The following is a 100,597-nucleotide window of genomic DNA, read 5'->3' on the forward strand; positions in this document are numbered from 1 at the left end:
TTTGGCACGCTGTTGAGTTCTCAAGGAACGGACGCTTCCTTCGGACCGCCTTCCAGCGGACCCTCCGGGCTTCGTTCTTTCGTGTTTCCAGCTTATCAGATGTTTTCCGCTCCGTTTCCGGGGCTTCCTTCATCCAACTCGCCGGTGTCTTCCGAGGTTTGACGCCCCGTCCGACGTTTCAAACTCTAGCCGATCCCTGCCCCGAAAGGCGAATCGACCGCAATCCGATAAAACGAACACGCCGAATAAGAACCGAGCCGCGACGCAGAAATGCGAACGCAACCCAGCCCGAACCTGGGAAGTGGTGTTTCAGAGGATTGGCCGCCCCGGGACCGTCCGCGCAGACGCGTGTCCGGTGCTCCCTGCCGAGCAGCTCGAAGAACTCTACGCGCTTCTGGGGCCGGATGCAAACGGCAGGCAAAAGCGCGCCGGCCGGGCCCCGGGGAGAGGGGTCCGGCCGGCGCGCCGCGCGGGACGGGCTCAGCTGTTGGTGGGGAAGCCGAGGTTGATGCCGCCGTGCGACGGGTCCAGCCAGCGCTGGGTCACGGCCTTGCCGCGGGTGAAGAACTGCACGCCGTCCGGGCCGTACGCGTGGGCGTCGCCGAACAGGGAGGCCTTCCAGCCGCCGAAGGAGTAGTAGGCGACGGGCACCGGGATCGGCACGTTGATGCCGACCATGCCGACCTCCACCTCGAACTGGAAGCGCCGGGCCGCGCCGCCGTCGTTGGTGAAGAGGGCGGTGCCGTTGCCGTACGGGTTGGCGTTGATCAGCGCCAGGCCCTCGTCGTAGGAGGAGACGCGCACGACCGAGAGGACCGGGCCGAAGATCTCGTCGTTGTAGACGGACATGCCGGGCTTCACGTGGTCGAACAGCGTCGGGCCGAGCCAGAAGCCGTCGGCGGTCGGGGTGCCGTCCTTGTCCTCGGCGGTGACCGGGTGCTTGCGGCCGTCCACGGCGAGGTCGGCGCCGTCGGCGACACCGGACTCCACGTAGGAGGTGACCTTGTCGCGGTGCTGGCCGGTGACCAGCGGGCCCATCTCGGAGTCGCCGTTGCAGCCCGGGCCGACCTTGAGGGTGGCGACCCGCTGCTTGATCTTCTCGACCAGCTCGTCGCCGATCGGGTCGACCGCGACCAGCACGGACACCGCCATGCAGCGCTCGCCGGCCGCGCCGAAGCCGGCGTTGACGGCGGCGTCGGCGGCCAGGTCCAGGTCGGCGTCGGGCAGGACCAGCATGTGGTTCTTGGCGCCGCCCAGGGCCTGCACGCGCTTGCCGTAGCGGGTACCGGTCTCGTAGACGTAGCGGGCGATCGGGGTGGAGCCGACGAAGCTGACGGACTTGATGTCCGGGTGCTCCAGCAGGCGGTCGACGGCCACCTTGTCCCCGTGCACGACGTTGAAGACGCCGTCCGGCAGGCCGGCTTCCTTCCACAGCCCGGCGAGGAAGTTGGCGGCGGACGGGTCCTTCTCCGAGGGCTTCACCACGACGGTGTTGCCCGCCGCGATGGCGATCGGGAAGAACCACATCGGCACCATCGCCGGGAAGTTGAACGGCGAGATGACGGCGACCGGGCCGAGCGGCTGGCGGATCGAGTACACGTCGATGCCGGTGGAAGCCTGCTCGGTGAAGCCGCCCTTGATGAGCTGCGGGATGCCGCAGGCGTACTCCACGACCTCCAGGCCGCGGGCGATCTCGCCCAGGGCGTCGGAGTGCACCTTGCCGTGCTCCGACACGATGATCGAGGCCAGCTCGTCGCGGCGGGCGTTCAGCAGCTCGCGGAAGGCGAAGAGCACCGTCGACCGCTTGGCGACCGAGGCGGTGCGCCACTCGGTGAAGGCCGAGGCGGCGGCGGCCACGGCCTGGTCCACCTCGGCGATCCCGGCGAAGTCGACCTGGCCGGCGACCTGGCCGGTGGCCGGGTCGAAGATGTCACCGCGGCGGGGCGCCGCACCGGCGGTGGCGACCGGCTTGCCGCCGATCCAGTGAATGATGTGCTTGCTCAAGGTCCGTCTGCCTCCGAAGTCCCGGGCGGCATCCTGCCGCCGGTCCGGTTTGGCGCCGCCCGCGAGTGGGCCGGGCGACGGGATTCACGGGGCTACCGCGCTCGCCTTCCAGTCTGGTCCCCGTCCCGGCCCTGCTCAACGAACAGGCTGACGGGGATCTCGGATTCAGCCTTACAGGTCGTCGGCCGTTACTCCGAACGTGTTCCGCCCACGCCCCGGGGATCGCCGCAGGCCAGGGTGCCGGCAAACCAGGGTGCCCGCACGCCAGCGCACCCGCAGGCCACGGCGCCCGCAGGCCCGGAGCCGCCGTGGGCCGGGGCCACCGCGCCCCGCCCCCGCGCCGCTTCCTCCGGGACGCGGCTAGGACTCGTCCTCCGAGGACGGATCCCCCGGGTACGGGTCCTCCAGGTACGGATCGTGCAGCCCGTCCGCGGCCTCCTGGGTCTCCAGCAGGTCCAGCCGCAGGTCCTGCGCCCATGCCAGTGCCCAGCGCTTCAGTCCGGCCACGGCCCTGGCCGGGACGCCCCGGGCGCGGAACCGCCCGTCCGCCGCCTCGGCGAGCGTCTCCAGCCGGTCGGCGAGCGCGGCGGGCTGGAAGTCCGGGTCCAGTTCCCCTGCCAGCGCGAGCAGTTCGCCCTCCCGGTAGTAGCGGGTCAGCGCGTGGACGTCGACCAGGTCGCGCGGCATGCCCCGGTCCACGAGCAGCGCGGTGGTCAGCGCCGCCGCGTCCTCCAGGGCCACGACCGGCAGCACCGCCGGCGGCTCGTCCGGCCCGGGTGCGCCCAGGTCGAGCCGGACCGACCGGTGGCCGAGCGGTTCCTTGCGCAGTTCCACGGTGTGCGTCCGGCCGCCCAGTGCCAGCCGGACGGTGAGCTGCTCCAGCCGCAGGGTGCCCGGCCGCTCGGCCACCCCGCCACCTGCCGCGCGGTACGCCCCGGCGAGCGCTTCGGCCACCTCGGGCAGGTCGGCGCCGCCGGTCACCAGGGTGAGCCCGTCCTGTACGCAGGCCGCGACGCCGTGGGCGCGCAGCGCGTGTCCGCCGGCCAGGGCGAGGCCGTGCCGGTCGCAGACCGGTGCGGCCGGCCCGGCCAGGCGCAGCTGGGCCGGGCCCGGTCGGAGGGACGCGTCGACGGCGTGCGGAGCGGTGGTCACGCCTCCAGTCTGACGCGACCGCCCGCGCCGTGCGCCACCGTCGCGCCTTGCACCACCGTCGGCCCGCTCACCATCCGCCGAGTCCCGCCGCGGCCTCGTGCAGGCCGAGTTCCAGCAGCGCGGGGTCGGTGAGCCGCCCGGAGCCGTCCGGCGGGACGAGCCAGCGCACGCTCCGGCTGCTGCGCTCGGGGTGCGGGACGACGATCCAGGTGCCCTCCCCCGCGCTGCGCACGCCCGTGCCGACCCAGCGGGCGGCGGTGCCGACCGGCACAAGGAAGCCGAGGTGCTCCTCGCCGGAGTCGGTGAGGACGGGGCCGCAGAGGACGGTGCCCAGGATCTCCAGTGCCCGGCGTCCGAGCCGTCCGGGGACGGAGAGGACGTCCCAGCGCCGGCCGGCCGGCAGCAGCACCAGGCCCAGCCCGGTGCGTTCCCACTGCTCCCGGAAGGCCTCCGGGTCCGGTGCCACCTGTACGAGCCAGTGCAGTCCGATGTTCTCCATGTCTGTCCCCGCTTCTCGCTTCTCGCCGTTCGTACTGTCCGGGCGGCGGGAATGACCGGGACCCGCCGTCACCAGGGAGAGGCGGACGGCGGGTCCCTCTTACACGGGTCCTGAGCACTCGGGTGGTGGGCGTTCACCCGGCCGGGTGGACCGGGTCAGCTGTCGAAGCCCAGCCCCAGCCGGTCGAGCGTGCGCAGCCAGAGGTTGCGGTGGCCGCCGTTGCGGTCGGCCCGCTCCAGCGACCGGGTGGTGATCTCGATCCCGGCCCAGCGCACCGGCTCGGGCGGGAACGGCAGCGGCTTGCTGCGGACCATCTCCAGCGAGGTGCGCTCGGTGCGCTCGCCTGCGAGCAGGTCGAGCATCACCTCGGCGCCGAAGCGGGTCGCGCCGACGCCGAGCCCGGTGTAGCCGACCGCGTACGCGACCTTGCCCCGGTACCCGGTGTCGAAGAACGCCGAGAACCGGCTGCAGGTGTCGATCGCGCCGCCCCAGGCGTTGGTGAAGCGCAGCCCCTCCAGCTGCGGGAAGCAGCGGAAGAAGTGACCGGCCAGGGTGCGGAAGGTCTCCGGCCGCTGGTCGTACTCGTGCCGGACGTGCCCGCCGTAGTGGTAGACCGCGTCGTAGCCGCCCCAGAGGATGCGGTTGTCGGCGGAGAGCCGGAAGTAGTGGAACTTGTTGGCGCTGTCCCCGAGTCCCTGCCGCCCGCGCCACCCGATCGAGGCGAGCTGCTCGTCGGTGAGCGGCTCGGTCATCAGCGCGTAGTCGTACACCGGCACGACGTACGGGCGGACCCGCTTGAGCAGGGACGGGAACACGTTGGTGCCGAGGGCGACCCGGCGGGCGAAGACCCGGCCGTACGGGGTGCGGGCGGCCATGCCGCTGCCGTGCTCCCGCAGGTCGGTGGCCCGGGTGTGCTCGAAGATCCGCACGCCCTGGCTCAGGCAGGCGTCCTTGAGGCCCCAGGCGAGCTTGGCGGGGTGGACCATGGCCACGCCCTCCTTGTCCCAGAGGCCGCCGAGGAAGGTCGGCGAGTTCACCTCGGCGCGCAGCTGGTCGGCGTCCAGGACGGTGATGTCGAGGCCGTAGCGGGCGACCGCCTCGGCGACCTCGTGGAGTTCCTCGACCTGGTGGGGCTGGGTGGCCACGTCGATCTCGCCGGTGCGCTCCCACTCGGCGTCGATGCCGTAGCGCTTGAGGGTGGCCTCGATGCCGTCGAGGTTGGCGGCACCGAGGCGTTCCAGCTGGGCGAGTTCGGACGGCCAGCGTTCCAGGCCGTTGCCGAAGCCGTGGGTGAGGCTGGCCGCGCAGAATCCGCCGTTGCGCCCGGACGCGGCCCACCCGACCTCGCTGCCCTCGACGAGCACGACGTCCAGGGAGGGGTCACGCTCCTTCGCGATCAGGGCGGTCCACAGGCCGGAGTAGCCGCCGCCGACGACCAGCAGGTCGCAGGTGGTGTCGCCGACCAGGGCGGGCAGCGCCGCCGGCCGGCCCGGGTCCTCCAGCCAGAAGGGGGTGGGCCTGGCGTCACTGAGTGCGCGGGCGGAGTCCATGCATTATCAGCCACTTTCTACGGATAGATGACAGTACGAGCCACCGCTGACCGACCGTACGTCAGGCGGTGGCCTTCCTCCGGTTGCCGAGCCACTGGCCGGCGACGGTCAGCACGACCGCGGCGAGGAACATCGCGGTGCCGATGACGTTCACCTGCACCGGGATGCCGCGCTGCGAGGCGCCCCAGACGAACATCGGGAAGGTGACCGTGGTCGGGCCCGAGTTGAACTGGGTGATGATGAAGTCGTCGAAGGAGAGCGCGAAGCTGAGCAGCGCGCCCGCCGCGATGCCGGGCGCCGCCAGCGGCAGGGTGACCCTCAGGAAGGTCTGGACGGGGGTGGCGTAGAGGTCCTGCGCGGCCTGTTCGAGCCTCGGGTCCATGCTCATCACGCGCGCCTTGACCGCCGTCACCACGAAGCTGAGGCAGAACATGATGTGCGCGATGAGGATGGTGGTGAAGCCGAACGGGATGCGCATGTTGAGGAAGAGCGTCCCGAGCGAGGCGGCCATGACCACCTCGGGCATGGCCATCGGCAGGAAGATCATCGCGGTGGTGGCCGAGCGGCCGCGGAAGCGGTAGCGGGCCAGCGCGAAGGCGACCATGGTGCCGAGCACGGTGGCGCCGATGGTGGCGAACACCGCGATCTGCAGGCTGAGCGAGAGCGACTGGCACATGTCGGCCACGCCGCAGGGGTTGGTCCAGGCGTCGGTGGAGAACTCGTTCCACTCGTAGTTGAACTTGCCCACCGGCTTGTTGAACGAGAAGGCGAGCACGACCAGGTTGGGCAGCACCAGGTAGGCGAGGGCCAGCAGGCCGGCCAGCACCACCAGGTGGGCGCGGACCCACTTCAGAATCCGGGACATCAGACCAGTTCCTCCGTCCCGGCCTTGCGCATGTAGACCGTCACCATGCCCAGGATCAGGGCCATCAGGATGAAGCTCAGCGCGGCGGCCGTGGGGTAGTCGAGCACGTTCAGGAACTGCTTCTGGATGCCGTTGCCGACCATCTGCTCGCTCGGCGAGCCCAGCAGCTGGGCGTTGATGTAGTCGCCGGACGCCGGGATGAAGGTCAGCAGGGTGCCCGCGACCACGCCCGGCAGCGAGATCGGGAAGGTGACCTTGCGGAAGGTGGTGAACGGCCGGGCGTAGAGGTCGCCCGCCGCCTCGTGCAGGCGCGGGTCGATCCGCTCCAGCGAGGTGTACAGCGGCAGGATCATGAACGGCAGGAAGTTGTAGGTGAGGCCGCAGACCACCGCGAGCGGCGTGGCCAGCACCCGGTCGCCGGAGGTGAGGCCGACCAGGTTGGTGAGGTCCAGGACGTGCAGCGCGTTCAGCGCGCCGACCACCGGGCCGCCGTCGGACAGGATGGTCTTCCAGGCCAGCGTGCGGATCAGGAAGCTGGTGAAGAACGGCGCGATGACCAGGATGAGGATGACGTTGCGCCAGCGCTTGCTCGCCTTGAAGGCGATCGTGTACGCGAGCGGGTAGCCGACGGCCAGGCAGAGCACGGTGGCGACGGCCGCGTACGAGAACGAGCGGACGAAGTGCCACTTGTACTCGACCAGGGCGTCCCAGTACGTCGAGAGGTGCCAGGTGACCTTGAAGCCATCTTCGAGCGAGCCGGTCTGCAGCGAGGTGGACCCCTGGTAGACCATCGGGACGGCGAAGAAGACGACCAGCCAGGCGATGCCCGGCAGCAACAGCCAGTACGGGGTGAGCTTGCGCCTGGGCTTGCGTTCCGCCACCAGCGGGACGACTTGGGGCGGCGCGGCCGGGGTGGTGGTGGTCATGCGGCCTCCTCCGACGTGCCCGCGTCGATCGCCTGCGAGGCGTCCAGGGCGAAGGAGTGCGCCGGGTTCCAGTGCAGCCGGACGGCGGCGCCGGGGACGATCCGGGCGTCGCGCTCCATGTTCTGCTCGAAGACGGTGACCTCCTGGCCGCCGTCGGTGCGCACCACGTACTGGGTGGAGACGCCGATGAAGCTGGAGTCGAGCACCGTGCCGGCCAGCTTGTTGCGGCCGTCGGCGACCTCCTCGGAGGCGTGCGTGATGGTGATCTTCTCCGGGCGCACGCCGAGGTGGACGCGCTTGGCGTCGGTGGCGCAGCGCGCCCTGGGCACGGTGAGGCGGGCGCCGGCCGCGCTCAGCAGCAGGTCGCCGCCCTCGCTGCCGGTGACCTCGGCGGGCAGCAGGTTGGACTGGCCGAGGAAGTTGGCCACGAAGGTGGTGGCGGGGTTCTCGTACAGCTCGGCGGGCGCGCCCAGCTGCTCGACCCGGCCGCCGTTCATCACCGCGATGGTGTCGGCCATGGTCATGGCCTCCTCCTGGTCGTGGGTGACGTGCACGAAGGTGATGCCGACCTCGGTCTGGATCCGCTTGAGCTCCAGCTGCATCTGCCGGCGGAGCTTGAGGTCGAGCGCGCCGAGCGGCTCGTCCAGGAGCAGCACCTGCGGGTGGTTGATCAGCGCGCGGGCGACGGCGACGCGCTGCTGCTGGCCGCCGGAGAGCTGGTGCGGCTTGCGCCGGGCGTACTGGCCGAGCTCGACCAGCTCCAGCATGTCGTCGACCTGCTTCTTGACGTCCTTCTTGCCGCGCCGGCGCAGGCCGAAGGCGACGTTCTCGAAGATGTCCAGGTGCGGGAAGAGGGCGTAGCTCTGGAAGACGGTGTTCACCGGCCGCTTGTACGGGGGCAGGGCGGTGACGTCCTGGCCGCCGATCAGCACGGTTCCGCTGGTGGGCTCCTCCAGGCCGGCGATCATGCGCAGGGTGGTGGTCTTGCCGCAGCCGGAGGCGCCGAGCAGGGCGAAGAAGGAGCCCTGGGGAACGGTCAGGTCGAGCGGGTGGACGGCGGTGAAGGCGCCGTAGGTCTTGCCGATGCCGGTGAGCCGGACGTCGCCGCCGGCGGCCGAGTCTCGCTGCTGGTCTGTCATGGGTGGTGTCTTCCTGGGTTTCTCTGCCGGGACGGGGGTCAGGCGCCGATGAGCTTGGAGAACTTCTGCTCGAAGTCGCTCTCCTCGCTCTCGGTGAGCGTGCGGAACACGTGCGCCTTGGCCGCCATCTCGGGGGTGGGTACGACCAGCGGGTTGGCCGCGGAGTCCGGGGCGAGGGTGGCGAGCTCGTCCTGCATCCCGGTGACGGCGGAGACGAAGCCGATGCCCGCGACCAGCTGCGCCGCGATCTTCGGCTGATAGTAGAAGTCGATCAGCTTTTCCGCGTTCGCCTTGTGCTGCGCCTTGGCCGGAACCAGCATGTTGTCGGTCGAGGAGAGGAAGCCCTTCTCCGGGATGACGAACTCGATGTCCGGGTTGTCGGCGCGCAGTTGGATCAGGTCGCCGCCCCAGGCGATGCAGGCCGCGATGTCGCCGGAGGAGAGTTCCTGGCCGTAGTCGTTGCCGGTGAAGCGGCGAATCTGCTTGCTGTCGACGGCCTTCTGCAGCCGGGCGATCGCGCCGTCGAAGTCGTCGGCGGTGAACTTCGCGGAGTCCTTGCCCTGGTCCAGCAGCACCATCCCGATGCTGTCGCGCATCTCGGAGAGGAAGGTGACCCGGCCCTTGAGCTCGGGGTCGTCCAGCAGTTGGGAGACGCTGGTGACCTCCTTCCCCTTGGTCGCCTTCTTGTTGTACGCGACGACGGTCTGGATGCCGGCCCACGGGTAGGAGTAGAGCCGGCCCGGATCCCAGTCCGGGGCGCGGAAGCGCGACTCGACGGTGGTGATCGCGGTGGTCACGTTCGCCGGGTTGAGCTTCTGCACCCAGCCGAGCCGGATCAGCCGGGCGGCCATCCAGTCGGTGAGCACCATCAGGTCGCGGCCGGTGTCCTGCCCGGAGGCGAGCTGCGGCTTGATCTTGCCGAAGAACTCGACGTTGTCGTTGACGTCCTCGTTGTACCTGACCTTGATCCCGGTGGCCTGGGTGAAGGCCTCCAGGGTGCCGTGCTTCTCCTTGTCGTTCTCGTCGGTGTCGACGTACAGCGGCCAGTTGGAGAAGGCGACCTCCTTCTCCGTGTCCGAGAGGTCCTTGGCGGCGTTCGCGGTGGAGTCACCGGTCGCCCGGGGGGCCGCCGGGATGCCGCACGCGGCCAGGGTGCCGGCTCCGGCGGTGAGGGCGGCGGCACGCAGCAGGGTGCGGCGGCCGAGTGCGGCCCGGCCGCTGGTCAGGCTGCGCTCCCAGGCCCTGCGGACCGGTTCGGGCAGACCGTCGGTGAGCTCGTTGAACGCCATGGAACGGGCCTCCTGGGGGAGAGAGGGGCGTGGGGGGAAGCGCCCTTGTCCGGGGGTTATCTGTCTCCGAAGACGGTGCGGTGCCAGTCCTTGCGGGCCACCGCGGTGGTGTCGAACATGACGTGCTTGACCTGCGTGTACTCGTCCAGCGAGTACTGGGACATGTCCTTGCCGTAGCCGGACGCCTTGTAGCCGCCGTGCGGCATCTCGCTGATGATCGGGATGTGGTCGTTGACCCAGACGCACCCGGCCGCGATCTCCCGGGTGGCGCGCAGCGAGCGGTGCACGTTGCTCGTCCAGGCGGAGGCGGCCAGGCCGTAGGGGGTGTCGTTGGCCAGCCGCAGGCCCTCGTCGTCGCCGTCGAAGGGCAGCACGACCAGCACCGGGCCGAAGATCTCGCCCTGGACGACCTCGCTGTCCTGGGCCGCGCCGGTGATCAGGGTGGGCGGGTAGTACGCGCCCCGGGTGAGGTCGCTGCCGTCGTGGCCCTTCTCGGGCACGCGGCCGCCGGTGACCACGGTGGCGTAGCCGCGGGCGCGCTCCACGAACCCGGCCACCCGGTCCCGGTGGGCGTACGAGACCAGCGGGCCGAGGTCGGTCCGCGGGTTCAGCGGGTCGCCGATCCGGATCGCCGCGAACAGCTCGGCCACCCCGGCCACGAAGGCGTCGTACAGCGGGCGCTGGACGTACGCGCGGGTGGCGGCGGTGCAGTCCTGGCCGCCGTTGATCAGCGAGGCGGCGACGGCGCCGTGCACGGCGGCGTCCAGGTCGGCGTCGTCGAAGACCACGAACGGGGCCTTGCCGCCGAGCTCCAGGTGGGTGCGCTTGACGCTCGCGGTGGCGAGCTCGGCGACCCGCTTGCCGACCCCGGTGGAGCCGGTGAAGGAGACCATCGCGACGTCCGGGTGCCCGACCAGGTGCTCGCCGGCGGTGCGCCCGGCGCCGGTGACCACGTTGACCACGCCGTCCGGGATGCCCGCCGCCGTGCAGGCCCCGGCGAACATCAGCGAGGTCAGCGGGGTCAGCTCGGCCGGCTTGAGCACGATGGTGTTGCCCGCGGCGATCGCCGGGAGGATCTTCCAGGCGGCCATCTGCAGCGGGTAGTTCCACGGCGAGATCGAGCCGACCACGCCGATCGCCTCGCGCCGCACGTACGAGGTGTGGTCGCCGGAGTACTCGCCGGCCGCCTTGCCCTCCAGGTTGCGGGCGGCACCGGCGAAGAACGCGGCGTTGTCGATGGTGCCGGGGACGTCGAACTCGGTGGCCAGCTTGACCGGCTTGCCGGTCTGCGCGGTCTCCACCCGGGCGAGGTCGCCGCAGGCGTCGGTCAGCACGGCGGCCAGCCGGGTGAGCGCCTCGGAGCGCGCGCCGGGGGTGGCGGAGGACCAGCCGGGCAGCGCGGCCTTCGCGGCGGCGACGGCCGCGTCCACGTCGTCGGTGCCGGCCAGCGCGACCTGCTCGACCACGCTGCCGTCGGCGGGGTTGACGACCTGGAAGGGCTCGCCGCTCCCCCGGGTCGGGCGGCCCGCGATGTACTGCGCGCCCGCGCCGAAGTCGGTCAGGTCCATCTGGTTCCTCCAAGTGCCGGTGGTACGACTGAGCGACGGAGAGCCGCCTCCGCGGTGGGGGTCTGCGGGGGGCGGGAGTCCGTCCTGTCGATCATCGGGGTTGCGCGATCCTGGCAGTCCGGACACGTCCGGACAAGGGATTCCACGGTTGCGTTCCGGTCACTGCGACGGATTCCGCCGTGGGGTCGGTTTTCCGCCACAGCCGACCCGCTGACCATGCCCGGTGCCGCCGGGGCGTGACAAGGGTCACTGCGACAATCTCGGCACGAAGGGCCTTACAGGGTGCAAGGGTCCGGGCAGGGCGACAGGTCGTCGTGGGGATGGATGATTCACCTGACACTCTGACCGCCCCCGCCGACGCCCGCCCACTCCAGCCCCAGCCCCCGCCCTGCACATGGAGGCCCGCGATGCTCCCCACCGTCGCCCGCGTACTCGACCTGGAGGTGATGCGGCGCGGCCTGCCCCAGGTCGTGGCCGGCGCCGACCACCTGGAGCGGCCGGTCCGCTGGGTCCACGTGAGCGAACTGCCCGACGTCGCCGGGATGCTCCGGGGCGGCGAGCTGGTGCTGACCACCGGCATCGCGCTGCCCGAGGACCGCGAGGGCCTGGCCCGCTACGTCCGCGAGCTGGACGAGGTCGGGGTGGCCGGCCTGGTCGTCGAGTACGGGCGGCGCTACTTCGACGCGCTCCCCCGCGCCCTGGTGAACGCCGCCGAGCAGCGCGGACTGCCGCTGATCACGCTCCGCCGCGAGCTGCGCTTCGTCGCCGTCACCGAGGCCGTGCACGCCCTGGTGGTCAACGCCCAGCTGGAGCAGCTGCGCATCTCCGAGTCCGTCCACCAGGTGTTCAACGAGCTGGTGGTGGAGGGCGCCGAGCCGCCCGAGGTGATCCGGCAGGTCGCCCGGATGGCGGGCGGGCCGGTCGTCCTGGAGAACCTCGCCCACCAGGTGCTCGCCCACGACGCCGCCGGACGCCCGGAGGCCGAGGTGCTGGAGGACTGGGAGCGCCGCTCGCGCGGGGTCCGTCCGCCCGGCCGCACCGGCCACGACCCGCGCAGCGGCTGGCTGGTCACCACCGTCGGCGCCCGCGGCCAGGACTGGGGCCGGCTGGTGCTGGTGCAGGAACCCGGCCCGCTGCCCGAGGGCGAGGCCCACCCGCACACCATGCTGCTGGAGCGCGGCGCCTCCGCACTGGCGCTCAACCGGCTGGTGGTCCGCGACCGGGAGAGCCTGGAGCGGCAGACCCACCGCACCCTGCTCTCCGGCATCCTCACCCACGCGCTGACCGTCTCCGAGGCGGCGCTGCGCGCCCAGGCGCTCGGCGTCCCGCTGGAGGGCCGGAGGCTGGTCGGCGTGGTGCTGCGGCAGCGCCGCGGGCCGATCCCGGCCGCGCTGGAGGCGCAGGCCCGGCTGCGCGACTTCACCGAGCTGGCCGCGGGCGCGGTCCGGTCCTGCCGGCTCTCCGCGCTGGTCGGCGCACTGGACGACGAGGCCGTCGGCCTGCTGATCTCGCTCGGCGCCCAGCAGGACGAGCACGCCGCGCTGGACTCCTTCTCGGCCGCGCTGCGCCGGATGTCGGCCGAGGCCGGCCGCGAGGGCACCGACCCGGCGGGCCCGGTGGTCGCGGTCGGCTCCTCCGTCGGCTCGGTCCGCGACGCCCGGCGCACCCTGCTGGAAGCCACCCAGGTCGCCGACGCCGCCCTGCACGACGTGCCCGGCGGCGGCCGCACCTCCTCCTACTACCGGCTCCCGGACGTCCGGCTGCGCGGCCTGCTCCACCTGCTGCGCGACGACGCCCGGCTGCAGACCTACGTGGAGCGGGAGCTGGGGCCGCTGCTGGCCCACGACGCCGAACACAACGGCCAGTTGGTCCAGATGCTGCGGATCTACCTGGAGCAGGGCCGGAACAAGTCGGCCGCGGCGGACGCCGCGCACCTGTCCCGGCCGTCCTTCTACGACCGGCTGCACAAGGTCGAGCGGATCCTCGGCGTCGACCTCGACCAGGTCGAGTCCTGCCTCTCCCTGCACGTCGCGCTGCTCGCCCTGGACGCCGTGCGGCGCTAGCGCCCCGCCCCTCGCCCCCGGTGGTGCGGCCTCACACCCCGGTGATGCGCCCCCAGACCTTGTGCAGCGCGGGCCGCTCGGCCGAGGTGACGTCGCGCATGGTGCGCAGCCGGGCGCGCATCTCCTCGGTCGGGAAGACCAGCGGGTTCTCGGCGAGTTCGGCCTTCTCCTTGTCGCCGCTGGCCGCCAGCACCTCGCGGGCGGCCGGAACCGGACAGATGTACTGGACGAACGCGGCGAGCTCGGCGGCCACCTCGGGCCGGTAGTAGTGGTCGACCAGCAGTTCGGCGTTGCGCTTGTGGGTGGCGCGGTTGGGGATCATCAGGCTCTCCGCCCACAGCTCGCCGCCCTCCTCCGGCACCACGAACTCGATGTCCGGGTTCTCGGCGGTGAGTTGGACCGCGTCGCCGGAGTAGGCCTGGCAGGCGAGCGCCGCTCCGGAGGCGAGGTCGCTGGTGTAGTCGTTGCCGGTGAAGCGGCGGATGTGGCTGCTGTCGACCATCCTCTGCACCAGGTCCATCGCCTTGTTCGCGTCGTCGTCGTCGAACGCCGAGATGTCCGCGCCCTGGGAGAGCATCAGCAGCCCGAGCGCCTCGTCCAGCCCGGCGAACAGCGTGACCCGGCCCTTGAGGTCGGGCGCCCACAGGTCCGCGGTGGACTTGATCTCCCGGCCGAGCGCCTTGCGGTTGTAGGCGATGCCGGTGATCCCGGACTGCCAGGGCACGCTGCGCCGGCGCCCGGGGTCGAAGGCCGGGTTCGCGAGCTGCGGATCGAGGTTGGCGGTGACGTTGGGCAGGTTCGCCCGGTCCATGGCCTGCACCCAGCCCAGCGAGACGTACCGCCCGGCCATCCAGTCGCTGACCACCATGAGGTCCCGGCCGGGGTCGGCGCCCTGGGTGAGCACCGGGCTGATCTTGCCGAAGAACTCGTCGTTGTCGTTGATGTCCTCGGTGTAGGTGACCTCGATCCCGGTCCTCTCGGTGAAGGCCTCCAGGGTCGGCCGCCCGCCCTGGTCGTCGGTGTCGATGTACTGCGTCCAGTTGGAGAAGGCGAGCCGCCGGTCGCTCTCCGACCGGTCCGGCGCGGAGCGGCGGTCCTCGGCGACGTACGCGGACGGGATCCCGCAGCCGGTCAGCGTGCCGGCACCGAGCAGCGCGACCCCGCCGAGCACGGAACGTCGGCGCACTGGACGGGAGTCGGACGAGCGGCGGGTCAGGGTGGTGCTGGGCATGAGCGGCCTTCCGGAGCGTGGGACGGCCCCGGCACGCACACGGGTGCCGGGGCCGTCCTGGTAGGAACGTCAGACAGTGTGCGCGTCGGTGAGCGACAGCACCTCGTCCAGCACCGCGAGGCCGGTCTTGGCCTCCTCCTCGGTGACGGTGCACGGCGGGACGACGTGGAAGCGGTTCATGTTGACGAACGGCCAGAGCCCGCGCTGCTTGCAGGCGGCGGCCAGCTCGGCCATCGGCGCGTTCGCGGCGCCCGCGGCGTTGTAGGGCACCAGCGGCTCGCGGGTCTCCCGGTCCTTCACGAGGTCGAGCGCCCAGAACACGCCGAGGCCGCGGACCTCGCCGATCGACGGGTGCCGCTCGGCCAGCTCGCGCAGACCGGGGCCGAGCACGTTCTCGCCGATGTGCCTGGCGTTCTCGACGATGCCCTCCTCCGCCATCGTGTTGATGGTCGCCACCGCGGAGGCGCAGGCCAGCGGGTGGCCGGAGTAGGTGAGCCCGCCGGGGAACGCCCGCTCGGCGAAGGTGGCCGCGATCTCGGCGCTGATCGCCACGCCGCCGAGCGGCACGTAGCCGGAGTTGACGCCCTTGGCGAAGGTGAGCAGGTCCGGGGTGACGCCCCAGTGGTCGGCGGCGAACCACTCGCCGGTGCGGCCGAAGCCCGCCATCACCTCGTCGAGGATGAACACGATGCCGTGGCGGTCGCAGATCTCCCGCACCCCGGCCAGGTACCCCGGCGGCGGGACGAGGACGCCCGCGGTGCCGACCACGGTCTCCAGGATGACCGCCGCGACGGTGCCCGGACCCTCGAACGCGATCACCTCCTCCAGGTGCCGCAGCGCGCGCTCGCACTCCTGCGCCTCGTTCTCGGCGTGGAAGTTGGAGCGGTAGGCGTACGGGCCCCAGAAGTGCACCACGCCGGAGACGCCGGTCTCGTTGGCCCAGCGCCGCGGATCGCCGGTGAGGGCGATCGCGTTGGCGGTGGCGCCGTGGTACGAGCGGTAGGTGGAGAGCACCTTCTGCCGGCCGGTGTGCAGCCGGGCCAGCCGGATCGCGTTCTCGTTGGCCTCGGCGCCGCCGTTGGTGAAGAAGACCTTGTCCAGGTCGCCCGGGGTGCGCTCGGCGATCAGCCGGGCGGCCTCGCTGCGCGACTCGACCGCGAAGCCGGGCGCGATGGTGCAGAGCTTCGCCGCCTGCTCCTGGATCGCGGCGACCACCTTCGGGTGCTGGTGGCCGATGTTGGTGTTCACCAGCTGGGAGGAGAAGTCGAGGTAGCGGTTGCCGTCGTAGTCCCAGAAGTACGAGCCCTCGGCGCCGGCCACCGCGAGGGGGTCGATCAGCGCCTGGGCGGACCACGAGTGGAAGACGTGCGCGCGGTCGGCGGCCTTGACGGCCTGGCCGGCGGCTGAGTCAGCGGTGGGGATGCTCATGCCGGTAAGGCTAGGGCCGACCACCGGCGAAGTGCAGTTCCATCTTGTCAGCCGGTCGCGCGATCGGTCGACAGGGTGCAAAGACACAGGGCCCGGGGCGGAAAGCCCCGGGCCCGTTGTCATTTCGACCGATGATCGCTACATCAGATCGCGGTCATACTGCGCTCGTCGGTCACGACCCGCTAGATCGCGGTCATGACGTGCTTCACGCGGGTGTAGTCCTCGAAGCCGTAGGACGACAGGTCCTTGCCGTAGCCGGACTTCTTGAAACCGCCGTGCGGCATCTCGGCGACCAGCGGGATGTGGGTGTTGATCCAGACGCAGCCGAAGTCCAGGCGGCGCGACATCCGCATGGCGCGGGCGTGGTCCTTGGTCCACACCGAGGAGGCCAGCGCGTACTCGACGCCGTTGGCGTACTCGACGGCCTGGTCCTCGTCGGTGAACTTCTGCACGGTGATGACCGGGCCGAAGACCTCGTTCTGGACGATCTCGTCGTCCTGGTTCAGGCCGGAGACGACGGTCGGGGCGTAGAAGTAGCCCTTGTCGCCGACCCGGTGGCCACCGGCCTCGACCTTGGCGTGGGCGGGCAGCCGCTCGATGAAGCCGGTGACCTGCTGCAGCTGGTTGGCGTTGTTCAGCGGGCCGTACAGCACGTCCTCGTCGTCCACGCCACCGGTCTTGGTCTCGGCCGCGGCCTTGGCCAGCGCCTCGACGAAGGCGTCGTGGATCGACTCGTGCACCAGCACGCGGGTGGCGGCGGTGCAGTCCTGGCCGGCGTTGAAGTAGCCCGCCACGGAGATGCCCTCGACGGCCTCGGCGATGTCGGCGTCCTCGAAGACCACGACCGGGGCCTTGCCGCCCAGCTCCAGGTGGACGCGCTTGACGTCCTTGGAGGCCGACTCGGCGACCTGGATGCCGGCCCGGACGGAGCCGGTGATGGAGGCCATCGCCGGGGTCTTGTGCTCGACCATGAGCTTGCCGGTCTCGCGGTCGCCGCAGATGACGTTGAAGACGCCGGCCGGCAGGTCCAGCTCCTTGAGGATGCCGCCGATGATCTCGGCCAGCAGCACGGTGGAGGCCGGGGTGGTGTCCGAGGGCTTCAGGACGACGGCGTTGCCCGCGGCGAGGGCCGGGGCGAACTTCCAGACGGCCATCATCATCGGGTAGTTCCACGGCGCGACCTGGGCGCAGACGCCGACCGGCTCGCGGCGGACGATCGAGGTCATCCCGTCCATGTACTCACCGGCGGCCTTGCCCTCCAGCAGGCGGGCGGCACCGGCGAAGAAGCGGATCTGGTCCACCATCGGGCCGATCTCCTCGGAGAGGGTCAGCGCGCGGGGCTTGCCGGTGTTGCGCACCTCGGCGTCGACGATCTCGTCGGCCCGGGCCTCGACGGCGTCGGCGATCTTGAGCAGCAGCTTCTGCCGGGTGCTCGGGGTGGCATCGCGCCAGATCGGGAACGCGGCGGCGGCGGAGGCCATGGCGGCGTCCACGTCCGCGGCACCGGACAGCGGCGACGTCGCGTACACCTCGCCGGTGGTCGGGTCCACGATGTCGAGCGTGCGGCCGTCAGCCGCGTCGACGAACTCACCGTTGATGTAGTTGCGCAGCGTGCGAAGGTCGCTCACGGATCTCTCCTCGGTCTGGGCCTGCGGCGTTGCAGATTCCGGCGCCATGGTACGTCGGCGGATCCGACGTACGAAGGGTGCCGAGTGGCCGGGCCCGAAAGGGCGCGGTCCACTGGTGGCGGTACGCGCGGCACCTCGCAGGGCCGCGCGCGTACCGTGCCAGGGTAGCCGCACGACTGCCGTTATCGACAGGTGGAGTGCGCAGACGCGATGAAATCCGTATGCGTTTTCCAAGATCACGACGAAATCAGCAGTTTCCACGCTTGCGAACGCGGGCCCGATCGGGCACAGTGGCCGCGTGGCCAACCGCGACCGGAACGCCAGCGTTCCCCTCGACGCCGCCTCCAAGGCGATCATCGAGCAGCTCCAGGAGGACGGGCGCCGCCCGTACGCCGCCATCGGCAAGGCCGTCGGCCTGTCCGAGGCGGCCGTACGGCAGCGCGTCCAGAAGCTGCTCGACCAGGGCGTGATGCAGATCGTCGCCGTCACGGACCCGCTCACCGTCGGCTTCACCCGCCAGGCGATGGTCGGGATCCGGGTCGAGGGTGACATCGAGCCCGTCGCCGACGCGCTGGCCGCCCTCGACGAGGTCGACTACGTGGTCTGCACCGCAGGCTCGTTCGACCTCCTGGCCGAACTGGTCTGCGAGGACGACGAGCACCTGCTCGAAATGATCAACAAGCGCATCCGCGCGCTTCCCGGCGTGCGGAGCACCGAGAGCTTCGTTTACCTGAAGCTCCGGAAACAGACCTACACCTGGGGCACCCGATGACAGCCGACCCGGCGCAGAAGGACCTTTCCAAGACCGCCTACGACCACCTGTGGATGCACTTCACCCGCATGTCGTCGTACGAGAACTCCCCCGTGCCGACGATCGTCAAGGGCGAGGGCACCTACATCTGGGACGACAAGGGCAGGAAGTACATCGACGGCCTGGCCGGCCTGTTCGTCGTGCAGGCCGGTCACGGCCGCACCGAGCTCGCCGAGGTCGCCGCCAAGCAGGCCAAGGAACTCGCGTTCTTCCCGATCTGGAGCTACGCGCACCCCAAGGCCGTCGAGCTGGCCGAGCGCCTGGCCAACTACGCCCCGGGCGACCTGAACAAGGTCTTCTTCTCCACCGGCGGCGGCGAGGCCGTCGAGACCGCCTGGAAGCTCGCCAAGCAGTACTTCAAGCTGATCGGCAAGCCGACCAAGTACAAGGTCATCTCCCGCGCCATCGCCTACCACGGCACCCCGCAGGGCGCGCTGTCGATCACCGGCCTGCCGGGCCTGAAGGCCCCGTTCGAGCCGCTGGTGCCGGGCACCCACAAGGCCCCGAACACCAACATCTACCGCGCCCCGCAGTACCTGGAGGGCCCCGACGGCACCGTCGACCCCGAGGCGTACGGCCGCTGGTGCGCCGACCAGGTCGAGGAGGCCATCCTCTTCGAGGGCCCCGAGACCGTCGCCGCCGTCTTCGTCGAGCCGGTGCAGAACGCCGGTGGCTGCTTCCCGCCGCCGCCCGGCTACTTCCAGCGCCTGCGCGAGATCTGCGACCGCCACGACGTGCTGCTGGTCTCGGACGAGGTCATCTGCGCCTTCGGCCGCCTCGGCACCATGTTCGGCGCCGACAAGTTCGGCTACGTGCCGGACATGATCACCTGCGCCAAGGGCATGACCTCGGGCTACTCCCCGATCGGCGCCACGATCATCTCGGACCGCATCGCCGAGCCGTTCTACAAGGGTGACAACACCTTCCTGCACGGCTACACCTTCGCCGGCCACCCGGTCTCCTCGGCCGTGGCGCTCGCCAACCTCGACATCTTCGAGCGCGAGGGCCTCAACCAGCACGTGCTCGACAACGAGTCGCGCTTCCTGGGCACCCTGAGCAAGCTGCGCGACCTGCCGATCGTCGGCGACGTCCGCGGCAACGGCTACTTCTACGGCATCGAGCTCGTGAAGGACAAGGTCACCAAGGAGACCTTCAACGACGAGGAGACCGAGCGCGTGCTCTACGGCTTCCTCTCGAAGGCCCTCTTCGACAACGGCCTGTACTGCCGCGCCGACGACCGTGGCGACCCGGTCGTCCAGCTGGCCCCGCCGCTGATCTCCGACCAGTCGACCTTCGACGAGATCGAGCAGATCCTGCGGACCAGCCTCACCGACGCGTGGGCGAAGCTCTGATCCCCTGAGCCCTCTTCCCCACCCTCCGCCGAAGGGCGGTCCCGCTCCCCGCGGGGCCGCCCTTCGGCGTTCCGTGCTCATGGGGTTCCGCGCTCGTGGGCGTTCCGTGCTCATGGGCTTCGCGCTCATGGGCGTGCCACGCTGCCGGGCGTGCCGCACCCTCCGCGTTCCGCAATCTTCGGCGTTCCGCAACCGGAACATCACAGTCGCACGACCAAACATGCCTGAATGCGGGTGATTTGCCCGTGATGGACCAGTGCGCCGCAACCGCGGCCCGCCCCTGTCGTTCTAATCTGACGACTGTCATATCCCTGCGGCCACCCAGGATGGAACCTGATGTCAGCGGCACCGCCTGACAACGACGTGCTGTGGGCCCGAGGGATCGTCAAGTCCCATCACGGCACCCCCGCCCTGCGCGGTATCTCGATCGGCGTCCGCGAGGGCGAGGTGCTCGCCGTCACCGGCCCGCGCGGCTCCGGGAAGAGCACCCTGCTGGGCTGCCTCTCCGCCCAACTCCCGGTCGACGAGGGCGAGGTCTGGTTCAACAGCGCCCCCGTGCACACCCTCGCCCGGTCCGGCCGCGAACGGCTGCGCCGCGACCGCTTCGGCTTCGTCGGCTCCGAACCGCACCTGGTCCCCGAGCTGACCGCCCGGGAGAACGTCGCCCTGCCACTGCTGCTCGCCGGGGCCGGCAACAAGGCCGCCTACACCGCCGCCGACGAGTGGCTGGAGCGCCTCGACGTCGGCGACTTCGCCGGGCATCGCCCCGAGCGGCTGGTCCAGAGCCAGCGCCAGCGGGTCGCCGTCGCCCGTGCCCTGGCCCCGCTGCCGCCCGTGGTCTTCGCCGACGACCCCACCGCCCCGCTGCACCGCGAGGCCGCCGACCAGGTCATGCGGATACTGACCAGCGCGTCCCGCTCACACCAGCTCACCCTCGTCCTCGCCACCCACGACCCCGAGCTCGTCCGGTTCGCGGACCGCTCCGTCGCCCTCGTCGACGGACGGCTCACCGCCCCCGCCACCCCCGTCCCGCGCGGCGCCGCCGCGTCCGGTGCCTCCGGAGCGACCGCCGTCACGGCAACCCGCCACTGACGACGCCGAGCCGCTGAAAGAGTCGACGTGTTCTATCTCCGTCTGGCCCGGGGCTACCGGGTGCCCGACCTGGGCCGCTGGCTGCTCACCGCGCTGGCCGCCGCCGTGGTCGCCGCCTTCCTGCTGCGCTCCCTCGGCCGGGCGATGAGCGCCCCGCTCGGCGGCGCCGACCCGCTGGTCCGGCTGCTCTGGTGCCTGCCCCCGCTGGCCGCCGTCGCCTGGTTCGCGGCCGTCGCCGCCCGCGCCGTGCCCGCCCGGCGCCCCGAGCGGATCGCCGGCCTCACCGCCGCCGGGGCCGGCTCCCGCCGGATCCGGACCCTGATCGCCGGCGAGGTCGCCCTCGCCTGCACCCTCGGCAGCGTGCTCACCCTGCTGGTCTTCCTGGTGCTGCGCAACGACATCGCCGGGCCCTCGCTCGCCCCCGACCTCGGCATGGGCGTGCCGCTGCCGGCCGCCGCGCCGGTCACCCTGCTCGCCCTGGTCCCGCTCACCGCCGGCATCGCCGCCGCCTGCGCGGTGCCCGTCACCGAGAACCTGCCCGGCGGACGCACCCGCCGCCGCACCGGGTTCGGCGCCTGGCGGATCGCCCTGCCGATCGGGCTGGTCGTGATCGGCGCCGCGCTCGAACTCATCGCCCTGCGCCCCGGCGCCGCCGCCGACGGCCGCCCGGTCCGCCTGCCCGCCGGACTCGGCAGCACCAGCACCGCCGCCCTCGGCGGCTGGGCGGCGAGCGCGCTCGGCCTCGCCCTGCTCACCGGACCGCTGCTGGCCTGGGCCGGACGACTGCTGGCCGTCGGCCGGCCCACCCCGCTGCGGCTGCTCGCCGGACGCGGGCTCACCGCCCAGGCCCCGCGCCTCGGCGCGCCGCTGGCCGTCCTCGCCCTCACCGTCGCGCTGGTGCTCACCACCGTCCGCTACTGGATCGGCACCCCCGACAGCGCCGACGCACTGCCCGCCGTCGAGGCCTGCCTGGTGCTCGGCTGCGCGGCCGCCGCGGTGGTCGCCCGGCTGGCCGAGGTCCGCACCGACCGCCGCGACGTCACCGAAGCGCTGCTGCGCCTCGGCACCTCGCCCCGGCTGCTGTTCGGCGCGGTCGCGCTGCGCACCCTGGCGGCCGGCACCACGCTGCTGCTGACCGGCGGCGCGACCGCCGCCCTGGCGGCCGCCGGACTGCGGTAGGGCCCGTCTTCAAGCTCCCGCAGGCAGGGGCTTGAAGACGGGCCCTAAAGGCCCGCCCTCGAACCCGCCGCCGTACGGGCGGGGGTTCGAGGGCGGGCCCTTGAGCGGTCGGTCCTGCCGGACTAGCCGGCCGCGGCGAGCTGGCCGCAGGCGCCGTCGATCTCCTGGCCGCGGGTGTCGCGGACGGTCGTCGGCACGCCGTGCGACTGCAGCCGCCGGACGAACTCGCGCTCGTCCTCGGGCCGGGAGGCGGTCCACTTGGAGCCCGGGGTCGGGTTCAGCGGGATCAGGTTGACGTGTACCCGGTGGTTCTTGATCAGCCGGCCGAGCAGGTCGGCCCGCCAGGCCTGGTCGTTGATGTCCTTGATCAACGCGTACTCGATGGAGATCCGGCGGCCGGACTTCTCCGCGTAGTTCCAGGCCGCGTCCAGCACCTCGGCGACCTTCCACCGGGTGTTCACCGGCACCAGCTCGTCACGCAGCTCGTCGTCCGGGGCGTGCAGCGACAGTGCCAGGCGGCAGCTGAGGCCCTCGTCGGCGAAGCGGTGCATCGCCGGGACGAGCCCGACGGTGGAGACGGTGATGCCGCGCTGGGACAGGCCGAAGCCGTCCGGCGCCGGGTCGGTCAGCCGGCGGATCGCGGCCAGCACCCGGTTGTAGTTGGCCAGCGGCTCGCCCATGCCCATGAAGACGACGTTGGACAGCCGCGCCTCGCCGCCCGGGATCTCGCCGGTCTTCAGCGAGCGCATCCCGGCGGCGATCTGCTCGACGATCTCGGCGGTGGAGAGGTTGCGGGTCAGCCCGGCCTGGCCGGTGGCGCAGAACGGGCAGTTCATGCCGCAGCCGGCCTGGGAGCTGATGCACATGGTGACCCGGTCCGGGTAGCGCATCAGCACGGACTCCACCAGCGTGCCGTCGAACAGCTTCCACAGCGTCTTGCGGGTCGCGTCGTCGTCGCACGAGACGTGCCGCACCACCGACATCAGCTCGGGCAGCAGGCTCCCGGTGAGCTTCTCCCGGCTGGCGGCGGGGATGTCCGTCCAGCCCGCCGGGTCGTTCGACATCCGGCCGAAGTAGTGGTTGGACAGCTGCTTCGCGCGGAACGGCTGCTCGCCCAGCTCGGCGACGGCCTCCTTGCGCTCGGCGGGGCTCAGGTCGGCGAGGTGTCGCGGGGGCTTGGCGCCGCGCGGCGCGACAAAGGTGAGTTCTCCGGGCTTAGGCATGGTTGTTCCAGTGTCGCAGACGCGCGAGGGCCCCGGACGCCGGGCGTCCGGGGCCCTCGCGGGCACTGCGCGGATCAGGTGCCGACGAAGGCCGCCAGGAGCAGCCAGACCACCGGCGCGGTCGGCAGGAGCGAGTCCAGCCGGTCCATGATGCCGCCGTGGCCGGGCAGCAGCGTGCCCATGTCCTTGATCCCGAGGTCGCGCTTGATCATCGACTCGCCCAGGTCTCCCAGGGTCGCGGTGACCGCCGCGCAGCCGCCCAGGATCAGGCCCTGCCACCAGCTGCCGCCGTCGATGATCAGCTGCATCAGCAGCGCGCCGGCCAGCATCGACAGGCCGATGCCGCCGGCCAGGCCCTCGCGGGTCTTGCCGGGGCTGATCGTCGGGGCCAGCTTGGTCCGGCCGAACTTGTAGCCGACGGCGTAGGCGCCGGTGTCGCTGCAGATCGTGACAATCAGGAAGAGCACGATCCGCTGGGGGCCGTCGTCGGCCGCCAGCATCATCGCCACGAAGGTGGCCAGGAACGGCACGTAGAAGGCGGTGAACACCCCTGCCGTTATGTCCCGCAGGTAGTTCTCGGGCGGCTCGGCCATCCGCCAGACCATCACCGCCAGCCCGGTCAGTGCGAGCGAGGCCGCGGCCCACTGGATCCCGGACCAGTAGCCGGTGGCGACCATGGCGATGCCGCCCGCGACCAGCGGGATCAGCGGCGCCTTGATCTCCTTGCGCTCGGCGAGCCGGCTGGTCAGCTCCCAGACGCCGACCGCGACGGCGGCCATCACGACGACCAGGAACAGCGCCTTCACCACGAACAGCGAGGCGACGATCACCGCGCCGAGGCCGACCCCGACGCCTATGGCGGCCTGGAGGTTACGGCCTCCGCGCTGCTTGCGCGGCTGCGGCTGCGGGTCGGGCTGGGCGGCCACGGGTGTCTCCTGCCCTGGGTGGGACGACGGCACGAAGTGGGGCTGCCCGGCCGCCGGGTGGCTGGGCGGCGGCGCGGGATGCACCGGAGCCCCCGGGTACGGCGGGGTGCCGTGGCCGGGGGCTGGGGCGGCGTCGTCGGATATCGCGCGCAGCACGACCGTCTCCGTCACGCCGGACGGCGGGGTCCCGGGCTGCTCGTCCCGGAAGAGTGGGCCGCTCAGCCGGCCGGCCTCCCGGGCCGGGCCCTCGGCCGGGTCGGCCGGACCACCGGCGCCGGGCCGACCCGCAGCCGGACCGTGGCCGGACGGGCCGTGGCCGGACGGACCGTGGCCGGCCGGACCGCGACCGGGCGGACGGTGGCCGGACGGGCCGTGGCCGAGCGGACCGCCGAGGCCGGGCACGCCCGGGAGCGGGCCGGGGTCGGCCGGTACGGGAGGCATGACCTGAGTCTCCTCCGCGTCACCGCCCCAGTACACCGGAGGCTGCTGCGAGTGATCCGAACGGAGGCCCTGGTCCGCCGGGACGGCACCCGGCCCGCCCGGGGGCATGCCGTGGCCGCCCGGGTGGTCGGGGTGGTGTCCCCGGACCGGCGCCGAGGGCTGCTCGCCGTACCCCGGCGCCGGGTGGGCCGGGGTACGGGGTGCCTGCGGCTGCGGCGCCGGGCGGTAGGGCTGGAACTGCTGGTCGGACGGGCCCCAGTAGCCGGGGGCGTCAGGGGCGTCGTTCATCAGACCTCAAGCAGCTCGGATTCCTTGTGCTTCAGCAGCTCGTCGATCTGGGCCACGTACCGGGCCGTGGTGTCGTCGAGCTCCTTCTCGGAACGGCGGCCGTCGTCCTCGCCGACCTCGCCGTCCTTGACCAGCTTGTCGATGGCGTCCTTGGCCTTGCGGCGCACCGAACGGATCGAGACCTTGGCGTCCTCGCCCTTGGTGCGGGCGATCTTGATGAACTCCCGGCGGCGCTCCTCGGTGAGCTCCGGCAGCACCACGCGGATGATCGAACCGTCGTTGGACGGGTTGACACCCAGGTCGGAGTCGCGGATCGCCTGCTCGATGGCCTTCAGCGCGGTCTTGTCGAAGGGCGAGACGACCGCCATCCGCGGCTCCGGCACCGAGAACGAGGCCAGCTGGTTGATCGGCGTCTTGGCGCCGTAGTACTCGGCGACGATCTTGGCGAACATCGCCGGGTGCGCACGGCCGGTGCGGATGGCCGCGAAGTCGTCCTTCGCGTGGGCGACGGCCTTCTCCATCTTCTCCTCGGCTTCGAGGAGGGTCTCTTCGATCACTGTGGTCTCCCTGTCCGGTTCATCTGCGGTTGTTCCGACCGGTGTCGGAGCGGCGGCCGGTCGCGGCTCCCGCACCGTCCCGTACGGCTGGTTGCTGCTCAGGCCCGGACAGAATCCTGGCTGATGAGTGTGCCGATCTTCTCACTCTTCACCGCGCGCGCGATATTGCCCTCCGCCAGCAGTTCGAAGACCAGCATCGGGAGGTTGTTGTCCTTGCACAGCGTGATCGCGGTGAGGTCGGCGACCTTGAGGTCGCGCGCGATGACCTCGGAGTACTCCAGCGCGTCGAACTTGACCGCGTCCGGGTTGGTCCGCGGGTCGGAGTCGTAGACGCCGTCCACGCCGTTCTTGCCCATCAGCAGGACGTCGGCGTGGATCTCCAGCGCGCGCTGGACGGCCGTGGTGTCGGTGGAGAAGTAGGGCATGCCCATACCCGCGCCGAAGATCACCACGCGGCCCTTCTCCAGGTGCCGGACGGCGCGCAGCGGCAGGTACGGCTCGGCGACCTGGCCCATGGTGATGGCGGTCTGGACCCGGGTCTCGATGCCCTCCTTGACCAGGAAGTCCTGCAGCGCCAGGCAGTTCATGACGGTGCCGAGCATGCCCATGTAGTCGGACCGGGCCCGGTCCATGCCGCGGACCTGCAGCTCGGCGCCCCGGAAGAAGTTGCCGCCGCCGATGACCACCGCGACCTCGGTACCGGCGCGGACGACCGTGGCGATCTCCCGGGCGATCGCGTGCACGACGTCCGGGTCGACGCCGAGCCCGCCACCACCGGCGAAGGCCTCACCGGACAGCTTGAGCAGCACCCGGCGGCTCGTGCCGGCCTTGGGGTCCTGCGCGGTCTCCTGCGTCTCCTGCATGGACTTCTCCTTTTTGCACCTACTGGTCACAGGCGCGGGTGTGCGGATGCCCCGCCTGCGCGTACACGCGAGGAGGCCACTGCCGCGGGAACCGGTTCGGTGTCCTGCACGGCAATGGCCTCCTCGTCGTTCATGGTGCCGACGCGAGCCCGCCCGTAAGCGGATGGCGCTGGGTGAGCCCGTTCGGCGTCCCGCCCTGGTCAGCGGACGGGGGCGGTTCCCAGCCTAAGGGGGCCGGGAACCCGGTGGAACGTGGCTCAGGCGCCGACGCGGAAGCGGGCGAAGCGCTTGAGGGCGACGCCGTTCTCCTCAAGGACCTTGGCGACGGTCTTCTTGTTGTCCTTCGCGAAGGCCTGCTCCAGGACGGAGTTCTCCTTGACGAAGCCGGTGACGCGACCCTCGACGATCTTCGGCAGGGCGGCCTCCGGCTTGCCCTCCTCGCGGGCGGTGGCCTCGGCGACGCGGCGCTCGTTGTCGAGCTCCTCGGCCGGGATCTCCTCGCGGGACAGGTACTTCGGCGCGAAGGCGGCGATGTGCTGCGCGACGTCCTTGGCGACCTCGGCGTTCTCCTTGTCCAGCTCGACCAGGACGCCGACGGCCGGCGGCAGGTCGGGGCTGGTCTTGTGCAGGTAGACCGCGACGAAGCCGTCACCGTCGAACTGGGCGAAGCGACGGAAGACGATCTTCTCGCCCAGGGTCGCGTTGGCCTCGTCCACGAACTGCTGGACGGTCTTGCCGGCCTCGATCTCGGAGGCCAGGGCGGCGTCCAGGTCGGCCGGGGCCGTCTTGGCGACGTGGGCGGCGATCGCGTCGGCGACCTTGACGAAGTTGTCACCCTTGGCGACGAAGTCGGTCTCGCAGTTGAGCTCGACCAGGACGCCGGACTTCTTGTCCTCGGCGATCAGCGCGGCGACGGCGCCGTTGGAGGCGTCACGGCCCTCGCGCTTGGCAACGCCCTTCTGGCCCTTGATGCGAAGGAGCTCGACGGCCTTCTCGACGTTGCCCTCGGCCTCGTCCAGGGCCTTCTTGCAGTCCATCATGCCGGCGCCGGTGAGCTCACGGAGCTTCTTGACGTCCGCGGCGGTGAAGTTCGCCATGGTGTGAATCTCTTCTCGCGTCTCGCGTGTCTGCGTGGAGTGGCGCCGGGACCGATGGTTCGGCCCCGGCGCGGGAGAGAGGGGCACCTGCCGGCGTCGTACCGGCGGGTGCCCCTCACCCTTGGTACGTCAGGCCTGCTCGGCCGGAGCCTCGGCGGCCGGGGCCTCGGTGGCCGGAGCCTCGGCGGCGGCGGGGGCCTCCTCGGCCTTCTTCTCGCCCTCGATGAGGTCCTTCTCCCAGTCGGCCAGCGGCTGGTCGGCGCCCGGCTCGGCCTTGGCGTCGCCCTTGGCGACACCGGCGCGGGACTTCAGGCCCTCGGCCACGGCGTCGGCGATCACGCGGGTCAGCAGGGTGACGGAGCGGATGGCGTCGTCGTTGCCCGGGATCTTGTAGTCGACCTCGTCCGGGTCACAGTTGGTGTCGAGGATGGCGACGACCGGGATGTTGAGCTTCCGGGCCTCGCCGACCGCGATGTGCTCCTTCTTGGTGTCCACGATCCAGACGGCGCTGGGAACGCGCTGCATGTCGCGGATACCGCCGAGGGTCTTCTCCAGCTTGTCGTGCTCGCGCTGGAGGACCAGGAGCTCCTTCTTGGTGAGGCCGGAACCGGCCACGTCCGAGAAGTCCAGCTCGCCGAGCTCCTTCAGGCGCTGCAGGCGCTTGTAGACGGTCGAGAAGTTGGTCAGCATGCCGCCGAGCCAGCGCTGGTTCACGTAGGGCATGCCCACGCGGGTGGCCTGCTCGGCGATGGCCTCCTGGGCCTGCTTCTTCGTGCCGACGAAGAGGACGCTGCCGCCGTGGGCAACGGTCTCCTTGATGAACTCGAAGGCGCGGTCGATGTAGTTCAGCGACTGCAGGAGGTCGATGATGTAGATGCCGTTGCGCTCGGTGATGATGAAGCGCTTCATCTTCGGGTTCCAGCGGCGGGTCTGGTGACCGAAGTGGACGCCGCTCTCCAGCAGCTCCCGCATCGTGACGACGGCCATTGCCGTGCTCCTCAGGTGTTACGGCCCGGCGGCGGCAGCTGGTCTCAGCGATCGCCCGCAGCCGGGTCAGTCTCGGTTTGTCCGTGGCGGCCAGGTGACAGCCACGCCTGACGCCCCGAACGTGCCGAGCCGCTCCGACCCGCTCGGCCGGAGACCGATCGGGCTCGGCGGACCGAGCGGCACTCGCACCTGGCGGGGCTGCGGAAGAACCGCGTCCGACCGCCGGTGGCGGGGCGTGCGAAGTCGACCCGGCGGACCGGGTCGCGTGTGAAGTGTACGGGAAGCGCCGAGCGGCGGGCGACTTCACGAGCAGCCGGAGGCCCGCCGAGCACCTGGGAAGCGCCTGGGAGCGGCTGAGCCGGACGGTATCGGCGGTGGCGGTGACGACGGTGCTGTGGCGGTGGCGGCGGGGGTCGCAGCGGTGGCGGCGGCGGTGCCAGCAGCGGTGGTGGCAGCGGTGGTGGCAGCGGTGGTGGCAGTTGCTGAGTCGGCGGCGCGGGGACGGGTGTGCCCGCCGGTCGACGGCCTGCCCGCGGCCCATCGCGGATATGCCGCTTGTACACCGGATGGCGGCGTTCGTACACCCGTTTGGGGGACGTCGGTCGGTTGCGGGAGCGCTTTGTCCACAGGAATCCGGATTCGGGTGGCGCGGAGGCGGCCCGGCGGCGAGCGTTCGCGCATGACTGCTCGTAGGTGGTGCGTCGGGGTTCGGCGGCTGGTCGCCGTGGGGGTGGTGCTGGGGGTGATGGGCGTGCTCGGGACGCCGACGGCGGGGGCGGTGGGGAGGGTGGGGGCGACAGGAGCGGAACGGGTCGCAGGAGCGGGGCGGGTGGTGGGGGCGGTGGGTGCGGGACCCGCGGTGGGGCTCTCGGTCGGGGGCTCCGGAGGCGGCTCGGTCGGTGGCTCCGGAGGTGACTCGGCTGGCGGCTCCGGTCCGCGCGGGACGCGGGCGTGGCCGCTGGGCGGGCCCGGGGCGCTCCTGGGGCGCTTCGATCCGCCCGCGAAACCCTGGGCCGCCGGACACCGCGGGGTGGACCTCGCCGCCGAGAACGGGGCGGAGGTACGGGCGGCGGCGGGCGGGGTGGTCACGTTCTCCGGACTGGTGGCGGGCCGTCCCGTGGTCACGGTCACCCACCCGGGCTCGGGCACTCCCCCGCTTCGGACCACCTACCTGCCGGTCACCGGCCTCCTCCCGACCGGCACCGCGGTGGCCGCCGGAGAAGTGATCGGTCGGCTCGCCCCGGACGGGCGACACTGTGCCGCGCGTGCGTGCCTGCACTGGGGGCTGCTGCGCGGTGGCCGCTACCTGGACCCGCTGGCCCTGTTCGGTGCGGGCGCGGCACGGCTGCTGCCGCTGCACCCGGGGCCGCAGCAGGACGAACGGCCGGTCACGCCCGGCTGAGGCCGTTCAGCGCGAGGGCGACTGCGGTGTCCGCGATCTCCTCGGGGCTCTCGGTCAGGCAACCGGTGCGCGCGGTGGCCGCCTGCTCGGCTCGGCGGACGGCCGACTCCACGACCCCCTGCAGCAGCGCCGCAGCGAGCCGGGGCCGCTCGTGGCCCAGATCCTCCAGCGCGCGGACGACCAGGCCGGCCAGCCGTCCGTGGGCCGCCCGGATCCGCTCGCGCGCGGCCTCGTCGAGCTCCAGCGCCGAGATCGCCACGACCGCCCGGTGACGCGGGTCGGCCGCCAGCGCCAGCTGGCCCCGGACGTACGCCTCGATCCGCTCGGCGGCGGTGTCGCAGCTCTCCATCCCGGCCTCGATCTCGGCCGCCCAGAGCGGGAAGTCCACCTCGCAGAGCGCCTCGACCACGGCGGCCCGGGAGCGGAAGTACTCGTAGACCGAGGAGCGCGCCAGCCCGGTGCGCGCGGCGAGCGCGGGGAAGGTCAGGGCCTCCTTGCCGCCCTCTGTGAGCAGGGTGCGGGCAGCGTCGAGGAGGGCTGCCCGCTGCAGCTGGCGATGCTCGGCCACCGTGGCCGCTCGGATCTTCGGCACGCTCCCACTGTACGGAGCCCTACACGCGGCCGATAAGGCGCCGCGCATGAGGAGCCGGCCCGGGCAGCCGCAGGCGACGCCGGCAGTCCTGGTAAGCCGGGCAGTCCCGGTAAGCCGGGCAGTCCCGGCAGGTCCGGCAGTCCCGGCGGCCGCGGCAGTCCCGGGCAGGTCCGGCGGCCGCGGCGGCCCCGCTGCCGAGTCGGCGCGCGACCGGATCCGCGCGCTAGCGGACGTCCGAGAGCTTTGCGCGCAGCTGGAGGACGGACTTGGTGTGGATCTGGCTCACCCGACTCTCCGTCACCCCCAGCACCTGCCCGATCTCGGCGAGGGTGAGACCTTCGTAGTAGTAGAGCGTCACCACGGTCTTCTCCCGCTCGGGCAGGGTGTTGACGGCCTGGGCCAGCAACCTGCGCAGCTCGCGGTCCTCGGCCACCTCGACCGGGTTGTCCGCGCCGTGGTCCTCCAGGGTGTCCACCAGGCTCAGCCGGTCGCCGCCCTCCCCCACCGGGTGGAGCAGCTCGTCCAGCGCCACCACGTTGGCGAGCGACAGCTGGCTGAAGATGGCGTGCAGGTCCTCGATCGCGATGCCCATCTCGGCCGCGACCTCCGGGTCGTGCGGCGTCCGGCGCAGCCGGGCCTCCAGCGTCGCGTACGTCCGCTCGACCGCCTTCGCCTTCTGCCGCACCGAGCGCGGGATCCAGTCCAGGGCGCGCAGCTCGTCGATGATCGCGCCGCGGATCCGGCTGATCGCGTAGGTCTCGAACTTGATGGCGCGGTCGATGTCGAACTTCTCGATCGCGTCGATCAGCCCGAAGACCCCGGAGGAGACGAAGTCCGCCTGCTCGACGTTGGAGGGCAGACCGACCCCGACCCGCCCCGCCACGTACTTGACGAGCGGTGAGTAGTGCAGGATCAGCTGCTCACGCAGCCGCTGGTCGCCGGTCTCCTTGTAGGAGCGCCAGAGTTCTTCGAGTGCGCTGCGGCCCCGGACCGCGACGTCCCTGCCGGCCTGCCCGGCCTGCCCGGTGTCTCCGGGCGGGTCGGCGGGAGTGCCCACCGGCACGTCGGCGGCACGGACCGCCTCGGCCCCCTGGGTCGCCTCCGCGGGCTGGCCTGGCACCACCGTCGGCCGGCCGCCCTGCCGCGACAGGCCTCCCATCGTCCCCGCCGACTTGGACGGGAACTCGGTCGAGGGGCGCCGCTCGGTCCTCGGCCCTCCCGAGGACCGAGCGCCACCGGTCACTCTGTGTCCGGGAATGTGTGTGGGCATGCGTTGGTCTGCGCCGTTCTGCCGAGTCATGTGCTGATAGGGAAGGCATGTGGAGCGTAGCGTGACCGACTCACTGCAAAGCGCTACCGCCACTCGGTCGTCCCCCGATCCGGTGGCGTTCACTCACCGGATCCGGGCACACGAGCGGAAGAACCGGATCAGCAGGTCAGCCGGGCGGTTCGGACACGCCCTCCCCCGGCGCACGGGTGTTCTCCGCTCCGGCGGTCACCTCCTCCGCACCATGCGCCAGTGCGCGCCGTGTCGCTCGACGTAGCCGAGCGAGCCCAACTCGTAGAGCCGCTGGAGCACTTCGTCCGGCGGGAGCCCGGACTGACGGGCCAGCCGCTCCACCGGCGCGCCCTCCGCCGTCGCCGGCACGGCCTCCAGGACCCTGGCCACCGCGGGCTCCAGCAGGTCGCGCGGCAGCACCGGTCCGCTGCGCTGCGGGGCCAGGTCGTCCCCGATCGCCCCGATCAGCTCGGTGATCTCGGCCGCGTCGGTGACCAGGGTGGCGCCGCCGCTGCGGATCAGGGCGTGCACACCAGCCGAGAGCTCCGAGGTCACCGGGCCGGCGACGCCCATGGTGTGGCGGTTGAGGTCGCGCGCGCGTCTCGCCGTGCTCAGGGCTCCGCTGCGGACCGCCGCCTCCACCACCACGGTGCCCCGGGTGAGTGCCGCGATGACCCGGTTGCGGAGGACGAAGCGGAAGCGCGTCGGGTGCTCCCCCGGCGGGAGTTCACTGACCAGCAGGCCCTGGACACCGATCCGTCGGATCAGTTCGGCGTTCCCCTTGGGATAGGCCACGTCGACTCCGCAGGCGAGCACCGCGACGGTCATCCCGCCGACGGCGAGTGCGCCGCGGTGCGCGGCCGCGTCGATCCCGTAGGCGGCGCCGGACACCACCACCCAACCGCGCTCGGCGAGTTGGGCCGACAGCTCTCCGGCGACATGAGCGCCGTAGGCCGTGCAGGCGCGGGAGCCCACCATCGCGACCGAGCGGAGCGCGAGCAGCCGCAGCGAGCCGGTGCCGGTCGTCCAGAGGCCGATGGGACGTCCGTCCCCGAGGTCGTCGAGTTGACTGGGCCATTCCGTGTCCCCCGGAATGATGAACCGTCCACCGACGCGCCGTACCCGTTTCAGGTCCGTCTCCGGGTCCGGCCCCGGGAGCCTCGCCTGGTACCCGGTCAGCCGGGTGGAGTCGAGCCCGGGGTGGTCGGGCACCGTACCGTCCCGGATCGCCCGGACCACCTCGACGGCGGGGAGCTGTCCGAGCCAGCGGCCGATCACCGCGTCGCCCGGTTCGCTGAGCCGGCTGAGCACGACGCGGGCGAGGCGCTCGGGTTCGGACGCCGTCGCGGCGACGGCCGGGTCGGCCTCGACCCCGGTCGTGCCGTGGGGGTGCTGCACCGGCTGGTTCATGCCTCGTCCTCCGCGTTCCCGGTCCGCTCGCTGCCCCGCCCCGGCGGTCCGTCCTCCGGCGGACCGCCGCGCTGGGCCGGGATGCCCCCGAGGCGGCCGAAGATCCGTTCGGTCAGTGGCAGCCCGTGCTCCACCCCCGTGCGCAGGACCAGGGCGGTGCGCACGTCCCGCTGGTCCGGCCGGTCGCGGCCGGCGAGGTCGGCGACCGTCCAGGCGACCCGGAGCACCCGGTCCAGACCCCGGGCCGTCAGCATGCCCCGCTCCAGCTGGCGCGCGACGTCGTTGAGCGCGCCGGGCGCGAGCTGCCAGCGCGTGCGCAGCTCGTGGCCCGGCACCTCCGCGTTCGTCCGCCACGGCGTCTCCGCCAGCCGGGCCGCCGCACGCTCCCGGGCGGCCAGCACCCGGGCGGCGACGGTCTCGGTGTTCTCCGCCGAGGCGTCCCGCTCCATGAGTTCGGCCCTCGTCACCGGAGCGACCTGGACCTGGAGGTCGACCCGGTCCAGCAACGGCCCGGAGAGCCGCCCCTGGTAGCGGCTGACCATCGTGGGGGTGCACTCGCAGCCCTCGCCCCGCCGTGAGTGCCGGCCGCACGGGCAGGGATTGGCGGCCAGGCAGAGGAGGAAGCGGGCCGGGAGCCGGAGCGACCCGGCCGATCGGGCGATCACCACCTGCCCCGACTCCAGCGGCTGCCGCAGCGCGTCGAGCACCCGGACCGGGAACTCCGGCGCCTCGTCCAGGAACAGCACGCCCCGGTGGGCCAGTGAGACGGCTCCCGGCCTCGGCAGCCCGCTGCCGCCGCCGACGATCGCGGGCATCGTGGTGGAGTGGTGCGGGGCGCAGTAGGGCGCGGTGTCGATCAGCGGGCGCCCGACCGGGAGCAGGCCCGCCACCGAGTGCACGGCGGTGACCTCCAGGGCCTCCTTCTGGGTCAGCGGCGGGAGCAGCGCGGGCAGCCGCTCCGCCAGCATGGTCTTGCCCGCGCCCGGCGGCCCCTTCAGGTAGAGGTGGTGTCCTCCGGCGGCGGCGATCTCCAGGGCTCGCCGTGCCTCGTACTGACCGGCCACGTCGGCCATGTCGAGGCGGGCCGCCCTGTCGTCGGGCAGGCCCCGCACGCCGGCGCTGGGCAGCATCAGCCCGGCCATCAACGGATCCGGTCGGCCGCTGATCGGATCGGGCGGCTCCTCCGGTGCCGTCGCCCCGGTGAGGATCGCGACCAGCTGGCGCAGGCTGCGGACACCGATCACCGTCACGCCGGGGACGAGCGAGGCCTCGGGCGCGGTCTGCTCGGCGACCACGACCCGTTCGTATCCGGCGTCGGCCGCGGCCAGCACCGAGGGCAGCACCCCGCGGACCGGCCGCACCCGGCCGTCCAGCCCCAGTTCGCCGATGACCAGCAGTTCGGCGATGGACGACGGGTCGAGCCGCTCGGCGGCGGCCAGCACGGCACAGGCCACCGCGAGGTCGAAGCCGCTGCCGCTCTTGGGCACCGAGGCGGGGCTGAGGCCGACCGTCAGCTTGCGCTGCGGCCAGGCCTCGCCGCTGTTCACCACGGCGGCGCGGACCCGGTCACGGGCCTCGGTGAGCGCCTTGTCGGGCAGGCCGACCAGGGTGAACGCGGCCACCCCGGGCTCCAGATCGGCCTGGACCTCGACGATCACCCCGTCGACGCCGACCAGCGCGACGGAGCAGGTACGGGCGAAGGCCATCTCAGACCACCCCCCGCAGGTGGTCGACCAGGGCCGCACCCCGCGCCCGGTTGACCACGGCGACCAGGTCGATCCGCACCCCGCCCGGCGGGGCGGGCGGCCAGTGCGGATCCGTCGGCGCCACGTCGTCGTCGGCCCCGGCCAGCCGGGCGAAGTGGCCGGGCCAGCGCTCGGCCATCCAGCGCTCGGCCAGGCGCTGCAGCCGTGCGGCCTTGGCCCGGTCGATGGCCTCGGTGGGCTGCTGGAACCCCCGCTCGGAGCGGGTCTTCACCTCGCAGACCGCCACGGTGTCGCCGTCGAGGGCGACGATGTCCAGCTCGCCCTCGACGCAGCGCCAGTTGCGGTCGAGGATGCGGAGCCCGGCCTCCGCCAGGCGGCGGGCGGCGACCCGCTCCCCGTAGCGGCCGAGCCCGGTCCGGGTGCTGCGGTCCGACGCTCCCCGCGGCTTCTTCCCGGCTCCGGCCGGGGCCGGTGCGGCGGTGTCCGGTACGGCCGGCCCCGGAACAGCCGTGTCCGGTACGGCCGTCTCCAGCGCGGCCGCGTCCGGTACGGCCTGGTCCTGAGTGACGGTGTGCTGCATGGTGACCACCTCCGCCGAGGAGGCTGCACCACCGCGCACCACGAGGCCCGGAAATCACGTTTCCCTGTGGATAACTCGGGCCTGTGGACAACTTCTGTCACCCGCAGGGGTGAGAAGCCCCGTCCCCGCGAAATTCGGCTGGACAACGCGGGGCGGAGTCGTTCAACGTCAGTTCCCGAAGCCGGACTCGTCCGAGGGCAGCTCCAGATCGCTCTTCGCGAGTTCCTCGATGTTCACGTCCTTGAAGGTCAGCACCCGGACCTTGCGGACGAACCGGGCCGGCCGGTACATGTCCCAGACCCACGCATCCGCCATCGACACCTCGAAGAACACCTCGCCCTGGACCGAGTGCACCTGCAGCTCGTAGTCGTTGGTGAGGTAGAACCGTCGCTCGGTCTCGATCACGTACTTGAACAGGCCGACGACGTCCCGGTACTCCCGGTAGAGCTTGAGCTCCATCTCGGTCTCGTACTTTTCGAGATCTTCGGCACTCATCCAGGCGTCCCCTCATTTGTCACGTCCACCCATTGTGGACCACCGCACCCACGGTCAGAGCCGTACCGGGTCCACCGGCGGGCCCTCGACCAGCAGCCGTTCCAGGAAGTCCGCCAGGCCGGCCGGATAGACCGTCTCGCCGGTCCCCCTCAGTTCCTCGACCGTCCACCAGCGCGCCGCGAGCAGTTGGGCGTGCTCGTCGGCGCCCGTGCCGAACCGGTCAAGGCCCGTCTCCGTGGTCCGGGCCAGGTGGAACCACTGCTCCTGTTCGTAGCGCTGTCCCCGAAAGGAGAACGACACCGTGCCGTACGCCACCAAGGGCCCGAGGTCCACACCCCGCAAGCCGGTCTCCTCCGCGAGCTCCCGCTCGGCGGCCTCGCGCACGTCCTCCCCTGCTTCCAAGCCGCCCCCGGGCGTGAACCACCACGTCTCCCCGGGAACGGCCGGATCGGCGCCCAGGAAGAGGAGGATGCGGTCCAGCCCGTCCAGCAGCAGGATCCGCGCCGCCTTGCGACGCTGTGCCGTCATGGCAGCTCTTCACGCTCCTTCCGTTCGCATCGGTGGCGCTACCGATCCTGCCACCCGGCGCGTCCGTCCGGGGCGATGTTCGGCAGAGCGGCCAGCGCCGCGACGGCCCCGCTCAGGAGCTGCGCCCCCGGCGGAGCCGACGAGCCAGGCCGGCCACCCCACCCACCGCCGAGGTCACCAGGATCAGTGCAGCACCGGCGACGGTGGCGTAGGCGGCGGGCTCCAGCGGGCCGGGCTGCGACGCCCTCGGCCCCGCGAAACCGTCGAAGGCCGGGGTGCGGTCGAGCAGGCCGGCCCGTCCGAAGGGCTTCAGTGTGGCCTCGACCCTGGCTTCGACGGCGGTGGCCGGGACGGTGCCGCCGTCGACCTCCAGGTGGGTGCGGGAGTCGAGCGAGCCGACGCGGTTGTCGCCGAGCATGAACAGCCGGCCCTGCGGCACCGTCACGCTGAACGACTCGCCCTGCCGGCCCTGCGTCGCGAGGTAGGGCTCGTCCACCGGCTGTCCGTTGACCGTCAGCCGTCGGTCGTCCCCGCTGGTGGCGACGGTGTCCCCGCCGACCGCGACCACGCGCTTGACCATGAGCTCGCCGCCCCAGGCCTCGTCCCGGAAGACCACCACGTCGCCCCGCCCGACAGCCGCGCCCCCGGCCTTGCGGGCGAGCACGGTGTCCCCGACCTGCAGCGTCGGGTGCATCGACGCGGTGGGGATGTTGTACGGCCGGTAGTCGACCGCGATGAGGGCGAAGCCGCCGATCATCAGCACCAGCCCGAGCGCCAGCGCGACGCCCTGCAGCACCGCGGCGAGCCGCGGGCGCTCGCGGACGGGCGCGGCCGGGCGGTCGGCCGTCTGCTCCACGACACTGCTCATCGACACCGTCCACCTCTGGCCGACCGGAGAACACTGGCACGCCGGAGGCACCGGCGGGAACGCCGACGGGCCGTGGCACGTCCGAGCAGATTACTCGTCGGTACCACGGCCCGCGCAAGAGTCGGGGTCAACCCAGTGGAGCTCAGGACCCCTTCCGGTCCTCCGCCCGGCCCCGCACCCGACGCACCAGCGGCAGCAGGGCGACGGCCCCCACCGCACCGGCCGCGGGGGGTGCCATCGGCGCGGCCGCCGCCAGGCCCTTCTGGTCGAAGGTGGCAGGCACCGGAAGCGTCGACCAGTGGGGGATCGGCCAGGCCACCACGAAGGCGCGCCCGATCACGTTGTCCACCGGGACGGTGCCACCACCGGGCTGGTCCATGTGGAAGCGGGAGTCCAGCGAGTTGGCGCGGTGGTCGCCCATCACCCAGATCCGTCCCTTCGGCACCTTGACCGGCCCGAAGGGGTGGTCACCGCAGGGGGTGTTGCCCGGGTAGATGTACGGCTCGTTGAGCGCGACCCCGTTGACCTTGACCGGTCCTTCGCCCTCGCACTCGACGGTGTCGCCACCGACCGCGATGACCCGCTTGATCAGGTCCTTCTCGTTGGCGGAGGGCATCAGGCCGACAAAACTGAGCACGTCCTGCACACCGCGGACGAAGGAGTTGCTGCTCTGCTGGGACGGCTCGTCGTTCAGCCAGCCGCCCGGGTCGTGGAAGACCACGACCTCGCCGCGCTCGGGCTCGGCCCCGAACCAGGGGGTCAGCTTGTCCACCAGGACGCGGTCACCGACCTGGAGCGTGTTCTGCATCGACTCCGACGGAATGGAGAACGCCTGGACGAAGAAGGTCTTGATCACCAGCGCGAGGATCAGCGCGATGCCGATCAGGATCGGCAGTTCCTTCCAGAAGGAGCGCGGCTTGCGCGGCGTGGCCGGAGACTCCGACTCCGACCCGTCCGCCGATCCGCTCTCCGAGCGCGAGGGTTCCGGCGACTCCTCGGACCCCGCGCCCTGCTCGTCGGCGGTCTGGGCCGCCGCGTCATCGACCGCGGCCGAGGGTGCCGAGGGCTCGGCGGACCGGGCCGCCCGACGGCCTGGGCCCTCGGGCTCTCCGGCGCCCGAACGGGCACCGATCACCAAATCCCCCACAACGTCTCCTCCCTGCTGTGCGGACGCCCGCGCGCCCGCGCTCAGAGTGCCGCACAGCGGGCACCACGCTCGCCACGACCATGACCGCCCCAGGACTGCCCACTACGGGCTCCCCTGACACCAGCACAGCCTGACGCACGACCGGGACCGCTCCCGGCCGCACCTGCACTTCTCTATCACTCCAAGGCATCCGGCTCGCGGTCCCACACGCGAGGCCCGGCCGGTCGGCGGCCGGCGCGGCTCACTCCGGAGGCCGCCCCCGCCGACGAACGACGAGCGGAAGGATGCCCAACACACCCATAACGAGCGGGGGTTCCACAGGAACCGGCCCAACGCCCACGGATTCCCCGGCAGTTCCACCGGCCTGCGGAGCCCGGTCGAGAGAGGAGAGTGAACTCGGCACGTCGAGTTGATGGAAGCGGTCCAGCGGCCAGGCGATCACGAACGCGCGACCCACCACGCCGCTCAGCGGGATCGTGCCCTGGCCCGGGTTGCCCATGTGGAACCGGGAGTCGGCGGAGACGTCCCGGTGGTCGCCCATGACCCACAGTCGGCCCTGCGGCACCTTCACCTTGAAGGGCTGTCGGGACGGCGGGTTGCCGGGTGCGAGGTACGTCTCGTCCACCGGGTGCCCGTTGACGCTGAGCCGCCCCTGCGCGTCGCAGCACTCGACGGTGTCCCCTCCTACACCGATCACCCGCTTGATCAGGTCCTGCTCGTTGTCGGACGGCAGCAGCCCGACGAAGGTCAGCACCTGCTTGGCCGCACCCAGCACCGGGCCGTCGTCGGAGGGCTTGCGGTCGCTCTCCAACCAGCCGCCCGGGTCCTTGAACACCACCACGTCGCCGCGCTGCGGCTCACTGCCGAACCAGGGGGTCAGCTTGTCCACCAGCACCCGGTCGCCGACCAGGATGGTCTGCTCCATCGAACCCGAGGGGATCACGAACACCTGGACCAGGAAGGTCTTCATCACCAGTGCCACCAGCAGGGCCACCAGGATGATCATCGGGATCTCGCGCACCAGCGACCGCTTGCGCCGGCTCGCCGCCCGGCGGGCACTGCGGCGGCGGTCGGCCCGGCCGCGCACCGGCGGGGTCCCGGTCGGGCGGGCGCCCTCCGGACCTCCGCCGTCCGGCTCGCGGGCCGGTCGATCGGCGAGCCGACCCCTACCTCTGGTCCCCATGACCACCCGTCCCCGCAGTCGCGGCGAAGGCCGCGGGCCGGTCCAGACCGGTCCAGCGCGAGAACGGGTAGACCACCCAGTCCGCCCGGCCGATCACCTTCTTCTCGGGCACGAAACCGCCCCCGGGCTCGCCCAGGTGGTCGCGGGAGTCACGGGAGGCACTGCGGTGGTCGCCCATCACCCACAGCTCGCCGGCCGGCACCACCACGTCGAAGGCCACGCTCGACGGGTCGTCCCCCGGGGACAGGTAGGAGGTCTCGTCCACCGGCACTCCGTTGACGGTGATCGGCGCGCCCGGCCCGGTACTGGTCACCCGGTCACCGCCGACGCCGATCACGCGCTTGACGTAGATGGTGTCCCCGGCCGGGGCCAGGCCGAGGTCCAGCGCGACCGACCGCGCGTCGGCCCAGAAGCCCTGCGGCTTCGCGGACTCCGGCCGGAAGGATCCCGTCCCGTCGAAGACCACGACGTCGCCCCGCCGGGGGTGGCCTCCGAAGGCGTACGCGAGCTGGTTGGCGATCAGCCGGTCGCCGGTGCGCAGGGTGTCCTCCATCGACCCGGAGGGCACCGCGAACGGACGCGCGACGAAGGCGTTCACCAGGAGCAGGAACGCCAGGCAGATCCCCGCCAAGAGCAGCAGGTCACGCGAACGCGAATGGCCCGGCTCCTCCTCCTGCTCGGCGCCGTCCTCTCGCTCGGCGCCGTCCTCTCGCTCTGCGCCGTCCTGCTGCTCCGCGCCGTCCTCCCGCTCCGCGTGCTCCGGCTCAGCGCCCTTGCCCGGCTCCCCGGCGCCCCCCTGCTCGGCGCCATCCCGGGCGGTGTCGGCGGGGGCGGCGGCAGTCGTACCGGCCTCCGCGTCATCGGCCACGACGCCCGGAGTACCGCAGGGAACTCCCACCGGAACTCCGCCGGGAACGACCGCGGACCGCGACAGCGAGTCCGCACCGGTGGGTGCGGGACTGCCGTCGCGGTCCGCGGGTGGTTCGTGCGTGCTCATCGGGGGGTGAGCTTACCTTGCGGTCGTTCGACCCCCGAGAGCGCTCCGATCCCCCGGCGAGGCCGGGGGCCGGTGGATCAGCGGTCGCGCTTCTCCTTGATCTTCGCGGCCTTGCCGCGGAGGTCACGCAGGTAGTACAGCTTGGCGCGGCGAACCGCACCGCGGGTCACGACCTCGATCTTCTCGACGACCGGGGTGTGCACCGGGAAGGTGCGCTCCACGCCGACGTTGAAGCTGACCTTGCGGACGGTGAAGGTCTCACCGACGCCGGCGCCGTGGCGACGGATGACGACGCCCTGGAAGACCTGGACACGGGAGCGGTTGCCCTCGATGACCCGGACGTGAACCTTCAGGGTGTCACCGGCGCGGAAGGCCGGGATGTCGGAACGCAGCGAGGCCGCGTCGACAGCAGCGAGCTTGTTGCTCATGTTGCTCTCCATCGCAGGCGCCACGGGCCGCCCACGGAAAATCGTCACAATGGGGTCTGCTGCGGGCCGCATCGGCTGACGGCGATCCCCCCGTGGCGGGGGCGCCGGTCCACGTGCCCCCTACGGGAGGGGACCAACGACAGACAGCAGCGGCCTATTCTTCCACACCACCGGCCACGGACCGAAATCGGCCGAGCTGCTCGTCCCAGGCCAGGCCGAGGATGCTGAGCGCCTCCCGCTCCTTCTTGTCGAAGGCGCCGTACTGCCAGCGCTCGACCAGGTCGGGGCGGTTCGCCAGGGTGCGGGCGAAGGCCTGCTCGCGCCGCCAGCGGGCGATCCGGCCGTGGTTGCCGCTGAGCAGCACGTCCGGCACGGTCCGGCCGCGCCACTCGGCGGGCTTGGTGTAGACCGGGCCCTCCAGCAGGTCCGCCATCGCACCCGGCGCGAAGGAGTCGTCGCGGTGGGACTCGGCGTTGCCGAGCACCCCGGGCAGCAGCCGGGCGATCGCCTCGACCATCACCAGGACGGCGACCTCGCCGCCGGCCAGGACGTAGTCGCCGATCGAGGCCTCGACCACCGGCATGCGGGTGGCGGCTTCCTCGATCACCCGGCGGTCGATGCCCTCGTACCGGGCGGGGGTGAAGGCCAGCCAGGGGCGGCCGGCCAGCTCCTGGGCGAGCTCCTGGGTGAACGGGCGCCCGCTCGGGGTCGGGACGACCAGCGTGGGCAGTTCGCCCTCGGGCCCGCCGGCGACCACCGCGTCCAGCGCCTCGCCCCACGGCTCGGGCTTCATCACCATGCCGGGCCCGCCGCCGTACGGGCTGTCGTCCACCGTGCGGTGCACGTCGTGGGTCCACTCGCGCAGGTCGTGGACGTGCACGTCCAGCTGGCCGCGCGCACGGGCCTTGCCGACCAGCGAGATGTTCAGCGGCTCCAGGTACTCGGGGAAGATCGTGACGACGTCGATGCGCATCCCGCTCTGCACGCCACCACCCTGCACGCCACCGCCAGGCACGCCACCACCCTGCACCGCACCACTCTGCGCAGCACCGCCGGGCACGGCGTCGCCCTGCACGGCACCGTTCTCCTCGACGGTCACCGCGACTCCTCCGGCCCCTCGGCCGCACCCTCGGTCGAGCCCTCAGCCGACTCCTCGGCCGCATCCTCGGCGCGCTCCGCCGAGGACGTACCGGCGACGTCGGCCTGCTCCGGGTCGATCAGCCCGGCCGGCGGGGTGATCACCGCACGCTGGTTCTCCAGGTCGATGGTCGGCACGATCTGGGTGACGAAGGGCACCAGCACCTCCGTGCCGTCGGCCTTCTTCACCGTGAGCAGGTCCTGGTACGGGAGGTGGACGACCTCGGTCAGCTCACCGACGAGGGTGCCGTCGAGCAGCACCACGTCCAGGCCGATCAGCTGGTGGTCGTAGTACTCCTCCGGGTCGTCGGGACGCTCCTCCGGGTCGACCTCGGAGATGAGCAGGGTGCCCCGGAGCGCCTCGGCCGCGTTGCGGTCCTTGACGCCGGCGAAGCGCAGCAGCAGCCGGCCGCTGTGCACCCGGCCGGACTCGACGGTCAGCGGCCCGACCGACGCGGGGTCGGTGAGCACGACGGCGCCCGGGCCGAGCCGGAGCTCCGGCTCGTCGGTGCGGACCTCGACGCTGACGTCCCCCCTGATGCCGTGGGCACGGCCGATCTTGCCGACGACGAGCTGCACGGTGATCGTTCTCCTGGAGTTCCTGAGCCGAGACGAACGCCCGACGCAATGCGAAGGGCCGGTGCGCAGGGCTGGTGCGATGGTGCGATGGGCTGGTGCGGTGGTGCGGTGGTGCGAGGGCGGCGCCGCGGGGCGCTGCCGGGAAACGAGAAAAGGCCGACCGGGACGACATGCGTCCCGGTCGGCCCCAAGCCCTGACGGCTGAACGAGCAGCTGCGTCAGCGGATGTTGTCCACGTCGACCAGGTCGACCCGGACGTTGCGACCGCCGAGGGCGCCGACCACGGTGCGCAGAGCGCGTGCCGTGCGGCCGCCCCGGCCGATCACCTTGCCGAGGTCATCGGGGTGCACTCGCACCTCGATGGTGTTGCCCCGACGCAGGTTGCGCGAACGCACCTGCACCTCGTCGGGGTGCTCGACGATGCCCTTCACCAGGTGGTCGAGGGCGTCCTCGATCACGATCAGGCCTCGGCGGCGGCGTCGGCCTCAGCCTCGGCCTTGTCCGACTTCTTGGCCTTCGGGGTGATGGCGACGCCGGTGGTGGCGTCCTCGAAGCCGGCGACGGCCTTGGCGAACAGGTGCGAGAAGTCCTCGACCTTCGGCTCCGCGACCTTCAGCGGGGCCGGAGCCGGCAGGCCCTTGAACTTCTGCCAGTCGCCGGTCAGCTTCAGGATGGCGAGCACCGGCTCGGTCGGCTGGGCGCCGACGGACAGCCAGTACTGGGCGCGGTCGCTGTCGACCTCGATCTTCGAGGGGTTGTAGGTCGGCTGGTAGATGCCGATCTCCTCGATCGCGCGGCCGTCACGCTTGGTGCGGGCGTCGGCGACGACGATGCGGTAGTGCGGGGAGCGAATCTTGCCGAGACGCTTGAGCTTGATCTTGACTGCCACGGGAGTGGATTCTCCTGGTGTTGACGTGGGTGAGCGGGCGCGCCGTCGCGTGGGGTTGCGGGGCGGACCGTTCAAGGGACACGCCAGCCGTAGGAGAGAGGGGTCCTGCTCGGCTGCCGAGTACTCAGCTGTCCATTCTGCCATACCGGCGCGAACCGCCTGCACACGGGCCGGGAGACGGAACAGGGCTCGACCGGGAGCCCCCGCTCCCGGTCCAGCCCACGAAGTCACCGTCGTACTGCTCTGCTGTTGTCCCGCTCGTGGCCGTCGAGCCGCCCGTGGCGGCTGTTCCGCCCGTGGCCGCCGATCCGCTCGTAGCGCCGGTCACCGCCCTGCCGTCGTACCGATCCGCCGTGCGACCGTCCCGCCGCACGGCGCGTACGCGCTCACGCGCCCGTCGTACCGCTCGCTCCGGCCGGACCGCTGCCCGCACAGCAGCCCCGCCGGGCCGTCGACCACTTACGCGATCTTGAACGGCTGCTGGCACGCGCCGCAGACGATGGACGCCTGCGCGAGCACCGACGGCACGACCCGGACGTTGCGTCCGCAGCCGCAGACCGCCTTGACCCGGACGCCGCCCCCGGAGGAGCCGTGCCGGGCGGCAGGACCGCGGAAGGCACGCGTCGAGCCGTCGCCGGCCACCGCTTCCTGGTGTGCGCCGAGGGCGCGGTCCAGGCGCTCGATGGTCCCGGCGTAGCGCTCCTGGGTCTCCTTGAGCATGGTCACCTGGGAGAAGCCGCTGCTCGCGTGCGGCTCGACCGGGTGCGCCAGGCCCAGCTCGGAAGCGAGCATCAGGAAGCGCCGGTTGTGGTAGCGGCCGGCCCGCGAGGTGTCCCGGATGTCCCGGGCCGCGGCCAGACCGTGGGCAGCCTCGTGGAGGAGCCGCTCGAAACCGAGCCGCGTGCCACAGGCCGAGGAGGATTCGCCGATCAGGGCCTCGGGCGAGGCCAGGTCGGGGAGGTCCTGGTGGTAGGCCTGGATGTCGCTCCAGGCGGCGGCCAGTTCGGCCGCGAGAACGAGGGGCTGTGTCGTGCTCACGCTAGACCAACGATGGAGTGCGAGCCGATGTTCCGCATGTTCCCGTTCTTCGGGAATTCACAGGGAACTCCCAGGAATGCCAGGTCGCGCGCGAATTGCACGCTCCGGATCTGACGCAAGACCAACCCCCTGCCTGTTTCGGCCCGTCGCAGAGTCGGCGGACCTGGTGAATTCCGTCCCGGGGGGCGGGCTGTCGCCCCCAGGACGTACGGCCCGTGGTCCCGCCTGATTGACAGGGCCACGGGCCGTACACCGTACCGCTATTCCGTTAATACCGGGAGTTGACCGGCCAGTAGGGATGTCCACGGTCGGGAGTCCCCCGGAAGAGTTACCGGATTCTTACCCATCCGCATTCCGGGCAAATGTCGCCGCCGAGGGTCATTACCTGCGGGTAACGAACAACCGGCGCACATCCGGCGGACATCCCCGGATCGCGGAAGAGCCGCGAAACGGCCCGGAACGACCTGGAACGGCCCGGAACGGAGGTGGAGCCGATCTCAGTACGCGCGGGCGACGATCGCGATGTTGCCGTCCTGGTCATCCGCCAGCGGCACCGAACCGTCGGCCGCGACGATGCAGCGCACCGTGACGCCCTGCTCGGCCAGCTTGGCCTCGCCCTCCGCGCCGAGCTCGGCCCAGGAGATGCGGCCCCAGCCGGTCGCGGCGGCCTCGACGGCCTCGTCGATGTTCTTGACGTCGACCGTGCGGGACTCGCGGCGCTCGCGGGACTGGCGCAGCAGCAGCGCCTGGTCCTCCTCCAGCACGCCCGGGACCAGCTCGGCCAGGGCGTCGATGGAGACCGGCTCCTTGCCGCCCGGGATGCGGCGGGCCAGCATCGCGGTGCCGTTCTCCAGGTCGCGCGGGCCCACCTCGATGCGCAGCGGAACGCCCTTGAGCTCCCAGTCGACGGCGCGGCGGCCGAACGGGGTGTCGGTGCGGTCGTCGACCACGACCCGGACGCCGACGGCCTCCAGCCGGGCGCCGATCTCGCGGACCTTGGCGATGACCGCGTCGTCGCCCTTGATCGCGAGCACGACGGCCTGGACGGCGGCCAGACGCGGGGGCACCCGCAGGCCGTTGTCGTCGCCGTGGGACATGATCAGGCCGCCGACCATGCGGGTCGAGACGCCCCAGGAGGTCTGCCAGACGTGCTCGCGCTCGGCACCCTGGAGCTGGTAGGTGGTGTTGAACGCCTTGGCGAAGTTCTGGCCCAGCTCGTGGCTGGTGCCCATCTGCAGCGCCTTGCCGTCACCCATCATGCCTTCGAGGGTGAGGGTGTTGATGGCGCCGGCGAAGCGCTCCTTGGCGGTCTTGCGGCCCAGCACGACGTCGATGCCGAGCACGTTGGTCATGAAGTCGCCGTAGACCTGGGTGTGGATCATCGAGGCGTACTCACGGGCGTCCTCGTACGTGGCGTGGGCGGTGTGGCCCTCCTGCCAGAGGAACTCGGTGGTGCGCAGGAAGACGCGCGGGCGCAGCTCCCAACGGACCACGTTGGCCCACTGGTTGATCAGCAGGGGCAGGTCGCGGTGGCTCTGCACCCACTTCGAGAAGTACTCGTTGATGATCGTCTCGGAGGTGGGCCGGACGACGACCGGCTCCTCCAGCTGCTTGCCGCCGCCGTGGGTGACCACCGCGAGTTCGGGCGCGAAGCCCTCGACGTGCTCCGCTTCCTTGGTCAGGTAGGACTGCGGGATGAACATCGGGAAGTAGGCGTTCTGCGCGCCGGCCTTCTTGATCCGGGCGTCCATCTCCTGCTGCATCCGCTCCCACAGGCCGTAGCCGTACGGTCGGATGACCATGGTGCCGCGCACCGGACCGTTGTCGGCCAGCTCGGCCTTGTTGATGAGGTCCTGGTACCAGCGCGGGAAGTCTTCCGCCTGAGGGGTGAGAACGGGTGCCTTAGCCATGGGGCGAATGGTACGGGGAGCGACCCCCTGACTTCGAATCGGATTCACACCCGCGTCGGTGTCACGCCCGCGGTCGGCGCCGGACCGGCCCGCGGGGCGGGGGGCGCACCACCGCGACACGCGCGCACCACCCTGCACCCCTCTGGACGCCGGGCCCGACCCGCTGTTCGCTGGAGTGGGGCGGGACTTTGGGGGAGCCGTAGCAGCACACCGAAGGACCGGATGGGAGGCCGCGATGGCTTCAGCTCGGACGACCGGCACGACCGTACGACCAACAGGCGCACGCGCGCACCACCCGCAGCCCGGGGCAGCCGGGCCCGCGCGGGCGCGCGACTGGGCGGAGATCCAGGAACGCATGCTGGTGCCGCTCTACGAGGCGGTCTACGACCGGCTGGAGGTCGGCCCGGCGAGCAGCGTGCTGGGCCTGGGCTGCCGGTCCGGACTGGCCCTGTTGCTGGCCGCCGGGCGGGGCGCACAGGTCGCCGGGCAGGAGCCGCGGGACGAGCTGCGCGAGCTGGCCCGCGACCGCCGGCTGCGGGTGTGCGCCGGGCCCCGGCCGACCGCCGCCGTCGCCCGCTCGGCCCATTCGCTGGTGACGGTTTTCGAGCAGCTGCCCGGCGCCGTCGATCCCCTCCCGGTGGTGGCCGAGGCCGCCCGGCTCACCCTTCCGGGCGGGCACGTGGTGCTCGCCGCCTGGGGCCCGCCGGAGCGCTGCGAGAGCGCCCCGGTGCTGGACGTGGCCCGGCGGATGGCGGGCCGCACCACCTCGCGCGACCCGTTCGAGCTCAGCGCGCCCGGAGCCCTGGAGGACCTGCTCGGCCCGGCCGGCCTGCGCCCGGCCGGCAGCGGCCGGGTGAGCTGCCCGTTCGCCTACGCGGACCTCGACAGCGCGGTCCGCGGTCTGCTCTCCACCGGCCTGTTCGAGGCGGCCGAGGAGTTCTCCGGCGCCTCGCTGGTGGCCAAGGAGCTGGAGGAGGCGCTGCAGCCGTACCTGCGCGCCGACGGCTCGGTCCGGATGGAGAACGTGTTCCGCTACCTGGTCGCCGAGCGGCCTCGCTAGGAGACGTGAACCGGGGGCGCCCGCCGCAGTGGCGAGCGCCCCCGGCAGCCGGCGTCACGCCCGGCCGAGCGACTTCCCGTCGGGCCCCTCAGGCCCCTCACGCTTCTCGGCCCCCGCAGAGGCCCCGGCGGACCCCGCGGACCCCGCGGAGGCTCCCTCGACCCCCTCGGCGGCCCCCTCGGAGGCCCCGTCCCGCGGCACCCCCGCCGCCCGGTACGCCGCCTCCTCGTCCAGCGTCTCCGCCTCCAGCAGCGCCGCCGCCAGTGCGTCCAGCCGGTGCCGCTGCTCGGTCAGCAGCCGGACCGCGTCGTCGTAGCACTCGGAGACGATCCGCCGGGCCTCCTCGTCCACCGCGTCCAGGGTGGTCGGCGCGGCGGAGAGCCCGTACGCGCCCTGCGGGTCCGAGGGCACCGCGGTGAGCCGGCCGACCCGCTCGCTCATCCCCCAGCGCCCGGCCATCCCGCGGGCGATGTTGGTGACCTGTTCCAGGTCGCTCTCCGCGCCGGTGGTGATCACCCCGTAGACCACCTGCTCGGCCGCCATGCCGCCGAGCGCGCCGATGATCCGGCCGCGCAGATAGGGCTCGGTGTACGAGTAGCGGTCGTTCTCCGGGGTGGAGAGCGTGACGCCGAGCGCCCGGCCGCGCGGCACGATGGTGATCTTGCGGACCGGGTCCGCGCCGGGCTGGAGCATGCCCAGCAGCGCGTGCCCGCTCTCGTGGTACGCCGTCCGCTCGCGCTCCTCCTGAGGCATCACCAGCGGTCGCACGGCGCCCAGTTGGACCTTCTCCAGGGCGTCCGAGAGGTCCCGCTCGTTGACCGCGTCCTGCTGGCGCTTGACGGCCAGCAGGGCGGCCTCGTTGACCAGGTTGGCGAGCTCCGCGCCGGTCATCCCGGGGGTGACCTTCGCCAGCTGCCGGAGGTCGGTGCCGCCGGCCAGCGGGACGGTGCGGGTGTGGATGCGCAGGATGGCGGCGCGGCCCTCCCGGTCGGGCGGGCTGACGGTGATCCGCCGGTCGAAGCGGCCGGGGCGCAGCAGCGCCGGGTCGAGCACGTCGGACCGGTTGGTCGCGGCGATCACGATGACGCCCTCGGAGCCGCTGAAGCCGTCCATCTCGGTGAGGATCTGGTTGAGCGTCTGCTCGCGCTCGTCGTGCCCGCCCATGCCGCCGCCCGCGCCGCGCTGGCGTCCGATGGTGTCGATCTCGTCGATGAAGATGATCGCCGGGGCGACCTTGCGGGCCTCGGCGAACAGCTCGCGGACCCGGCTGGCGCCGACGCCGACGATCATCTCGATGAACTCGGAGGCGGAGGCGGAGAAGAACGGCACGTCGGCCTCGCCGGCCACGGCCCGGGCCAGCAGGGTCTTGCCCGTCCCGGGCGGCCCGCTCAGCAGCACGCCGCGCGGCATCTTGGCCCCGAGCTTGCGGTACCGGTCGGGGTTCTTCAAGTAGTCGACGACCTCGGTGAGTTCGGCCTCGACCTCGTCGATGCCGGCCACATCGGCGAAGGTGGTGCGCTTGCCTTGCTCGGCGGTGACCGGCTTGGGCGGCGTCTTGCGCCCGAGCGGTCCGGCGCCGAGGCCGCCGGCCATCCGGCGGGCGAGCAGCACCCAGATGAAGATCAGCAGCAGCATCGGGGCGAGCGAGAGCAGCAGGTTGGTGAGGAAGCTGCGCTGCTGGACCGGCGAGGTGGCGGTGACCTCGACGCCCTGCTGCTGCAGCGTGGCCCACAGGTTGTCGTTCGCGAAGGAGGGCCGCTGGGTGTCGAACTCGGTGTAGTCGCCCTTGCCGCCGTCCGGCTTGGGCTGAGCGGTCTTGAGGGTGCCCTCGATCGCGTCGCCCTTGGCGTAGATCTTGGTGATGTTGCCCTTGTTCAGCTGGTTGTTGAACTCGGTGTACGAGATCGTGGTGGCGCCCTCGTTGCCGAAGACGGACAGCAGCACGTCGGAGATCAGGAACACCACGAGGGCGGTGAGGACGAGACCGGTCCAGCCGCCGGGCATCCGCCGTCGGGGCGGGGGCGGGGGCGGGGCGCCCTCGGAGCGCCAGGGCTGGTCGGGGGTCTGACGCGGCGGCACGGGTTCGGTCACCCACCGGACGATACGGACAGGTGCTCGGGCGGGCCAACCGCAACGCCGCGCCCGAGCGCCCGCCCGGGGGCGCCCGGAGCCGGCCGCGCGGCCGCCCCGAACCCCTCCCACCAGCCGCTGTGCCGGGCGCCTCCACCAGCGGCTCCGCCTGCCCACCAGCGGCTCCGCCTGCCCGCCGGCAGCTGTGCCGGGGCGCCCCCACCGACGCCTAGGCCGCGGCGCCTGGCCACTCCTCGGCGGTCAGCGCGAACCGCTCGTGGTCGCGCCAGTCGCCCTGCAGGAACAGCATCCGCGGCGAGAAGCCCTCGTGCCGGAAGCCCAGCCGCTTGGCCATCGCGACCGAGCGCTCGTTGTCGGGCTGCACGTTGATCTCCAGCCGGTGCAGCCCCAGCCCGCCGGCCGACTGCGGCGCGAAGCAGCGGTCCAGGACCAGCCGCATGCCCTCGGTCATCCGCCCGGTGCCGGCGAACGGCAGGTACGCGTCGTAGCCCAGCGTGGCGTTGCAGAACCGGCTCATCACGATGTTGGCGACGTTCACCTTGCCGACCAGCCCGCCGGTCTCCCCGTCGAGGATCAGGAAGGTGCGCAGCCCCGCGCCCTGGCGCTCCAGCAGCTCGGGCAGCCCGTCCGGCTCGACCGGGTTCCACCGGCCGATGTGGTCGGCGGACCGCCGGACCGCGTCGGCGTACACAACCGCGTCTTCTGCCCTCGGGGCCCTGATCGTCACTCGCATGCCCCCATCATCGGACACACGATCGGCCCGCCGCCCGGAAACTCCGGACGACGGGCCGACCAGGACCGGCCGGGGCCGATCGGGACCGGTCCCGGACGGATCCAGGACCGGTCGGGACCTACAGCAGGTCCTTGAACTCCTTGGGCAGCTCGAAGTCGGCCGGGCCCTTGCCCGCGCCGAGGCCGAACGCCCCGCCGTCCGCCGGCTGGCCGGCGCCCGGGCCGAGCGCGCGGCGCTCGGCGGCCGCGGCCTCCTCCTGGGCCCGCTTCAGCGGGTTGCCGCTCTTGCGCTTGCCCTTGGCCTGCGGGGCCTTCTTGCCGGACTTCTTCGAGCCGCCGCCCATGCCCGGGATCCCCGGCATGCCGGGCATGCCCTTGCCGGAGGCCATCGCGGACATCATCTTGCGGGCCTCGAAGAACCGCTCGACCAGGTTCTTCACCTCGCCGACCTGGACGCCCGAGCCCTTGGCGATGCGGGCCCGGCGGGAGCCGTTGATCAGCTCCGGCTCGGCGCGCTCGGTCGGGGTCATCGACTTGATGATGGCGCCGACCCGGTTGACGTCCTTGTCGTCGATGTTGTTGATCTGGTCCCGGATCTGGCCCATGCCGGGCAGCATGCCGAGCAGCTTGGAGATCGAGCCCATCTTCTGGACCTGCTCCAGCTGCGACAGGAAGTCGTCCAGGGTGAACTGCTTCGGGCCGCCGCGCAGCTTGGCGGCGATCTTCTCGGCCTCGGCCTGCGAGAAGGTCTGCTCGGCCTTCTCGATCAGCGAGAGGACGTCACCCATGCCGAGGATGCGCGAGGCCATCCGGTCCGGGTGGAAGGCGTCGAAGTCGTCGACCTTCTCGCCGTTGGAGGCGAACATGATCTGCCGGCCGGTGACGTGCGCGACCGACAGCGCGGCACCGCCGCGGGCGTCGCCGTCGAGCTTGGAGAGCACGACACCGGTGAAGTCGACGCCGTCGAGGAAGGCCTGCGCGGTGGTGACCGCGTCCTGGCCGATCATCGCGTCGACGACGAACAGGACCTCGTCCGGGTTCACCGCGGCGCGGATGTCGGCGGCCTGCTGCATCAGCTCGGCGTCGATGCCCAGGCGGCCGGCGGTGTCGACGACGACGACGTCGTACTGCTTCTGCTTGGCGTACTCGATCGAGTCCTTGGCCACCTGCACCGGGTCGCCGACGCCGTTGCCCGGCTGCGGGCCGTAGAAGGCCACACCGGCACGCTCGGCGACGACCTGGAGCTGGTTGACCGCGTTGGGGCGCTGGAGGTCGCAGGCGACCAGCAGCGGGGTGTGCTTCTGCTGCTTCAGCCAGTGGCCGAGCTTGCCCGCGAGGGTGGTCTTACCGGCACCCTGCAGACCGGCGAGCATGATGACCGTCGGGCCGCTCTTGGCGAACCGCACCCGGCGGGTCTCGCCGCCGAGGATCGCGATGAGCTCCTCGTTGACGATCTTGATGATCTGCTGCGCCGGGTTCAGCGCACCGGAGACCTCGGCACCGAGGGCGCGGTCCTTGACCTGCTTGATGAAGGCCCGGACGACCGGCAGCGCGACGTCCGCCTCCAGCAGCGCGATGCGGATCTCGCGGGCGGTGGCGTCGATGTCCGCCTCGCTGAGGCGGCCCTTGCCCCGGAGGTTCTTGAACGTCGCTGCGAGGCGATCGGAAAGGGTGTCGAACACGTCGTCGCGGGTCCTCTGCGGCATCGGTATCGGTACGGTCGTCGTCCCCCAGGGTATCCAACCGCCCCGGGTGAGGTCTCCACCCCCGTTCGCGGACATCGTCGACCCCGGCTCCCGGCGCCCGTCAGCCGAGCGCCGCCCGGACCGCCGCCGCCACCTCCCCGGCCCGCCGGGCGGCCAGCGGGCGGCCCTGCGCGTCGGTCAGGTAGAAGGAGTCGACGGCCTCCGCGCCCAGCGTGGAGACGTGCGCGGTGCGCACCCGGACGCCCGCCCCGTCCAGCGCCCGGCCGATCCGGTGCAGCAGCCCGGGGGCGTCGTGCGCGCGGACCTCCAGCACGGTCGCGGTCGCCGAGGCCACCGCGGGCGCCACCGCGACCAGCGGCGGCGGGGTCGGGATGCCCCGGCGGCGCGGGGCGGCGGCGTCCCGCTCGGCGAGGCGCCGCTCGACGTCCAGCGAGCCGTCCAGCGCCCGCCGCAGGTCGGCCCGCAGCCGGGCCGCCTCGGGCAGCTCGCCGAACTCGGCCGCCACCCGCCAGGACAGCAGGAGCACGGGCCCGGCACCGATCGGGTCGAGCTCGCGCAGTCCGGCCGAGCGGACGGTCAGCCGGTGCAGCGCGAGCACCCCGGCGGCGGTGCCGAGCAGCCCGGGGCGGTCGGGGACGGCCAGGGTCAGCTCGACGCCCATCGGCTCGGTGCCCGGGTCCGCCCCCTCGGCCTGGGCGTGCAGCGACAGTGCCGGCTCACCGGTGCGGGCCGCCTCGACCGCGAGCCGCTCCTGCTCGGTGGTGGGCGCCGCCTCCACCGGCGCGGTGCCGGCCCCGGCCAGCCGGTCGGCCGCCCGGGCCACCAGGCCGCCGACCAGCGAGGCCCGCCAGCTGCTCCACGCGGCCGGGCCGGTGGCCAGTGCGTCCGCCTCGGTGAGCGCGTGCAGCAGCTCCAGCTCCGGCAGAGTGGTGACCGCCTTGGTGATCGCCTCGACGGTGGCCGGGTCGTCCGGGTCGCGCCGGGTGGCGGTGTCCACCAGGGTCAGGTGGTGGCGGACCAGCACCGCCAGGGTCTCGGTGTCCTCGGGGCCGAAGCCCATCCGGGGGGCGAGGTCGCGGACGATCACCTCGCCGGCCTCGCTGTGGTCCCCGGGCCAGCCCTTGCCGATGTCGTGCAGCAGCGCGGCGACCAGCAGCAGGTCGGGCCGGGCCACCCGGCGGGTCATCGCGGCGGCCTTCACCGCCGTCTCCACCAGGTGCCGGTCCACGGTCCAGCGGTGCACGGCGTTGCGCTGCGGACGGCAGCGCACCCGCTCCCAGTCCGGCAGCAGCCGGGTGACCAGCCCCTCCGCCTCCAGCGCCTCCCACACCGGGACGGCCGCCTCCCCCGCGCCCAGCAGGGTGACCAGCTGCTCGCGCGCCTCATCGGGCCAGGGCACCGGCAGCGGACGGCACTCCGCGGCGAGCCGGCGCACCGTCGCGTACGAGACGGTCAGCCCGTTCTGCGCGGCGGCGGCCGCGGCGCGCAGCGGCAGCACCGGGTCGGCGGCCGGGCGGGCGCCCTGGGCCAGCACCGCCTCGCCGTCCTGTTCGACCACGCCCTCGGCGAGCGGGCGGCGCTCGACCGCGCCCCGGGCCACCGCGCCCGCGCCGCGGCCGACTCCGGTGAACGGCGCGGCGAACGGGAAGGCGCGCCGCACGGCCCGCCGGCCCCGGCCGCTGCGGGCGGCGAGCACCCGCTCGACCGCCCGCCAGGTGACGTCGCTCGCGTAGGCGATGGTCCGGGCGGCCTCGTAGACCTGGCGCAGCAGGGTGTCGGCGTCCAGCACGCCGAGCCGTTCGGCGACCTGGTCCTGGTCCTGCAGGCTCAGCCGCTCGGTGGCCCGGCCGGTGACCAGGTGCAGCGCGTCGCGGACGTCGGCGAGGCGCAGCGCGGCGGCGTCGAGGCCGTCCCGGGGCGCGTCGGCGAGCCAGCTGGCGGCGACGGCGTCGAGCGCGACCACGTCGCGCAGGCCGCCGCGGGCCTCCTTGAGGTCCGGCTCCAGCAGGAAGGACAGCTCGCCGTGGCGTTCGGACCGCTCGCGGGCCAGCTCGCGCAGCTCGGGCAGGCGTGCGGGGGCGCTCGCGCGCCAGTCGGTGAACACCGCGGCGCGCAGCTCGGCGGTGAGCGCCGGGTCCCCGGCGAGGTGGCGGGCGTCCAGCAGGCCGAGCTGGGCCTTGAGGTCGGCGGCGGCGACCGCCCGGGCCTCGGCGACGGTGCGCACCGAGTGGTCGAGCTTGGCGCCCGCGTCCCAGACCGGGTACCAGATCCGCTCGGGCAGCTCGCGGGGGATCGGGCCGTCGTGCAGCAGCAGGACGTCCAGGTCGCTGCGCGGGGAGAGCTCGCCGCGCCCGTACCCGCCGACGGCGACCAGGGCGACGCCGGGCGGGGCTCCGGCGGCGGCGAGCAGCCCGGCCAGCCAGTCGTCGGTGAGCCGGGCGAGCGCCTCGCGGCGGGGGCGGCCGACCGGGCCTGGGTCGGCGAGCAGCGCGGCCCGGGCGGCGGAGTGGTCGGCGGGCTCGGAGGGCCTGGTCTCGGTGGTCATGCGCTGGGTCCCGTCCGTCGTGCGGGTGAGCCGTCCCGCGGTGCGCCGGGCATCCGGTGCGGTGCGGTTCGGCCGAGCGGGGTACGCCGTCGGCGGGCCCGCGGCCCCCGGAGGGATCACGGGCCCGCCGACGGGCGGGGGCTACAGGGCGTCCGGGCCGCGCTCGCCGGTGCGGACCCGTACGGCGGTGTCGACCGGGATGCTCCAGACCTTGCCGTCGCCGATCTTCCCGGTCCGGGCGGCCTTCACCAGGACGTCGATCAGGTCGTCGGCGTCCTCGTCCTCGACCAGGACCTCGATCCGGACCTTCGGTACCAGGTCCACCGTGTACTCGGCGCCCCGGTAAACCTCGGTGTGGCCGCGCTGGCGGCCGTAGCCGCTGGCCTCGGTGACGGTCAGGCCGTGGACCCCGAAGGCCTGCAGGGCGGCCTTCACCTCGTCCAGGCGGTACGGCTTGATCACGGCGGTGATGAGCTTCATCAGGCGTCGACCTCGGTCTTCTCGGCGGCCTTTCCGGCGGCCTTCTCGGTGGGCTTCTCGGCGGACTTCGGTGCTGCCGTCGGCGCGGGCTTCGCGGCGGACGACCCGGCCGTCGAACCGAGGGACGCACCGCCGGTCGGACCGGCCGGCGCGGCGGCCGCGGCCGGACCCGACAGGGCGCGGGCCAGGCCCGCCCCGACAGCGCTGAAATCGTAGGCGGACTCGGCGTGTTCGGCCTGGTCGATGCCGGCCACCTCGACCTCCTCGGCGACCCGGAAGCCGACCAGCTTGTCGACCGCCTTGGCCAGCAGCCAGGAGAGGACGAAGGAGTACGCCGCGACCACGGCCACACCCATCGCCTGCTTGCCGAGCTGGCCCAGCCCGCCGCCGTAGAACAGGCCCTTGGCGGTCTGGCCGACCCCACCGGTGGCGAACAGGCCGACCAGCAGCGAGCCGATCGCCCCGCCCACCGCGTGCACGCCCACCACGTCGAGCGAGTCGTCGAAGCCCCAGCGGTACTTCAGCGAGACGGCGGCGGCGCAGACCGCGCCCGCGACCAGACCGATCGCGACCGCGCCGAGCGGGCTGACCGAGCCGCAGGCCGGGGTGATCGCGACCAGTCCGGCCACCGCGCCGGAGGCGGCGCCCAGCGTGGTGAAGGCGCCGTGCTTGAGCTTCTCGAAGACCAGCCAGCCGACCAGCGCCGCGCCGGTGGCGACCTGCGTGTTGACCATCGCCATCGCGGCGACCCCGTTGGCGGCCAGCGCCGAGCCCGCGTTGAAGCCGAACCAGCCGAACCACAGCAGGCCGGAGCCGAGCATCACCAGCGGCAGGCTGTGCGGGCGCATCGGGTCCTTCTTGAAGCCGACCCGCTTGCCCAGCACCAGGCAGAGCGCCAGACCCGCCACACCGGCGTTGATGTGCACGGCCGTGCCGCCGGCGAAGTCGATCACGCCGTTCCGGTCGCCCAGCCAGCCGCCGTGGCCGCCGTCGAAGAAGAACACCCAGTGCGCGACCGGGAAGTAGACGACGGTCACCCAGAGCGCGATGAACAGGCCCCAGGCGGCGAACTTGGCGCGGTCCGCGATGGCGCCGCTGATCAGCGCCGGGGTGATGATCGCGAACATCAGCTGGAACATCGCGAAGGCGGTGACCGGGATGGTCCCGGTCAGCTCGTTCAGGCCGATGCCGCGCATCCCCAGGAAGTCCAGGTTGCCGATCAGCCCGCCGAAGGAGTCCGGCCCGAAGCTGAGCGAGTACCCGTAGAGGACCCAGAGCACTGTGACGATGCCGAGCGAGAGGAAACTCATCGCCAGCATGTTCAGGGTGCTCTTGGCCCTGACCATGCCCCCGTAGAAGAAGGCCAGGCCCGGGGTCATGAGCATGACCAGGGCTGCACTGATGAGCACGAAGGCGGTGTCGCCCGCGCTGAAGCCGTCCGGCATCGGCGTCTCCTCTGCGTCCAAGCCGATCCGCACCCGGGTACCTGTCCCGTGCCACCCGGGGTGTCGGCGTTGAAGAGGAGCGTGCCGAAGGCTGGTTTCGGCCAGTGCGGCCGGTTGTTTCGCGACCGTGACGCGTGCGACGCGCGGGTTACGGCTGCGTGAACCGCAGCCCCGGAACCGCCCGGACGGGCTACCGTGCCGCCGCGCGCCCGGCCCCGCCCACGCGGGAACCACCGACCGCGACGGCGGCGGCCGGCACGGTCGGTGGAGTCCGGGAAGTGCCCGGGAGGTGCGCCGATCAGACCACCGAGACGTACTCCGGGATGTCCTGAACGACCCGCTCCTTGAGCCGGCTCACCGCGTCCACGCCCTGGAACCGGGCGGCCGCGGCCTCCGTGGTCTTGCGCACCCGGGAGTTCAGCCGCTCCGAGCGCACCTTGGTCGCGATGTCCACCGCCTGCTCGGCCATCACCGCCGCCTGCTCGGCCTCCTTCTGCAGCAGGTGCACGCTGGCCATGCCGATCAGGTTGAAGGCGTACGAGCGCACGTGGTCGCCGTCCCGGCGGAACAGGTCGACCGCGCGCTCCATCACCGGCGCCGACAGCGAGGCGTACAGCTGGGCGTTGTCGGAGTGGTACGCGAGGTCGCGGAAGGAGTGCGCGTTCTCGGCGTTCAGCTCGGCCGGCGAGAAGAACTTCAGCCAGTCCGGCTCGTCGTCGCCGTCGCGGATGTCGGTGAAGGTGTCCTCGGCCAGCCGGACCGCCCGGGCGCAGCGGTTCACCTCCCCGATGGTGGCGTAGGCCCGCGCCTCCATCGCGTACAGCAGGGACTGCTGGCGCGGGCCGGCGGTGTCACGGCTGCCGTACTGCGCCAGGTGGATCAGCTCCAGGGCGTCCTCGCCCCGGTTGAGGTGGATCATCTGGCGGCTCATGTCGGTGAGGATCAGCGCGCCGAACGGGCGGTCGCCGGCCTCCTTGGCCGCGTGCAGGGCCAGCACGTAGTACTTCTGCGCGCTCGGGTGCATCCCGACGTCGTACGACATCCACCCGGCCAGGTGGGCGAGCTCGGCGGTGAGCCGGAACAGCCGCCGGGTGGTGTCCTCGTTGTACGTCTCCTGGAGCAGGTCGGTGACCTCGTGCAGCTGGCCGACGACGGCCTTGCGGCGCAGCCCGCCGCCGTTCTGGGCGTCCCACTGGCGGAACATGACCGTGGTCTGCTCCAGCAGTTCCAGCTCGGGCTCGGAGAGCCGGCCGGTGAACGCCTCGCCGCCGTTGGCCGCGGTGAGGATCGGGGTGGGGATGCCGGTCGGGCCGGGGGTCAGCCAGCGCTGCATCGGCTCGATCAGCGCGGCGCCGGCGGTCAGCGCCAGCGAGGTGCCGAGGAAGCCCCGGCGGTTGAGCATCAGGTCGCTGCGGGAGTAGTCACTGATCAGCTGGACGGTCTGCGGACCGCTCCACGGCAGGTCGACGCCGCCGCCCACGGTGGAGACCGGGATCGCGGCGCGCAGGCCGAGGTCCTCGATCGAGACCACCGAGCCGAAGCGCTCGGAGAAGAGCTCGGACATGATCTTGGGGATCGGCTCGCGCGGCTGCTCGCCGTCGAGCCAGCGGCGCACCCGGGAGGTGTCGGTGGACACGTGGTGGGCGCCGATCTGCCGGGCCCGTCGGTTGACCTGACGCGCCAACTCGCCCTTGGACCAACCGCTGCGGGCGAACCACGTGGTCAGCTTCTCATTGGGTTGCTTCTCTGCCATGGGAACGTCCCATCCCGCCCGGCCCCTCGCGGGGCCCCCGATCGTGACCGCCCGACGGTTGCGGGCTCTTGCCAGACGTGCCTGCCGTGCGTGCTGCCTGCCGCGCCCGTGGTGGTGCCGTACCGCGCCCTCGCACTGGCGTGCCATCGTCGCGGACGATCCGTCAGATTCCCAACTCCCGCTCTCCGGCGGCCCGGAGCGGGATCCCGACGGCATCCGCGTGCTGAACGTAATGCCCCGCGAGGTGCCCGCGGGAGCGCCCCTGGCGAAACGCCACCTTTCGCCACCCCCAGGAGTGAACCGAAGTCAGGGGGCACACGCTTCACTAGGTAGTCCCGACGGTCCGGCATATGCGGGCCGCCAAGTCGCCCGGACCATCCCGGGAGACCCGGCAGGGCCAGCAATCCACCGCAGCCACAGGCGAGTTCAGCGCCCACTCCGGGCGGCAACAGTCTCGCGCACACGACGATCCGGCATCCGCGCCGCCCCCACAAGGCGGCGCCCGAGGCGCACCACCGGAACAGGCGCACGCCACGCGCTGCGCGCCGCCACCGCACTACGCACCACACACCTGACAATCGACACACAGTCACCGTCCCGTAACCATCGGCAACGAGAACCTGTTGGGGGAGGCATGGACAACCTGTTCGGCGAACTTCGACTGGGGAGCCTGCGGCTGGCACCGCTGGGCGCGCGCCGCCGCACCAAGGTCACCGCGTCCCAGGCCGCCGCGGAGTACACCGGCCGCTGGGGCTGGGCTGTCGCCACCGGCGACCCGGCCACCGGCACCCCGGGCTCCGGCGCCACCGCCCCGACCCGCTGTCCCTGCGGAGCCGCCCGCTGCGCCGCGCCCGGCCTGCACCCCGTACCGGGCGGCGAGGGCCGGGCCCGCACCGGGCGGGCCGAGGCCTCGGTCCTGTTCCCCACCGGCCGGGCCTTCGACGTGCTGGACGTCCCCGAGCAGGCCGGCCTGCAGGCGCTGGTCCGGCTGGAGCGGATGGGCACCCAGGTCGGCCCGGTGCTCTCCGCCCCCACCGGACGGCTGCAGTTCCTGGTCGCCGCCGGCACCGCCCGCCGCCTGCCCGACCTGCTCTACCGGATGGGCTGGGACGACGCGGCGCTCGACCTCACCTGCCACGGCGAGGGCAGCTACGTCGCCGCCCCGCCGACCGTCCTCGGCGGCCTCGGCCCGGTCCGCTGGCTGCGCCGCCCCACCCGCGACAACGCCGGCTGCCCGCCCGAGGCCCGGCTGCTGCTCGGCACCCTCGCCTACGCGTGCCACCGCGGCCGCGAGCGCACCGCCGAGCCGGCCTGGATCGCCTCCTAGCGGGGACCGCCCGGACCCGGGCAGCCGGAAGGGCCCGCCCCGAGCGGAGCGGACCCTTCGGAAGAGCGGCCTGCGGGAGGCCGGCGGGGAGCCTCAGTCCCCGATCAGCGCGTCCACGAACGCGCCCGGCTCGAACGGCGCCAGGTCGTCCGCGCCCTCGCCCAGGCCGATCAGCTTGACCGGCACGCCCAGCTCGCGCTGGACCGCGACCACGATGCCGCCCTTGGCGGTGCCGTCCAGCTTGGTCAGCACGATGCCGGTGATGTCGACCACCTCGGCGAACACCCGGGCCTGGATCAGGCCGTTCTGGCCGGTGGTGGCGTCCAGCACCAGCAGCACCTCGTCCACCGGGCCGTGCTTCTCGACGACCCGCTTGACCTTGCCCAGCTCGTCCATCAGGCCGGTCTTGGTGTGCAGTCGGCCGGCGGTGTCGATCAGCACGGTGTCCACGCCCTCGGCGATGCCCTCCTTGACCGCGTCGAAGGCGATCGAGGCCGGGTCCCCGCCCTCCGGGCCGCGCACGGTGCGCGCACCGACCCGCTCGCCCCAGGTCTGCAGCTGGTCGGCGGCGGCGGCACGGAAGGTGTCGGCGGCGCCGAGCACCACCGTGCGGCCGTCGGCGACCAGCACGCGGGCCAGCTTGCCGGTGGTGGTGGTCTTGCCGACGCCGTTGACGCCGACGACCAGGACCACGGCCGGGCCCTCCTCGTGCTTGGTGGAGCGGACGCTGCGGTCGGCGTCCTTGCCGATCAGCTCGACCAGCTCCTCGCGCAGCAGCCCGCGGAGCTCCGAGGGCGTGCGGGTGCCGAGCACCTTCACCCGGGTGCGCAGCCGCTCGACCAGCTCCTGGGTGGGGGCGACGCCGACGTCGGCGGTGAGCAGGGTGTCCTCGATCTCCTCCCAGGTGTCCTCGTCCAGGTGCTCGCGGGAGAGCAGCGAGAGCAGGCCCTTGCCGAGCGAGTTCTGCGAGCGGGAGAGCCGCGAGCGCAGCCGGACCAGCCGGCCGGCGGTGGGCTCGGGGACCTCGACGGCGGGAGCCGCCTCGGCCTCGGAAGGCTCGACCTCGACGACCTCGACGGCCTCGGGAGCTTCGGGAGCCTCGGCGGCCGGAGGCTCCGCCGGGAGTTCCACCTCCTCGACGGTGCGCCTGGGCTCCTCGGTCGGCGGCGCGGACTCCTCGCCGACCTGGGGCTCCTGCGGGGTGGGCTTCGGCGCCGTGATGACCGGCGCCTGCGACTTCGGGGGCAGCTGCTGGCGTCGTCTGCCGGAAACGACGAGGCCCGCGATCGCACCGATGGCGATCACGGCGATGACTACGGCAAGGATCACGTATTCCATAACGCCAACCAGTATCCGCGACCGGAGCCCGGATGGACCGCAGCCGGACTACGCCGATACGGTCCGAACCGTCCGCGGCCGCCGTTCCCGGTGCTCCTCCCGCAGCCGCTGGCTGATCACCTGCGAGATGCCGTCGCCCTTCATCGTCACGCCGTAGAGCGCGTCGGCGGACTCCATGGTCAGCTTCTGGTGGGTGATCACGATCAGCTGGGAGCTCTCCCGCAGCTCCTCCATGATCCCGATCAGCCGGCGCAGGTTGGTCTCGTCCAGCGCCGCCTCCACCTCGTCCATCACGTAGAACGGGCTGGGCCTGGCCTTGAAGATCGCCACCAGCAGCGCCACCGCGGTCAGCGAGCGCTCGCCGCCGGACAGCAGCGACAGCCGCTTGACCTTCTTGCCCGGCGGGCGGGCCTCCACCTCGACCCCGGTGGCGAGCATGTCGTCCGGGTCGGTCAGCACCAGCCGGCCCTCCCCGCCCGGGAAGAGCCGGGCGAAGACGCCCTCGAACTGGGCGGCCGTGTCGTGGTACGCCGAGGTGAACAACTGCTCGACCCGCTGGTCCACGTCCCGGACGATGTCCAGCAGGTCGCGCCGGCTGCGCTTGAGGTCGTCCAGCTGCTCCCCCAGGAACCGGTGCCGCTCCTCCAGCGCGGCGAACTCCTCCAGCGCCAGCGGGTTGACCCTGCCGAGCTGCTGGTACGCCTTCTCCGCGGCCTTCAGTCGCTTCTCCTGCTCGGCCCGGACGTACGGGTACGGCTCCCCCGGCTCCTGGCCCTCCTCGGGCGTCGCGGGCGGGACGGGCCGGTCCGGTCCGTACGCGGCGAGCAGCTCGCCGCCGTCGATGCCGAACTCCTCCAGCGCGCGGGCCTCCAGCTGCTCGATCCGCAGCCGCTTCTCCGCCCGCAGCACCTCGTCCCGGTGCCCGGCGTCGACCAGCTTGTCGAGCTCCTCCTTGAGGCCGCGGCCGTGCTCGCGGTGTTCCCGCAGCTCCTCCTCGCGCTCGGCGCGCGCCCGTTCGACGGCCTCCCGCCCGGCGTCCGCGCGGGCCAGCGACACCTCCAGGCAGGTCAGCAGCTGCCGGGCGCCGGCCGCGACGGCGTTCGCCACCCCGGCGTCGTGCTCGGCGCGGCGCCGGCGCTCCGCGGCCCGGTCGCGGGCCTCGCGCTCGGCCCGGGCGGCCCGGTCCAGCTGGTCCGCCCGCCCGGCCAGCGCGCGGACCCGCTCCTCGTGGGTGCGCACCGCCAGCCTGGCCTCCAGCTCGGCCTGCCGGGCGCTGCTCGCCGCCTCCGCCAGCCGCTGCTGCTCGGCGGTGTCCGGCTCGTCCTCCCCCGCGTCCGCCGACTCCTCGGCCGCGGCCAGGCGCTCCGCCAACTCCTCGGCGGTGTCCAGCAGATCGGCCAGGCCCTGCTCGGCGCGCGCGGCGGCGGCCGACAGCCGGTCGGCCTCCCCGGCGGCGGCGCGGGCCTGCCCGCCGAGGCGGCCGAGCGCGCCCGCGACCCGGGCCCGCTCCTTCTCCGCCTGCCGCCGCAGCTCGCCGAGACGTTCCAGCTCGGCGGCCGACTCCCCGCGCCGATCGGTGAGTTCGGCCAGCAGCTCGGCCGACTCGGCGCAGCGGACGGTGAGTTCCCCGATCGCGCGGGCCGCCTCGTCCACCGCGGCCTGGGTCTCCAGCAGGCTCGGCGCGCCACCGGAGCCGCCGTGCGCGAAGCCGGCGCCCAACCGGTCCCCGTCGGCGGTGACGGCGGTGACGGCGGGCAGTCCACGGCGCCCGGCAGGATCTGCGGGCCCTGCGGGCTGCCCGGCGACCAGGCGCAGCGCCGCGTCCAGGTCCGCGACCACCGCCACCCCGGCCAGCAGCTGGCGCACGGCGGCGAGCAACTCGGGCGGACCGTCGACGAGTTCGGCGGCCCAGCGGGCCCCGTCCGGCAACTCCCCTGCCCCGTGGGCCACTTCGCCGGCACCGGCGATCAGCAGCGCGGCCCGCCCGGCGTCGTCGGCGCGCAGCAGCCGCAGCGCCTCGGCGGCGGCGGTCGGCGATTCCACGGCCACCGCGTCGGCCGCCGCGCCGAGCGCCGCCGCGACCGGCACCTCGTACCCGGCCTCGATCCGCAGCAGCGCCGCGGCCGGGCCGAGCAGCCCGCCCAGCCGCTCCCCCGCCGCCAGCAGCGCGCCGGTGCCGTCCTTGCGGCGCAGCCCCAGCGAGAGCGCCTCGTGCCGTGCGGTGAGCCCGGCCCGCTCGCGCTCGGCGGCGCCGGCCGCCTCCCGGGCGGCGGCGAGTTCCCGTTCGACGGCGGCCAGGCGCTCCCGCGCCTCCTGGTGCCCGGCCTCGGCCTGCTCGTCGTCGCCGGCCGCACCGTCCACCTGCTGCTGGAGCTCGTCCAGCTCACCCTGCGCGGCCTCGGCGCGGAGCAGCGCCTCGTCCCGGGCCTCGGCGAGCCGTCCGATCTCGGCCTGGGCCGCGGCGGCCTCGGAGCGGGCGGCGGCGGCCTGCCCCTGCAGCCGGGCCAGGCCCTCCCGCCGGTCGGCGATGGCCCGGGCGGCGTCCCGCAGCCGGCGCTCCTCGGCGGCCAGCTCGCGCTCCAGCCCGTCCTTGCGCTCGACCGCCTCGGCCAGCGCGTACCGGGCCTCCTCCAGCGCCTCGGCCAGCGCCGCCTCCTCCTCGCGGATCCCGGCGGCCTCCCGCTCCAGCTCCTGCGGGTCGCGTCCGCGCCGCTCCTCGGTCCGTCCCCCGGCGGCGGCGTGCCGGGCCCGTGCCTCGGCCAGCCCGACGGTGCCGCGGGTGCGCTCGGCCAGCGCGGAGAGCCGGTACCAGGTCTGCCGGGCGGTCTCCAGGCTCGGCCCGAGCTGCCGGACCTGGGCGTCCAGGACGTGCTCGCGCTGCACCGCGCGGGCCAGCTCCTGCTCGACGGTGGTCCGGCGCAGCCGCAGCGCCAGCTCGTCCGCGACCTCGGCCTCGACGGCCCGGCGGAGCGTGGACAGGTCGTCGGCGAGCAGGCGCAGCCGGGCGTCGCGCAGCTCGGCCTGGATCCCGGCGGCGCGGCGGGCGATCCGGGCCTGCCGGCCGAGCGGCCCGAGCTGGCGGCGCAGCTCGGCCACCAGGTCCTGGACCCGGTTGAGGTTGACCTGCATCGCGTCCAGCTTCCGCAGCGCCTTCTCCTTGCGCCTGCGGTGCTTGAGGACGCCGGCCGCCTCCTCGATGAAGGCGCGCCTGCCCATCGGGTCGGCGTGCAGGACGGAGTCCAGCTGGCCCTGCCCGACGATGACGTGCATCTCGCGGCCGATGCCGGAGTCGGAGAGCAGTTCCTGGATGTCCAGCAGGCGGCAGGTCTCGCCGTTGAGCGCGTACTCGCTGCCGCCGTTGCGGAACATCGTCCGGGTGATGGTCACCTCGGCGTAGTCGATCGGCAGGGCGCCGTCGCCGTTGTCGATGGTGAGGCTGACCTCGGCGCGGCCGAGCGGGGCGCGCCCGCTGGTCCCGGCGAAGATGACGTCCTCCATCTTTCCGCCGCGCAGCGACTTGGCCCCCTGCTCGCCCATCACCCAGGACAGCGCGTCGACCACGTTCGACTTGCCGGAGCCGTTCGGGCCGACCACGCAGGTGATGCCCGGCTCGAAGCGCAGGGTGGTGCTGGAGGCGAAGGACTTGAACCCGCGCAGCGTCAGACTCTTCAGGTGCACGCGGCCGGTCTCCTCATCGCTCGCCGGGGCCCAGCGAGCGACTGTATCCGGAGTCGGACACGACGAAGGGACGCCACATCAGGGCGTCCCTTGCAAGCTGCGTCCCTTTCGGGGCGGCTCAGTGCACAGCGGCGTCGATCTGCGAGGACCGGGCGGGACTCAGGTGAGAGCCGGCTCCCGCTGATCCAGATCGATGCTGTTGAGCAGCGAGTGCTCGTCAGCGACAGCGGTGAGAGCGTCGTTCTCAGCCTGCATCCGAAGGAGCTCGGCTTCAAGGTCCTGGACGCGCTGCTGGAGCCGTCGCATCTCGGAGAGCATTCGCGGGTCGGGGCCGCCGACGTACCCGAGAAGCGCCTTTGCCATGATGAATGGTCCTCCACGCTGAGTGACCGAACCGGAATGGTTCAGGTCTAGGGGGAAGGGGGACGCACGCGCGGCGCGCCGCCGGAAGTGCTGGCTGGGCACTACGGCACAACCACCGTGAGCTGGGCTCACGGGGGCATGCGCCTGCCGGATTGACGCGGTCGTGTGCGCGGGCTTCCAGCGTCTCACCAAAGACGGAAAGGGTCAACACGATCACCGCACGCTACCGCGCCCCTGTCACCTGCCCGGCGGTGTGGTCACGCCTGGGGGGTCTTCGGGAGGGGTCCACCACGTGCTCGTGGATCATCGTTCGATGCGGAGTCAACCACGAGTCTGCCCGGATGGCAACCTCGTGACACCGCCGGTTCCGGATCTTTTCCCGACGGGCCCGGCGGCGGGCCCGCGGGCGGCGGCTCAGCGGATCTCGAAACCCTCGTAACCAGGGCCGACGGCCGTCCAGATCTCGGTCACGCCGCTGACGTTCCCCGGGGTCCCGGGGCCGCGCAGCCGGGCCAGCAACTGCTCGCAGTCGGCCGCGAGACCCTCCGCGACGACCTGCACCCGGCCGTCGCCGAGGTTGCTCGCGTAGCCGGTCAAGCCGATCTCCAGCGCCCGTGCCCTGGTCCACCAGCGGAACCCGACCTGCTGGACCTTCCCCCGGACCCAGGCGGTGACCCGGACCGGTTCCTCACTGTGGGCGTCGCGACCGTGCATGCCCCGACCCTAGCCGCCCGCGTGCCCGGTCACCGCCCGGGCCGGGCCCCGCACACGGGAGCGGCCCCGCCGGAGGAACCGGCGGGGCCGCGTGGGGTCGAGCGAGCGGGTCGGGCGTGCGGGCCGGGACTACCAGTCCCCGCCGCCTCCAAAGTCCCCGCCGCCGCTGAAGTCACCACCACTGGTGAAGTCTCCGCCGCTGAAGTCGCCCGCGTTGAAGTCGGCCCCGGTGTAGTCGCCGCCCTCGTACTGGTCCTGGTAGCCGTGGTCGCCGTCCATCATCGGCGACGCGTAGGCCGGGGTGCTCATCATCGAGCCGAGCATGGTGCCGACCAGCAGGCCGGGCAGCAGGCCGCCGCCGAAGCTGCTGTAGTAGCCGCCCGCGTACGGGGCGTACGCCGGGCCGGCGTTCCAGTACGGCTGCGGGCCGTACTCGGTGTCCACGGTGCGGACCGCCGGGTCGAGGCCAGCCGCCACCCGGTCCGCGTCGGCCTGGCAGACCGGGACGGAGCGGGCGGAGCCGCCGGCCGGGGCCCAGTCGACGTCCTTGACGGACGGGCCGTGGCGCGGGTCCATGAAGCACGGGGGCCGGCGCTCGGGCAGCGGGCGCTTGTCCCGCCGGGCGCTCAGGGTGGCCAGCGCGAACCGGCCGTCCTCGATCGCCTCGGTGACCTGCTTGACGTCGTCCGGCCGCTTGGCCTCCTCCATCAGGCGCTTGGACTTCTCGTACGCGTCCAGGGCGTGGGTGTAGTCCGTGCGCTGGGCGTCGTCGGCGTCCGCAGCGGCCGGGTCGAAGTCGAGCCGGTCCAGTTCCTCGCCGAAGGCGGTGATGTCCTCGTCGACCACCCGGCGCACCTGCTCCAGCTCGGCCCGGGCCTGCTCCTCCTTGCGCTTCTTGGCGCGGCGGAAGAGGAGGAAGACTCCGGCGCCCGCCAGGGCCACCAGCACGACCGGGATGACCACCCAGGCGATCGAGGTGCTGTGGTTGACGCCCTCGCCCTTGGTCTGCGGGGCCGCCTGGTCCACGAAGTCGTTCAGGGTGGCGTCGATGTCGCCGCCGTCGGCGCGGGCGACTGCGCCGGAGATCCGCTGTGCGACGCCGGCGGCCATCGCGCCCTTGTCCGCCTTGGCGAGGAAGCCGTCGCCGCGCCAGACCCCGTACACGCCGTCGATGCCGACCAGGGTGCGGAGGTCGGTGACGACCGTCTCCTTGCCGTAGGCCGGCGAGTCGGGCACGACCGCGATGAAGATCGGCTTGTCGGCCTTGTCGATCTTCTTGGTCAGGGCGTCCGCCTGGGCCTGGCTGAAGCGGTCGGTCATCGCCGGGTCGACGTAGACCTTGCCCTTCTTGAGGGCGGCGGAGGCGTCGCTCAGCCCGCCCGCGGCCGAGGCGGCCGGCGCCAGCAGGAGCAGCAGCCCGAGCAGCGCCGCCACCAGGGCAAGCGGCCCGGTGCCCCGGGACCGTCGTGCAAGGGTTCTCATGTCCCCGACGCTACCGTGAGCGGCGTCGGAGCACGCCATACCCTTCGCATACTGGTAGGGACGGAACACCCCGCCGTCCGCCGGGTCAGGTCCCCTTCCCGGGGATGATGTTCCCCCCGGCCGACCCTGACGCGGGCGGGGCGGGGGAACCGCCGCAGGCCCCCGGACGTAGGTCCGGGCGGGCCCGGCCCGGCTCCGGGGCGCCGCAGAGGGCGTGCCGACCGTACCGGGCGAACGGGCATAGTGGTCCCGGACCACCGGTCCCATTGCCTTTCCTTTACCCAGCCCGTTCTCGACCCACCTCCCGATCGGAGCACTTGGTGATCATCGGCCTCGTCACCGCCGTGGCGGCATCCGCCTGCTACGGCACCGGCTCGGTCCTGCAGGCCGTCGGATCCCGCCGTTCCGCCCGGGAGGAGGCCGCCAAGGGCGCCACCACCTCGACCACCGAGCACGGCGGACCGAGCCTGTCCTCGACCGCGAAGGCCGCCGTCACCTGGGAGTTCATCCTCGGCACGGTGCTCGACCTGATCGGCTTCGGGCTCGGCGCACTGGCCGCCCGGCTGCTGCCGCTGTTCCTCTCCCAGACCATCATCAGCGCCAACCTGGTGATCACCGCGCTGCTCAGCATCAAGCTGCTGGGCCTGCGGCTCAAGCAGCTGGAGTGGGCCTCGATCGGCGTGCTCTGCTCGGCGCTGGTGCTGCTGGCCGTCTCGGCGGGCCCGGAGGGCGGCCACCACGCGGCGATGTCCTTCCACTGGTGGCTGCTGATCATCACCACCGTGGTGCTGGGCGGCGGCAGCCTGCTGGTGCGCCGGATGGGCGCGAACGGCGCGATCGTCGCCGGTCTGCTCTCCGGCCTCGGCTTCGGCGCCCTGGGCGTCGGCGTGCGCATCCTGAACGGCGTCGACCCGTTCGAGCTCGGCGCCCTGCTGTCCGACCCGGCGCTGTACGCGATCCTGGTCGGCGGCCTCGGCGGCATGTACATCCACACCGTGGCCCTGCAGATCGGCTCGGTGAACGGCGCGACGGCCGCACTGGTGGTCGGCGAGACGGTCCTGCCCGGCGCGGTCGGCGTGATCTGGCTCGGCGACTCCTCCAAGGCCGGCCTGGGCTGGCTCGGCGTGGTCGGCTTCCTGCTCGCGGTGGTGTCCGCGGTCGGGGTCGCCTACTTCGGCCAGGACACCCACGGCGCCCCCGACGGGGCGGACGCCGGGCATCCCGAGCTCGCCGGCCGCAAGTAGGCCGGGTCAGCCCCCGCTGCGGGCCCGCGGCACGCGCTGGCAGCGGGGGCAGAAGTAGCTGGAGCGGTTCATCCAGGCCGCCCGCCGGATCGGGGTGCCGCAGCGGCGGCAGGGCTCGTGCTCGCGGCCGTAGGCGTCGAGGTCCCGGGAGAAGTAGCCGCTCTCGCCGTTCACGTTGACGTAGAGGCTGTCGAAGCTGGTGCCGCCGACGGCGAGCGCCGCGGTCATCACGTCCCGGGCGTTGGCCAGCAGGACGGCGGCCTGCGGGCGGGTCAGCGTCGGCGTCGGGCGGTCGTAGTGCAGCCTGGAGCGCCACAGCGCCTCGTCGGCGTAGATGTTGCCGACACCGCTGATCAGGGTCTGGTCGAGCAGCGCGCGCTTGACGGTGGTGCGCTTGGCGCGCAGCGCGGCCACGAAGGCCCCGTCGTCGAAGCGCGGGTCGAGCGGGTCGCGGGCGATGTGCGCGATGGAGACGGGCGTGCCCTCCGGGTCGCCCTCCTCGGCCTCCTCGACCGCCAGGCCGCCGAAGGTCCGCTGGTCGACGAAGCGCAGTTCGCGCCCGCCGTCGGCGAAGCGCAGCCGGACGCGCAGGTGCGTCTCGTCCGGCACCGACGGGTCCTGGACGAGCAGCTGGCCGCTCATCCCGAGGTGGCCGATCAGCGAGAAGCCCGTGCCGGTGCCCGTCAGTGGCACCCACAGGTACTTGCCGCGCCGCTGCGCGGTGCCGAGGGTGGTGCCGGTCAGCCGGGCCGTGAAGTCGACCGGACCGGCCGGCTGGCGGCGCACCGCGCGCGGGTGCAGCACCTGGACGTCGGCGACGGTCCGACCGGCGACCCAGGCGGCCAGACCGCGGCGGACGACCTCGACCTCGGGGAGTTCGGGCACGGGAAGGAGCCTCCTGCTTCGATACGGATCCGCAGGAGGAAAGGCTACTTCGCGATCACGCCCCGGCGGGAAGCCGGTCGGCGTACTTCTCCTTGATCGCGCGCCAGGCGCTCTCGGCGGCCTTCTGCTCGGCTTCCTTCTTCGAGCGGCCGACGCCGCTGCCGAAGTCCTCGCCGGCCACCCGGGCCGCCGCGGTGAAGGTCTTCTCGTGGTCCGGACCGGACTCCATGACCACGTACTCGGGAACCCCGATGCCCACCGAGGCGGTGAGCTCCTGCAGGCTGGTCTTCCAGTCCAGGCCGGCGCCCAGCTGAGAGGACTCCTCGATCAGCGGGTCGAACAGGCGGTGGACGAAGTCGGTGGCGGCGTCCAGACCCTGGTCCAGGTAGACGGCCCCGATCACGGCCTCGACGGTGTCGGCGAGGATCGACGACTTGTCGCGGCCGCCGGTGCCCTCCTCGCCCTTGCCGAGGCGGATGAACGTGCCGAGGTCCAGACCCCGGCCGACGTCCGCGAGCGCGCGGGAGTTGACCACCGCGGCGCGCAGCTTGGCGAGCGTGCCCTCCGGGACGTCCGGGTGGACGCGGTAGAGGGTGTCGGTCACCACGAGGCCCAGCACCGAGTCGCCGAGGAACTCCAGGCGCTCGTTGGTGGGCAGACCCCCGTTCTCGTACGCGTACGAGCGGTGGGTCAGTGCACGTACCAGAAGGGCGCGCTCAAGCGTGTACCCGAGGCGCCCTTCCAGGACGTCGTATTCGGTCGAAGCCGGCCCGCCGGCCTTGCCGCCGCCCGAAGAACCCTTCGGGGCGGAGGACGCCTTGCGGGTGGAGTTACCGTCCGACATCGATCCGTACACCCCGCCGATCAGACCGAGAGGACCTGGCGACGGTTGTACGTGCCGCAGCTCGGGCACGCGATGTGCGCGAGCTTCGGCTCGTGGCAGCGGTCGCACGCCACGAGGGCCGGGGCAACGGCCTTCCAGTTGGACCGGCGGTGGCGCGTGTTGCTGCGCGACATCTTCCGCTTCGGAACAGCCACGGCTACTTCTCCTGGTTCTCGGCGAGACCCTCACGGGTGTCGCTGGTCTTGATCCCGTCACCCTCGTCGCCGGGGGCGGCGGAGAGTCCCTGCAGAGCCGCCCACCGGGGGTCGACGGCGTCGTGGTGGTGCGTCGGGTCGTCGCTCAGGCGCGCTCCGCATTCGGAGCACAGGCCCAGGCAGTCTTCCTGGCACACCGGCTGCAGCGGCAGTGCGAGCACCACCGCGTCACGCAGCACCGGCTGGAGGTCGAAGAAGTCGCCCTCCAGGCGGTAAGTCTCTTCTTCCGAGTCCTCGTCGAGGTCCTCGGTCCCGGTGGTCCGGGCGCGATGGCGCTCGTCGGACTCCGGGTAGTAGTACAGCTCCTGGAAGTCCACGTCGACGTCGAACTCGACGGGCTCCAGGCACCGGACGCACTCGCCCTCGACGTGGGCGTCGGCGGTGCCGGTGACCAGCACGCCCTCGACCACGGACTCCAGGCGGAGCTCCAGCTCGATCGGGCTCTTCTCCGGAACACCGATCACATCGATGATCCCGAAGCCCTCGGGGGCCTCCAGGGTCCGGGACACCTTGCGCATCGAACCCGGGCGACGACCGAGCTCGTGCGTGTCGAACACGAGGGGGTCGCGGTGGTCGAGGCGGTTCACGGTGTCCTGACTTCCATTGGAAACGATCGAAAGATTCCCCATACAGGTCGACCTTGCGCGGGCAAGCCGACGGCCGGACATGGGGATGCCGGAGTGGTCAGACTACCGGAGTCTCCCGCCAGGCCCAACTTCGGTCCCGTCAGGAGACTCCGCGACGGTCCGCTCAGCGGCCGCCGAGCTCCCGCAACCTGGTCATGTCGATCATGCTGGTGTCGAAGAAGCTGGTCTCGTCCAGGCCCTGCTGCTGCTGCGGCACGGCCGGCGGGGCGGCGGGCGGCTGCGGGTAGTTGTAGCCGTCGTACTGCTGCGCGCCGTAGCCCTGCTGCTGCTGGTGGTGCTGGTGCTGCTGGTAGGCGTAGCCGTCCTGCTGCTGGGCCGGGTAGCCCTGCTGCTGGTAGCCGTCCTGCTGCCCGCCCCACTGGGTGTTGTACGGGTCCCCCTGGGCGGCCGGGTCGTAGCCGCCGCCGTACACCTCCGCGTACTGGCCGCCCTGCTGCTGGGCGGCGGCCGCGTACTGGTCGGCGCCGGGGTCCTGCCAGCCCGCCGCGGCCGGGGTCTGCTCGGGCCAGGTCTGCTGCTGCGGGACGTCCTCGCGGTACCAGGCGATGTCCTCGCCGTCGGCGTCCGTGGCGAAGCCCGCCGCCACCGCCTCGGCCCGCTCCTTGGCCTGCTGCGCCTCGTCGGCGGCGGCCAGGTAGGCACCCAGCTCGTCGATCGGCCGCTTGCCGAGCAGCTTGTCGCGGCCCTTGCCGACGGCCTCCAGGGTGGCGCTGAGCACGTTCTCCAGCGTGGCCAGCTTCACATCGACGTACTCGTCGACCTCGGGGCTCGGGCTGATCCGCTGCGGCCGGAACTCCTCGCCGTCCGTCTCGCCGTCGTGCTCGGTCTCGAAGACGCCGGAGTCCCCGCGCAGCTTGGTGCGGCCGCGGCCGACCGCGCCGAGCGTCTTGGTCAGCACCACCTCGAAGTTGGCGAGCTTGCTGTCCACGTAGTCGTCGGCCTCGGCCCGCTTGGTGTCGACCTCGGACCGCGCCTCGGCGAGGATCCGGTCGGCCTGGGACTGCGCCTGGCGGACCACCTCGGTGTCCGAGATCAGCGAGCCGCGCTCGGCGTGCGCGCCCTGGATGATCAGCTCGGCCTCGGCCTGGGCACCGGCCACCACCTGCTCGTGGTCGGCCATCACCGACTGGGCCTGGGCCAGTTCGGCGGGCAGGGCCGCCTTGAGGTCGTTGAGCAGGCCGATCAGCTCGGCCCGGTTCACCACGCAGGAGGCCGACATCGGCATCGAGCGGGCGTTCTCGACCGCCGCCACGATCTCGTCGACCTTGTTCTGCACGTCCACGGGGCTTCGTCTTTCCGTGTGCCGCCGACGGTCCGGCGGAGGCAGGCCCGGCGCGGTGGACCTCACCGCAGGGCAGGACTACAGACTGTACGGCCACCTCGGGGCACGGTCACAACACCCGAGCCGAACCGGCCTCCCGGCCACCGGACAAGACGTGACGAACCGGCAGAAAGGGACGTCCTGCCCCGGGAGGCCGACCGGCCGCCCACCGCTCCGCCTACTGCTCGGCCTTGCGCTCCGCGATCCGCTCGACCAGCCGACGGTGCACCGTCTCGGGCAGCAGGTGCGAGACGTCGCCGCCGTACGAGGCGACCTCCTTGACCAGCGTCGAGGAGAGGAAGCTGTAGGTCGGCGAGGTCGGCAGGAACAGCGTCTCGACGCCGGTCAGCCCGTGGTTCATCTGGGCCATCTGCAGCTCGTAGTCGAAGTCGCTGACGGCGCGCAGGCCCTTGACGATCGCCGGGATGCCGCGCTCCCGGCAGAAGTCCACCAGCAGGCCGAGGTGCGACTCGACCACGATGTTGCCGTACTTGGCGGTGGTCTCCTCGATGAGCTCGATCCGCTCCTCGATGGTGAACATGCCCTGCTTGTTCCGGTTGATCGCGACCGCGACATGCACCACGTCGTAGAGCTTCGAGGCCCGCTCGATGATGTCCAGGTGACCGTTGGTGATCGGGTCGAACGACCCGGGGCAGACGGCTCGGCGCATGGCGTGTGTGCTCCCTCGTGGGGTGACGGCTCTTGCGGGCCCGCGGCCCGCTACTCCTGCTGGTCGGCCGCGGCGGCGCGACCGTACCAGAGCGTGCCCTCGCCGTAGCGGCGGGAGCGCAGTCCCTCGAAACCCCCGGGCCAGTCGAACTCGCCGCCGCGGGTGCTGCGCTCCACGGTGACGAGTGTGTCCTCCGCCAGCCAGCCCCCGGCCAGGAGTGTGATCAGCATCTCGCGGAGTTCCGCGTCCGTCACGGCGTACGGCGGGTCGAGGAACACCAGGTCGTACGGGCTCTGCGGGGGCGGGCCGGCGATCACCTTCTCCGCCTTCGCGGCCCGCACCTCGGCGCCCGGGAGGCCGAGCGTGCGGACGTTCTCCCGGATCACCCGGGCCGCCTGGTTGTCCGCCTCGACCAGCAGGACGTGCTCGGCGCCGCGCGACAGCGCCTCCAGCCCGACCGCGCCCGATCCGCCGAACAGGTCGAGCATCCGGGCCCCGTGCACGGTGCCGCGCAGCGCCTCCAGGGTGGAGAACATCGCCTCGCGGGCCTTGTCGGAGGTCGGTCGGGTGCCCCGGCCGGGCGGTACGGCCAGCCGGCGGCCGCCGGCCGCCCCGGCGATCACGCGGGTCATGGTGGTGGGAGGTCCTTTCGTCGCTGCCCGACCACGCTATCCCGCCCGCCGCACCGGCCCCACACCGAGCGAGTGCGGCCCGGTGGACGGCTCCACCGGGCCGCACCCGCGCACTCGGGTGGTCAGCTCGCCTCGGAACCCACCGACTGGCCCGGGACCGACCCGCCGAGCAGGGCCGGCGAGGCGTAACGGGACCAGGACAGGCAGCCGTCGGGCGGGCAGAACTCGGGGCGGCGCGGGTCGTGCCCGAGCTCGCGCAGCTTGGTCCGGACGGAGTCGGGCGTACGGCCGAAGCGGGCGGCGATCCGGGCGACGGTCTCGCCGTCGTGGAAGCGCCGGACCAGCTCCTCCTCGTGCTGCGGGACCCAGGGGGCGCCGTGGCCGGGGTACAGCTCGCGCAGCACGTCGCGGTCGGGGATGGGCTCGGAGACGTCGGCGACGATCGCCAGTGCGCGCAGCGCGCGGTTCAGCGCGATCCGCAGCGAGGCGACGTCCTCGACCGGCAGGCGGAGCTTGCCCGAGGCGAGCGGCGCGGCCGCCGCCCCCTCGCGCCAGCCGGTGAGGGTGAGGGTGACCTCGCGGTCGTCGTCGCTGGCGAGTTCGATCCGGAAGACCTTGTCGCCCAGCGGGAGCTCGTTGAGATGACGGAATGCCATGGCAGGACCCCCAAGTGTCGTGCCAGGTACGCACCTTGGAGGTGCGCCCTGAACACCTTCATTCTCTCCCGGGGGTCTGACAATCCGGCTCGTCCGAGGGACCGCTCAGCCCTTCTCCATGTAGGCCGCGCGGTCCTCGTCGAGCAGGCTCTCCAGGGCGGTGCGCAGCTCCGGGTGGGCGGCCAGCTCCGGGTCCTCGGCGACCAGCCGGGTGGCCTCGGTCCGCGCGGTGAGGATGACCTCCTCGTCCTCCAGCACCGACAGCACCTTGAGCGAGGACTTCACCCCGGACTGCGCCTGGCCCAGCACATCGCCCTCGCGGCGCTGTTCGAGGTCGATCCGGGAGAGCTCGAAGCCGTCCAGGGTGCCGGCCACCGCGTCCAGCCGGGCGCGGGCGGGGCTGGCGCCGGGCATCTCGCTGACCAGCAGGCACAGGCCCGGTGCGCTGCCGCGGCCGACCCGGCCGCGCAGCTGGTGGAGCTGGGAGACGCCGAAGCGGTCGGCGTCCATGATGACCATCGCGGTGGAGTTGGGGACGTTGACGCCGACCTCGATGACGGTGGTGGCGACCAGCACGTCCACCTCCCCCGCGGCGAACCGGCGCATCACGTCGTCCTTGGCGTCGGGCGCCAGCCGGCCGTGCAGGATCTCCACCCGCAGACCGGCGAGCGGCCCCTTGACCAGCTTCTCCGCGGTCTCCACCACGGAGAGCGGGGGCCGCCGTTCGTCGCTCGCGGCGCCGGCGTCGGCGACCTCCTCGAAGTCCTCCTCGGCCGCCTTCCGCTTCTTCTTCGCGGCCTTCGGATCGGCTGCGGGCTCCTCGTCCCCGATCCGGGGGCAGACCACGTACGCCTGGTGGCCCTTGTCGACCTCCTCGCGGACGCGCTCCCAGGCCCGGGTGAGGAAGTTGGGTTTCTCCAGCGCGGGGACGACGTGGGTGGAGATCGGCGAACGGCCGGCCGGCAGCTGGTCCAGGACGGAGGTCTCCAGGTCCCCGAAGACGGTCATCGCGACGGTGCGCGGGATCGGGGTGGCCGTCATCACCAGCAGGTGCGGCGGCTGCTGCCCCTTGGCGCGCAGCGCGTCCCGCTGTTCGACGCCGAAGCGGTGCTGCTCGTCGACCACCACCAGGCCGAGGTCCTGGAACTCGACCTTGTCCTCGATCAGCGCGTGGGTGCCGATGGCGAGCCCGGCGTCCCCGCAGACCATGTCCAGCATCGCCTGACGGCGCGCGGCGGTGCCCATCGAGCCGGTCAGCAGCACCACCCGGGTGGCGTGCTCGGAGCCGCCGAGCATGCCGCCCTCGGCGAGGTCCCCCATCATCTCGACGATCGAGCGGTGGTGCTGCTGGGCGAGCACCTCGGTGGGCGCGAGCAGCACGGCCTGGCCGCCCGCGTCCACCACGGCGAGCATCGCCCGCAGCGCGACCAGCGTCTTCCCGGAGCCGACCTCGCCCTGGAGCAGCCGGTGCATCGGGTGCTCGGTGGCCAGATCTGCGGCGATCTCGGCGGAGACCTTCTGCTGGCCCTCGGTGAGGGTGAACGGCAGCCGGGCGTCGAAGGCGTCCAGCAGGCCGCCCGCCCGGGCCTTGCGCGGCTTGGCGGGCAGTGCGGAGTCCGCGGCCCGGCGCTGGGCCAGGGCGACCTGGAGGACGAAGGCCTCGTCCCAGCGCAGCCGGCTCTGGGCGCGCTCGCGGTCGGCCTGGCTGCGCGGGCGGTGGATCAGCTCCAGCGCCTCGGGCAGCGGGATCAGGTCGTGGCGCTCGCGCAGTTCGGCGGGCAGCGGTTCGCCGACGTCGCCGAGGTGCTTGGTGAGCGCGGTCTCGATGCAGATCGACAGCTTCCAGCTGGGCATCTGCGCGCTGGCGCCGTACACCGGGATCAGCCGGCCGGCGAACTGCTTCGCGGCGTCGGAGCCGGCCTCCTCGTCGAGCAGCTGGTAGTCGGGCGAGACCAGCTGGCGGCTGCGGTTGAAGACGCCGACCTTGCCCGCGAACAGGCCCTGGGCGCCGGCCTTGAGCTCCTTCTGCCGCCAGCCCTGGTTGAAGAAGACCAGCGAGAGCCGGCTGCGGCCGTCGGTGACGACGACCTCCAGGCGGTCGCCCTTGCGGCCGCGGAACGGGATCAGGGTGACCTTCTCGATCCGGGCCAGCACGGTGACGTGCTCGTCGATCTCCAGGTCGTCCAGGCTGGTGAGCTGGCCGCGCTCGACGTAGCGGCGCGGATAGTGGTGCAGCAGGTCCCCGACCGTGCGCAGCTTGAGGCTGTCGGCGAGCACCTTCGCGGTGCGGTCGCCGACGAGTTTGGTCAGTGGTTCATCGAGAGCGCCCATCAGGGCCCTGTTTACACCACGGGACCGACGAACCGGGCCTCGCGCCGCCCGCCGCCGCGCCCGGACGGGCCGCTACTCCACGCCGATGAGCAGCGGCGCCGACTCCTGCCCGCCGTGGAACACCACCGCGTCCACCTCGGGCCGCCCGTGCCGCACGTGCGTGACCAGCCGTTCGGCCAGCGCCTCGTCGGTGCCGTCGCCCAGGACCAGGGTGACGAGTTCGCCGCCCGCGCCGAGCATCCGGTCCAGCACGCTCGCGCCGACCTCCTCCAGGCCGGTGCCGATCACCGCGACGTCGCCGTCGATCAGCCCGAGCACGTCCCCGGCCTGGCAGACCCCGGCCATCGTCCAGGACTCCCCCTCGGCGACGGCGAGTTCGGCGTACCGGGTGGCCCCGGCGGCGGAGGTCATGGCGACCACGTCCTCGTCGAAGCGGCGGCCGCCCTCGTGCACCGCGAGCGCCGCCAGGCCCTGCACCGGCGAGCGGGTGGGCAGCACGGCGATCCGGACGCCCTCCTCGCGCAACTGGTCGGCCGCGGCGCCGGCGGCGGCGCGCAGTTCCGGGTCGTTGAGCAGCAGGACGACCTCGCGGGCGGCCGAGCGGCGGACGGCGGCGGCGAGTTCGGCGCTGGCCGGCGGCCGGTCCGGGTCGGCGTGCAGGACGACGGCGCCGGCCTGCTCGCACAGCTCGGCCAGGCCCTCGCCGGAGACCACCGAGAGCACCGCGCGCGCCCGCTCCTCGCGCTCGCCGCGCTCGGTGGCGGTGCCGGCCCTGGCGGCGGCCTCGGCGAAGTGCGTGATCCGGATCCGGTGCGGGCGCCCGGCCTCGACCCCGGCCTCCACGGCGGCGCCCGCGTCGTCCACGTGGACGTGCACGCTCCACAGGCCGTCGCCGCCGCCGACCACCAGGGAGTCGCCGAGCGCGCCGAGCCGCTCGCGCAGCACGGGGAGCGCCTCGTCGGGCGCGTCCAGCAGGTAGATGACCTCGAACGCGGGGTGGCCGGGGCCCACGGAGGGGGCATCGCGCAGCGATCCGAGCGAAGGGTGGTGGCGGGTGACGGCGAAGGGGGCATCGCGCAGCGATCCGAGCGAAGGGTGGTGGCGGGCGGCGGGTGGGCGGACGTGCGCCTCGCAGCCCGCCACGGCCCGGACGTCCCCGCGCAGCGCGACCGGCCCCATCGGCTGCTGCCCGGCGACGGCGTCGGCGAGTGCGCCGAGGACGGCGACCAGGCCCCGCCCGCCGGCGTCCACGACGCCGTTCTCGGCGAGCACGGCGAGCTGCTCCGGGGTGTGCCGCAGGGCGTCCCGGGCGGCCCGGTAGGCGGTGTCGGCGACCTGCGCGAGCCCGTCCCCGGCCCGGACGGCCTCCCGGGCGGCGACCCGGGCGACGGTCAGCAGGGTGCCCTCGACGGGCTCCGCGACGGCCTGGTAGGCGGAGTCGGCGGCCCGCTGCAGGGCGGCCCGCAGCTGTTCGGCGCCGCCGCCCTCGGCCAGCGTCTCGGCGGTGCCGCGCAGCCACTGGGCGAGGATCACGCCGGAGTTGCCCCGGGCGCCGACCAGCGCGCCGCGGGCCATCGCCCGGACCGCGTCGGCCAGTCCGGGGGCCGGGTCGGCGGCGGGGTCGGCGAAGCGGCTCTCCACCTCGGCGGCGGCGGACTCGACGGTCAGGTAGAGGTTGGTGCCGGTGTCGCCGTCCGGGACGGGATAGACGTTGAGCGCGTCGATCTCCTCGCGGGCCTGGCCGAGCGCGCGCAGGGCGAGCTGGCACCAGCTGCGCACGGCCGGCGCGTCGAGCGTGTGCAGCACCAGGTCTCCTCCGGATGGGACGCCGCGACGGCCCGTGGGGCGGCAGCACCTTCGAGGCGGCGGCGAGGGGTGATACCGGCAGGCTATCGGGGGCGGGGCGGAGTGGGCCGTCCGGACCGGCGGCCCGAGCGATCACTCGGCCGGTCATGGTAGTTTCGTGGGACGGAAGCAAGCGTTGTATGCTCTTCCGGTTGCCTGGAACCGTCCAGGCTCACCCCCTTATCCGGTCTGGTTCACGTGAGTGCTCCGGTGGGTGGGCGGGGTTTTCGAAAGTATCTGATCTGAAGTCTTGGAGTGACTCCTGTGGCTGCCAACTGCGACGTCTGCGGCAAGGGGCCGGGCTTCGGCAACAGCATCTCCCACTCTCACCGCCGTACCCCCCGTCGTTGGAACCCCAACATCCAGACGGTGCGCGCTGTGATTGGGCGGACGCCGAAGCGGCTCAACGTCTGCACCTCGTGCATCAAGGCCGGTAAGGTCTCGCGCTGACGCGCAGACCGGCATGCCGGTCCTCCAGTGAGCCGGTTCATCCTCGGATGGGCCGGCTTCGCTGTTTCCACGGCCGGCAACGCCGTATTCCGGACTCACCGGTGGTGGGGGGGGGGCGGGCCCGGGGCCCCCCCCCCCACCGTTGGTGGTGTCCTCGGCGTGCGCGCCCCCCCCCGGGACGGCGGCCCGGCGGAGCGGAGGGCGCAGCGGTTCGGCCCCCCCCACGCCCGCCCCGGGGCGGGGGGGCCCCCCGCGGCCCCCCCGCCCCCCCCCCCGGTCGCCCCCCCTCGGGGGGGGCGGCCCCCCCCCGCCCCGCCCCCCCCCCACGACTGTTTTCCGGGACTCCTCGGCTTCCGGACTCCTCGGCTTCCGGACTCCTCGGCTTTCCGGAGTCCTCGGCTTTCCGGACCCCTCAGCGCCAGCGCCAGGCGTGGTCGACCGGCCCGATCCCGGCGCCCAGCGCGAAGCCGCCGGCGATCGCACCGGTGATGTACTCCTTTGCCGAGCCCACCGCCTCCGGCAGCGGCTCGCCCTTGGCCAGGCCGGCCGCGATCGAGCTGGCCAGCGTGCAGCCGGTGCCGTGGGTGTGCCGGTTGTCGTAGCGCGGCGCCCGGTACCAGTGGACCTCCTCCGGCCCGCCGTACAGCAGGTCGGCGGCCTCGCCCTCCAGGTGGCCGCCCTTGACCAGCACCCAGCGCGGACCGAGGTCGAGCAGCGCCTCGGCGGCGTCCAGCATCTGCCCCTCGTCCTCGACGGTCCGGCCGGTGAGCTGCGTCACCTCGTGCAGGTTGGGGGTGGCCAGGGTGGCGACCGGCAGCAGCTTCTCGCGGACGGTGCCGACGGCCTCGGCAGCCAGCAGCGCGTCGCCGTGCTTGGAGACGCCGACCGGGTCGACCACGACCGGGGCGTCCACCCCGGCCAGCAGCTCCGAGACGGTCTCGACCAGCTCGATCGAGGCGAGCATGCCGGTCTTCACGGCCTGCACCCCGATGTCGTCCACCACGCTGCGGAACTGTGCGCGGACGGCCTCGGCGGGCAGTTCCCAGTAGCCCTGGACGCCGAGCGAGTTCTGCGCGGTGACGGCGGTGATCACGCTCATGCCGTGCACGCCGAGGGCGAGCATCGCCTTGAGGTCGGCCTGGATGCCGGCGCCGCCGCCGGAGTCGGAGCCGGCGATGGTGAGCACGCGCGGGGGTGCGGCGGAGGCGCCGGGGGTGCGAGGGGGGAGGACCATGGCCCCAACCTACCTGCGCGGATTCAGAGCACGGCTTCGGATTCCACCCAGCGGCCCTCCGGCACCGTCTTCAGCCGGGTCACCGCGTCGCCGATCGGCAGCAGTTCGATCCCGGTCCGGCGCAGCGCGGTGAAGTGCCCGAACGCGCCCTGGTGGACGGCCTCCACCGCGTGCCAGCCGAAGCGGGTGGCGAGCACCCGGTCGTAGGCGGTCGGGGTGCCGCCGCGCTGGGTGTGGCCGAGGATGACCGGACGGGCCTCCTTGCCGAGCAGGTTCTCCAGCTCGTGGGCGAGCCGGTTGCCGATCCCGCCGAAGGTCCGGTGGCCGTACTGGTCGACCGCGCCGTGGTCGAAGCGCATGGTGCCGGGCATCGGGGTGGCGCCCTCGGCGACGGCGATGATGGCGAACTTCTTGCCGCGGGCGAAGCGGTCCTCGACCATCCGCGCCACCGCCTCGATGTCGAACGGCTTCTCCGGGATGAGGATGCCGTGCGCTCCGCCGGCCATGCCCGCGGTGAGGGTGATCCACCCGGTGTGCCGGCCCATCAACTCGACCACCATGACCCGCTGGTGGGACTCGGCGGTGGTCTTCAGCCGGTCGATCGCCTCGGTCGCGACGTGCACCGCGGTGTCGAAGCCGAAGGTGACGTCGGTGGCGTCGATGTCGTTGTCGATGGTCTTCGGCACCCCGACGACCGGCAGTCCGGCGTCGCTGAACAGCTTCGCGGCGGTCAGCGTCCCCTCGCCGCCGATCGCGATCAGCGCGTCGATGCCGATGTCCCGGGCCAGCACCTTCGCGTTCTCCACCGCCCAGGCGATCCGGTCGCGCCGCACGCGGGCCGAGCCCAGGATGGTGCCGCCGAGGGTGAGCAGCCCGGTGACGTCGTCGTGCGAGACCGTCCGGGTCCGGCTCTCGATCAGGCCGAGGAACCCGTCCAGGATGCCGACGATCTCGTCGCCGTGGACGTCCGTGCCCCGGTGCACCACCGAGCGGATCACCGCGTTGAGGCCGGGGCAGTCGCCGCCGCTGGTCAGTACACCGATGCGCATGTCAGGTGTGCTCCCGCTCGCAGTGGTTCGGGCCACCCGCCCCGGACGGTGTGGTGGCGGGCGGGCTCGGATGCCGCAAGCCTACGCAAAACGCACCCCCGAATCCCGTCCGCCGCACGCCCTGGGCGTCATCTGCCGCGCCGGCGTCCAGTGCCCATCAGCCGTACGCCGTACGCCGGTCGGCGACGCCGCCCCGGGCCGGCGGGCGCGCCGGTGCCGGACGGTCGGCGGCGCCGGATCCCGAACGCCCGGGGGCGGGCGGGCCGGCCGCGCTCACTCCGCGAAGTGGTCCCAGCCGCCGACCCGGTCCCAGGGCGCGCCGTCCACGGTGACCCGGCCGCTCCGGCTGCCCGTCGGCCGGCCGGTCACCTCGCCCACCACCCGCCAGCGGGCCGGGAGTTGGACCCCGCGCGGGAAGGTCGCCACGATCGCGTGGTCCTCGCCGCCGGAGAGCACCCAGACCAGCGGGTCCACCCCGACGGCCTGGCCGATGTCCGCCATCTGCGCCGGGACGTCGAAGTCCGCGGCCTTCAGGTCGATGTCCACCTCGCTGGCCCGGGCCACGTGGCCGAGGTCGGCGACCAGTCCGTCGCTCACGTCGATCATCGAGGTCGCGCCCAACTCGGCCCCCGCCGGTCCCGCGTGGTACGGCGGTTCGGGCCGCCGGTGCGCCTCGACGAAGGCGCGCGGGGAGCGGAAGCCGCGCTGCAGCACGGTCAGCCCGGCGGCCGACCAGCCCAGCCAGCCGGTCACCGCGACCACGTCGCCGACCTGCGCCCCGGAGCGCGTCACCGCCGCACGCCCCTGCAGGTCGCCGAGCGCCGTGATGGCCAGCGTGACGGTGTCCCCGCGCACCACGTCACCGCCGACCACCGTCGCCCCGGCGACCTGGCACTCGTCGCGCAGCCCGTCCATCAGCTCGGTCGCCCACGTGGTCGGCAGGTCGGCGGGGGCGACCAGGCCGAGCAGTATCGCGGTCGGCACCGCCCCCATCGCGGCCACGTCGGCGAGGTTCTGGGCGGCCGCCTTGCGGCCCACGTCGTAGGCGGTCGACCAGTCCCGGCGGAAGTGCCGGTTCTCGATCAGGACGTCCGTGGTCGCCACCACCCGGCCGTCCGGAGCCCGCACCACCGCGGCGTCGTCACCCGGGCCGAGGTCGACCGCATCGGTGAGCGGTACCCGGGCGGTCAGCTCCCTGATGAGGCCGAACTCGCCGAGCTCGCCCACGGTCCCCTGCATCTGCCGTCCTCTCGCCTTTCATTCCGGATGGCGCTGTCATCCGTTCCGGTCCCCGTCGCGCTCCCCCGCGCGCAGCGTACGCCCTTCGGGGGTGCCGAAGTCTCCCCTCCCCGGCCCGCTGCGCGGTAGCGTGGTGATCAGACTGCCGTTGAGCCCGTTCCATCCGGACGCCTGACCGGGCGACCACGGCGGCGATCCCCGTAACCGGCCGCCGGGAGGTCCTCGTGGTACAGGCATACATCCTGATCCAGACCGAAGTTGGAAAGGCCACCGCGGTGGCCGAGTTGATCTCCGAGATCCCCGGCGTGCTCACCGCCGAGGACGTCACGGGCCCCTACGACGTCATCGTCAAGGCCGAGGCCGAGACCGTCGACGAGCTCGGCCGCATGGTCGTGGCCCAGGTCCAGAAGGTCGAGGGCATCACCCGCACCCTGACCTGTCCGGTGGTCCACCTCTAGCCCCGGCTCCGGGTAAGGCCCGGCTACCATCGGCGGGTGGCCAGAGAACTCCGCGTCCCGAAGGCGCTGACCGCCCTGCCGGCACCGATCCGCTGGCTGGCCCTGCCCGTCGCGCTGACCTGCACGGTCGTCGTGCTGGTCGGCAGCTGGGGCCCGGCCGACGGGAAGATCGAGGTGCCGGAGCCGAGCGGCAGGGCCGCCGACTACTGCCGGGCCCTGGCCGCCGCGCTGCCGCAGGAGCTGCTCGGGCACGCCCGCAAGGACCCGTCGCCCGCCTCGCCCTACGTGGCCGTCTGGGACAGCTCGCCCCGGACGGTCATGCGCTGCGGCGTCGACCGGCCGGAGCAGCTGAACGGGGAGCACGCCAAGGACTGGTCCCCGACCGTCGACGACCTCACCTGGTGGTCGCAGAAGCTCGACGACGGCGGCTACCGCTTCGTGGCGACGATGCGCGCCGCCTACGTCGAGGTGACCGTCCCGTCCGGGGCCGCACGGAACCCCTTCGACCCGGCCGCCGCGCTGACCCCGCTGGTCAAGGCCAACATCCCCGGCTGAGCCGGGCCGTACCGACGTACGGAGGGCGGGCCGGGAGCTCCCGGCCCGCCCTCCGCCGTACGGGACCGCTAGCGCAGGCCGGTCGAGCGGCGCATCGCCGTCTGCAGCAGCCGGTCGATCAGCTCCGGGTACGAGACCCCGCTGGCCTCCCACATCTTCGGGTAGGCCGAGATCGGGGTGAAGCCGGGCATGGTGTTGATCTCGTTGATCATCCAGGTGCCGTCCTCCAGCAGGAAGAAGTCCACCCGGGCCAGGCCCTCGCAGCCGAGCGCCTCGAAGGCCTCGATGGCCTGGCGCTGGATCTCGGCGAGCTCGTCGGCGGTGAGCTTCGCCGGGATCTGCACGTCGGAGGAGTCGATGTACTTGGCCTCGAAGTCGTAGAAGTCGAAGCCTTCGCCGACCAGGACCTCGCCGGCCACGCTGGCCCGCGGGCCGTCCTCGAACTCCAGCACGCCGCACTCGATCTCGCGGCCGGTCACGCCGGCCTCGATGATCAGCTTGGGGTCGTGGCGACGGGCCTCCTCGATCGCGGCGTCCAGGTCGGCCAGGTCCTTGACCTTGGTGATGCCGATGCTGGAGCCGGCCCGGCAGGGCTTCACGAACACCGGCAGGCCCAGCTCGGCCACCCGCTCGCGCACCGCCGCGCGGCCCGCCTCGGTCTCCCACTCGCGCGGACGCACGATGGTGTAGTGGCCGACCCCCAGACCGTGCGAGGCCAGGATCCGCTTGGCGAACTCCTTGTCCATGCCGGCCGCGCTGGCCAGCACGCCGTTGCCGACGTAGGGGACGCCGGAGAGCTCCAGGAGGCCCTGCAGGGTGCCGTCCTCGCCCCAGGGGCCGTGCAGCAGCGGGAACACCACGTCGACCTCGCCGAGGGCCTTGGGCGCGCTGCCCGGCTCGCTGAGCAGCACCTCCCGGTTGCCCGGCGCGACCGGCAGCGCGACCTGCGCGTCGACGGACTCGGCGACGTGTGCCACGTCCGGCAGCTTGCCGTCGGTGATGGCCATCCGGGCCGGCTCGTCGCTGGTCAGCGCCCAGCGGCCCTCGTGCGTGATGCCGATCGGCAGCACGTCGTACTTGTCGCGGTCGATCGCCCTGAGCACACTGCCCGCGGTGGAGACCGAGATGGCGTGCTCGGAGCTGCGCCCGCCGAAGACCAGTGCGACGCGCGGCTTCGGGGCGGACGGGTTCGGGGAGGACTGTTCGATGCTCATATCGGGTTTGAGACTACCGTGCGACGTGTTTCCGGGACGTCAACCGCCCCGGTGCCCCCCGCCGCCCGGGCCGTCAGCGCCGCCGCTCCGCCTTCGCCGAGCGCGACATCAGCGTCTGCAGCGCCTCCTGGGTCGGCCGCCCGTTGTGCACGACGTCCACCACGGCCTCGACGATCGGCATGTCGACGCCGTTGCGCCGGGCCAGGTCCAGCACCGACTCGCAGGACTTGACGCCCTCGGCGGTCTGCCGGGTGGCCGCGATGGTCTCCGCGAGCGACATGCCCCGGCCCAGGTTCATGCCGAAGGTGTTGTTGCGGGACAGCGGCGAGGAGCAGGTGGCGACGAGGTCGCCCATCCCGGCGAGCCCCGCGAAGGTGTGCGGGTCGGCACCCAGCACCTCGCCGAGCCGGGTGGTCTCGGCCAGCCCGCGGGTGATCAGCGTCGCCTTGGTGTTGTCGCCGAGCCCCATGCCGGCCGCCATGCCGACCGCCAGGCCGATCACGTTCTTGACCGCGCCGCCGAGTTCGCAGCCCACCACGTCGGTGTTGGTGTACGGCCGGAAGTACGGCGTGTGGCAGGCCGCCTGGAGGCGCTTGGCCACCGCCTCGTCGGCGCAGGCGACGACACTGGCCGCGGGCTGCCGGTTGGCGATCTCCTTGGCCAGGTTGGGCCCGCTGACCACCGCGACGCGCTCCGGGCCGACCTTGGTGACCTCGTCGATCACCTCGCTCATCCGCTTGGCGGTGCCGAGTTCGATGCCCTTCATCAGGCTGACCAGCACGGTCTGCGGCTCGATCAGCGGCGTCCAGGCGGCCAGGTTGTCGCGCAGCGTCTGCGAGGGCACCACCAGGACCGCGAAGTCGGCGCCGGCCAGCGCCTCGGCGGCGTCGGTGGTGGCCCGCACCGAGTCGGGCAGCCGGACGCCCGGCAGGTAGTCCGGGTTCTCGTGCGTGGAGTTGACGGCGTCCACCAGCTCCTGGCGGCGGGCCCACAGCACGACCTCGCAGCCGGCGTCGGCGAGCACCATCGCGAACGCGGTGCCCCAGGAGCCGGTCCCCATCACGGCGCAACGGGTCACTTGCCGGCCTCCTCGGTGCCCTTGCCACGCTCGCCCTTGGCACGCCGGCGCTCGGCCAGCGCCGTGGCGGCGCGCTCGCGGGCGGCCTTGCGCATGTCGTAGCGCTCGGCCGGCGGCTGCTCGCCGCGGACCTCGGCCAGCACGGCGGTGATCGCCGTCATGATGTCCTCGGTCGCGTCCGCGAGCACCTGGGAGGTGAGCTCCTGCCCCTGGTACTTGCTCAGGTCCACCGCCGGACCGGCCGCGACGGTCACCCGGTGGCGCGGGAAGAGGTTGAACTTGCCCTTCCCGTACCCGGGCCGGCCGTACGGCGGGATGATCTCGTGCGCGCCCCAGTGGGCGACCGGGATGACCGGCGCGCCGGTCATCAGCGCGACCCGGGCGACACCGCTCTTGCCGGTCATCGGCCACAGGTCCGGGTCCCGGGTGAGCGTTCCCTCCGGGTAGAACTGCACGCACTGGCCGCCGTCGACGGCGTCGATCGCGGCCCGGAAGGCCTGCGCCGCGTCGGTCGACTCGCGGAACACCGGAATCTGACCGGTCTTGCGCAGCATGAATCCGATGAAGGGAATGGAGAACAACGAGGACTTGCCGAGAATTCGCGGCGGGCGACCGCTGTTGTACTGCCAGTGCGCGTAGATCACCGGGTCGATGATCGAATTGTGGTTCACCGCGGCGATGAAGCCGCCTTCCTTGGGAATGTGCTCCCAGCCGCGCCAGTCGGGCTTCACCAGGGCGGTCGTCACCGGCTTCACCAGCACGGCCGCGAAGCGGTACCAGATGCCGTAGTCGGCGTTGCCGAACTTGGCGTACGAGCGGCGGGCCACCCCAGCTCCTTCTCATCCGATGCGGCACGTGGAGTGCCGCGGTCATGGCCTCCCGGGGCCGCGCACCGGTGCCAGCGGTGCCCGGGCCACGGGCGCCGAACAGTGTCGCCCGCCCGCTCACCGGCTGTCGAGCGGCCGCGCCAACCCGCCGGGCCGGCGTGATCAAACGCACGTCCGCACAGTTCGGACGGCCTGGCGAGGGCTCCGGGACCGGCGACACAATGACGCCGATGACCCAGGACACCGTACGCCCCAGCGGGCCCGTCGCGCCCGCCGCACCCACCGCCGGCTGGTCGCTGGTGCTGCCGCTCAAGCCGCTCGCACAGGCGAAGAGCAGACTCGCCCCCTACGCCGGAGCGCACCGGGCCGACCTGGCGATGTCCTTCGCGCTCGACACCGTCGGCGCCGCGCTGGCCACCCCGGGCGTCGACCGCGTCCTGGTGGTGACCCGCGACGCGGTGGCCGGTGCCCGGCTGGCCGCGCTGGGCGCGCTGGTGGTCGCCGACGAGCCCGGTGGCGGCCTCAACCGGGCACTGGCGCACGGCGCGTCGACCGCCCTGGCCCTAGCCCCGGCGGCCCCGCTGGCCGTCCTCTCGGCGGACCTGCCGGCCCTGCGTCCGGCCGAACTGGCCCGGGTGCTGGGCGCGGTGCCGCCGGACGGCCGGGCCTTCCTGCCGGACTCCCCCGGCCTCGGCACCACGCTGCTCGCCTGCACCCCGGGGCGTCCGCTCTCCCCCTCCTTCGGGGACGGCTCGCGCGCCCGGCACGCGGCCGGCGGGGCCCTCGAACTGCGCCTCGCGGACGTGGAGTCGGTGCGCCGGGACGTCGACACCGGTGCGGACCTCGGCGAGGCCGCGGCGCTCGGCCTCGGCCCGCACACCAGCACGCTGTTCGCCCGTCTGAGCCCGCCCTGACGTCGCCCCGAGCCCGCCCTGATGCCGTCCCGCTGCCGCCCCTCTTGCCGTCCCGGCCCGCGGACCGGCCCCGCTCCGGCCCCGCTCCGGCGCCGTCCCCCGTCCTGCTCCCGGGGGCGCAGCGACCCGCTCGCTATGCTGCTGACATGCAGGCCACCGCGTTCACCTTCGACCCCGCCACCCGGGCCGGCTCCGTGCTGCTCGACGACGGGACCCCGGTGCCGTTCGACGCGGCCGCCTTCGACGCCGGCGGCCTGCGGCTGCTGCGCCCCGGCCAGCGGGTGCGGATCCGCACCGAGGGCACCGGCGAGGCCCGCCGGGTGGTCTTCGTGACGCTGCAGACCTTCCCCGACCCCGCCGGGCTCTGACGCCCGCGGGGCGCCCGCCCGCCGGGTTGCTTCGACCACCGACCGTCCGGTCCCGCGGCCACGACCGCCCGGTCCCGCCGCACGCCGTCGAATCCTGACCGAGCGCCCGGAAACCCGAAGAGCCGCGGCGCCCGGTCTCCGTGCGTTCACGGGAGGGGTGTCGCGGCTCTTCGCCGAAGGCCGTCCGAGGACGGTCACGCGGGACCTACTTGGCAGTGGTCTTGCGCGCGGTGGTCTTGCGGGTGGCGGTCTTCTTCGCCGGAGCCGTCTTCTTGGCCGTGGCGGTCGCCTTCTTGGCGGTGGCCGTGGTCTTCTTGGCGGCAGCCGTGGTGGTCGCCTTCTTGGCAGCGGCCGTCTTCTTGGTCGCGGCCGCCGTGGTCTTCTTGGCGGCGGTGGTCTTCGCGACGGTGGTCTTCGCCGCGGCCTTCTTGGCGGTGGCCGCCTTCTTCGCGGTGGTGGCCGTGGTCTTCTTGGCGGCGGCCGTGGTGGCCGTCTTCTTGGCGGCGGCCTTCTTGGTGGCCGGAGCGGCGGCGGCAGCGGTGGCGGCACGCTTGGTGGCGGCGCGCTTGGCGGCCGGGGTGGCGGCGACGCCGCTCTTGCCCGGGGTGAGGGAGCCCTTGGGGGCCTTCTTCACCGAGGGGCCCTCCTTCGGCAGCTTCTTGCTGCCGCTGACCAGGTCCTTGAAGCCCTGGCCCGGGCGGAAGCGCGGCACCGAGGTCTTCTTGACCTTGACCCGCTCGCCGGTCTGCGGGTTGCGGGCGAAGCGCGCGGAGCGCTCCACCTTCTCGAAGGTGCCGAAACCGGTGACCGAAACCCGGTCGCCGGCCACGACGGCACGGACCATGGTGTCGAGCACTGCGTCGACGGCCTCTGCGGCAGCCTTGCGACCGCCCAGCTGCTCGGCCACCGCTTCGACAAGCTGAGCCTTGTTCACGTCTTCCCCTTCGGAAACGAGCGCCGGATGATTCCATCCGTTCTTTTCGCACGTTAGGTATGTATCTGCGGACTTTCAATTACCAAACGCGCGAATCACCCTAGTGTCGCAATGGATTTGCGCGTCGGCGACCTCAGCCGAGCGGCGGGCGCCCCTCGTCGAGGTCATGTACAAAGCGACTCAACCGCCTTGCCGCCTCCGGAAGATCGCGCTTGGCGGTCTCGGTGACGATGAGGAGTTGACGGGTGAGAGCGGTCTTTGCATCGGCAGACACGTTCAGCGCATGCACGCGGGCGTGAGCTTGCTTCAACCGCTCGGCCACGAGCGCGTAGAGCGCTGCGACTTCCTGGTCGTCCGGCCCCTCAGCTGGCGCGGAGGTGACGTCCGGCCGATCGTCAATTCGGCGTTCGGATGGCCGGCCCATGGAGTCCTCAGCCGCGGGTTCGCCGCCCGCGTACGGAGGTTCATGGTGCCGGTGCATGTACTGATTGTGCCATCTACCCGCAGTTGTACTTGCGCGGGGCCCTCTTCCGCAAAGCCAAATGGGCAATCCGGGGCGGGCCCCGGCGCTAACTCGTGCTCCGGAACGACGGATGGCCCTGCCCCCCCGAGGGGGGCGCGGGCCACGCGGCGGATCGTCAGAATGCTTGTTCTGAGGGGAACTCAGGCGACCGGCAGAGTACGGGGCTTGAAGGCCGGACGGGTCGCCTCGAAGGCCGCGATGTCGGCCTCGTTCTGCAGCGTGATGCTGATGTCGTCCAGGCCGTTGAGCAGCCGCCACCGGACGTTGTCGTCCAGTTCGAAGGCCGCGGTGACGCCTTCGGCCCGCACTTCGCGCGCCTCCAGGTCGACGGTGATCTCGGCCGAAGGGTCACTCTCGGTGAGCGCCCAGAGCCGTTCCACGGTCTCCTGCGGCAGCACGACCGTCAGCAGGCCGTTCTTCAGGGAGTTGCCCCGGAAGATGTCGGCGAAGCGCGACGAGATGACCGCGTGGAAGCCGTAGTTCTGCAGCGCCCAGACGGCGTGCTCGCGGGAGGAGCCGGTGCCGAACTCGGGGCCGGCCACCAGCACCGTGGCGCCCTGCCGCTCGGGCCGGTTGAGGATGAACGACTCGTCCTTGCGCCAGGCCTCGAACAGCCCGTCCTCGAAACCGGACCGGGTGACCTTCTTGAGCCAGTGGGCCGGGATGATCTGGTCGGTGTCCACGTTGCTGCGGCGCAGCGGGACGGCCCGGCCGGTGTGGGTGGTGAACTTCTCCATGGCTCAGGCCTCCACGGCAACGTCGGTGTCCGCCGTGTCGGCGGCGTTCAGGTCGGCGGGCGAGGCGAGGCGGCCCAGGACGGCGGTCGCGGCGGCGACCTGCGGGGAGACCAGGTGGGTGCGGCCGCCCTTGCCCTGCCGTCCCTCGAAGTTGCGGTTCGAGGTGGAGGCGCAGCGCTCGCCCGGGGCCAGCTGGTCGGGGTTCATGCCCAGGCACATCGAGCAGCCCGCGTGGCGCCACTCGGCACCGGCCGCGGTGAACACCTTGTCCAGGCCCTCCTCGACGGCCTGCAGGGCGACCCGGACGGAGCCGGGGACCACCAGCATCCGTACGCCGTCGGCGATCCGGCGGCCCTCCACCAGGGCGGCGGCGGCCCGCAGGTCCTCGATCCGGCCGTTGGTGCAGGAGCCGACGAAGACGGCGTCGACCTTGACCTCGCGCAGCGGGGTGCCGGCCTCCAGCCCCATGTACGCCAGGGCGTTCTCGGCGGCCTGGCGCTCCTGCGGGTCGGCGAAGGAGGCCGGGTCCGGCACGTCGGAGGCCAGCGGGGCGCCCTGGCCGGGGTTGGTGCCCCAGGTGACGAAGGGGCTCAGCTCGCTCGCGTCGATGAAGATCTCGTGGTCGAAGACCGCGTCCTCGTCGGTCACCAGGGTCCGCCAGTACGCGACGGCGGCGTCCCAGTCCTCGCCCTGCGGGGCGTGCGGGCGGCCCTTGAGGTACTCGAAGGTGGTCTCGTCCGGGGCGATCATGCCGGCCCGGGCGCCGGCCTCGATCGACATGTTGCAGATGGTCATCCGGGCCTCCATGGACAGGCTCCGGATCGCCGAACCGCGGTACTCCAGGACGTAGCCCTGGCCGCCGCCGGTGCCGATCTTCGCGATGACGGCCAGGATCAGGTCCTTGGCGGTGACGCCCTCGGGCAGGTCGCCCTCGACGGTGATCGCCATGGTCCGGAACGGGGCCAGCGGCAGGGTCTGGGTGGCCAGCACGTGCTCGACCTGGCTGGTGCCGATGCCGAACGCCAGTGCACCGAAGGCGCCGTGGGTGGAGGTGTGGGAGTCGCCGCAGACCACGGTCATGCCGGGCTGGGTCAGGCCGAGCTGCGGGCCGACGACGTGCACGACGCCCTGCTCGACGTCGCCGAGCGAGTGGATCCGGACGCCGAACTCGGCGGCGTTCCGGCGCAGGGTCTCCAACTGCACCTTGGACACCGGGTCGGCGATCGGCTTGTCGATGTCCAGGGTGGGGGTGTTGTGGTCCTCGGTGGCGATCGTCAGATCGGTGCGGCGGACCGGACGGCCGGCCAGTCGCAGTCCGTCGAAGGCCTGCGGGCTGGTGACCTCGTGGAGCAGGTGCAGGTCGATGAACAGGAGGTCGGGCTCGCCCTCCGCGCGCCGCACGACGTGGTCGTCCCAGACCTTCTCTGCGAGTGTCCGTCCCATCGGATTCCCTCCAGCCGGCCGCGTTGCCGGCCTTCTCGTGTCGTCGAGGTCAAAGCTGCGCCGCCCTGCGCGGGGGCGCTTCGCGCGACCTGCACGCCGGATCGCTGTCCACGATGCGGACACTCGGAGGAGGCCACATCCTGGATGTCTCCCGGGCTGCTGCATCCAGAGTGGCGCTTTTCCGGAAAGATTGAACTTGCGTCTCGCGGAATGAGACTGCAGTCTTAGGGCATGGACAACACTAGCGGCGTCGGCGTTCTCGACAAGGCCGCTCTGGTGCTGAGCGCACTGGAGTCGGGCCCCGCCACGTTGGCGGGGCTGGTCGCCGCCACCGGTCTGGCGCGCCCCACGGCCCACAGACTCGCCGTCGCACTCGAACACCACCGTCTGGTCACCAGAGACATGCAGGGACGTTTCATCCTCGGTCCCCGCCTGTCCGAACTCTCCGCCGCGGCGGGCGAGGACCGGCTGCTCGCCACCGCGGGCCCGGTCCTGACCCACCTGCGCGACGTCACCGGCGAGAGCGCACAGCTCTACCGCCGCCAGGGCGAGATGCGGATCTGCGTAGCCGCCGCCGAGCGGCTCTCCGGCCTGCGGGACACCGTCCCGGTCGGCAGCACCCTGCCGATGAAGGCCGGCTCGGCCGCCCAGGTCCTGCTCGCGTGGGAGGAGCCCGAGCGGCTCCACCGCGGCCTGCAGGGCGCCCGCTTCACCGCCACCGCGCTGAGCGGCGTGCGGCGGCGCGGCTGGGCCCAGTCGATCGGCGAGCGCGAGCCGGGCGTCGCGTCCGTCTCCGCGCCCGTCCGCGGCCCCTCCAACCGGGTGGTGGCCGCGGTGTCGGTGTCCGGCCCGATCGAGCGCCTGACCCGCCACCCGGGCCGGCTGCACGCCCAGGCCATCATCGAGGCCGCGAACCGGCTCACCGAGGCGCTGCGCCGGAGCTGACCCGGCCCTTCCCCCACCCGCCCCCTTTCCCGCACCCCTCCCCCACCCGGCCGCCCCCCACCGAAAGACGAAAGGGCCCCGCTCGGAGTCGAGCGGGGCCCTTCGAAGCATTTCCCGGTGCACAAACAAAAAGACCCCGGAGAACCGGGGTCTTCCATTTTCTGGCTGGGGTACCAGGACTCGAACCTAGACTAAATGAACCAGAATCACTCGTGCTGCCAATTACACCATACCCCAACACAAAGCAAGGGCCGATGGGCGAGCCCACCGGCTTCCTGCTCTGAAGTACCCCCGACCGGATTCGAACCGGCGCTACTGCCGTGAGAGGGCAGCGTGCTAGGCCGCTACACAACGGGGGCTTCCTGGCGATCCCTTGCGGGATCAGTACCCCCGACCGGATTCGAACCGGCGCTACTGCCGTGAGAGGGCAGCGTGCTAGGCCGCTACACAACGGGGGCTTTCCAGGTGATCCCTTGCGGGATCAGTACCCCCGACCGGATTCGAACCGGCGCTACTGCCGTGAGAGGGCAGCGTGCTAGGCCGCTACACAACGGGGGCTTGATCTTCATTTGTACTGCGGTACTGCTGTTACTGCGGTACTGCGCTGGGGTACCAGGACTCGAACCTAGACTAAATGAACCAGAATCACTCGTGCTGCCAATTACACCATACCCCACCAGAGTTGAACCCTCGTCGGGATCTTCTCAGGCGTTGCGCCTCTCGTTCGGTCCCGGCCGGGGGGCTTTCGCTCCCTCGTCCGTTCCCTCCCGGGCGGCGCAGAAAGAACATTACCCGACGTCGGCCCTGGCTCCAAAATCGATAACCCCAGGCAGCGGCCGGGAGGCCGGCGGATGACCTCCGGGTACGCCGCGGGCCCGGCACGAAGCCGGGCCCGCGGCCTGCTCAGCGGCCCGCTCAGGCGGCCGGCAGGGCGTCCAGGGACGAGCGCAGGCGGCGCAGCGTCTCGGGGCGGCCCAGCAGCTCCATGGACTCGAACAGCGGCGGCGACACCCGACGGCCCGTGACGGCCACCCGCAGCGGCGTGAAGGCGAACTTGGGCTTGATGCCCAGCCCGTCCACCAGTGCCTCGCGCAGGGCCGCCTGGATCGGCTCCGGGGTGAAGTCCGCGAGCTCCTCCAGCACCTTGATGCTGGCCTCCAGCACCGGGCGGGCGTCGGCGGTCAGCACCTTGGCGGCGTCGTCCGGGTCGACGGCGAACTTCTCCGGCGCCACGAACAGGAAGCCGGCCATGTTCACGATCTCGCTCAGCACGACCATCCGCTCCTGGGTGAGCGGCGCGACCTTGGCGAGCACGTCCAGCTGCTCGGCGGTCGGCTCGGCCGGCAGCAGGTCGGCGGCCTGCAGGAACGGCACCAGGCGGGCCGCGAAGTCCGCCGGGGCCAGCTTGCGGACGTGCTCGGCGTTGATCGCCTCGCACTTCTTCAGGTCGAAGCGGGCCGGGTTGGCGTTCACCTTGGCGATGTCGAAGGCGGCGACCATCTCGTCGATGCCGAAGATGTCCCGGTCCTCGGCCAGCGACCAGCCCAGCAGGGACAGGTAGTTGAGGAGGCCCTCCGGGATGAAGCCGCGCTCGCGGTACAGGTTGAGCGAGGCCTGCGGGTCGCGCTTGGAGAGCTTCTTGTTGCCCTCGCCCATCACGTACGGCAGGTGGCCGAAGCGCGGGGTGGTGCCGTTGCCGACGCCGATCTCGGCGAGCGCGGCGTAGAGCGCGACCTGCCGCGGGGTGGAGGACAGCAGGTCCTCGCCGCGCAGCACGTGGGTGATGCCCATCAGGGCGTCGTCCACCGGGTTGACCAGGGTGTACAGCGGGGCGCCGTTGGCCCGGACGATGCCGTAGTCCGGCACGTTCTCCGGCTCGAAGGTCAGCGTGCCGCGCACCAGGTCGTCGAAGGAGATGGTCTTGTCGGGCATCCGGAAGCGCAGGATCGGCTCGCGCTTCTCCAGCTTGTAGACGGCGACCTGGTCCTCGGTCAGCTCCCGGCAGTGGCCGTCGTAGCCGGAGGGCTTTCCGGCCGCGCGGGCGGCCTCGCGGCGGGCGTCCAGCTCCTCGGTGCTGCAGTAGCAGTGGTAGGCGTGGCCGGCCTCGTGCAGGCGGCGGGCGACGTCGGCGTAGATGTCCATCCGCTGCGACTGGCGGTACGGCTCGTGCGGGCCGCCGACCTCCGGGCCCTCGTCCCAGTCGAAGCCCAGCCAGCGCATCGCGTCGAGCAGCTGGTTGTACGACTCCTCGGAGTCGCGGGCGGAGTCGGTGTCCTCGATCCGGAAGACCATCGTGCCGCCGTTGTGGCGGGCGTAGGCCCAGTTGAAGAGGGCGGTCCGGACCAGGCCCACGTGGGGGTTGCCGGTCGGGGACGGACAGAAGCGAACCCGGACGGCCGGGTCAGTGTTAGCCACGCTTGATCACCTTGTTGGTGAGAGTGCCGATGCCTTCGATGGAGACGGCGACCTCGTCGCCGACGTTGAGGGGGCCCACCCCTGCGGGCGTGCCGGTGAGGATGACGTCGCCGGGCAGCAGCGTCATGGCCTCGGAGATGTGGACGATCAGCTCGGCGACCGAGCGGACCATCAGGGAGGTGCGACCGGTCTGGCGGAGCTCGCCGTTGACCGTGCAGGTGACGGCGAGGTCGCTCGGGTCCAGGTCGGTCTCGATCCACGGCCCGAGCGGGCAGGAGGTGTCGAAGCCCTTGGCCCGGGCCCACTGGCCCTCGCGCTGCTGGACGTCCCGGGCGGTCACGTCGTTGGCGCAGGTGTAGCCGAGGATCACCTCGGGCACCCGGTCCAGCGGCACCTCGCGGCACATCCGGCCGATCACCACGGCGAGTTCGGCCTCGTGGTGGACGTCCGAGGAGAACGGCGGGTACGCGATGTTCTCGGTCGGGCCGATCACCGAGGTGGACGGCTTGAAGAAGGTCAGGGGGACGTCCGGGACGTCGTGGCCCAGCTCCTGGGCGTGCGCCGCGTAGTTGCGGCCGACCGCCACGATCTTGTTCGGGAGCATCGGGCTGAGCAGCCGGACGTCCTGGAAGCGGTAGCTCTCGCCGGTGGGCTGGGGTTGGCCGAACGGGTGGCCGGCCAGCGCGTGGACGACCAGCGAGTCGGGCTGGGAGGGGTCGCCCTCCACCACGCCGAAGGAGACGCTGCCGGCGGCAGGGCTCCCTTCCCGGACGGAAAACCTGGCAATGCGCACGGCTGGGCTACCCCTCGCTTCGTCGGCCGCCCGGGGCGCGTCGCGCCCGGGCGCTGGTGGGCGCCCCGCCCGCGTGGGCGCGGCCCCGTCAATCGGCCTCCAGGCTATCGCGTGGGGGCCCTGCGGACCGCTTTGCCCCTGTTCAGCCCGGTCGGGGCGGAAGCACCAGGACACCCCGCCCGGGCACCCCGCGCCGCCCTGAGCCGGAGCCGGAGCCGGACGGCAGAGGGCGCCGCCGCCACGAGAGTTCGTGGCGACGGCGCCCTCCGGGGAACGCACCGGGTCCGGCGCACCCGGTCCGACGTGCCGGGGTCCGGCGTGCCGGGTCCGACGCGCCGGGTCAGTCCGCCAGCACGACGACCGGCGCGACCATCAGCTGGGTGCGGCGCGGGTTGGCGGTGCTGGCCGGCAGCTCGGTGCCGTAGGTCAGGACGTCCTGGGGCTTGCGGGCACCCGGGATCTTGCTGAAGTCCTCGACCGAGGCCAGCGTCGTCCGGCGCGGGTTCGCCGTCGGGCGGCAGGACAGCGTGGACTTGTTGGCCTTCTTCGCCTGGGACATCGAGAGCACCTCGTGGTCGTGGCCGGGCGGATCCGCAGCGGATCGGCGCCGGCCTGAATGATTCCGATTGATTCGGAGGGGTTCTGGGCAGGCTGATCGGGGCCGTGCTCCGGAGCAGCCAGGTTACGAGATCTCTTTCCACAGAGACCGTGACCAAAGCTACACATTAGTCTGTGATTTTGATCACAAAATGCCGCGCAAAAGGCAGATAAGCGACATATCGCCGCATCGGAATTTTCCGACATTCGACAGGTATCGGGCATTCCGGAAGGTCTATGACTCTTTTCGATCTACGGTCCGGTTGGCATGTATCCGGCGAGTGTCCGAAAAATGCGGTATTCCGGTCCGGTTACCGCACAGTCAGTGAGATCGCACAAGCGGTCGGTAGCGCCGGGCGTCCGGTTCCTGCGGCCCTTGTTGGGATTCCCCGGCTGTGCTGGAATGCGACGGACCGTGGGTAGGGAGTGGTCCACCCCGGTGACCCGCTCTCCCGGACCGGCCGGGGAGCGGATGGAAACTCGACACCGTCCAGGCCGTGGCGACGCGGCGGGACGCCCGGTCCAGAGGTTGCGACGCCAGTGCAGGGACGTTTCAAAAGGGGTAGCGGCGCCGCGGGTAACCCGGAGTCGCGCGAGCCCATGGCAGCCCCCCAGCAGGCGGCGGCGCCCGGTGGCCCGGCAGAGCCGATCACACCCGAGGCCCTCGGCCGTCCCGAGGGGGACGGCCAGGAGCGGACGTCCACCCGGGACAGACTCCGAACCTCGCTGACCCGACGCCGGGCGACCGGTCTGAACCGGCTCGCGATGCGCAACTGGCGCATCCGGACGAAGCTGATCGCGCTGCTCGCCCTCCCCGTCCTGGTCTCGCTGGTCCTCGGTGGCCTGCGCATCCAGACCTCGATGGAGAACTCGCAGCAACTCGCCCAGATGGCCAACCTGTCCGATCTGGCCAAGAAGGCGACCAACCTCGCGGACGCGCTGCAGACCGAGCGCGACATCAGCGCCGGCCCGATCACGCACGACCCGAACGGCCAGCTGGACGACGACATCGTCGCCGCCCGCAAGGCCACCGACGACCTGAGCCGCACCTTCACCGCGTCCTCCGACAAGTTCGAGAACCTCGAACTGTCCGGCGGAAAGGCGCTGCTGCTGCAGATCCGCCGCGACCTGAACTCGGTCGCGGACACCCGCGGCGCGCCGTACCAGGTCAACCAGAACATCCAATCGACGATCACCGCCTACGACGTGATCATCCGCGACCTGCTGTCCATCACCCAGGACATCGCGCTCGCGTCGAACAACAAGGACCTGGTCGTCTCGACCCGCGCGCTGCAGCAGTTCTCGCTCGCCAAGAACGCGACCTCGCAGCAGCGGGCCCTGATCAGCGCCGCGCTCGCCAACCCCAAGGGTCCGGACCTCAGCCTCAGCGACGAGTCCTTCGGCATCCGCCTGCGCCTGTCGTACGAGAACGCGATCGCCAGCTTCAACAACATCTACACCGCGCACGACCTGGACAACCTGCGCAGCCAGCTGAGCTACAACGGCGTCGTCGCCGACGCCGACCGGTACGCCGGCACGGTCCTCACCCAGGGCGGCATCCACCAGACCGAGCCGGTCACCTACAAGGACTGGTACGAGAAGGCCAGCGCCAAGATCAACGCCGAGAAGCGGATCGAGGCCAAGCTGATCGAGAACCTCGACGGCAAGGCCCAGGACCTGCAGTCGCAGGCCGACACGGACGCCCTGATCATCGGTGTCGCGGTCGCCCTGGTGCTGCTCGTCGCCCTCGGTGGCGCCGGTCTGATCGCCCGCTCGATGGTGCGCTCGCTGACCCGTCTGCAGGCCGCGGCCGAGGACGTCGCCGAGCGCCGACTGCCCGAGCTGGTCAAGACGCTCTCCGAGAGCGACCCGCACGACGTCGACACCACGGTCGAACCCGTCGCCGTCGACTCCGCCGACGAGATCGGCCACGTGGCGCACGCCTTCGACATGGTGCACAGCGAGGCCGTCCGCCTCGCCGCCGAGCAGGCCCTCCTGCGAGGCAACATCAACGCGATGTTCACCAACCTCTCGCGCCGCAGCCAGGGCCTCATCCAGCGCCAGCTGTCGCTCATCTCCGAGCTGGAGAGCCGCGAGGCGGACCCGGACCAGCTGGCCAACCTCTTCAAGCTGGACCACCTCGCGACCCGCATGCGCCGCAACGGCGAAAACCTCCTCGTCCTCGCCGGTGAGGACCCGGGCCGCCGCTGGACCAGGCCCGTTCCGCTCGTCGACGTGCTCCGCGCCGCCGCCTCCGAGGTGGAGCAGTACGAGCGCATCGAACTCGCCGCGGTGCCGTCGGCCGAGGTCGCCGGCCGCGTCGTCAACGACCTCGTCCACCTGCTCGCCGAGCTGCTGGAGAACGCCACCTCGTTCTCCAGCCCGCAGACCCGCGTCCGGGTCACCGGCCACGCGCTGCCGGACGGCCGCGTGCTGGTCGAGATCCACGACACCGGCATCGGCCTGAGCCCCGACGACCTCTCCGAGATCAACGAGCGCCTCGCCAACCCGCCGACGGTGGACGTCTCGGTCTCCCGCCGCATGGGCCTCTTCGTGGTCGGTCGCCTCTCGCTGCGCCACGGCATCCGCATCCAGCTCCGCCCCAGCGACTCCGGCGGCACCACCGCGCTGGTCATGCTCCCGGTGGACGTCACCAACTCCGGCGAGCGCCGCGGCGCCGGCCGCCCCGGCCCCGCCCAGGGCAAGCAGCAGCGCGGGGTCGCCCCGACGCCGCGTCAGCAGCGCCAGATGCCGCCCGGCCGTCAGGGCGGTCCGGCCGCGCTCGGCCAGGGCCCGGCCGGCGGTGCCCCGCAGGGCGGCCGCCCGCAGCTCGGCCAGGGCGGTCCGGCCGCTCCGGCGGGTCCGGGTGCGCAGGCCGGTCCGGGTGCGCCCGGCGGCCGCGCCGGCGGTCTGCCGACCCGCCAGGTCGGCAAGGCGCTGCGCGAGAACCCGGTCGTGCCGAACCAGGGCCAGGGCCAGGGCCGACGCGGCCAGCAGCCCGCGCAGCCCAAGCAGGCACAGCAGCAGCCGCAGCAGCAGGCACAGCAGCCGCCGCAGCAGCAGTCGCCCCAGGGCGGGCTGCCGCAGCGCACCCCGGGCCGTCAGGGTCCGCCGCAGGCCGGCCAGGACGGCCTGCCCCGCCGCGGCCGCCAGCAGCAGCCCGGCCAGCAGCCCGGCCAGCCGCAGCCCGGTCAGGAGCGGCCGCGCCCCGGTGGCGAGTTCGACGGCGCTCCCGGTCCCCGGACCGGCGAGCAGCCCCAGCACGGCCGCCCCGGCGGTCCCGGTGCTCCGCAGCAGGGCGCCCGTCCGGGCAACCGTCCGCAGGACGGCCTGCCGCAGCGCGCCCCCGGCCGTCAGGGTCCCGGTGCGCCGGGCGGCCCCGGTGCGCCGGGTGCTCAGGGTGCCCCCGGCCGGCCCGGTGCCCAGGGCCCGCGCCGTCCGCAGCGCCCCGGCCCGGACGCGCCGCAGCGCGACCGCCAGCCGCAGCAGCAGGCCCCGCAGCAGCCCCAGCCGCTGCCGTCGGCCGAGCCGGCGCCGGTGGAGAGCACCCAGCAGTTCGCCCGCCCGCGCTTCGAGGCCAGCCAGATCGACCCGCGCGACCCGCTGGGCCTCGGCCTGGTCGAGCCGGTGCTGCCGAACGTGCCGAACCCGGCGCGTCCGGAGCCGGTGCGCCAGGAGCAGGCCCCGCAGCAGCAGCCGCCGCAGCTGCCGTACCAGGAGCCGATGGCCCTGCCGACCGGCCCGTCCGCGGCCGCCGGCCAGCAGCAGGAGCAGGGGCAGGGGCAGCCGCGGTCCTACCAGCCGCGCCGTCCCGGCACCTCCTCGCCGGAGTTCCTGGAGCAGGCCCCGCAGCAGCAGGCTCCCCAGCAGCAGGCCCCGCAGCAGGCCCCGCAGCAGCGGGCTCCGCAGCAGCCGCCCCGCCAGCAGCAGCCCCAGCAGCAGCGCCAGGCCCAGCCGCAGCAGGCCCAGCAGCAGCCGCCGCAGCAGCCGGGTGCCGACGACGCGCCGTGGCGCCCGTCCGCGAACGACGAGCGCTGGCGCCGGGCCGAGCAGGTCCGCGAGCCCTCGACCAACGGCGTCACCATGTCGGGCCTGCCCCGACGGACCCCGCAGGCCAACCTGGTCTCCGGCACCGCCGAGGCCTCGCCGCTGACCGGTCCCCAGGTCTCCCGGGCCCCCGAGGAGGTCCGCGGCCGACTGACCAACCTGCGCCGCGGCATCCAGCAGGGCCGCCGGGCCGGGGCCGAACAGGCCGCCAACCCGCCGGGGCTCCAGCATGGTGCCCAGCAGCCCGGATTCGATAGTTTCGGTGGCCGGAGCGACGGCAACGGCGCAGATCACCAGGAGCGTTGAGTTGAACCAGATGAGCCAGGCCGCACAGAACCTGAACTGGCTGATCACCAATTTCGTGGACAACACCCCCGGGGTGTCCCACACCGTGGTGGTCTCCGCGGA

The 100,597-nt window shown here is 72.6% G+C and carries 87 protein-coding genes, 5 tRNA genes and 1 pseudogene; 17 read left to right on the top strand and 76 right to left on the bottom strand.

Annotated elements, in window-relative coordinates; translation table 11 throughout:
• Positions 1-480 precede the first annotated feature (480 nt).
• From ABT048_RS29320 to ABT048_RS29360, 9 genes are all read right to left on the bottom strand, one after another.
• The gene (locus ABT048_RS29320) at positions 481-2,004 is read right to left on the bottom strand and encodes a CoA-acylating methylmalonate-semialdehyde dehydrogenase (RefSeq protein ID WP_350524556.1); all 1,524 of its coding nucleotides are present in this window, start codon (positions 2,002-2,004) and stop codon (positions 481-483) included.
• 360 nt (positions 2,005-2,364) lie between these two features.
• Positions 2,365-3,156 (bottom strand): hypothetical protein, encoded by a 792-nt coding sequence (locus tag ABT048_RS29325; RefSeq protein WP_350524557.1) that lies wholly within the window; start codon positions 3,154-3,156, stop codon positions 2,365-2,367.
• A 67-nt stretch (positions 3,157-3,223) separates the two neighbouring features.
• Entirely contained in the window at positions 3,224-3,655 is a 432-nt protein-coding gene (locus tag ABT048_RS29330) for a bifunctional DNA primase/polymerase (protein ID WP_350524558.1), read from the bottom strand.
• 155 nt (positions 3,656-3,810) lie between these two features.
• Positions 3,811-5,205 (bottom strand): NAD(P)/FAD-dependent oxidoreductase, encoded by a 1,395-nt coding sequence (locus tag ABT048_RS29335; RefSeq protein WP_350524559.1) that lies wholly within the window; start codon positions 5,203-5,205, stop codon positions 3,811-3,813.
• 61 nt (positions 5,206-5,266) lie between these two features.
• Positions 5,267-6,070 (bottom strand): ABC transporter permease, encoded by an 804-nt coding sequence (locus tag ABT048_RS29340; protein ID WP_350524560.1) that lies wholly within the window; start codon positions 6,068-6,070, stop codon positions 5,267-5,269.
• Positions 6,070-6,996 (bottom strand): ABC transporter permease, encoded by a 927-nt coding sequence (locus ABT048_RS29345; RefSeq protein ID WP_350524561.1) that lies wholly within the window; start codon positions 6,994-6,996, stop codon positions 6,070-6,072. Before ABT048_RS29345 ends, ABT048_RS29340 begins: the two co-directional genes overlap by 1 nt.
• Complete coding sequence (locus tag ABT048_RS29350) at positions 6,993-8,135, bottom strand: ABC transporter ATP-binding protein (RefSeq protein WP_350524562.1); 1,143 nt, start codon at positions 8,133-8,135, stop codon at positions 6,993-6,995. Before ABT048_RS29350 ends, ABT048_RS29345 begins: the two co-directional genes overlap by 4 nt.
• Positions 8,136-8,173: 38 nt before the next feature.
• Positions 8,174-9,424 (bottom strand): polyamine ABC transporter substrate-binding protein, encoded by a 1,251-nt coding sequence (locus tag ABT048_RS29355; RefSeq protein WP_350524563.1) that lies wholly within the window; start codon positions 9,422-9,424, stop codon positions 8,174-8,176.
• Positions 9,425-9,480: 56 nt separating this feature from the next.
• Entirely contained in the window at positions 9,481-10,992 is a 1,512-nt protein-coding gene (locus ABT048_RS29360; protein WP_350524564.1) for a gamma-aminobutyraldehyde dehydrogenase, read from the bottom strand.
• 407 nt (positions 10,993-11,399) lie between these two features.
• Here ABT048_RS29360 and ABT048_RS29365 point away from each other — a divergent pair, with 407 nt between their 5' ends.
• Positions 11,400-13,055 carry a PucR family transcriptional regulator gene (locus ABT048_RS29365; protein ID WP_350524565.1) on the top strand — a complete coding sequence of 552 codons (1,656 nt, stop codon included), beginning with the start codon at positions 11,400-11,402 and terminating at the stop codon, positions 13,053-13,055.
• Between the two features lie 31 nt (positions 13,056-13,086).
• Here ABT048_RS29365 and ABT048_RS29370 read toward each other — a convergent pair whose 3' ends face one another.
• From ABT048_RS29370 to ABT048_RS29380, 3 genes are all read right to left on the bottom strand, one after another.
• On the bottom strand, positions 13,087-14,286 hold the full coding sequence (locus ABT048_RS29370) for a polyamine ABC transporter substrate-binding protein (protein ID WP_350524566.1): 1,200 nt from the start codon (positions 14,284-14,286) through the stop codon (positions 13,087-13,089).
• A gap of 69 nt (positions 14,287-14,355) precedes the next feature.
• Positions 14,356-15,714, bottom strand: coding sequence for an aspartate aminotransferase family protein (locus tag ABT048_RS29375; protein ID WP_350524567.1), 1,359 nt, complete (start codon positions 15,712-15,714; stop codon positions 14,356-14,358).
• Positions 15,715-15,896: 182 nt separating this feature from the next.
• Positions 15,897-17,390, bottom strand: coding sequence for a gamma-aminobutyraldehyde dehydrogenase (locus ABT048_RS29380; RefSeq protein ID WP_350524568.1), 1,494 nt, complete (start codon positions 17,388-17,390; stop codon positions 15,897-15,899).
• A 250-nt stretch (positions 17,391-17,640) separates the two neighbouring features.
• On the opposite strand from ABT048_RS29380, the gene ABT048_RS29385 reads away from it, so the two are divergent.
• The 4 genes from ABT048_RS29385 (at position 17,641) to ABT048_RS29400 (ending at position 21,776) form a co-directional block, all read left to right on the top strand.
• Entirely contained in the window at positions 17,641-18,114 is a 474-nt protein-coding gene (locus ABT048_RS29385) for an Lrp/AsnC family transcriptional regulator (RefSeq protein ID WP_030306695.1), read from the top strand.
• Positions 18,111-19,505, top strand: a complete 1,395-nt coding sequence (locus tag ABT048_RS29390) for an aspartate aminotransferase family protein (protein WP_350524569.1) — start codon at positions 18,111-18,113, stop codon at positions 19,503-19,505. Before ABT048_RS29385 ends, ABT048_RS29390 begins: the two co-directional genes overlap by 4 nt.
• A 336-nt stretch (positions 19,506-19,841) precedes the next feature.
• On the top strand, positions 19,842-20,597 hold the full coding sequence (locus ABT048_RS29395; RefSeq protein WP_350524570.1) for an ABC transporter ATP-binding protein: 756 nt from the start codon (positions 19,842-19,844) through the stop codon (positions 20,595-20,597).
• 27 nt (positions 20,598-20,624) lie between these two features.
• Entirely contained in the window at positions 20,625-21,776 is a 1,152-nt protein-coding gene (locus tag ABT048_RS29400) for a hypothetical protein (protein ID WP_350524571.1), read from the top strand.
• Between the two features lie 122 nt (positions 21,777-21,898).
• Here ABT048_RS29400 and rlmN read toward each other — a convergent pair whose 3' ends face one another.
• The 6 genes from rlmN to rpsB form a co-directional block, all read right to left on the bottom strand.
• Positions 21,899-22,999, bottom strand: a complete 1,101-nt coding sequence (rlmN, locus tag ABT048_RS29405; protein ID WP_350524572.1) for a dual-specificity RNA methyltransferase RlmN — start codon at positions 22,997-22,999, stop codon at positions 21,899-21,901.
• 74 nt (positions 23,000-23,073) lie between these two features.
• On the bottom strand, positions 23,074-24,366 hold the full coding sequence (locus ABT048_RS29410; RefSeq protein WP_502894092.1) for a phosphatidate cytidylyltransferase: 1,293 nt from the start codon (positions 24,364-24,366) through the stop codon (positions 23,074-23,076).
• A gap of 287 nt (positions 24,367-24,653) precedes the next feature.
• Positions 24,654-25,211 carry a ribosome recycling factor gene (gene frr, locus ABT048_RS29415; protein ID WP_350524573.1) on the bottom strand — a complete coding sequence of 186 codons (558 nt, stop codon included), beginning with the start codon at positions 25,209-25,211 and terminating at the stop codon, positions 24,654-24,656.
• A gap of 98 nt (positions 25,212-25,309) precedes the next feature.
• Positions 25,310-26,074: a UMP kinase gene (gene pyrH, locus ABT048_RS29420; protein ID WP_350524574.1), complete on the bottom strand. Its 765-nt coding sequence runs from the start codon at positions 26,072-26,074 to the stop codon at positions 25,310-25,312.
• Positions 26,075-26,331: 257 nt separating this feature from the next.
• Positions 26,332-27,171: a translation elongation factor Ts gene (gene tsf, locus ABT048_RS29425; RefSeq protein ID WP_350524575.1), complete on the bottom strand. Its 840-nt coding sequence runs from the start codon at positions 27,169-27,171 to the stop codon at positions 26,332-26,334.
• Positions 27,172-27,300: 129 nt separating this feature from the next.
• Positions 27,301-28,158, bottom strand: a complete 858-nt coding sequence (gene rpsB / locus ABT048_RS29430; protein WP_350524576.1) for a 30S ribosomal protein S2 — start codon at positions 28,156-28,158, stop codon at positions 27,301-27,303.
• Between the two features lie 1,030 nt (positions 28,159-29,188).
• Between rpsB and ABT048_RS29435 the strand changes: the two genes are divergently transcribed.
• Positions 29,189-29,560 carry a M23 family metallopeptidase gene (locus tag ABT048_RS29435; protein ID WP_350524577.1) on the top strand — a complete coding sequence of 124 codons (372 nt, stop codon included), beginning with the start codon at positions 29,189-29,191 and terminating at the stop codon, positions 29,558-29,560.
• Here ABT048_RS29435 and ABT048_RS29440 read toward each other — a convergent pair.
• From ABT048_RS29440 to proS, 18 genes are all read right to left on the bottom strand, one after another.
• Complete coding sequence (locus ABT048_RS29440; RefSeq protein ID WP_350524629.1) at positions 29,547-30,128, bottom strand: TetR/AcrR family transcriptional regulator; 582 nt, start codon at positions 30,126-30,128, stop codon at positions 29,547-29,549. The genes ABT048_RS29435 and ABT048_RS29440 overlap by 14 nt on opposite strands.
• Positions 30,129-30,375: 247 nt before the next feature.
• Positions 30,376-31,209 carry an RNA polymerase sigma factor WhiG gene (gene whiG / locus ABT048_RS29445; protein ID WP_396551928.1) on the bottom strand — a complete coding sequence of 278 codons (834 nt, stop codon included), beginning with the start codon at positions 31,207-31,209 and terminating at the stop codon, positions 30,376-30,378.
• Positions 31,210-31,647: 438 nt separating this feature from the next.
• A complete protein-coding gene (gene dprA, locus ABT048_RS29450; RefSeq protein ID WP_350524579.1) occupies positions 31,648-32,841 on the bottom strand; it encodes a DNA-processing protein DprA in 1,194 nt (397 codons plus the stop codon).
• Entirely contained in the window at positions 32,838-34,547 is a 1,710-nt protein-coding gene (locus ABT048_RS29455) for a YifB family Mg chelatase-like AAA ATPase (protein WP_350524580.1), read from the bottom strand. The genes dprA and ABT048_RS29455 overlap by 4 nt, the downstream gene beginning before the upstream one ends.
• Position 34,548: 1 nt before the next feature.
• Entirely contained in the window at positions 34,549-34,920 is a 372-nt protein-coding gene (locus tag ABT048_RS41730) for a YraN family protein (protein WP_402807695.1), read from the bottom strand.
• Between the two features lie 375 nt (positions 34,921-35,295).
• Positions 35,296-35,622, bottom strand: coding sequence for a DUF2469 domain-containing protein (locus ABT048_RS29465; protein ID WP_030056781.1), 327 nt, complete (start codon positions 35,620-35,622; stop codon positions 35,296-35,298).
• Positions 35,623-35,676: 54 nt separating this feature from the next.
• Entirely contained in the window at positions 35,677-36,150 is a 474-nt protein-coding gene (locus ABT048_RS29470) for an NUDIX hydrolase (RefSeq protein WP_350524582.1), read from the bottom strand.
• 112 nt (positions 36,151-36,262) lie between these two features.
• Positions 36,263-37,018: a signal peptidase I gene (gene lepB, locus ABT048_RS29475; protein ID WP_350524583.1), complete on the bottom strand. Its 756-nt coding sequence runs from the start codon at positions 37,016-37,018 to the stop codon at positions 36,263-36,265.
• A gap of 142 nt (positions 37,019-37,160) precedes the next feature.
• Positions 37,161-38,165 carry a signal peptidase I gene (gene lepB, locus ABT048_RS29480; protein WP_350524584.1) on the bottom strand — a complete coding sequence of 335 codons (1,005 nt, stop codon included), beginning with the start codon at positions 38,163-38,165 and terminating at the stop codon, positions 37,161-37,163.
• 241 nt (positions 38,166-38,406) lie between these two features.
• Positions 38,407-39,348, bottom strand: a complete 942-nt coding sequence (gene lepB, locus ABT048_RS29485) for a signal peptidase I (protein WP_350524585.1) — start codon at positions 39,346-39,348, stop codon at positions 38,407-38,409.
• Entirely contained in the window at positions 39,332-40,216 is an 885-nt protein-coding gene (gene lepB / locus ABT048_RS29490) for a signal peptidase I (protein WP_350524586.1), read from the bottom strand. The genes lepB (ABT048_RS29485) and lepB (ABT048_RS29490) overlap by 17 nt, the downstream gene beginning before the upstream one ends.
• Positions 40,217-40,422: 206 nt before the next feature.
• Positions 40,423-40,773 carry a 50S ribosomal protein L19 gene (gene rplS / locus ABT048_RS29495; protein ID WP_063347674.1) on the bottom strand — a complete coding sequence of 117 codons (351 nt, stop codon included), beginning with the start codon at positions 40,771-40,773 and terminating at the stop codon, positions 40,423-40,425.
• Between the two features lie 154 nt (positions 40,774-40,927).
• Complete coding sequence (gene trmD / locus ABT048_RS29500; protein ID WP_350524630.1) at positions 40,928-41,746, bottom strand: tRNA (guanosine(37)-N1)-methyltransferase TrmD; 819 nt, start codon at positions 41,744-41,746, stop codon at positions 40,928-40,930.
• Positions 41,747-41,868: 122 nt separating this feature from the next.
• Positions 41,869-42,489 carry a ribosome maturation factor RimM gene (gene rimM / locus ABT048_RS29505; RefSeq protein ID WP_350524587.1) on the bottom strand — a complete coding sequence of 207 codons (621 nt, stop codon included), beginning with the start codon at positions 42,487-42,489 and terminating at the stop codon, positions 41,869-41,871.
• A gap of 218 nt (positions 42,490-42,707) precedes the next feature.
• Entirely contained in the window at positions 42,708-42,947 is a 240-nt protein-coding gene (locus ABT048_RS29510) for an RNA-binding protein (protein WP_030056773.1), read from the bottom strand.
• Between the two features lie 2 nt (positions 42,948-42,949).
• The gene (gene rpsP / locus ABT048_RS29515; protein ID WP_045700219.1) at positions 42,950-43,378 is read right to left on the bottom strand and encodes a 30S ribosomal protein S16; all 429 of its coding nucleotides are present in this window, start codon (positions 43,376-43,378) and stop codon (positions 42,950-42,952) included.
• Positions 43,379-43,837: 459 nt separating this feature from the next.
• Entirely contained in the window at positions 43,838-44,416 is a 579-nt protein-coding gene (locus ABT048_RS29520) for a hypothetical protein (RefSeq protein ID WP_350524588.1), read from the bottom strand.
• A 497-nt stretch (positions 44,417-44,913) separates the two neighbouring features.
• Positions 44,914-46,326, bottom strand: coding sequence for a proline--tRNA ligase (proS, locus tag ABT048_RS29525; RefSeq protein ID WP_350524589.1), 1,413 nt, complete (start codon positions 46,324-46,326; stop codon positions 44,914-44,916).
• Between the two features lie 235 nt (positions 46,327-46,561).
• Here proS and ABT048_RS29530 point away from each other — a divergent pair, with 235 nt between their 5' ends.
• Positions 46,562-47,386: a class I SAM-dependent methyltransferase gene (locus ABT048_RS29530; protein ID WP_350524590.1), complete on the top strand. Its 825-nt coding sequence runs from the start codon at positions 46,562-46,564 to the stop codon at positions 47,384-47,386.
• A 54-nt stretch (positions 47,387-47,440) separates the two neighbouring features.
• Here the strand turns inward: ABT048_RS29530 and ftsH are convergent, their stop codons facing one another.
• From ftsH to nsdA, 7 genes are all read right to left on the bottom strand, one after another.
• Positions 47,441-49,477 (bottom strand): ATP-dependent zinc metalloprotease FtsH, encoded by a 2,037-nt coding sequence (ftsH, locus tag ABT048_RS29535; RefSeq protein WP_350524591.1) that lies wholly within the window; start codon positions 49,475-49,477, stop codon positions 47,441-47,443.
• A 208-nt stretch (positions 49,478-49,685) separates the two neighbouring features.
• On the bottom strand, positions 49,686-50,210 hold the full coding sequence (locus ABT048_RS29540; protein WP_350524592.1) for a GNAT family N-acetyltransferase: 525 nt from the start codon (positions 50,208-50,210) through the stop codon (positions 49,686-49,688).
• Positions 50,211-50,328: 118 nt separating this feature from the next.
• Positions 50,329-51,891, bottom strand: coding sequence for a signal recognition particle protein (ffh, locus tag ABT048_RS29545; protein ID WP_350524631.1), 1,563 nt, complete (start codon positions 51,889-51,891; stop codon positions 50,329-50,331).
• Between the two features lie 124 nt (positions 51,892-52,015).
• The gene (locus ABT048_RS29550) at positions 52,016-54,460 is read right to left on the bottom strand and encodes a [protein-PII] uridylyltransferase (protein WP_350524593.1); all 2,445 of its coding nucleotides are present in this window, start codon (positions 54,458-54,460) and stop codon (positions 52,016-52,018) included.
• Positions 54,461-54,601: 141 nt separating this feature from the next.
• A complete protein-coding gene (locus ABT048_RS29555; protein WP_350524594.1) occupies positions 54,602-54,940 on the bottom strand; it encodes a P-II family nitrogen regulator in 339 nt (112 codons plus the stop codon).
• Positions 54,940-56,385, bottom strand: coding sequence for an ammonium transporter (locus ABT048_RS29560; protein ID WP_350524595.1), 1,446 nt, complete (start codon positions 56,383-56,385; stop codon positions 54,940-54,942). Before ABT048_RS29560 ends, ABT048_RS29555 begins: the two co-directional genes overlap by 1 nt.
• A 298-nt stretch (positions 56,386-56,683) precedes the next feature.
• Entirely contained in the window at positions 56,684-58,138 is a 1,455-nt protein-coding gene (gene nsdA / locus ABT048_RS29565) for a transcriptional repressor NsdA (RefSeq protein ID WP_350524596.1), read from the bottom strand.
• 634 nt (positions 58,139-58,772) lie between these two features.
• Between nsdA and ABT048_RS29570 the strand changes: the two genes are divergently transcribed.
• Positions 58,773-59,465 (top strand): bifunctional DNA primase/polymerase, encoded by a 693-nt coding sequence (locus ABT048_RS29570; RefSeq protein WP_350524597.1) that lies wholly within the window; start codon positions 58,773-58,775, stop codon positions 59,463-59,465.
• A 93-nt stretch (positions 59,466-59,558) separates the two neighbouring features.
• On the opposite strand, the gene ftsY is transcribed toward ABT048_RS29570, so the two are convergent.
• The 5 genes from ftsY to ABT048_RS29595 form a co-directional block, all read right to left on the bottom strand.
• Positions 59,559-60,803: a signal recognition particle-docking protein FtsY gene (gene ftsY / locus ABT048_RS29575; protein ID WP_350524598.1), complete on the bottom strand. Its 1,245-nt coding sequence runs from the start codon at positions 60,801-60,803 to the stop codon at positions 59,559-59,561.
• A 48-nt stretch (positions 60,804-60,851) separates the two neighbouring features.
• Entirely contained in the window at positions 60,852-64,481 is a 3,630-nt protein-coding gene (gene smc / locus ABT048_RS29580; protein ID WP_350524599.1) for a chromosome segregation protein SMC, read from the bottom strand.
• A gap of 159 nt (positions 64,482-64,640) precedes the next feature.
• Complete coding sequence (locus tag ABT048_RS29585) at positions 64,641-64,844, bottom strand: hypothetical protein (protein WP_045702518.1); 204 nt, start codon at positions 64,842-64,844, stop codon at positions 64,641-64,643.
• Positions 64,845-65,258: 414 nt separating this feature from the next.
• The gene (locus tag ABT048_RS29590) at positions 65,259-65,558 is read right to left on the bottom strand and encodes an acylphosphatase (protein WP_350524600.1); all 300 of its coding nucleotides are present in this window, start codon (positions 65,556-65,558) and stop codon (positions 65,259-65,261) included.
• Between the two features lie 129 nt (positions 65,559-65,687).
• The gene (locus ABT048_RS29595) at positions 65,688-67,040 is read right to left on the bottom strand and encodes a hypothetical protein (RefSeq protein ID WP_350524601.1); all 1,353 of its coding nucleotides are present in this window, start codon (positions 67,038-67,040) and stop codon (positions 65,688-65,690) included.
• A gap of 320 nt (positions 67,041-67,360) precedes the next feature.
• Here ABT048_RS29595 and ABT048_RS29600 point away from each other — a divergent pair, with 320 nt between their 5' ends.
• Complete coding sequence (locus ABT048_RS29600) at positions 67,361-68,284, top strand: DMT family protein (protein WP_350524602.1); 924 nt, start codon at positions 67,361-67,363, stop codon at positions 68,282-68,284.
• 6 nt (positions 68,285-68,290) lie between these two features.
• On the opposite strand, the gene mutM is transcribed toward ABT048_RS29600, so the two are convergent.
• The 10 genes from mutM to ABT048_RS29650 form a co-directional block, all read right to left on the bottom strand.
• Positions 68,291-69,169, bottom strand: a complete 879-nt coding sequence (gene mutM / locus ABT048_RS29605) for a bifunctional DNA-formamidopyrimidine glycosylase/DNA-(apurinic or apyrimidinic site) lyase (RefSeq protein ID WP_350524603.1) — start codon at positions 69,167-69,169, stop codon at positions 68,291-68,293.
• 55 nt (positions 69,170-69,224) lie between these two features.
• Positions 69,225-70,013, bottom strand: coding sequence for a ribonuclease III (gene rnc, locus ABT048_RS29610; protein WP_350524604.1), 789 nt, complete (start codon positions 70,011-70,013; stop codon positions 69,225-69,227).
• A gap of 20 nt (positions 70,014-70,033) precedes the next feature.
• Entirely contained in the window at positions 70,034-70,207 is a 174-nt protein-coding gene (rpmF, locus tag ABT048_RS29615) for a 50S ribosomal protein L32 (RefSeq protein ID WP_030275709.1), read from the bottom strand.
• 2 nt (positions 70,208-70,209) lie between these two features.
• Positions 70,210-70,854: a YceD family protein gene (locus ABT048_RS29620; RefSeq protein WP_350524605.1), complete on the bottom strand. Its 645-nt coding sequence runs from the start codon at positions 70,852-70,854 to the stop codon at positions 70,210-70,212.
• A gap of 163 nt (positions 70,855-71,017) precedes the next feature.
• Complete coding sequence (locus ABT048_RS29625) at positions 71,018-72,196, bottom strand: F0F1 ATP synthase subunit B (protein ID WP_350524606.1); 1,179 nt, start codon at positions 72,194-72,196, stop codon at positions 71,018-71,020.
• 217 nt (positions 72,197-72,413) lie between these two features.
• Positions 72,414-72,905, bottom strand: a complete 492-nt coding sequence (gene coaD, locus ABT048_RS29630) for a pantetheine-phosphate adenylyltransferase (RefSeq protein WP_350524607.1) — start codon at positions 72,903-72,905, stop codon at positions 72,414-72,416.
• 50 nt (positions 72,906-72,955) lie between these two features.
• A complete protein-coding gene (gene rsmD / locus ABT048_RS29635) occupies positions 72,956-73,537 on the bottom strand; it encodes a 16S rRNA (guanine(966)-N(2))-methyltransferase RsmD (protein ID WP_350524608.1) in 582 nt (193 codons plus the stop codon).
• A 122-nt stretch (positions 73,538-73,659) separates the two neighbouring features.
• Positions 73,660-74,193, bottom strand: a complete 534-nt coding sequence (locus ABT048_RS29640; protein WP_350524609.1) for a hypothetical protein — start codon at positions 74,191-74,193, stop codon at positions 73,660-73,662.
• A gap of 105 nt (positions 74,194-74,298) precedes the next feature.
• The gene (gene recG / locus ABT048_RS29645; RefSeq protein WP_350524610.1) at positions 74,299-76,524 is read right to left on the bottom strand and encodes an ATP-dependent DNA helicase RecG; all 2,226 of its coding nucleotides are present in this window, start codon (positions 76,522-76,524) and stop codon (positions 74,299-74,301) included.
• Positions 76,525-76,596: 72 nt separating this feature from the next.
• Complete coding sequence (locus ABT048_RS29650) at positions 76,597-78,330, bottom strand: DAK2 domain-containing protein (RefSeq protein WP_350524611.1); 1,734 nt, start codon at positions 78,328-78,330, stop codon at positions 76,597-76,599.
• Between the two features lie 303 nt (positions 78,331-78,633).
• Between ABT048_RS29650 and rpmB the strand changes: the two genes are divergently transcribed.
• Entirely contained in the window at positions 78,634-78,819 is a 186-nt protein-coding gene (gene rpmB / locus ABT048_RS29655; RefSeq protein WP_014138233.1) for a 50S ribosomal protein L28, read from the top strand.
• Between the two features lie 412 nt (positions 78,820-79,231).
• On the opposite strand, the gene thiD is transcribed toward rpmB, so the two are convergent.
• The 3 genes from thiD to ABT048_RS29670 form a co-directional block, all read right to left on the bottom strand.
• On the bottom strand, positions 79,232-80,053 hold the full coding sequence (thiD, locus tag ABT048_RS29660) for a bifunctional hydroxymethylpyrimidine kinase/phosphomethylpyrimidine kinase (RefSeq protein WP_350524612.1): 822 nt from the start codon (positions 80,051-80,053) through the stop codon (positions 79,232-79,234).
• A gap of 23 nt (positions 80,054-80,076) precedes the next feature.
• Positions 80,077-81,102: an ATP-dependent 6-phosphofructokinase gene (locus ABT048_RS29665; RefSeq protein ID WP_350524613.1), complete on the bottom strand. Its 1,026-nt coding sequence runs from the start codon at positions 81,100-81,102 to the stop codon at positions 80,077-80,079.
• Between the two features lie 273 nt (positions 81,103-81,375).
• Positions 81,376-82,341, bottom strand: coding sequence for a thiamine-phosphate kinase (locus tag ABT048_RS29670; protein WP_097236123.1), 966 nt, complete (start codon positions 82,339-82,341; stop codon positions 81,376-81,378).
• 224 nt (positions 82,342-82,565) lie between these two features.
• Between ABT048_RS29670 and ABT048_RS29675 the strand changes: the two genes are divergently transcribed.
• Both ABT048_RS29675 and ABT048_RS29680 read left to right on the top strand, forming a co-directional pair.
• Positions 82,566-82,799 carry an Lrp/AsnC family transcriptional regulator gene (locus ABT048_RS29675; RefSeq protein WP_350524614.1) on the top strand — a complete coding sequence of 78 codons (234 nt, stop codon included), beginning with the start codon at positions 82,566-82,568 and terminating at the stop codon, positions 82,797-82,799.
• Positions 82,800-82,835: 36 nt separating this feature from the next.
• A complete protein-coding gene (locus ABT048_RS29680; RefSeq protein WP_350524615.1) occupies positions 82,836-83,354 on the top strand; it encodes a DUF3515 domain-containing protein in 519 nt (172 codons plus the stop codon).
• Positions 83,355-83,422: 68 nt separating this feature from the next.
• Here the strand turns inward: ABT048_RS29680 and ABT048_RS29685 are convergent, their stop codons facing one another.
• The 3 genes from ABT048_RS29685 to ABT048_RS29695 all read right to left on the bottom strand — a co-directional run bounded on the left by ABT048_RS29685 (position 83,423) and on the right by ABT048_RS29695 (position 86,473).
• Positions 83,423-84,568, bottom strand: coding sequence for a D-alanine--D-alanine ligase family protein (locus tag ABT048_RS29685; protein WP_350524616.1), 1,146 nt, complete (start codon positions 84,566-84,568; stop codon positions 83,423-83,425).
• A gap of 73 nt (positions 84,569-84,641) precedes the next feature.
• A complete protein-coding gene (locus ABT048_RS29690; protein WP_350524617.1) occupies positions 84,642-85,646 on the bottom strand; it encodes an NAD(P)H-dependent glycerol-3-phosphate dehydrogenase in 1,005 nt (334 codons plus the stop codon).
• Positions 85,643-86,473 (bottom strand): lysophospholipid acyltransferase family protein, encoded by an 831-nt coding sequence (locus ABT048_RS29695; RefSeq protein ID WP_350524618.1) that lies wholly within the window; start codon positions 86,471-86,473, stop codon positions 85,643-85,645. Before ABT048_RS29695 ends, ABT048_RS29690 begins: the two co-directional genes overlap by 4 nt.
• 230 nt (positions 86,474-86,703) lie before the next feature.
• Between ABT048_RS29695 and cofC the strand changes: the two genes are divergently transcribed.
• Together cofC and ABT048_RS29705 are read left to right on the top strand one after the other, a co-directional pair.
• Entirely contained in the window at positions 86,704-87,387 is a 684-nt protein-coding gene (gene cofC / locus ABT048_RS29700; protein ID WP_350524619.1) for a 2-phospho-L-lactate guanylyltransferase, read from the top strand.
• 146 nt (positions 87,388-87,533) lie between these two features.
• Complete coding sequence (locus ABT048_RS29705; protein WP_350524620.1) at positions 87,534-87,755, top strand: hypothetical protein; 222 nt, start codon at positions 87,534-87,536, stop codon at positions 87,753-87,755.
• Between the two features lie 205 nt (positions 87,756-87,960).
• Here the strand turns inward: ABT048_RS29705 and ABT048_RS29710 are convergent, their stop codons facing one another.
• The 4 genes from ABT048_RS29710 to leuC all read right to left on the bottom strand — a co-directional run bounded on the left by ABT048_RS29710 (position 87,961) and on the right by leuC (position 91,392).
• Positions 87,961-88,689: an HU family DNA-binding protein gene (locus ABT048_RS29710; RefSeq protein ID WP_350524621.1), complete on the bottom strand. Its 729-nt coding sequence runs from the start codon at positions 88,687-88,689 to the stop codon at positions 87,961-87,963.
• 133 nt (positions 88,690-88,822) lie between these two features.
• The gene (locus tag ABT048_RS41735; protein WP_380658828.1) at positions 88,823-89,170 is read right to left on the bottom strand and encodes an SCO5555 family protein; all 348 of its coding nucleotides are present in this window, start codon (positions 89,168-89,170) and stop codon (positions 88,823-88,825) included.
• 182 nt (positions 89,171-89,352) lie between these two features.
• Entirely contained in the window at positions 89,353-89,949 is a 597-nt protein-coding gene (gene leuD, locus ABT048_RS29720) for a 3-isopropylmalate dehydratase small subunit (protein ID WP_350524622.1), read from the bottom strand.
• 3 nt (positions 89,950-89,952) lie between these two features.
• Positions 89,953-91,392, bottom strand: coding sequence for a 3-isopropylmalate dehydratase large subunit (gene leuC / locus ABT048_RS29725; RefSeq protein ID WP_350524623.1), 1,440 nt, complete (start codon positions 91,390-91,392; stop codon positions 89,953-89,955).
• 231 nt (positions 91,393-91,623) lie between these two features.
• Here leuC and ABT048_RS29730 point away from each other — a divergent pair, with 231 nt between their 5' ends.
• On the top strand, positions 91,624-92,337 hold the full coding sequence (locus ABT048_RS29730; protein WP_030246527.1) for an IclR family transcriptional regulator: 714 nt from the start codon (positions 91,624-91,626) through the stop codon (positions 92,335-92,337).
• A gap of 162 nt (positions 92,338-92,499) precedes the next feature.
• Here ABT048_RS29730 and ABT048_RS29735 read toward each other — a convergent pair.
• The 8 genes from ABT048_RS29735 to ABT048_RS29770 all read right to left on the bottom strand — a co-directional run bounded on the left by ABT048_RS29735 (position 92,500) and on the right by ABT048_RS29770 (position 96,104).
• Positions 92,500-92,574: transfer RNA gene (locus ABT048_RS29735), tRNA-Gln, on the bottom strand.
• Between the two features lie 49 nt (positions 92,575-92,623).
• Positions 92,624-92,696 (bottom strand) — tRNA-Glu (locus tag ABT048_RS29740).
• 26 nt (positions 92,697-92,722) lie between these two features.
• Positions 92,723-92,795 (bottom strand) — tRNA-Glu (locus ABT048_RS29745).
• A 27-nt stretch (positions 92,796-92,822) separates the two neighbouring features.
• Positions 92,823-92,895, bottom strand: a tRNA-Glu gene (locus ABT048_RS29750).
• 46 nt (positions 92,896-92,941) lie between these two features.
• Positions 92,942-93,013, bottom strand: a tRNA-Gln gene (locus ABT048_RS29755).
• Positions 93,014-93,252: 239 nt separating this feature from the next.
• Entirely contained in the window at positions 93,253-94,752 is a 1,500-nt protein-coding gene (gene gltX / locus ABT048_RS29760; RefSeq protein ID WP_350524624.1) for a glutamate--tRNA ligase, read from the bottom strand.
• Entirely contained in the window at positions 94,745-95,545 is an 801-nt protein-coding gene (locus tag ABT048_RS29765; protein ID WP_350524625.1) for a fumarylacetoacetate hydrolase family protein, read from the bottom strand. Before ABT048_RS29765 ends, gltX begins: the two co-directional genes overlap by 8 nt.
• Positions 95,546-95,885: 340 nt before the next feature.
• Positions 95,886-96,104 (bottom strand): hypothetical protein, encoded by a 219-nt coding sequence (locus ABT048_RS29770; protein ID WP_350524626.1) that lies wholly within the window; start codon positions 96,102-96,104, stop codon positions 95,886-95,888.
• Positions 96,105-96,742: 638 nt separating this feature from the next.
• Here ABT048_RS29770 and ABT048_RS29775 point away from each other — a divergent pair.
• Positions 96,743-100,495 carry a nitrate- and nitrite sensing domain-containing protein gene (locus ABT048_RS29775; RefSeq protein WP_350524627.1) on the top strand — a complete coding sequence of 1,251 codons (3,753 nt, stop codon included), beginning with the start codon at positions 96,743-96,745 and terminating at the stop codon, positions 100,493-100,495.
• Between the two features lie 10 nt (positions 100,496-100,505).
• Positions 100,506-100,597, top strand: a pseudogene (locus tag ABT048_RS29780) (roadblock/LC7 domain-containing protein); the annotation flags it as partial.

The organism is Kitasatospora sp. NPDC096140 (assembly GCF_040303045.1).
Classification (GTDB): Bacteria; Actinomycetota; Actinomycetes; order Streptomycetales; family Streptomycetaceae; genus Kitasatospora.

Coding starts and splice junctions, on each gene's coding strand:
- ABT048_RS29470 (WP_350524582.1), bottom strand. CDS start 36,150: ATGACGGCACAGCGTCGCAAGGCGGCGCGGATCCTGCTGCTGGACGGG.
- ftsY (WP_350524598.1), bottom strand. CDS start 60,803: ATGGAATACGTGATCCTTGCCGTAGTCATCGCCGTGATCGCCATCGGT.
- ABT048_RS29555 (WP_350524594.1), bottom strand. CDS start 54,940: ATGAAGCTCATCACCGCCGTGATCAAGCCGTACCGCCTGGACGAGGTG.
- leuC (WP_350524623.1), bottom strand. CDS start 91,392: ATGGGACGGACACTCGCAGAGAAGGTCTGGGACGACCACGTCGTGCGG.
- ABT048_RS29560 (WP_350524595.1), bottom strand. CDS start 56,385: ATGCCGGACGGCTTCAGCGCGGGCGACACCGCCTTCGTGCTCATCAGT.
- ABT048_RS29570 (WP_350524597.1), top strand. CDS start 58,773: ATGGACAACCTGTTCGGCGAACTTCGACTGGGGAGCCTGCGGCTGGCA.
- ABT048_RS29540 (WP_350524592.1), bottom strand. CDS start 50,210: ATGCGAGTGACGATCAGGGCCCCGAGGGCAGAAGACGCGGTTGTGTAC.
- ABT048_RS29595 (WP_350524601.1), bottom strand. CDS start 67,040: ATGAGAACCCTTGCACGACGGTCCCGGGGCACCGGGCCGCTTGCCCTG.
- recG (WP_350524610.1), bottom strand. CDS start 76,524: ATGGGCGCTCTCGATGAACCACTGACCAAACTCGTCGGCGACCGCACC.
- ABT048_RS29340 (WP_350524560.1), bottom strand. CDS start 6,070: ATGTCCCGGATTCTGAAGTGGGTCCGCGCCCACCTGGTGGTGCTGGCC.
- ABT048_RS29530 (WP_350524590.1), top strand. CDS start 46,562: ATGGCTTCAGCTCGGACGACCGGCACGACCGTACGACCAACAGGCGCA.
- thiD (WP_350524612.1), bottom strand. CDS start 80,053: ATGGTCCTCCCCCCTCGCACCCCCGGCGCCTCCGCCGCACCCCCGCGC.
- lepB (WP_350524583.1), bottom strand. CDS start 37,018: ATGAGCAGTGTCGTGGAGCAGACGGCCGACCGCCCGGCCGCGCCCGTC.
- cofC (WP_350524619.1), top strand. CDS start 86,704: ATGACCCAGGACACCGTACGCCCCAGCGGGCCCGTCGCGCCCGCCGCA.
- ABT048_RS29730 (WP_030246527.1), top strand. CDS start 91,624: ATGGACAACACTAGCGGCGTCGGCGTTCTCGACAAGGCCGCTCTGGTG.
- leuD (WP_350524622.1), bottom strand. CDS start 89,949: ATGGAGAAGTTCACCACCCACACCGGCCGGGCCGTCCCGCTGCGCCGC.
- rplS (WP_063347674.1), bottom strand. CDS start 40,773: ATGAGCAACAAGCTCGCTGCTGTCGACGCGGCCTCGCTGCGTTCCGAC.
- nsdA (WP_350524596.1), bottom strand. CDS start 58,138: ATGGCAGAGAAGCAACCCAATGAGAAGCTGACCACGTGGTTCGCCCGC.
- ABT048_RS29395 (WP_350524570.1), top strand. CDS start 19,842: ATGTCAGCGGCACCGCCTGACAACGACGTGCTGTGGGCCCGAGGGATC.
- ABT048_RS29670 (WP_097236123.1), bottom strand. CDS start 82,341: ATGCAGGGGACCGTGGGCGAGCTCGGCGAGTTCGGCCTCATCAGGGAG.
- ABT048_RS29330 (WP_350524558.1), bottom strand. CDS start 3,655: ATGGAGAACATCGGACTGCACTGGCTCGTACAGGTGGCACCGGACCCG.
- ABT048_RS29705 (WP_350524620.1), top strand. CDS start 87,534: ATGCAGGCCACCGCGTTCACCTTCGACCCCGCCACCCGGGCCGGCTCC.
- rpsB (WP_350524576.1), bottom strand. CDS start 28,158: ATGGCCGTCGTCACGATGCGGGAGCTGCTGGAGAGCGGCGTCCACTTC.
- ABT048_RS29370 (WP_350524566.1), bottom strand. CDS start 14,286: ATGCCCAGCACCACCCTGACCCGCCGCTCGTCCGACTCCCGTCCAGTG.
- ABT048_RS29585 (WP_045702518.1), bottom strand. CDS start 64,844: ATGGCAAAGGCGCTTCTCGGGTACGTCGGCGGCCCCGACCCGCGAATG.
- ABT048_RS29375 (WP_350524567.1), bottom strand. CDS start 15,714: ATGAGCATCCCCACCGCTGACTCAGCCGCCGGCCAGGCCGTCAAGGCC.
- ABT048_RS29365 (WP_350524565.1), top strand. CDS start 11,400: ATGCTCCCCACCGTCGCCCGCGTACTCGACCTGGAGGTGATGCGGCGC.
- trmD (WP_350524630.1), bottom strand. CDS start 41,746: ATGCGCATCGACGTCGTCACGATCTTCCCCGAGTACCTGGAGCCGCTG.
- ABT048_RS29360 (WP_350524564.1), bottom strand. CDS start 10,992: ATGGACCTGACCGACTTCGGCGCGGGCGCGCAGTACATCGCGGGCCGC.
- ABT048_RS29350 (WP_350524562.1), bottom strand. CDS start 8,135: ATGACAGACCAGCAGCGAGACTCGGCCGCCGGCGGCGACGTCCGGCTC.
- ABT048_RS29335 (WP_350524559.1), bottom strand. CDS start 5,205: ATGGACTCCGCCCGCGCACTCAGTGACGCCAGGCCCACCCCCTTCTGG.
- tsf (WP_350524575.1), bottom strand. CDS start 27,171: ATGGCGAACTTCACCGCCGCGGACGTCAAGAAGCTCCGTGAGCTCACC.
- ABT048_RS29345 (WP_350524561.1), bottom strand. CDS start 6,996: ATGACCACCACCACCCCGGCCGCGCCGCCCCAAGTCGTCCCGCTGGTG.
- ABT048_RS29455 (WP_350524580.1), bottom strand. CDS start 34,547: ATGGCCTTCGCCCGTACCTGCTCCGTCGCGCTGGTCGGCGTCGACGGG.
- ABT048_RS29550 (WP_350524593.1), bottom strand. CDS start 54,460: ATGACCACCGAGACCAGGCCCTCCGAGCCCGCCGACCACTCCGCCGCC.
- ABT048_RS29665 (WP_350524613.1), bottom strand. CDS start 81,102: ATGCGCATCGGTGTACTGACCAGCGGCGGCGACTGCCCCGGCCTCAAC.
- proS (WP_350524589.1), bottom strand. CDS start 46,326: ATGGCTAAGGCACCCGTTCTCACCCCTCAGGCGGAAGACTTCCCGCGC.
- rlmN (WP_350524572.1), bottom strand. CDS start 22,999: ATGCCTAAGCCCGGAGAACTCACCTTTGTCGCGCCGCGCGGCGCCAAG.
- pyrH (WP_350524574.1), bottom strand. CDS start 26,074: ATGCAGGAGACGCAGGAGACCGCGCAGGACCCCAAGGCCGGCACGAGC.
- ABT048_RS29465 (WP_030056781.1), bottom strand. CDS start 35,622: ATGAGTGCCGAAGATCTCGAAAAGTACGAGACCGAGATGGAGCTCAAG.
- ABT048_RS29590 (WP_350524600.1), bottom strand. CDS start 65,558: ATGCACGGTCGCGACGCCCACAGTGAGGAACCGGTCCGGGTCACCGCC.
- rsmD (WP_350524608.1), bottom strand. CDS start 73,537: ATGACCCGCGTGATCGCCGGGGCGGCCGGCGGCCGCCGGCTGGCCGTA.
- ABT048_RS29390 (WP_350524569.1), top strand. CDS start 18,111: ATGACAGCCGACCCGGCGCAGAAGGACCTTTCCAAGACCGCCTACGAC.
- ABT048_RS29355 (WP_350524563.1), bottom strand. CDS start 9,424: ATGGCGTTCAACGAGCTCACCGACGGTCTGCCCGAACCGGTCCGCAGG.
- ABT048_RS29380 (WP_350524568.1), bottom strand. CDS start 17,390: ATGGCGCCGGAATCTGCAACGCCGCAGGCCCAGACCGAGGAGAGATCC.
- ABT048_RS29640 (WP_350524609.1), bottom strand. CDS start 74,193: ATGGCATTCCGTCATCTCAACGAGCTCCCGCTGGGCGACAAGGTCTTC.
- ABT048_RS29770 (WP_350524626.1), bottom strand. CDS start 96,104: ATGTCCCAGGCGAAGAAGGCCAACAAGTCCACGCTGTCCTGCCGCCCG.
- rnc (WP_350524604.1), bottom strand. CDS start 70,013: ATGTCGGACGGTAACTCCACCCGCAAGGCGTCCTCCGCCCCGAAGGGT.
- ABT048_RS41735 (WP_380658828.1), bottom strand. CDS start 89,170: ATGCACCGGCACCATGAACCTCCGTACGCGGGCGGCGAACCCGCGGCT.
- ABT048_RS29410 (WP_502894092.1), bottom strand. CDS start 24,366: ATGCCTCCCGTACCGGCCGACCCCGGCCCGCTCCCGGGCGTGCCCGGC.
- coaD (WP_350524607.1), bottom strand. CDS start 72,905: ATGCGCCGAGCCGTCTGCCCCGGGTCGTTCGACCCGATCACCAACGGT.
- ABT048_RS29775 (WP_350524627.1), top strand. CDS start 96,743: ATGGCAGCCCCCCAGCAGGCGGCGGCGCCCGGTGGCCCGGCAGAGCCG.
- ABT048_RS29685 (WP_350524616.1), bottom strand. CDS start 84,568: ATGAGCATCGAACAGTCCTCCCCGAACCCGTCCGCCCCGAAGCCGCGC.
- lepB (WP_350524585.1), bottom strand. CDS start 39,348: ATGGGGACCAGAGGTAGGGGTCGGCTCGCCGATCGACCGGCCCGCGAG.
- dprA (WP_350524579.1), bottom strand. CDS start 32,841: ATGAACCAGCCGGTGCAGCACCCCCACGGCACGACCGGGGTCGAGGCC.